Consider the following 112569-nt stretch of genomic DNA (forward strand, 5'->3'; position numbering starts at 1 on the left):
CCAGCCGATAAAAAAGGTGCTCGTCGATCTTGCCGGTGACGAGGAACAGGAAACGTCGCGGGGGTTCCGTGGCATCCGTCATCGGCGAAAAGACGCCTGTGTCGACCGCGTTATAAAGAATTTCCCCCGGTCCGCCGCGTTCACCGAGGAAATGCTCGGCCGACTTCCGGCAAAAGGCGCTCTGGTAGAACACGTAGTCGGCCTGATGGTAGGTGCGCGCCATGCGGGCGTTGCGGGCCCGCCAGTCGCCGTGAAACCAGGCAGGATAGAACACGCCGTTCTGGTTGTGGACGATCGGCATCCCGCGACGGCGGAGAAGCCAAAGTGCGAAGTCGGGCAGGTAAGGCGTGTTGCTGAGCGTGTAGACGACGGAATAGCGCCACCAACTTTCCGGAAACGCGGCGCGAAGCCGCTTGACCTTGACCAGGGGACCGCCGACATCGCCCGGCCGGGCACCGCCATAGAACACGCGGATGCCTTGTCTTCTCGGAATGGCCGAGCTGGCTAACGCATGGCATCCCAGAGTGGCCGACCATCCCCAGCGCAACAACCGCTTTGCCACAGAATCGTGGAAACCAACATCCGTCATCGTTTATGCCCGGGGTATCGCTGCTCGATGTGTACTTGAGCCATCGTATCGGGATGATTGTGGGGTGGCCAGCATCCACCGAAACCACGGCGCATGACGGCCGTGAACGCTCGAGGGGCTGCGTATTTGCCTTGGCTCGGTTGGATTTTTTCTCTAATGCTGGCTTGCGGATGAACGAGACACCGACAATGCACCTGAAACCCACCACCACTCACGACATCCCCTCCAGCCTTGATGAGCGGACCGAACGGGGCTCGCCCGGGCGTTTTGGCTATTCCTGGCATATCTTTAACGAGATTTTGCCCGTTCATGAAGAACAGTTTCGCCGCTGGACGGCGCCTTTGCCGCCGGATGCGTGGAAGGGTCAGGATATCCTTGATGTCGGATGCGGCATCGGCCGCAACACCTATTGGCCAATGCTGTGGGGAGTGAGATCGGCTCTGGCAATCGATCTCGATGAACGTTCGCTGGCGGCCGCGCGGCGGAACCTCGCCGCTTTCCCCGATGCCCGCGTGGAGCGCCGCAGTGCCTACGAGATCGGCGAGGAGAACCGCTTCGACATCGTCTACAGCATCGGTGTCATTCATCACCTCGACGACCCACTGGCCGCCGTGAAGCAGATGGTTGGGGCGGCCAAGCCGGGTGGCGTCGTCCTGATCTGGCTTTACGGTCGGGAAAACAATGACTGGTTGATCCGGTGGTTCAACCCGTTGCGTCAGGCTTTGTTTGCCAAGGCGCCGCTGGGTCTGGTCTATGCCCTGGCGATACCGCTGGCAACCGTGCTGTGGATTGCGCTTCGAATTTTTCCGTTTCGGCTGGAATACTTCCGGCTGATCCGCCGATTCAGCTTTCGTCATCTTCTGGCCATCGTATTTGATCACATGATCCCACGGATCGCCCACTATTACACACAGGCTGAAGCGCTGAATTTGCTTCGTGATGCGGGACTGGAAGGTGTTCATGCGCAGCCCGTCAACAGCGTTTCCTGGACCGTGATTGGCCGTAAGATCGCCGGGTAGTCAAACAGCATGTGTGGCATTGCGGGTTTCACACGACATCGAACGCAGGCAGAGGCGGCGGCGGCTCTTACCGACATGCGCGAGCGGTTGCGTCATCGCGGGCCGGACGCGCAAGCCAACTACAGCGACGGACGGATTGCCCTTGCCCATACCCGCCTTGCGGTCGTGGATCTCTGCGGTGGTGCCCAGCCCCGCGTTGATGCCGACGGTAGCGCGCTCACGTTCAACGGCGAGATTTATGGCTATACCGAGCATGCTGCTGAACTGCGCCAAGAGGGCATCCCGTTGCGGGATAATTCCGACACGGAAGTGCTCTTCCAGATGCTGCGCCGGAATGGCGTCGAAGCCACGCTGCGGCGCATTGATGGCATGTTCGCCTTTGCCTATCGCGACCCCGACGGGGCCGTGTGGCTCGCTCGTGATCGTTTCGGCGAAAAACCACTGTTCTATGCCGAACATGGTGGCGATCTCTACTTCGCATCGGAACTTGCAGCTCTGCGCGCTCATCCCGACCTAGCCGGGTGGCCATGGGACGAACGAAGCCTAAGGTTGTTCCTGGCTCTTCAATACCTGCCGGCACCCGACAGCGGGATTGCGGGCATCAAGAAACTCCCTCCAGGCACGATGCTGAAGTTTCGCGATGGCCAATCGAGGCTGACTCGCTATTGGCATCACCCTCGGGGCGACAGTGCGCCGGTGGCATCGCTGGAATGCCATGTTGAACGCCTGGACGACCTGCTCTTGCAGTCCGTGCGTGACAGACTGGTTGCCGACGTGCCGGTCGGAATCTTCCTGTCGGGTGGCCTCGATTCCAGTCTCGTCGCAGCCTATGCCAAACGGTGCGACCCCAACGTGCACAGCTTCAGCATAAAGTTCGAGGACGCCAGTTTCGACGAAAGTTCGCACGCCGAAGCCGCCGCCCGCCATCTGGCACTGCAGCACAGGACGATACCGGTAGGGCGCGATGCGATCGTGGCCGCCTTTGACGGGGTTCTTGCCCGCCTGGACGAACCGATGGCTGATGCCAGCATTCTCCCCACCTACCTGCTATCCCAGGTCACGCGCGAGCATGTGACGGTGGCGCTCGGAGGGGATGGCGCCGACGAGTTGTTCCTGGGCTATCCAAACTTTGTGGTACGGCGTTACGCCGGAATGATGTCGCTGCTGCCGCCGGCACTTGGTGCCGCCGTGCGGAAGGTCTTGTCCGCCTTGCCGGCGACCAGCGGCTATATGAATTGGCCGTTCAAATTCCGCCAACTGTCTTTCGGCTTTGGCCGGCCTCCGGAAGTACAGAGCCTGTACTGGATGTCCGGATTGACGGCGACGGATCAATCACGCGTCTGGCCTGGCGGGAATGTCGATCAGCTGCTGGCCTCGCAGTTTGGGGTGTTGGCAGGCGAGAACTGGGGCGAGTCCGACGTTGACCCGGTCGGTATGTTGTCTCGGTTGTTTCTCCGTGGCTACCTTCCCGACTCGGTACTGACGAAAGTGGACCGCGCCTCCATGTATCATGCCTTGGAAGTCAGGGCGCCGTTCCTGTCCAAGGCCATAGGCGAGTTTGCGTTGTCGTTGCCTACGGAGTTCAAGCTGCGCCACGGGACGGGAAAGTACATCCTGCGTCGGCTGGCCAGGCGTTACCTGCCGTCGGACATCGTTATGCGAGGCAAGCACGGGTTCGCCGTGCCTTTGGCATCCTTGTTTCGTGGCCGCTTGCGCGGCAGGATAGGGGAGTTGATTTTGGAGGCAAGCGGCCCCATCCACGATGCGCTCCATCGCCCAGCATTGGAGAAATTATTGCGCGATCACTGGCAGGGCCGCCACGACAACAGCCGTCAGATCTGGACTCTCTGCGTGTTGGCGGCGGTGACCCGGGCCAGAACGTAGGCGGCTGCGTTGGTTGTGCCGAGTGGGCGGGGGGCATGGATAATGGTCCGGTTGCCAAAACGCATACTTGAGGCTTGAAATACGTGCCGGCTTCCGGGACAGGGGTCCAGGAAGTACTTCTGGAGCAACATGATGAAGCTGTCCATTTTGGTACCCATCTATAATGAAAAGGATAACCTGGGACCGCTTCGGGCGGCTCTTCTCGGGACGCTGGAGACTCTTGGAAAGCCTTTTGAGGTTATTCTCGTCAATGACGGCTCGATCTATGGTTCGGCGGAGGTGATGGACGCCATTGCCGCGTCGGACGTCCGTTTCAAGATCGTTCACTTCAAGCGCAATTTCGGGCAGACGGCCGCGCTAATGGCGGCGATCGACCACGCGACCGGCGACGTCCTGATTCCCATGGATGGTGATCTGCAGAACGATCCGCAAGACATCCCACGCCTCCTGGAACGCATCGAGCAGGGGTATGACGTGGTGTCGGGGTGGCGCCAGGACAGACAGGACCAGACCCTGAGCCGAATACTTCCCTCCAAGATCGCCAACTGGCTGATCTCGTGGATCTCGGGCGTGCCGTTGCACGACTATGGATGCAGTCTGAAGGCTTACCGTCGCGAGGTCTTGAGCAATGTCCACCTGTACGGCGAGATGCACCGCTTTGTGCCCATTTATGCCGCCTGGGAGGGGGCGCGGATTTCGGAGCTGGTGGTCATGCACCACCCGCGCAAGTTCGGAACGTCGAAGTATGGCTTGGGGCGCATCAACAGGGTGCTGTTGGACTTGCTGGTGGTTCGCTTCATGCAAAAGGCGTTCGACCGGCCGATCCATTTCTTTGGGACCGTGGGGACGATCTCGTTGGGGACAGCCCTCCTGGCGGGGCTTTGGGCCCTGGGCCTGAAGCTGATCGAGGGGACATCCTTCGTGTCAACGCCGCTGCCGCTGTTGGCGGCCTTCTTCGCCTTGTCGGGCGTGCTGTTCATTCTGCTTGGCCTGATTGCCGAATTGCAGATGCGGGTCTATTTCGAAAGCCAAGCCAAGCGGTTTTATACCCTACGGGCCACGCGAAACATCGAATGAACGGCAATGCTCTCACGGGCGAGACCTGCCCGCCGTCCTGAAAAGCGGAGCAACGGCCTCGATCTGGTGCTGGATGAATGCCGTGCGTCGCTCGACCCCCGGCCGACGCAGGTGGTACCAGGTATCGAAGAACAATTCATCCGGATAACACAGTTCGTCCGCATCGTGGACTGGCGGCTGATGGAAGACAGCCAGCAAGCGGTTCTGAAATTCCAAAACGTCATCCTCGCGTTTGCAGGATGACCGCGGAATGAAGATCGGCACATAGACGATGCGGAAGCCGGCTCCCACAATGCGTTCGCGCACAAAATCGACGAAGGCCTGCTGCTGTGTTTGCGGCACGGCGATATAGCCCTTGTCCGATTCGAATGGACGGGTCGGCAGGTCATAGTGGGCGGTTGTGTCACCGTAGGCGTTGAAGGCGTCGCGGAAATAGGCGTCGCGTGGGTGACGTTTCCCGAGCGCCCAGTATGCGGCATCCCAAAGGCTGAAACGGAGTATGTCGGGCAGGCAAGCGAGCTTTCGAGCCTCCAACTCAATTGTCCGGCCTAGGTAGATTGCTTCGCAGAAGACGTCGCTATAGCCCGATAGACTCGAGAACTGCACGTACTCCGGCGAGATGACGATAAGATCGCGAGCCGGATCAAGGTATGGCCGAAAGCTCCACCACATATTCTCGAATCCATAGCGCGCGTGGAATCCCAGATTGACCACGGGGATGCCAAACTGCCGGCTCAGCGTTTCGGCCGAGGCCGAAAAACCGAAATTCGATCCTCCCAGCAGGATGACGCGCCGAGTGTCGCGCTCGGCCTTAAGTCGGTCCACCGCATCGACGGCCGCAAACATGTAATTCTGATGGAAGCGATCTGATTTCGGAAACCACAACCAGAGACTTAGAAGTGCGGCCAAAATCAGCGCCTGCACCAAGAGGAAGAGGGAAAGAAGGCGGATTGGCCCGTGCATGATCAGAACTGGAAGTAGATGAACGTGACACCCTCGTTCTTCTGGATCGAAAAAACCAGAAGCCAGAACAGGGCCGAATAATAGGCAAGACTTATGTAGGGCTGCAATTGTTTGATCCCGAAAAGACCAACATCAAGGCGAAGGTTGGTATTGCCTCGCCATGCCAGGTCCATGCCAAGGCACAGTGGGATGTAGATCGACACGAACTTGAAGTCCTCGGGGAAAGAAAGATCTGCGACGACGCGTTGGAGATATGCGAGGGAATGACCGACATCGGGGCTGCGGAACAAACTCCAACCGATCAGCACAAGCAAGAAGGTGAAGGCGATGTCTAACAACGTCCGCCCAGGAAATGCCCACGACAATACCGGCAGGCGCCGAGCCAAGTGTTGTCCGGCCACCAAGGTGCCGTGATAGATTCCCCATAGCAAGAAGGTCCAGTTCGCACCGTGCCAGAGGCCGCTTAGCGCAAAGGTTGCAAGGAGGTTGGCGGCGGCGCGTCCGGTGCCGACACGGCTGCCGCCGATCGGCAGATAGACGTAGTCGCGGAAAAAGGTGCTGAGCGAGATGTGCCACCGCTGCCAGAACTCCCGTGGAGAGCGCGCGAAGTAGGGGGTGTTGAAGTTCTGCATCAGGTCGAAGCCCAAGACCCTGGCGGTCCCCACTGCAATCGTCGAATATCCGCAGAAATCGCCGTAGATCTGAAAAGTGAAGTACAGAAGTCCGAGAGCAAGGACGCCCCCCGACTGATCTTCGATCGGCTTCGAGAAAATGTGGTCGACCGTTGGAGCCAGGTTGTCCGCCACGACGATCTTCATCACCAGCCCGGTCAGGATGAGTTCCAGACCCCGGATGATGTCTGGTCCGCTGGGAGCCCGCAGTCCATGAAATTGCGTCAACAGATGGGCGGCTCGCTCGATGGGACCGGCGACGAGTTGGGGAAAAAAGGCGATATAGGCCGCGTAGTCCAGAAGGTTGCGGCTTGCTGGGCTGGACCGGCGGTAGACGTCCACGACATAGGTGAGGCTCTGGAACGTGTAAAAGCTGATTCCCACCGGCAGGATAAGCGACAGCCCGTGGATCGATGTCTCAAGGCCTACCGCGCGCAACAGTTGGTCGGCCTCGCCGACGAAAAAATCGAAGTACTTGAAAACGAACAACGCGCCCAGGGCGTACGCGGTGGCCGCCCACAGCGCACGCTTGCGGTAGCGTCCGCTCTCGATGAGGCGTGCGGCGACGAAGGTGACGATGGTGATGGCGACGATGAGGGCGAGAAATCGCCAGTCCCACCAGGCGTAGGCGAAATAGCTGCCGACCAGGACGATGACGTTCTGCAGCCTCACGGAACGGACAAACTTCAGGTTGGCGGCGTAGAAAACACAAAAGACGGCATAAAATCCCCAAAACGCGTAGCTCGTAAAAACCATTACGTTATTCCTGCGGATGGCCGGTTACGCTCGGCCAAGCTTATGCGTTTAATCGTCTTCACCGCGGGATGTCGGCGACAGCGTCCCCGTGCGGCGCCAGAATAACGTTTTTCAAGACGGATTGAAGGAGTTTCTTGAGGCCTTTCGGGATCGGCGACGACGTCGCTTTTCTTTCTCGTGACGCGGACGACGCTTGGCAGCGACGTGCGCACGAAGATAATCTGCTGCCGCTTTCCGGGAGAGACCAACATGCCATTGTCAAATGTGGAGTACGTCGCCCTCCGGCTCGTCCGGAAGTTCCTGTTCACGGATGCCTCGCTGATGCGGATCGGGCGCCTGCTGCCGTACTATCAGGCGAATATCGGCATGCAAACCCCTTACCCTATCGTGCAAGGGTGGGGCAGGGCACTTGGCGGTGCCGAGCCCTTTCGTGGCGTGCGCATCCTGGAGCTCGGCTCTGGCGCAACGAACTCTGCGGCCTACTGCCTCGCCAGCCAAGGGGCCGAGCGCGTATGTGCGGTCGAGCCTTTCAGATCCCTGGATGCGGCTGCGGACAGCGTCGCATTGCGAACGGTCGCCGCCGATGCCGGCTGCGTGCCGGATGATCTGGCGGACAGGGTGGTACGCCTCGGCAACGTCGAAGATGTTGCCGAGGCGTCCATCGACCTTGTCGTTTCCCATTCGGTGCTCGAGCACCTGTCGGAGCCGGAGGCGGTGCTGCGCTCGCTCGATCGCATACTGGCGCCCGGTGGGCGCATGTGTCACGCGGTCGATTTCCGCGATCATTTTTTCAAGTACCCCTTTCATTTTCTCCAGTTCGAAAAGCACACCTGGACGCGGTGGCTTGATCCCGGAGACCTGCCGCGCTGGCGCCTGAGTGACTATCTGCGCCTGTTCGACAAGATGGGATATCGCGCCGAGGTGCCGGTTCAGGAATCGGACGCGGCGGGCTATGCAAAAATCCGCGACCGGGTCAGCAAGGATTTCGATCGCGATGATCCTACCATGTCCGTCACCTTGGTGACGCTGGTGGCCAGAAGGGCCGCGTAGCCGAGAGGATACCGGGAAGCCCGCCGCTACTGTACGGTCGCGATCACGCCAAATCCCCGATCGTCAAGAACGCGCAGGGGGCGGCCGGATACGTTGGCCCAAAGAGCGGCGTCGAAGGCGATGTCGGCCGCGGGAACGTCCTGATGGGGAACGCGAGGGAAATATTTCATTCGTACGCCTTCTCCCCACGGCCATCTGACAGGGTTGCGATCGGCCGGCACGGCCGCCGTGCCGGCGATACGAATGCCGCCCATTTCAACGCGGCCCGTCCGCGTCGTCAGGATCAGGCGCAACTGCGGCCGCCATGCCGAAGCATCCAATTGGCGCCATGTCGCGGGTCCTTCTTCTATGGCGATGCGGTCTTTCGCGATGGTGCGTTCCTTGGCATCAACCAGCTTCCATTCAACCTCTCCGCGCCCCCGCAACAGGAGGTATGGCGATCCGGTCGGGGTGCGTTCGAAGTCGACGACGACACCCGAACTGGGAGCGAGATCGACCCACCCCTGATTGTGGCGGACTGGGTTGAAAAAGGCGACCCGCCGGACATCGGCAAAACCGGAGCCGGCCAAGTCGCGTTTCCCGGACGGGTTCCAATAGACGCGGCAGTCCATGGCGCCATCCAGAAAATGGGCGAACATGACTTCCTTCCGGCTATAGAAAATGCGGCCGCAGCGGCCGTCGGAATCGCGCAGCAGGGTCACGCTGTCAGGGAAATACGCGAAGTCGTCGCGAGCACTGACCATGCGTTCCGCACGGACGATGGCATAGGCGCCGACGATCACATGGAGCATCGCCCCGCAAAGCATGCCCAGAAGGAGAAGCAGGGCGAGCCCCTCGCGCAGGATCGAGTCACCCCGCTTCTCGGGGCCTGCGGCCCCGGCGGCCAGATACGTTTCCATCAACGGCACCGCTACCTTGGCCGCGCTCAGCAGCACCCACGCGAACGCACAGGACAGGAGAAGGGCCAGGGGAACCCAGAACCGCGCGAAGATCTCCGCCGGTATGCGCGGCGACAGATGCAGAAGCGATGCAGCGCACAAGCCGCCGAAACCGGCGAGAAACAACAGAAACGGCCACCGTCGCCATCGTGGCAGCGTGAGGGCCGCAATCACGACGACAGCGACCAGTCCGCCGTAACCCAGCGTCGCAATGGCAGATCGGGCGACGATGCGTGGCATCTCCCTGACATTCGCCAGCACGGCGTCGAGTGCCGTCCCCTCGAACGGCAGGGGTACAATGGGCATCCGCAGCAGAGGCCGTTCGATTACGTAGGGCAGTGCCTCGGAGGCCCCCACCAACCCCACCCCAATCGTCAGGAAGATCCAATCGACGCGAACGTACGGGCGTCGTACCAGCGCCGCGTAGCTCAGCAACAGGGCAACTGCGTAGAACCGGCCGATCGAGTGCCAGGACAGCATGGCGGCCATCAGCACGAGCAGGAAGAACGGGATCATGCCTCGCTGCTCCCGTCTTTCAACGAGCAGCCCAAACGCCAGCATGGCCATGCCGAGCGTCATGTTGCTCGGCACGATCCAGATCAGCCCATGGCCGACGAAATAGGTCAGCGCGAACAGCACCACGGCGATGCCGCCCGCCCACGCACCGACGAGTGCCCGCGCCCAGATGGCAGCACCCACCGCAATCGCGATTCCTCCCAGGATGGTCAACACATTGTATGTCTGAAAGAAGCTCAGTCCGAGCGTTCTCAATACGGCCGCCGTCAGCGAATAGCCCGGAACATGGTTGAGGAAGACATGCCAATAGGCTTCCTGGACCGGTGCGGCGAGTTGCGGGTCGTCCATCACGGCAGACAACTGAACACGCAGGTCTTCCAACGCCACACAATCCTGACGGGGGCATTCGACCATCTGGGCCGTCCGCAGAAGGTACGTCAGGGCATCGTCCGGTTCGACCGGCAAGACGCGATGAAGTGCCGGCCCCAATGTGACGAAGACCTCGACCGCCACGAAAAAGCCAAGGCAGATAGCGAAGAAACGGTTGCCGCTTTGTGCTTCGATTGTCCTTAGAACGCTGCTTGCAAACCGGAGCAACTTGCCGATGACAACGGGCAGATTCATTGGCCAAACGCGCATGTCGACAATGTCCTGTGAGCGTGCTACGAAGCGGTCGAAGCGGGACGGGCAAGCTGGGCGGAGAAGGCGGTCCATGGTGGAGAATTCCACAACGCCAATCAAGGACTACGAGGCGGCTTGGTCGGGCGAGTGGGACGATATGCGACGTCTGGGGCCGACCGCCCGACACATGCGCCGCATCATCACGACCCTAGCCCGTCAACCAGGCATAGGCACCATACTGGATGTCGGCTGCGGCGAAGGGTCTTTGCTGCGCGATCTCGGCCGCCTGCATCCGCAAGCCTCGCTGGCAGGCGCCGAGCTTGTCGAGCAGGGCATCGCCCTGGCCCGCCGGCGGGTGCCGGAGGGCAGGTTCTTCCAACTCGACCTCGAGAAGGCTCATGTGCCGGAGCGGTTCGACTTGGTCGTCTGCACCGACGTGGTCGAGCACATCGTCGATGACGACAGCGCGTTTCGCCACCTCGCGGCGATGACGGGGGGCTATTTGATTGTCTCAACGCTGCAAGGCCGCATGCGGCGGTTCGAACGAAATGTCGGCCATATCCGCAACTACGGCCGCGGCGAGGTGGCCAGCAAGATGGTGGCAAACGGGCTGTCGATCGTGCGTACCGTGGAATGGGGGTTTCCCCTGTATTCGCCTTTGTACCGCGATTTGAACAACGGCATGAACGGCGCGGGAACGACTGGTGAGTTCGGGGCGTTGCGGCGGCTGGCGGCGGAAGGCTTGTACCAACTGTTCCGCCTCAATTCCTGGCGCAGGGGCGATTACGTCGCGGTGCTGGCCAAGCGGCCATGAAGATCCTGGTTATCTGCTACGAGTTCCCTCCGCTTGGTGGCGGGGGCGGCAAGGTTGCGCGGGATGTCGCTACCGCACTTGGCGCGCGGGGGCACGAAGTCTGCGTACACACGTCGGCTTTTCGCGGTTTGCCCGAGCAAGAGGTCTTGGAAGGCATCATTGTCCGTCGCAACAAGGTGCTGCGCCGGCGGGCCGAAGGGGCGAGCATATTCGGTATGGGCATCTACGTCCTTGCCAGCTTCCTGCCGGCGTTTCGAACGGCCCGGCGTTTTCGGCCCGACGTAATCCATGCTCATTTCGCCGTGCCAAGCGGAGCCGTCGCCTACGCGGTTTCTAAACTCCTTCGTATACCCTTCGTCATTACCTTCCATCTGGGCGACGTACCGGGTGGGGCACCGAGCCAGACGGACGCGGCCTTTCGAATCGTCATGCCCTTTGTCAGGCGGATTGTTGCTGCCGCGGCCGCCCTGACCGCGGTAAGCAGTTTCGTGCGGGATCTGGCCGAGCGGGCCTTTTCTCGCACCGTTACGGTCATCCCCAACGGCGTATCCGGGCGGTCCTCCGAGCGTTCGACCAGAGGTCGGCAAGAGCCTATCCGTCTGATATTCGTGGGTCGCTTTAATAGCCAAAAAAATCTGGATTTGACCCTCGAGGCGCTTGGGGGGCTTTTGGATCAAGATTGGACTTTGGATCTGGTCGGGGACGGACCGGATATGGCCAAGGCTCGTGACCTGGTTTCAGCCTTGCAGCTTATGGAGCGCGTTCGCTTTCATGGCTGGGTGGAGCCGGAGACGGTGGACCGTATCATGGCCATCGCCGACGTCTTGCTGATCCCCTCGAAGTTCGAAGGCATGCCTGTTGTTGCCGTCAACGCCCTCAGGCACGGCTTGGCCATCGTCGGCAGCACCGCTCCCGGGTTGGCGGACGTTCTTTTGGACGGCGTAAACGGTGCCGCCGCTCCCGTCGATGACATGGTGGCGTTTCGGACCGGACTGGCGGAACTGATGTCGGATCGCCAACGCCTGGGCGCCTATCAAGCGGCCAGTTTCGATCTCTGCGAACGGTTCAGCCTCGACCGCATTGTCGACTCTTACGAGGCCGTCCTGGCGCGAGCGGCGACGGCGGGCTAAGGTCAGTAATGCGGGCAGACGGTGCAGATGAAGGGCCGGTCCCGGTAGAAGCGGTCGCGGAAGGCGGTATAGCTCTCGCTATGCCAGATCGCCTGAAAATCCTCTTTGAGGATGTTGCCGAAATTGATCGTCGAGGGGTCGGCGATCGTGCAACAGGGGGTTACGTACCCCTCGGCCGTGATGAATGGGCTGAGCCACGGCTGCCGGCAGGCGCCCAGACCATTGCCCCCCTTATCGTTGATGACTTGAATGCGGCGGCGCCGGCCCGTGTCCAACAGCCTTTGTAGCACGGTCTTCACTTCTTCGTCGCTCACCTTGCTCTCGTCCATCTTGGCTTGGCCGAATCCGGTCAGGTAATCCTGGAAACATACGCGATCGACCCCCCGGTCGGCGCAGTACTCGACGAGCTTTTCCACCCCTGGGACCGTTTCCTGCATCAAGATGGACCGCGTACCGACGATCGGTCCCTTGGTTCCGCGTTCGCGGCGGATCTCCAGGACGCGATCGAGGTTGCGAAGCACCTTGGGAAGTGACGCGCCCGACCGTGTCTGTGCAAAAACCGTTTCGTCAATGCTGTTAATTGAAAAAGATATCTCTTCGACCCCGGCCTCCATGACTTCCACGAACTTCTTCTCGTTCATAAGGGTGCCGTTGGTGTTGAAGGAGCAGGTAATGCCCCGCTGCCTCGCTAGGCGGATCATGTCTGGCAGGGACTCGTTCAGAAGAGGCTCACCGATCCCCTGCAGGACGATATGAACGAGTGTTGGAATCTGGTCCAAAACCCGGCGAAAATCGTCCACCGTCAGATCGCGCTTGGCGTAGTTCTTGTAGGCTCGATCCGTTCCCAGAATGCAGGTTTCGCACCTCAGATTGCATCGGTTGGTCGGTTCCAAGATGATCGCGGGCGGCATGAACGTCGGATTTGCCGGCAGTTCGGTCCGACTGACCGATGACGCGATTCTGGCAACGTTGCCGCCGCGAACGATCGGATTGTGGGTGACGATCCGCTTCACGTAGCCCGATCCGCAGCGCACGGTCGCCTTTTCGTGCAATTTGCGTAGGTTGTCGATCACACGAAGCGCCATGCTACCGTCCTGCCAAGCTGGGAAGTTCCGTTAACAGATTTTGTTCGGGCCGCCACAGCGGGCCATCGGCAACTGCGTCCAAGACTAGCACAAAGCCAGTCAAGTGGGTCTCTGAAACTTTCCCCGCAGGAGATACAGTAAGCCGGGCAAAGTGGTCAACAGCGCTATCATCCGCACCAGGATCGCGATCGTGAGGGAGAGCTGGGTGGTGACGCCCACCTGCGTCAGCAGGAGAACGAATCCCGCCTCCTGAAGGCCGATCCCGTTAATCGTCACCGGCAACAGAACGATGATCTGAACCAGTGCCATAACGGCAAATATCTCAAGGAGGGTCGCTCCCGTCCCCACGCCATCGGCCAGCAGGTATACGGTACCGAAAGATGTCGCTTCGGAAAGCAACGACAGGCCCAGACACGTCGCAATGACAATCGGCCGTCGGGCGAGAAGGGTGGTGGCGGTCAGGGTTTCGTGTCGAAGCGCCGCGAAAATGTCCCGCAGTCGCGGCAGACAGATCAACCCGACCAGCAGGAGGGTGATGGCAGCGATGGCGATGACGCCGACCGCGAGTTGCCCCACAGTGGGGACGTGCAGGGTGAATGACCGCCATAGGTCCGGGACGAACAGGACACAGAGGCCCAGCAACAAGACGGCGAACAGGTTGAGCATGCGATCTCCCACGAGCAGGGGTACCGTCTTCCGATACTCATGCCCATGGCGCTTCAGGAACGTCGCCCGGATGGCATCGCCGCCGACCGTGGATGGCAGAAAATTGCCGGCATAAGCCCCGATGAAGGTGAGTTGCATGATGGGCCAGTAGCGCACGGCGCTGCCAGTTGCCCGCATCAATATCTGCAACCGTTTCGACACCAGCAGGTAACACCCCAGGCGCCCCACCAAAGCCACGAGAAAAACCCATCCGGCGATACGCCCGAAAGCATCGACTTGTTCGGGCCAGGATATATGCCAAACCAGCCAGCCACATAACGCTAGCGAAACAAGCACACGGGCAAGTGATAACAGACGGCTTCGGGTCATTGCGCCATCCGCTCCTACAGAGAACCGCTTCCGCTCCGCCCACCAGGCAAACGAACGGAGGCCACGAGACAGAAGAAGCCGTGTTGCAAGGCCACTGAAAGGCCGGTCCCGCCGCGACAAATCCGGATTCACCATATGTGGCCGGGATGCGTTGATCAACACCATCTTTCCCGCGGCAGTGGCTGGGCAATCCGCGCCCGGGGAACGACGCACCGCCGTTCCCCGGGCCACGGTCGGCATGCTTCTGTGCCGAGCCCGATGGACAGCAGATGCGTCCTCAACTAAATTCCGGCCCATGAACGACGCAGCATCAACGGATCGTCAAGACGGCCGTGCACCCCTGGTTTCCGTCGTGCTGCCGTGCTTCAACGCGCACCGGCACTTGCGACAGACGTTGGACAGCGTGCGCGCCCAGACGTTCCGGGATTTCGAGATTGTCGTCGTCGACGATGGGTCGAACGATCCCGAGACCTTGACCTTTCTCGACAGTGTGGGTGACGACGTTCGTCTGATCCGCCAGCGCAACTATGGCCTGCCGGCCGCGCGCAACACGGCGTTCCGGCATGCGCGAGGCACCTATGTGCTGCCGCTGGACTGCGACGATTGGCTGGAGCCGACGTTCCTGGAGAGGGCCATCGCGAAGATCCGCACCATGCCCCCGCGCTCCTTCGTGTTCAGCCACTTGAGCCTGTGCGGGGACATGTCCGGCACCGTCGAGAAGGAATACAATCACTTCGAGCAACTGTTCCTCAATCAGCTTCCTTATTGTCTGCTGCTGCCGAAATCGGTGTGGTGCGAACTCGGCGGGTACGACGAAAGCATGCGTCGCGGTTACGAGGATTGGGAATTCAACATCCGTCTTGGGCGCCATGGTGTGGTCGGCGCGCCGTTGCGCGAACCGCTTTTCCACTACCGCGTCAGCCAGACCGGGATGTTGAAGGCCATTTCAGGGCCGCGCCACGGCACCTTGTGGCGGGACATTCAGAAGAAAAACCCCAACGCGTACCGTCTTCGCGGTCTCGTTGCGTCCTGGTTGATGTGGCGGGAGAAGCCCTCGACCTACTATCTGGGGTTATATTTCTTCTGGCTGGCGCTGCACCGGGTACTGCCGAAGCCGCTTTTCGCCAAGCTATTCCAGAAATTGATGCCGTACTCTCAGTCCGCGCGCGTTTCGCGCAAGGCGATGGCGGGGTGACCGGATCAAGTTGCCGTCGGCCGATCAGTCTGTTGGTGCCGCTGCTTTTTTCCCGTGCCATGCCCAGGCGTGGGCGATCTGGGTCTCCAAATCGGCGTGGCGTAGCGTCCAGCCAAGCACGTCTTTCGCCCGACCCGCATCGCTGACCAGGATCGCCGGATCGCCGCTCCGGCGCCCCGCCATTCGCGTCGGGATCTCGCGCTTCGTCACGCGGCCGGCCGTGGCGATCACTTCCTTCACCGAATAGCCGTTGCCGTTGCCGAGGTTGAATGCCTCGGCCGTAGGTTGCGTTTGTCCTCGCAACCAGCCGAGGGCCAGGACGTGGGCGTCGGCCAGGTCGCTGACGTGGATGTAGTCGCGCACGCAGCTTCCGTCAGGCGTGTCGTAATCGTCGCCGAAGATGGTGATTGCCTCGCGACGGCCCAGCGCGGCGTCGAGCGCCAACGGGATGAGATGGGTTTCGGGGTCGTGGTCTTCGCCGATCTCGCCGTCGGGATCGGCGCCGGCCGCGTTGAAATAGCGCAACGCCACTGAACGCATGCCGTAGGCGGGGGCGTAATCCGCCAACATGCGTTCCACCATCAACTTGGTCCAGCCATAGGGATTGGCGGGCCACGTGGGATGATCTTCACCGACCGGCGTTTGGCGGGGCGCGCCATAGACCGCGGCCGAACTCGAAAAGACGAGGTGGCTGATGCCGGCGTCTTTCAGGGCGTTGAGAAAGGTAATGGTCTCGGCCACGTTATTGAGATAGTACCGCGCGGGATCGACGACCGACTCGCCGACGGCGATGAAACCGGCCAGGAGCACCACGGCGCTCGGACGATGCCGGTCGATGACTTCGGCGAGCCGGACCGCGTCCCCCAGACGTCCCTTCTCCAGGGGGCCCCATTTCACGGCCGAGGCATGGCCGGTCGACAGGTCGTCGTAGCAGACCGGAAGGTATCCATTTCGCGCCAGCGCCTTGCAAACATGGCTGCCGATATAACCGGCGCCTCCGGCCACCAGGATGGTTTCGCCCATGATCGTTCGTTTGCTCCCATCGCCAGCCGACTGCAACTGTGAGAAAAAGTGCCGGCGAGCCGTTTTTCACTTGAATGGCTTCCCAAGGCAAGCCTTGATGCGAAAAATTATCGGTTCCCGCCTCGCCCATATTTGAGAGAGACATGCGCTCCGTCAACGCTCCGGAAGAACCCCAGGCACTCATGGCGGTGTCGGTCAGGATCGCCGCCGTCGCCATGGGATTGTCCAGCTTGGCGCTGCTGAACAGTCGGGGGGCGTTCGCTGCCATCCTTGTGGCGGGCATGCTGGCGATGCTGTTTTCACCTGGGCGGGCGGAGACGTTCCATAATTTCCGCCGGGCCGCCGTCACGCCGCAGGTGACGATTGCGGTGGCGGTTCTGACCGCTTGGGTACCGAGTACGGTGCTTTCCTATCTCCCATGGGCGTCGGTCCAGGTGCTGGCGCGGATGGCCCTGTTCCTTGCGCTGGGCGTGTGGGTGTATGCCTATTTCAGTGGTCGGCCGCGGGCGTTGGATCTTCTGCTCAAGGTGTTGTTCGTCGGATTGGCGTTTGGCCTTCTCGTCGCCGATTTTGGCGTCTGGGCTTTTCCCGACGTGATGGTGCTCGTCAAAGGCCGTGTCGCATCCTCGACCGAGCACGCTGTGCTGATGGTCAAGGGCTTTGCCTCGGCGGCGGTTGTCCTGGTGCCGTTCGTGGCATGGGCGGGATGGCGGCTCGGCGGCTTGTGGAAAGCGGCATCGCTCGCGTTGGCCATGGGCTTACTCACCCTGGCCGTGCTGGCGGGCAGTCGGGCCGGCATGGCGGGGTTGATCGGGGCTCTGGGCATCGTGCTTGTCGCCTGCGTGACCCGCGGTGAATCCCGCCGCTGGGCGGCTAGCTTGGTGCTGGTCTTCGTCCTTACGATCGCCGGCATTCTATTTTATCTGAGCGCCCGCCCGCATGGCGGCCCGGTTCCGGAGGACGCGCTGATTTTTCCGGCATGGCTGGTCGATTCTCATCGTCAGGTGATCTGGCAATACGCCTTGCATTTGGTCGAACAGCGTCCGTGGGTCGGATGGGGCATCAACACCATCAATCTGGTTCCGCAATTGCCCGGGACGTCGTCGATCGAATTCGGTGTCCCCGTTCTGCCCAGCCATCCGCACAACTGGGTTCTCGAGGTCTTTGCCGAAACCGGGATCATCGGCGGTTTAGCCATGCTGATCGCTGTGGCGCTGCAGTTTTTCACCATGTTGCGCCGATATCGCATGGGCGGAGAGGGAAGGATACTCGCCGCGCTGGCGGCATCGGCGGCCTTCTTCGTTTCTGGCCTCTTTAATTTCTCGTTCTGGTCGGCATGGTGGCAGGTTTCATACGTTCTGGTCTTGGCGCTGCTGTACGCGGGGCGGCCTGCAGAAGCCGGGAGAGAGACGCCACGGCAGCGCAGCGGGTCGATCTCCACGCCGACGCCTCCTTGACGCCCGCCCCGAATTCTTGCACAGAAGGCATCTCCGGGGCGGCCTCGCCCGCCCCTACTCCTTTTTTTCCGAAGGCTGGAGTCCAACGGCATGAGCGAAGCTGACACCCCCAACGACGAAGGCGCCCGCGATTTCATCCGCGACATCATCCGCGCCGACCTTCGCGAGGGCCGGCATCAGGCGGTCGTCACCCGCTTCCCGCCGGAGCCCAACGGGTATCTGCATATTGGGCACGCCAAGTCGATCTGCCTCAACTTCGGCGTCGCCGAGGAATTCGGCGGTCGCTGCCATCTGCGCTTCGACGACACCAACCCCTCCAAGGAAGAGCAGGAATACATCGACAGCATCATGGAAGACGTGCGCTGGCTTGGCTTCGACTGGGGCAAGCACCTCTACTACGCGTCGGACTATTTCGAGCAGCTTTACGCCTGGGCCGAACACCTGATCCTGGCCGGCAAAGCCTACGTCGATGACCTGACGGCCGACGAGATCCGCGAGCATCGCGGCACGCTGACCGAAGCCGGCCGCAACAGCCCCTATCGCGACCGTTCCATCGAGGAGAACCTCGATCTTTTCCGCCGCATGCGGGCCGGCGAGTTCCCTGACGGCAAGCGGGTTCTGCGCGCCAAGATCGACATGGCGTCGGGCAACATCAACCTGCGCGACCCGGTGCTCTATCGCATCCTGCGCGCCACCCATCCGCGCACTGGCGATGCCTGGTGCATCTATCCGACCTACGATTTCGCGCATGGCCAGTCCGACGCCATCGAGGGCATCACGCATTCGCTGTGCACGCTGGAGTTCGAGGATCACCGCCCCCTTTACGACTGGTTCATCGACAACCTGCCGGTGCCCTCGAAGCCGCGCCAGATCGAGTTTTCTCGCCTCAACCTGACCCACATGCTGGTCTCCAAGCGCCGCCTGATCCAGTTGGTGCGCGACGGCCACGTGCGCGGCTGGGACGACCCGCGCATGTCGACCCTGAGCGGCATTCGCCGACGCGGCATTCCGTCGGCGGCGATCCGCGATTTCGTGCACCGGGTCGGCCTGACCAAGAGCGAGAACGTCATCGAGATGGCGCTGCTCGAATACTGCGCGCGCGAGGTGCTGAACAAGACGGCAGCCCGCCGCATGGTGGTGCTGAATCCCTTGAAGGTGGTGATCGAGAACTATCCCGAGGGACAGGTCGAGGAACTCGATGCCATCAACAATCCCGAGGACCCGGCGGCCGGCAGCCGCAAGGTGCCCTTCGGCCGTGAGATCTTCATCGAGCGCGACGACTTCATGGAGGAACCGCCCAAGAAGTTCTTCCGCCTGGCGCCGGGCGCCGAAGTGAGACTGCGCTACGCCTATTTCGTCACCTGCACGGGGGTGGTGAAGGACGCCGCCGGCCAAGTGACGGAGCTGCGCTGCACCTACGATCCGGCGACGCGAGGCGGCGATTCGCCCGACGGGCGCAAGGTCAAGGGCACGATCCATTGGGTGTCGGCAGCCCACGCGCCGGTGGCCGAGGTCCGGCTCTACGACCACCTGTTCGCCAAGCCCGATCCGGGCGCACGCGGCGATTTTGTCGACGACATCAACCCGCACTCCCTCACCGTGCTGACCGACTGCCGGATCGAGCCGGCGCTGGCCGAAGGCGCCCCCGGCGAGGCGGTGCAGTTCGAGCGCCAGGGCTATTTCTGTTTCGATCGCGACTCGGCTCCGGGCAAGCCGGTGTTCAACCGCACCGTGGCCCTGCGCGACACCTGGGCCAAGATCCAGGCCAAGGACGGCAAAGGGTAAGGGTCAGGCCCGACGGACGGTGAACCCGTCGAAGCGGCCGGCCAGGCGTTCGAGGAAGGGCCCGTCGTCAAGCAGGACGGTCCCGGGAAAGCGGCCGGGCGCCTTCGATTCGCGGCATTCCTGAAGGGCCCACGTGCGGACCCCGCGGCCGGCCAGATCGTCGGCCAGCCGCAACAGGTCGTCGCGGCTTACCAGCCTCTCGTCGACGGTGGTGCGGACTTCGTAGGCGACGCCAGCGGCCTGTACCTCGGCCAGGCTGCGGGACGCCTTCTCGCCGTTGCCGGCGATGCCGGTGACCCCGGCGTAGGCGTCAAACGCCGTCTTGGCGTCGAATCCCACCCAGTCGAGATGGGGCAGCAGGTGCCGCAGGCGGGCGGGATGGCTTCCTCCGGTGTGCAGGGCGACGGAAAAGCCCATGGCCTTGATCCCCGCCACGGCGTCGACGACGGCGGCCTGCAGCAGCGGTTCGCCGCCGCTGACCACCACGGCATCGAGGAATCCCCGCCGTTTGCGCAGGAAGGCCCGGATGTCGCCCCAGGCAACGGGATGCTCCGCCTGCCGTTTCAGCAGGTGGGGGTTGTGGCAATAGGGGCAGCGCCACGGGCAACCCTGGCAGAACAGCACGGCCGCCAGACGGCCCGGATAGTCGATGGTGGTGAGCGGCGCCATTCCGCCCACCACCAGGTCGTCGGCCGCCATCTAGCGGTCGGCGGCGGGCGCCAGGCCGGGTTCCCGGAAGGGAAGACGTTCGGCCTGTTCGCTTTTCTTGCCCGGATTGAACTCGCTGATCGGGCGGTGATAGCCCATGACCCGGGTCCAGATCTCGCAGGGCTGGCGTTCCTCGTCGGCGAGGCGGATTTCGGAAGGGTGGAAATCAGGGGTGGAACCGTGCATCGGAAACTCCTCGATCAGGCGGCGGCCGCCTCGGCCCGCTTGCGGGCAAGGATGTCGGCGTCGCATTTGGGACAGAACTTCTGGGCGCCGGCCAAATAGCCGTGCACCGGGCAGATGGAGAAGGTGGGGGTGATCGTCACATAGGGGATGCGGAAGCGTTCCAGCACCCGGCGGACCAGGGTCTTGCAGGCTTCCGCGCTGGAAATCCGCTCGCCCATGTAGAGGTGCATGACGGTGCCGCCGGTGTAGCGCGCCTGCAGCGCCTCCTGGTGCTCGAGCGCCACGAAGGGGTCGTCGGTGAAGCCGACCGGCAATTGCGAGGAATTGGTGTAGTAAGGGGCCTCGGCCGTTCCCGCCTGCAGGATGTCGGGAAAGCGCTTGCGATCCTCGCGGGCCAGCCGATAGGTGGTGCCCTCGGCGGGCGTGGCTTCGAGGTTGTAAAGATGGCCGGTTTCCGCCTGAAAGCCGATCATCCGCTCGCGCACGTGGTCGAGCAGGCGGCAGGCCATGGCGTGGCCGAAATCGTCGGTGATGTCGTGGGCGCCGCCGGTGAAGTTGCGGATCATCTCGTTGATGCCGTTGACGCCGATGGTCGAGAAGTGGTTGCGCAGGTGGCCGAGGTAGCGCTTGGTATAGGGGAATAGCCCGGCGTCCAGGTGGCGCTGGATGACCTTGCGCTTGATTTCCAGGCTGGTGCGCGCCAGCGCCAGCAGCGTGTCGAGGCGGGCCAGGAGGCCCGCCTCGTCGTGTTTGAAGAGATAGCCCAGCCGGGCGCAATTGAGCGTGACGACGCCGATGGAACCGGTCTGCTCGGCCGATCCGAACAGGCCGTTGCCGCGCTTCATCAGCTCGCGGAGGTCGAGCTGAAGCCGGCAGCACATGGAGCGCACCATGCCCGGCTCCAGGTCCGAGTTGAGGAAGTTCTGGAAATAGGGCAGGCCGTATTTGGCCGTCATCTCGAACAGCCGCTCGGTATTGGGGCCGTCCCAGGGGAAATCCTTGGTGATGTTGTAGGTGGGAATCGGGAAGGTGAAGACGCGACCCTTGGCGTCGCCCTTCATCATCACCTCGATGTAGGCGCGGTTGATGAGGTCGAGTTCGGGCTGCAATTCGCCGTAGGTGAAGGGCATCTCGCGGCCGCCGATGACCGGGGCCTGCTCGCGCAGGTCCTCGGGTACCACCCAGTCGAGCGTGATGTTGGTGAACGGCGTCTGGGTGCCCCAGCGCGACGGCACATTGAGGTTGTAGATGAACTCCTGGATCGACTGGCGGACCTCGTCGTAGGAAAGGCCATCCTTGCGGATGAAGGGCGCCAGATAGGTGTCGAAGGAACTGAACGCCTGGGCGCCGGCCCACTCGTTTTGCAGGGTGCCCAGGAAGTTGACCATCTGGCCGACGGCGCTGGACAGATGCCGGGGTGGCCCCGCCTCGACCTTGCCGGGAACGCCGTTGAAGCCGTCGAGCAAAAGCGAGCGCAGCGACCAGCCGGCGCAATAGCCCGACAGCATGTCGAGGTCGTGGATGTGCAGGTCGCCGTCCCGATGCGCCGCCCCGACCTCGGGCGGGTAGACGTGGCTCAGCCAGTAGTTGGCGACCACCTTGCCCGACACGTTGAGGATCAGGCCGCCCAGGGAATAGCCCTGGTTGGCGTTGGCGCTGACCCGCCAGTCGGCGCGTTCCAGGTATTCGTTGATGGACGAGGCGACGTCGACCAGGGTCTGGCGGTCGCGGCGCAGCTTGCCGTGCTGCTCGCGATAGACGATGTAGGCCCGGGCCGTCCTGAAGTGGTTGGCGGAAATCAGGACCTGCTCGACGATGTCCTGGATCTGCTCGATGGCGGGGGCGCCGGCCTCGAAGCGGTGGCGCAGCACCTTCAGCACCTGGGCCGTCAGCAACCGGGCCTCCTCCTCGCCGAACTCGCCCGCGGCCTCGCCGGCGCGGCGCACCGCCGAGACGATGCGTTCGCCGTCGAACGGCACCACCCGACCGTCCCGCTTGATGACTTGGCCGGGGACGAAACGGGATGCGGCCAGCCGGTCTTTTTCGTTCATGGACATTCCCTTCCTTTCCGTCGCGGGTCGGCGACGGGAACGCGCGAAGGGAAGGGAAACGCGGGCGCGGCAAGGCGACGCCCACGGCTCCGTGGCCCCAGATCGCGAAGGCCCGAACGCCGAACCGCGCGATCGGTTGTCGCGGTTCATGTTCCCGGCAGGTTTTCGGACTTGGAGGCGATCCCCTGGCGCCGGATGATTCCGGACGCCCGGGGTGGGCCTCGAGCCGCGGCTTCCCGATCCGTCGATCAGTGCCTGCGGGGCCGAACGCTCGGCACCGCCTGCGGCTCTTGTTCCTCCTTACCGCTGCGCGTCAGTTCCGGATTCGCACCGGATTCCCTGTTGCCGTTCGCCACAATATCTTGCGTCGAACACCAGGAACTCGAACAGGCTATACCAAATATGGGACCCCGACAAGGCGTTAGGAGGGCTGTCAGGAAGGGCCACTTTCGGTACGGCGGCGATGCCGCTCGTGGCGCGAGATGAACAGGATGGTACCGACGATCAGGGCCATGCCGGCGAACGCCCAAAGATCTGGCAACTCGCCGAAGAACACCATGCCGAGCAGCACGGCGATGGGCAGCCGGGTGAAATCGACCGGCGTCACCGCCGTCGGGCTGCCGATGGCGTAGGCGCGGGCCTGGGTGACGAGGCCGAGGGCGCCGGTCAGCCCAAGGACGATCAGCCACGTCCATTCGACGGCGTTCGGCGTCTGCCAGGCCAGCACGGTCGAGGGCGCCGTGAACACGGCCCCGAAGAACTGGACGTAGAAGGCGAGCTTGGTGGGCGACTCGGTGGCCGATAAGCGCTTCACGTAGATCATGGCAAGCGACAACAGAAAAGCGCTGGCCAGCGCCGCCAGGGCCGGCAGGCTGATTTCGACGTCGGGGCGGGCGATGACCAGGATGCCTGCGAAGCCGATGACGGTGGCGATGCCGCGGGCCGGACCGGCGCGCTCGCCCAGCATCAGGTGCGACATGACGATCATCCACAGCGGCGTCGAAAAGGCGAGCGCGACGGCGTTGGCGAGCAGCATGTTGCTGACGGCGTAGATGTAAAGCACGAAGGCGCCGACACCCAGGATCGAGCGCCAGAAATGGGTGGCCAGGCGCTGGGTGGCGAGGCCGCGGAGGCCGTGGCGCAGCAGCCACGGCAGCATGACCAGGGCGCCCAGGGCCATGCGGAAGAAGACGATCTCGACCACCGGCAGGGTGCGGCCCAGGTACTTGCTGATGGCCGCCGTTCCCGTCAGCAGGACGGCGGTAGCCAGCATCCACAGGATGCCCTTGACGTTGTTCGAGAGAGGAGACGGGGCGGCGGAGAACGGCATGGGTGGGCCCCGGGGGCGGTTACGTGTGGGCGGTGCCGACCGCTTCGGCGATGGTCTTGAAACCGTCGCGGGCCAGCAGCCCGCACAGGCCCCGATTGATGCGCCCGACGACTCCCGGCCCCTCATAGACCAGGGCGGTCAGTAGTTGGACCAGCGAGGCACCCAGGCGGATCTTCTCGTAGGCCTGCTCGGCGGTGAACACGCCGCCGACGCCGACGATGCGGTAGCGCCGGGTGTCCATCCGCCTGTACATCTCGCGGATGGAAAAATTGATCAGCGACTCGACCGGATGACCGGAGACGGCGCCGGGCCACGATTCCCAGACCTCCCTCGGCGTCACCAGGTTGTCCGGTTTGCCGGCCGGCAGGTTGAACACGAACCCCGACACGAAATCGTGCCCCTCGGCCGCTTCGAGCAGCATCTCGATGCCGGGAATGCCGCTTTTTGGCGACACCTTGAGGAAGACCGGGCAGGGGATGCCGACTTCGCCAAGCGCCGCGAGGAAGCGTTCGACGTGCGGTTTGTCGGCGAAAAAGTCCCGGCCCATCTCGGTGTTGGGGCAACTGAGATTGAGGGTGAGATAGTCGGCGTCATCCTTGAACAGCCGGACGGAGCGCAGATAGTCGCCGATGATCGCGTCCTCGCCGTCCGGGCAGGCGCCGGCGCCGCGGTTCGTCTTGACGATGTTGACGCCGAGCGGCACCGCAAGACGGGCGGCGGCGACGCGCTTGGCGATGATGTCGGCGCCGTCGTTCTGCAAGCCGTAATGCACGACCAGGGCGCGGTCGGCGGGCAGGCGGAAAAGACGCGGCTTCGGATTGCCGGCCGAGGGATCGGCCGAGACGGAACCGATCTCGACGTGCCCGAAGCCGAGGCCGGCCAGCGCGCGAACCGCCTCGCCGCTTTTGTCATAGCCGGCGGCCAGCCCCAGCGGGTTGGCGAACGCGAGGCCGCAGACCTCGGTCTCCAGGGACGGGTCGGCAAAGCCGTACAGGGCGGAAAGAAGGCCCTGCGCCCATCCCACGCGGGCGGCCGTCTCGATCGAGGCGTGGTGCATGCGCTCAGCGTCGAACCGGAACAGAAGGGGCCGGACGGCGACGGAATAGAAACTCATCAGGGGGAACTGCCTGGCAGGGTCGGGGAGAGGCCGCCGGCCTCTCTCCGCCCGCGAGAAAGGAAAGATCGGAAACGGCCTACTTCAACGTCGTCATCGGCACGTGGTCCATGTCGTGGAACACCTGGTTCTCGCCGCACATGGCCCAGATGAAGGTATAGGCCTGCGAGCCGACGCCCGAATGGATCGACCAGCTGGGGCTGATCGCCGCCTGCTCGTTGCGCATGATGAGGTGCCGGGTTTCCGTGGGTTCGCCCATCATGTGGAAGACGACGGCGTCCTCGGGCATGTTGAAGTAGAAGTAGACCTCCATGCGCCGCTCGTGGGTATGGCAGGGCATGGTGTTCCACATGCTGCCCGGCTCCAGCTTCGTCAAACCCATCGACAGCTGGCAGGTCTTGAGCACCGCCGGATGCAGGTACTTGTAGATGGTCCTGACGTTGCCGGTTTCGGGCTTGCCCAGCTTCTCGGGCGAGGCGTCGGCGATGTTGATCTTGACCACCGGATAGGCGGTATGGGCCGGCGTGCAGGCGAAGTAGAACTTGGCCGGCTTGGCCGCGTCCTTGCTGCGGAAGGACAGGTTCTTGGTGCCCATCGGGATGTAAAGCCCATCCTCGGTGGCCAAGTCATAGTCCTTGCCGTCGATGCTGACGGTACCGGGGCCGCCGATGTTGATGGTCCCCAGTTCCCGGCGCTCCAGCAGGTAGTCGACGCCGAATTCCTTGCCGGCCTCGATGACCAGCGGCTTGCCGGTGGGGCAGACGCCCCCGACCACGATGCGGTCGATATGGCTGTAGGTCATGGTGACCTTGCCGGGAACGAAAATCTGCTCGATCAGGAACTCGCGGCGGAGCTCCTCGGTCGTCAATGTCTTGGCGTGGGCGCTGTGCATGCCCTGGCGAACGTCCATCGGTCCTAATCCCTTCGTCGTTGTTGCCACCAACAGCCACCCCCCCGACAGACAGACCAAACGGCCCGGCCGTCGCTGGGTGAGGTTCCCCGGACATGTTGACGTGGTCGTGCCCCATCATGGAGACAACGGCCGCCGGATGCAACCGCGAACCGGCCGGTATTGGTCCCGGTCCCGGCCCCGGGACTTCGGTCCGAGGGTGCGCTAAGATGGGGCGGCCGGAACTGCCGAGGTCGAGCCGAATGAAGGAAAGCGCCATTCGTGAACAGTTGGCCATTCACGGCCGGTCCCTCTATGACCGGGGGCTGGCCGGGGGCAGCGCCGGCAACATGAGCGTGCGGCTGGAGGAGGGCGGCTTTCTGGCCACGCCGACCAACGCCTGCCTGGGGCGACTCGATCCGGCGCGCCTCTCGAAGCTGGACGCCGGGGGCCGCCACGTCGGCGGCGACAAGCCGACCAAGGAAACCTTCCTGCACCTCGCCATGTACCGCCGGCGGCCGCGGGCCGGCGCGGTGGTTCACCTGCATTGCACGCATGCGGTGGCGGTGTCGTGCCTGGCCGGCCTCGATGCCGCCGACGTGCTGCCGACGATCACGCCCTATTACGTCATGCGCATCGGCAAATGCCCCCTGGTGCCCTATTTCCGGCCGGGTGACGAGGCCCTGGGCGAGGCCGTGGCCGAACTGGCCGGCGATCATCGCGCCGTCATGCTGGCCAATCACGGCCCGGTGGTGTCCGGTCCCTCGCTGGATGCCGCCGTCTATGCCATGGAGGAGTTGGAGGAAACGGCCCGGCTGTTTTTCCTGCTGCGCGGCCACGACGTCCGCCGGCTGACCGGGGATGAGGTCGCCGACCTCAAGGCGCACTTCCCCCTGTCCTGAAAGCAGCGGTCCCCGCCCCCGCGCGAAGGACGTCCCGCGGCCGGCCCGCGTCTCGTCCGATATCGGTATATTGGATCGATATATTCTTTCCCTGTATATTCCGGTTTGATATATATCGCACGGATATAACTTGTTCGGCGGCTGAGACGGGAGCGAGCATGGACGTGAAGACCCTGTGCCTGGGCGTTCTGATCCAGGGCGAAGCCAGCGGTTACGAAATCAAGAAGCAGCTGGAGGAAGGGCCGCTCGCGCAATTCTGCCGCGCTGGATTCGGCTCCATTTACCCGGCGCTCGGCCAGCTTCGGGCCAAGGGGCTGGCGACGTGGACCGAGCATAACCAGGAGGGGCGGCCCGACAAGAAGATCTACCGGATCACCGACCAGGGGGTGGAGGCCTTCCGCAAGGCCCTGTGCAAGAAACCGTCGCCCGACCGCGTCCACTCGGAATCGCTGTTCATGATCTTTTTCCAGGGCTTTCTTGATTCCGGGCGGGCGGCGGAAATCGCCGGCGCTTACCGGGAAGCCTATCGGCAGATCGCCCAGCACATGCGCGAGGCCGACCTGGCGGAGGCGCCGGGCGGACGCCGGTTCGTCCATGCCATCGGGCTGGCCGTCTATGAGGCGCTCATCGAGGCTGTCGAGCGCAACCGGCATCTGTTGTCCGAAGAGGTGGACAAGGGTACCGCGGCGGCGGAGAGGTGAGGAAAGGACCGTGTCATGAAGCGATCCCATCTGGTTGCGGCCGGCGTCGCCGCCCTGGTGTCGGGTTGGATTCTTTCCGGCCAGATCGGTGTGGGTCGCGTCGCCGAGGACACGATGGCTCCTCGCGCGGCCGTCGCCGAAGAGGCTCTGCCGCACGTGCGTGTGCGGGCCCTGACCGCCGAGGACAGGGTCAACGAGATCTTTCTTTTCGGACGCTCCGAGGCGGAGCGCAGCGTCGACGTCATGGCCGAAACCTCGGGCCGGGTGGTCGAGCGTCGGGTCGCGAAGGGGGACCGGGTCGCCAAGGGCGATGTTCTGGCGCGAATCGCCATCGATGATCGCAACGCCCGCTTGGCCGAGGCCGAGGCCATGGTGGAACAGCGGCGCCTCGCCTTCGACGCCGCCCGCCAGTTGTCCGAGAGGCAGTTCCGTTCGGCGGTCAGCGTCGCCCAGAACAAGGCCGAACTGGAGGCGGCCAAGGCGCAGCTCGAACGCATCCGGCTGGACATCGAGCGCTGCACGATCCGGGCCCCGTTTGCCGGGGTGGCCAATCTGTTGCCGGCCGAGATCGGGCATTTCATCGAGGTTGGCGATTCGGTGGCCCGCATCGTCGACCTCGATCCGATCCTTATCGTCGGTGCCGTCGCCGAGCGCAATGTCGGCCACGTCAAGGTCGGCACCCCGGCGACCGTCCGTCTGCTCGACGGCACGGAAGTCGTGGGGGCCGTCCGCTATGTCTCGAAGGTCGGGACCACGGCGACGCGGACCTTCCGCGTCGAGGTCGAGGTCGACAATCCCGAAGGTGCGATCGCCGAGGGGCTGACCACCGAACTGCGGCTGCCTTTGGCGCGCGTGCGGGCCCATCGGGTGTCGCCGGCGGTCCTTACCCTGTCGGAGGAGGGCGCGGTCGGGATCAAGGTGGTTGGCGAGGGCGACATCGTCGAATTCCACCCGGTCCAACTGGTCGCCGATACGCCGGACGGCATGTGGCTGGGCGGTCTGCCCGAACGCATCCGGCTGATCACGGTGGGCCAGGAGTTCGTGCGGGCCGGCCAGCGGGTGGTGCCGGTTGCCGAAAGCGGGACGGGGCCGTCATGATCGGCGCCATCGAATTCGCCATCGGGCGCTCGCGGGTCGTCATCCTCGTCCTTCTGGTCATTCTCGGGGCGGGGGCCTATGCCTATTGGGCGATCCCCAAGGAATCGGCTCCCGACATCAACATCCCGATCATCTACGTCACCATCCCGCACGAAGGAATTTCGCCCGAGGATGCCGAGCGGCTGCTCATCCGCCCGATGGAGCAGGAATTGCGGACCATCGAGGGCGTCAAGGAGATGCGCGCCACGGCATATGAAGGGGGGGCTTACGTCCTTCTGGAATTCGAGGCCGGCTTCGACGCCGACAGGGCGCTGGACGACGTGCGCGAACGGGTCGACCTGGCCAAGCCGGAACTGCCCGCCGACACCGACGAGCCGACGGTGCACGAGGTCAACTTCAGCCTCTTCCCGGTCCTTCTGGTGACGTTGTCGGGTAACGTGCCGGAACGTACCCTCGTGCGTCTCGCCCGCGAACTCCAGGATTCCATCGAAGGCCTGTCGAGCGTGTTGGAAGCCAAGATCGTCGGCGACCGGGACGAGTTCATCGAAATCCTGATCGACCCGGTCAGGGCGCAAAGCTATGGGCTGACCATCCGCGAAACCATCGAGCAAATGTCCCGCAGCAATCTGCTGGTCGCCGCCGGATCGCAGGACACCGGCAAGGGGCGTTTTTCGGTGAAGGTGCCGGGCCTGTTCGAAACCGTTGCCGACGTCATCGGCGTGCCGGTGAAGGTCGAAGAGGATGCCGTCGTGCGCCTGGGCGACATCGCCGACGTACACCGGACCTTCAAGGACCCGGAAAGCTTCGCCCGGGTCAACGGCAAGCCGGCCGTCACGCTGGAGGTGTCCAAGCGAACCGGGCGGAACATCATCGAGACCATCGAGGCGGTGCGCCGCATCGTCGCCGAGCAGCGGGACGCCTGGCCGGATGCGTTGCGGCGGGCGGTCGGCGTGTCGTTCGCCCAGGACCAGTCCGAGGAAATCCGCGACATGCTGCGCGATCTGCAAAACAGCGTCATCTTCGCGGTGGCGCTGGTCATGATCGTCATCGTCGTCGCCCTTGGCGTGCGCTCGTCCGCGCTGGTCGGCGTCGCCGTGCCCGGCTCGTTCCTGGCCAGCATCCTGGTGCTCGCCTCCTTCGGCGCGACGATCAACATGGTGGTGCTGTTCGGCCTGATCCTGGCGGTCGGGTTGCTGGTGGACGCCTCGATCATCGTCACCGAATACGCCGACCGCAAGATGATCGAGGGCGTCGGACGCCAGGCCGCTTATACGCTGGCGGCCAAACGCATGGCTTGGCCGATCATCGCTTCGACGGCAACGACCGTCGCCGCTTTCCTGCCGCTGTTGTTCTGGACCGGCGTCGTCGGCGAATTCATGAAATTCCTGCCGACCACCGTGGTCGTGGTGCTTTCGGCCTCGCTGGTCATGGCCTTGATCTTCGTGCCGACGCTGGGGGGATTCATCGGCCGGCCGGGCGAAGCCAATGCGGTGACCATGCGGGCGCTGGCCGGTGACGGCGACGCCGCCACCCTGATGGCTCTGGGGGGCCTGACCGGGGCCTATGTGCGCGTACTGCGGACGGCGTTGCACCATCCCGCGAAGATCCTGCTGGCCGCCCTCGCGCTGCTGATCGGCACCCAGGGGCTTTACGCTACGGTCGGCCAGGGCGTGGAATTTTTTCCCGACGTCGAGCCCAAGAACGCCAAATTGCAGATCCGCGCCCGCGGCAACCTGTCGATCCACGAGATGGACGCCCTGGTGCGCGAGGTCGAGGCCCGCATTCCGGCGACCGGCGAGATCGAAACCGTGTACGCCCGCATCGGAGCCGAGCGGAACTCCCAGGAGGCCGAGGACATCATCGGGTCCATCTCGCTCGAATTCGTCGACTGGGACAAGCGGCGGACGGCCGAGGCCATTCTGGACGAGATCCGGCAACGGACCGCCCATCTGGCCGGCATCGTCGTCGATCGTCGCAAGCAGGAGGAGGGGCCGCCGGTCGGCAAACCCATTCATCTCCAGATCACCGCGCGCGATCCCGCCAAGCTTGCCCCGACCGTCGAAACGATCGTCACCCGGCTGCACGAAATTCCCGGGCTGCTCAACATCGAGGACAGCCGGCCGTTGCCGGGGATCGACTGGGAGTTGGGGGTGGACCGCGCCCAGGCGGCGAAGTTCGGGGCCGACGTCAACCTCGTCGGCCGGGCCCTTCAGATGGTCACGACCGGCCTCAAGCTGGGCGAATACCGGCCCGACGACGCGGACGACGAACTCGACATCCGCGCCCGCTATCCGCGTACCTACAGGACCATCGAGGAACTGGACAATGTGCGCATATCCACCCCCGCCGGACTGGTGCCCATCAGCAATTTCGTCGAGCGCACGGCGAAGCCCCGCGTCAGCACGATCAAGCGCATCGATGGCCAACGGGTCATGACCGTCAAGGCGGACGTGGCGGAAGGCGTGAACACCGCGGCCACCCTTGGGGAAATTCAGGCGTGGCTGGCGAGAGCCGGCATCGATCCCTCGGTCCGCATCACCTACAAGGGGGAGGACGAGGAACAGGCCAAATCGCGGGCCTTCCTGGCCAAGGCCTTCGCCATTGCCGTCTGCCTGATGGCCGTCATCCTGGTCGCCCAGTTCAACAGTCTGTACTCGTCGTTTCTGATCCTCTCGGCGGTCATCCTGTCGACGATCGGCGTGCTTCTCGGCCTGATGCTCACGGGGCAGCCCTTCGGCGTCATCATGTCGGGGGTCGGCGTCATCGCGCTGGCCGGCATCGTGGTCAACAACAACATCATTCTGATCGATACCTACGACCGGCTGATCAAGGAGATCGCCGATCCGCTGGAGGCGATCCTGAGGACCGGCGGCCAGCGCCTGCGCCCGGTTCTGCTGACCACGATCACCACCATCCTCGGTCTGGTGCCGATGATGATGAAGATCAACATCGATTTCGTGTCGCGCGAGGTGACGATCGGCGCGCCGGCCAGTCAGTGGTGGTCGCAGTTGGCGGCCGCCATCGTTTTCGGCCTGGGCTTCGCCACCATCCTGACGCTGATCGTCACGCCGTGCGCGTTGATGCTCAGGATCAACGTCCGGGAATGGCGTCGGCGGCGCCGGCACCGCAAGCCGAGCCGGCAATCCATGGCCGGCGTCGGCACCTAGCGCGTCGGCCCGCGTCCATCCTTGTGGCCGAGGGATTTCGACGGAAAGATCGTCACGCCGTTGGGCGCGGCATCGGGGGTGGCCGCCGGTTCGGCAGCGGCTGCCGCGGTGCGTTCCGCCATGCGCCGGTAGGCGCGATAGCCGAACGGAAGGCTCGCGGTGTAGGCCAGCAGGGTGACGGCGATGGTCATCCACGGCGCGTTGATGAGCAGGGCGCCGTAGAGGCCGACGATCAGCATGGTCGGCAGCACCCAATGGTTGGGCACCTTGAACTTCTTGAACGAGAAGGTGGGAAGGCGGCTGACCATCAGGGCCCCGACCCCGACCAGGAACACCGACACCAAAGCCGGGCTTCTGAAGAAGTTCGCGTCGAACTGGAAGGACAGCATCATCGGCAGCAGCACCAAAGCGGCCCCCATGGGGGCGGGTACGCCGGTGAAGAAGTTCGACGCCCAGGCCGGCCGGTCGGGATCTTCGAGGAAGGTGTTGAAGCGGGCCAGCCGGAGGACGCACGCGACGATGTAGATGAGGACCAAAATCCAGCCGAAGCGGCCCAGGTCGTCCATCGTCCACAGGAACAACAGGAGGCCGGGGACCACGCCAAAGCTGACGAAGTCGGCCAGCGAGTCCAGTTCCGCCCCAAATTTGCTCGCCCCTTTCAGGATGCGGGCGAGGCGGCCGTCGAGGCCATCGAGGATGGCGGCGACCATGACGGCGAGAACGGCGTTTTCCCACTCGCCGCCGAGGCCGAAGCGGATGGCGGTCAGGCCGGCGCAAAGCGCCAGCAGGGTCAGGATGTTGGGGATCATCCGATTGAACGAGAGGCCGGCCAACCGGCGTCGACGGGGTGGGGTGGTCTGTTCGGACATGGGGACCTCAGCGAACTTCGCCGGCGCGGGCCGGCTCGTCGGAGTTCAAGTCGGCGATCACCGTTTCGCCGGCGATGGTGCGTTGCCCGAGCGCGACCAGCGGGGCGACGCCTTCGGGAAGATAGATGTCGAGCCGGCTGCCGAAACGGATCAGGCCGAACCGCTGCCCGGCCTTGACCGGCGTTCCGTTGCCGACGTCGCAGCGGATGCGCCGGGCGATCAGGCCGGCGATCTGCACGCAGGCGAGGTCGCGTCCGTCGGCCAGGCCGATCCTCAGGCTCTGGCGTTCGTTGAACTCGCTGGCCTTGTCCAGCGAGGCATTGACGAACTTGCCGGGCCGATAGCTGGCGGCGGCGACCGTGCCGTCGCAGGGAATGCGGTTCACGTGGACGTTAAAGACATTCATGAAAACGGCAACCCGGTTGCGGGGGGCATCGCCCATCCCCAGTTCGGCCGGCGGAGGCGCCCAGTCGACCAGCTGGACCACCCCGTCGGCAGGGCTGACGACAAGACCGGGCCGGGCCGGCGTCACCCGGTCGGGATTGCGGAAGAAATAGGTGCACCACGCCGTCAACGCCAGTCCCAGCCAGCCAAGCGGCTGGGCGACGTAGGCAAGGCCGAGGGCAATCGCGGCGAACACGCCGATGAAGGGCCAACCGTCACGGTGGATGGGCACAAGAACCGTTTTCAGCAATACCGTCGTCTCCACGCGGTTGGATCTGCCAAACCACAGTCTACCCCGCCGGGCGGCCGCAGGTTAAGTGTTGTGTAGGCAAGCCTGGGTGCGGGGCTTCAATTGGTTCGCGGCAATTCGAAGATCTGCCCCGGATAGATGAGGTCGGCGTCGGCGATCTGGGCGGCGTTCGCTTCGTAAATGACGGTGTACTGAAAGCCGGTCCCGTAGGTGCGCCGGGCGATGCGCCACAGGCTGTTGCCGGGCTGGACGATGACATAGCGCCCGGCACCCGGCGACAGGGGTTCGGCCCGCGAGAACGGCAGCGAAACGCGGGCCACCACCTTGCCGGCGCCGTCCATCTGGTCGACGCGGAGGGTGTAGAGGCCGGGCTCGACCCGGATCTCGGGGGTCACGCTCCAGCGGTTGTCGCCGCCGGTCGCCGCGCGGCCGAGAAAGCCGTTGTCGAGATAAAGCTGGACCAGCGATCCCGCCTGGGCCTGGCCGCTGATGCTGAGCCGCCCGGCGTCGTCATAGTCGATGGCGTCGACCGCCAGCACGAGGGCTGGCTGCCCGGCGGTCGGCTTCTGGAGGACGACGCTGGGGACCGGCCCGTCCGGGACGGTGACCTTTTCCGGGTTCACGTCGGGAACCTTCAAGACCAGCGGCTGCTGCGGCCGATCGGTGGGACGTCCGGCGATATCCTTGCCCGGTTCCGGTACCACCAGGATGACCGATGCGGTGGAGGTCGTCTTGGTTCCCGACGATTCCGCTTCCAGCGTGAGCTGCCGGGTGCCGGCCGGCAACGGCGTTTCGGGCACGAACACCCATTCGCCGCGCTTGTCGGCGGTGGCCTCGCCGATGATCTTGCCGTTATCGAGAATGCGCACCTTGCTGCCGGGCGCGGCGCGGCCGGCCATCACGGTGTCGCCCTTCGGGTTGATGCGCACGACATCGAACGAGGGCGCGACGGGACCCGTCGATGGCGACACATCGGTGGCCTTGCCGCCGCCCGCCGGCTGGCCCGGCGCCGATGCGGCCTCGCGCGTCATCCGCGCCGCCTGGGACGCCGCGTCGGCGACGGCCTTGGCGGCGTTGGCGGCTTCGGTGGCCTGACGGGCCTCGTCCTCGGCGGCCTTCGCCTCGGCCCGGGCTTTGGCGGCCGCTTCCTTGGCCTCGGAGGAAGCGCCGGGGGCGTCGGCCCGGGAAACGGCTTCCTCGGCCGCCTGTCTGGCGGCGGCGGCCTTGGCGGCGGCCTCGCGGGCGCGTTCGGCGGCCTTGGCGGCGGCCTCGGAAGCCGCCTTGGCGGCGGCTTGCGGCGTCGAAGCCTGCTCCAGCGGCTCCTCGCTCATTTCCTGTTGCCAGAGGAGGAAGTTGGCACCGATCGCGGCCATGACGACGACGACGCCGATTGCCGTAATTACAAGCGGGCGGTTCACACGTTCCCCCAGTTCAAGCCGACGAAACTCCAAGAAAAAGTTGGACAACAGTAATACGGCCCACGGGGCAGCGCAACGGCCGCTTGGGAAAGGGGAACGGACCGCGCGAAGGGCGCGAAGTCTGCCCCAGCCGGACCGTTCGCTTCACTTCGCCGGCTTGCGGGCGACCTTGTTGCTGATGGCGGGCAGCGACTTGAGATAGGCGGCGAGGGCGGTTCGGTCGGCCGGCGTCAGCTTGGCGGTGCTGTTGGAAACGACTTCGCCCATGCCGCCGCCGACGAAATCGCCGTCCGGGGTCATGCCGAGGGTGAGCAGGGTGTCGATGTCGTCTTCCGACCAGCCGCCGATGCCGGTTTCCTTGTCCGGCGTGATGTTGGGCACCGAACCGCCGTCGGGCCCCTCGATGGTGCCGGCCAGCGTCCTGTCGGCCTGGGTGGCGCCAAAGGCGTTGCGCGGCGTATGGCATTCGCCGCAATGGCCAAGCGCCGTCGCCAGATAGGCGCCGCGGTTCCACTTGTCGTCATGGGCGGCATCCGGGCGAAAGGGGCCGGGGGTGAAGAAGAGCGCCTTCCAGCCGGCGATCAGGAAGCGCCAGCCGAAGGGTGCGCGGACCTCGTGCGGCCGGTTTTCACGCGCCACCGGCGGCAGCGAAAAGAGGTAGGCCTTGAGATCGGCCATGTCGGCGTCGCTCATGCGGGTGTAGGACGGATAGGGAAAGACCGGAAACAAGTGGCTTCCGTCCGGGGCGCGGCCGTGACGCAGCGCGGCGATGAAGTCGCCGTCCGACCAGGTGCCGATGCCGGTCGCGGCGTCGGGGGTGATGTTGGGGCTGTAAAAGACGCCGAACGGCGTTTCCAGCCGCCGGCCGCCGGCCAGGGGCGCGCCCTGATTGGCGGTGTCGGTATGGCAGACCCCGCAGTTGGCGGCGTCGAAGACGTACTTGCCCCGCGCGACGGCGCCATCGCCGTCGGCGCCAAGCGCCGACGGGGCGGCGAGGAGGGCGCTGATGAGAATCCAGGCTGTCGGCGCGCGCATGGAAAACCCCAGGCAAAGGGGCCGAAACGCCTCGTGTCGGCGTTCCGGCCCCGGATCACGGGACGACGGCGTCAGTTCTTCTTGCGGTAGGTCTGGTGGCAGCCGCCGCAGCTCTTGCCCAGTTCGCCGAAGGCGGCGGCAATGGCCGTCATGTCGCCGCCGCCGGCCACGCCGGCGAACTTGGCCGAAGCGGTCTCGAAGGCCGTCACCGCCTTGGCGAACTCGTCGGGCTTTTCCCAGATGACGGGAAGCGCCGTTGTCTCGGCGCCGGCGTCGGAGCCCTTCGGGAAGATATCCTTGGTCAGCGCGCCCATGGCGGCGACGGCGTTGGCGTGGCCGGGCAGGTGGCTCTTGGCGTCGATCTGCCCTTTGACGAGGGAAGCCAGCGCGCCCATATGGCCGCCGAGCGCCTTCATCACGGACTGGCGGTACTTGATGGCGGCCTCGTCGGCCTGGGCCGGCCCGCCGGCCAGGCCGAAACCGAAAGCCGCGATCAGCGCGACGGCGACGAATTTGGCCGCTTTTCCGAAAAGGTCCTGCATCGATGTCTCCCCGAAAACGAGTTGGATCCAATCCATAAACAAAGCCGGATGGCACTTATTCCGGCGGTTCGGCGGGATGCCACACGAGACAGCTACGCTGTCCATGACTATAAATGGGAAGCAAAGGAGTTTTCCAGGTGGACGATACAATCAAATTTCCGTCAGACGCATCCGACAGAGCGGTTCGGCGCCCGGATATCCGCGCGCTTTGCGTGTTCGCGGGCTCGCGCATGGGGCTCAACGGGCGCTTTCGCGCCGCCGCCGAGCGTTTGGGCCGATTGATGGCCGAACGGGGCATCCGGCTGGTCTACGGCGGCGGCGCCATCGGGTTGATGGGGGTGCTGGCCAAGTCGGTTCTGGACCATGGCGGCGAGGTGACCGGCGTCATCCCCGACTTCCTGATGACCCTGGAAGTGGGCGACCCCGGCGTCACCGAGCTGATCGTCGTCGGCAGCATGCACGAGCGCAAGGCCCGCATGTTCGACCTGTCGGACGGTTTCGTCGTGTTGCCGGGCGGGCTGGGGACGCTGGACGAAACCATCGAGATGGCGACCTGGAAGCAGCTTCAGCTTCATGCCAAGCCGATCATCGCCGTCAACGTCGACGGCTATTGGGATTCGCTTAAGGGCCTTCTTGGCGCCGTCGTGGCCGGCGGCTTCGCCCATCCCGCCATGCCCAGTCTGATTTCGACCGTCGATACGGTGGACGACGTCTTCGACGCGGCGGCCACTGCGCCGCTTCCGGGGCGGGAAATCCTGCTCAGTCACCTGCAAGGCGATTGAATCCGCTGCCCCGGCCCACGCCCGTTCATATGTCGAGCGGTTCGAACGCCACCTGAAGAGAGGCGAAGGTGTTTTCCCAGGCCGCGCGGGACCCCACTGTCACGAAAGCCGGCATGACGGCCCGTGCCCCCACCGAGCGCAGCATGGCCGCGTTGTCGGAAAGCCGAGGATGGACGTTCCAGCGGAGGCGCGTCGCGCGGCCGGCCTCCGAAACTGCCAAGGCCGGCGTGCCGCGCGGCACGTATCCGGTGAGCACGACGGCGACATCGTCGCGTTCATGCCAAAGGGGGAGGAGCCGCGCGCTTTCGCCCTGGTTGGCATTGGCGTTGGTCGCCAGCGCAATGCCATCCGGGACATCGCGCAGCGGTCGCGCCGCGGCAAGCAGGCGGGAAAGCCGCTCGCCCGCGCCTGGTCGCAGGGCATCTCTCCACGGGCCGATCAGGCGCTCGAGGGTGCGACGCAGCGCCCCGCACAGGGCCGGCCGCTTCTGCATCGCTTCGAGAACGAACAGGGCGATCTCGGGCCCTCGGCCGGTTGCCGGCACCGGCAGCAGTGCATGACGGCTGGCCAGCGCCCGGCGCAGCGATCGGCGGCATGCCGACTGCGGCTCGTCGGAGAACCCATCCGATGCATCGATGATGGCTGTGGCGGCCGGTGGCGGGTCGTCAAACGCATAGATTTCGGATTCGACACAGGTGTCGCCGGCGTAGAGAAGCCCGTGCCCGACGCCGAGGTGCAGCCAGACGCCGCCGGGGGAATGACCGTTACGCCCGGTGGTGACCTTGATGCCCGACACATCGATGCATCCACGCAGGGGCAATGTCCGTACCGCACCGCCGTCCGGCATCGCGATCTGCGAGGCAACGATGTCGGTCGCATAGACCGGCGGGTTGCCGATTTGGTCCAACAGGTGAAGGCCGCCGGCGTGGTCTCCATGCGCGTGGGACAGCACCAGCGCATCCACACGGCCGATACCGCCGACATCCGCCTCCTGACCGATGTCCGGACCCACTCCGATGTCGAGCACAAGGCGCCGGTCGGCCGCTTCCACCAAGAAGCACGCAGGCCCCTTGCCCCCGATGCCGGAAATCGGCGTCAGCCGCACCCCGCCGCCTCCGCCGGGGATACCGCGGCCCGTCAAACGCCCGCCTTGCCTATTCATCACGTCCGTTCCCTCGATGTCTCCGATCGCCCATCATTGGAAAGGCCGGGTGGCCGGTCAAATTGACTTGGTCGATCCGCTTATCGAGAAAACCGATGCGAGCGCGGGATCGCGGCGGTTCAGAAGCCAGACATGATGCGGATGAAGGCGCGGGCGGTTTCGGAAGGCTCGAGGTCCTTGGCCCACAGCGCATAGATGGTCCGCTTCGGCGAAAATCCGGGGATGTGACACTCGTGCAGCTTCCCCTGCGCGATCTCGTCTTGGACGGCGCGGCGGGAAAGGACGGCGAAGCCAGGGCCTTTAAGCAGGGCCGCCTTGACCGACTCGACGCTGCCGACCACCCGGATGTCACGAAGCTCCAGGCCACAACCCTTCCGCAGGTAGGTCAGCATAGACGACGACTGGTTGGTCATGTACAGCGTCTGCTCTTGCAGCCACCGGATGGGCGAGGCGCGTTCAACGTGCTTGCGGGGCCCAGCCCCAGGCCCCGTCACGATGGACAACGGGTCGTCCATCACCGCCTGCGCGGCGAGATCGGCGTGTTCGAAGCCTTCGGGCTGCGAGACGATACCGAAACACGTGCCGGAGGCGTCGTGCCGGACGGCTTCGATCACCTCTCGCGTATACCTGACGTGGGTATTCACCGTGACCCGCGGATACAGGCGCGCGAACTCGGCCAGCACGCCGGGAAGGATGAACAGCCCGGGCGTATGGGAGGCGACAACGGCGATCTGGACGTTCTCGATCCGCCGTTCCGCCGCCAAAGCGGCATAGGCGGCATCCAATTGCGTCAGCGCCGCCACGATCTTCGGAAGGATCCGCTCTCCGGCGCTGGTCAGGGTGACTTCCTGGCGCGTGTCGCGGGAGCGGTTGAGCAGCCGGGCACCGAACCAGTCCTCCACCCGCTTGATTCTGAGCGATGCCGTGGATTGCGTGCAATGGAGCTTCACCGCCGCCTTGGTGAAGCTTCCGCTGACGGTTACCTCGTGAAAGGTCTGAAGATCCTCGATCTTCAATCCGGCCTCCCCTTGATGGGACCTCGCGATCGGCTTGGCGAGGTCCCGGTCCGGCCGCTCATCCGGAGTGGGAGGAAGCCTACGCGCAGACGCGGGAGCTAGGCAAGACGGTCCCGAGCTGCCTCAGGCGCCGCGCTTGGGCATCATGTTCAACTGGTCCAGTTGGGTCCTGAAGACATCGCGCGCCGTCAGGCCCGAGAGCGAGCCGGTGCGGAAGCTGCTTTCGCCGGTGACGGCGATGCCGTCCCGCCGGACCGTCGGCCCGGAAATGAAGGTCGGCACCGGATCGCCGGAATGGTCGCCTTTTTCGCACGGCGTCGAGTGATCGCCGGTCAGGGAGATGATCGTCCGATCCAGATCGAGGTGCCGACGGAACAGGCCGAACATGCCGTCGATATCCTCAATGACGCGAATTTTTTCCAGTGGGTTGCCGTCGTGGCCGCAAAGGTCGGGTCCCTTGACGTGAACGACGGTCCAGTCGAACCCCTGGCGGACACAGTCGATCGCCTGGCGGGCCTTCGCCTGCAAGTCGGAACGGATGCCCCCGGTGAAGCTCTTGTTGTGGAAGGTTTCGAGCCCGACCAGCCGGGCGATGCCCAGCACCGTCAGGTCGCCCGCCACGCACGCGCAGGTCAGCTTGAACTGGCAGCCGATCGGCACCACGCTGCTGGTACGCCCGACTCCGCGCAGTAGAACCACGTTGGCCGGGGGCTTGCCCTCGGCGCGGCGTTGCCGGTTGACCGGGTGGGGATCGAGGTGCTGGCGGCAGAGCGTGGTGAACTCGTTGACCAGGCTGGCCGTGCGTGCCGCCTCGGCACTGCCGTCGGTCGGCGTGCAGGCCGGAAGCGCCACGTCGGGGCCGGAGACGTTGGGGTCGGTGGGCGTGACCGCCGTCGAAAGCCCAGCTTGACGAAAGACGATGGCGACGCGGTGTTCGGTCAAGGGCTTGGCCAGGACCCGCGCGCCGCCGCCGAGTTGCATGCCATCCAGGGCGGCGGCGAGTTCACGGGTGCCGGAGGCGATGCGGCCGGCCCGGCGGTCGAGGACATGAGATCGCTCGTCAACGGTTGCGAAGTTTCCGCGGAAGGCGATGTCGTCGGGCCCCATCATGATGCCGGCGCTGAACGCCTCGAGCGGGCCGCGCCCCGGATATACCTCGTCCGGATCGAAGCCGAAGATCACCAGATGGCCGACATCGGTGCCGACGGGGATGCCTGGCTTGTAGGGATGGACGTTGCCGCACAGGCCGCGCGCGGCGAAGAAATCCATGTTGGGGGTGGTGGCCTGTTCCAATGGCGTCCGTCCGCCCAACTCGGGGATCGGCCGATCGCCGAGGCCGTCGGCGATCAGCAGCAATCCTTGTTTGCCGTTCATGCAGGAAAATCCTTCCTCTCCGCCGCCGGACGTCGCCGGCGCCGTATGCGTTCGCTAAATCGGGGCCACCCCTGGCGTGGCGACCGGTCCCGGGGGGACTCCGGAACCGGCCGCCTCGCGCCGCCGCGGCCGATCAGGCGGGGCCGGGCCCTTCGACCGTTCGCCGTTCTCCCGGCCGGGTCAGGCGGACCAGAGTGTCGCGCCGCACCCACAGCCAGAAGGCCGAGACCCCCAGGATGATTCCCCACATGACCATGTTGAAAACGCCGGGTTTCCGGTAGGTGTTGAACTTGACGGCCACCTTGTCGAGGGCGAGCACCCGGGCCTTGGTCAGCACGAACTGATGCCCGCTTCCCTCTTCGACCATTTTCGCGTCCTTCGGAATGTCGGCCAGTTGGACGCCGGCGGGCAAGACCGCCCGGAACTCATAGTTGGCGAGGGGCGACGGGCCGCTGTTGGTGAACGCGTAGCTCAGCGTCTCGATCTGACCGGGGAAGCTCGTCTCTCCGCTCTTCGGTTTGCCCTTGAAGAAGCCGTCGACGGTACCCGCGAACGTCATCGTCACGTCCGCGTCGCCCTTGTCGAAGCGGTAAACCAGCGCCTTCTCGCCGCCCTTGGGCTTGTCGGGCTTGTTCGATAGCAGACCGCTGCTGCTTTCGACGAACCCCGCCTCCTTGGCGAGGATGGGCAGGTACAGTTCGCCGGCCTTGTTGGTCTTGCCTTTCACGGTGATTTCGAGGTTGGCGTTCCGGCCGTCGCCGACGAAGGTCTCCTTGAACCCCAGGATGTCGCCGAAATCGCCCGCCACGGCGGCCGTGAAGGGCATGGCCAGCAGAAGGGCGGAGCAGACGGTGAGAGTGGTATTCTTGGACATGATGGCCTCCTTTGCCTGCCTCACGTGATGTCCAGCACCTTGAACAGGGTGAAGGACGCCACCAGCATCAGGCCCCATTTGATGAGCAGGACGCCGATGCCATAGAACAACTGGTCGAGCACCGAAAAGAAGCCCGAGCCGTAGTAGATCAGGTTGGGTTTGCAGTGGGGCGGCAGGGTGATGGTGTCCGACAGCGTGAAGGCCACCGGCAGTGCCAGCGCGATAGGATTGATGCCGGTGGCCTTGGCCAGCGCGATCACCGTCGGGATCAGGATCACTGTGCGGACCACCTTCGACGTGAAGAAGAAGTGGCTGAAGCTGCCGATCAGCATGATCACGGCGAACAGCACCGGGAAGCTCATGCTGGTGACGCCGAGGCTGGCGAATAGGCCATTGAGCGCCCAACTGGCGACGCCGGAGCTGTCCAGCGCCAAGCCGCCGGCGTAGGCACCGGCCGAGAAGATCATCAGGTTCCACGGAATGTCCGCCTCCTTCCAGTCGAGAATTCCGACCTTCGGCAGGAAGAAAAGGGTCGCCGCAATGACCGCCACCATGACCAGGCTGATGTTGAAACCGAATGCGGCGACGTGCCACTTGTCGGTCACCCACAGCCCGATGGTCAGGGCGAAGATGGTGAGGGCCTTGATTTCCATCGCGCTCAGCCTGCCGAGATTGCGGTATTCCTCGTGCAGCCGATCGAGGCCGCCGACGGTGCCACCGACGTTTTCCGGCGGATACATAAGTCGTCCCAGGAAGAAAGAGCCGAGCAGGGTGAGAATGGCGATGGGGGCCGAGGCCACCAGCCAGTCGGTATAGGAAACCTGGATGCCCGCCAGGTCCTTCATCAAGCCGACCGCCATGATCTGCGGGGCCGTCGCCGTCAGAATGGCCGTGGTGCTGATGTTGTTGGCCTGCAAGCCCTGGATGGCCAGGAGCTTGCCCATGTTGGCGTTGCCCTCGTTCACGCCGTAGGCGTGGGCAACCATCAGCATGATGGGCAGCATGATGGCGGCCCGGGCCGTCGTCGACGGTACCAGGAAGGCGATCAGGAAGTTGGCGATCAGCATGGATAGCAGAATGGAGGATGCAGTGCGTCCGAACTTGGTGATCAGCCACAGCGCAAGGCGCCGGGCGAAGCCGCTTTTGGCCAAGGCCGACGTAATGACGAAAGCGGCGATCATCAGCCAGATGACGTCGTAGCCGAAGACGCCGAGCGCGTTCTTCTCGCTCCAGCCGCCCAACACCGATAGTAAGATGAGAACGATCAGAGACGCCACGTGATTGGGAACCGCCTTGCTGACCCACAGGATCAGCGCCAGGGCAAACACGGCCATGGCCACTTGGCCGTCGTGGGCTATCCCCAGGGGCGTCGTCATGGTCATGATCGTACCGAAGACGATCAATCCCGCAGGGATGCCGAAGTAGAACATCAACTGCTCCAGAGGCGTCCTGCCGATTTTATCGATATCCATTGGCTCCCTCCACGCTCGGTTCTTTCGCGGAATCATCGGGAAGGAGCCGGCTGCGGGTCAAATTGTATTCCCCGATCCCGATATCGAGAAACTCGATGCCTGCCCTTCATGCTTGCCAAATCGGGCATTGTCGCCTATTTTTTCGGCGTCCGGGCGACAGGTTTCGCATACGCTTCTTCGGGGCGCACCCCAACGGACACGAATACCGATAATCGGACAATTGGACGTCGCGAAGAATTACCCGGTGAAGCGGGGGCTCGCACGGCGGCAAGGGCTGTCCGCCATTTTGTTATTCGACCACAGAGGGGAAGGTGCACATGATCGATTTGGTGTCCATCGCCCGCGCGGAGGCCGACGGAGATCTGTTCGGGCTGCTGTCGGGGCTGTTTGAACCCACGGACGTTCGGCCGAAGGGCCATCCCGATGCCGTCGTTTGGAAGGGAGGGAACCACGATGGCGTCGTGACCCCCATCGTTCACTCGCTGACCGACGCCTTTGCCCTGCTTGGCACGCTGTCGGCGGTCGACGTGCTCGGCCTTCCTTATTACGCGGTGCCGATGTGGTCGCAATACCGGCACGACACCAAGCTGGCGTCGCTGGCCTGGTTCGGCAATCTCCCCTTCACCTCGATCAAATGGTCGACCGCCGGCGACGCCATGGTCAACGACGGCAAGGGCGGCAAGGTCGTGGTCATGGGGAAGTCGGCCAACGCGCCGTTGCGTACGCAGGCCGGGGTGTTCTGCAATGTCCGCCCCTATGGGCCGATCACCGTGGTCCGCTGCATGCCATGCCTGCCGTACTCGCAGAACCGGGCCGCCTTCACGGTCGACGCCAAGACCGGCATCGTGCACTCGGAGATCAACACGCCCGGCGTGCAGATGGCCTATGCGAACCGCCTGTTCCTGAAGATGGTCCACGAGACGGGACGTCTGGGCCGCGTGGCCATGAAGCCGACCCAGGCGATGGAGGACGGCATCAACGCGGGCCTTCATTCCTGGCTGCTGAAGGGCACCCAGTTCAAGGTGGGCCGAAAGTACGCCGTCGATGCCTACGAGGAGCATCGTGAGAGCATCGACCGCATCGTCGCCCTGCTGCCGCCGGACTTCAAAAAGGGCATGGAGACCTGGGGCGGGCGGATCGAGCAGCACATCTCCGACACCAATTTCGGGCTGCTTATTTGGGACTTGATCGAGAAGCGGGACGCCATCGTGCTGGCGACCGACCTCGATGGCGATCGGCTCACCGACCTGCTGGCCGATGTTTCCGACCCGCTGCGCGCTTTTGGCGGCATGGTGGCCAAGCATCTTGGCCAGTCCGTCGACATGAACGCGGTGTGGCGCGACATGGGCTACACCACCGGCAACGGGCGGGACATGACCTCGGTGATGCACCGCATGGATGGGCCGCCCATTCACGAACAGACGTTGGGTTCGGCCGACGCGATGCTGCGGCGCCTGCTCGCGGGGGACGAGACCGAGGGCGGGACCAAGAAGCCGTACGACCCGCGGATCCACTTCGTGTTGATCCGCGACGCCTATCTCGATGCGAACCCCGGCAATCGGAAGCTTCGGGAATACTTCGATGGCGTGCTGGCCGCGTTCGACCGGGTCTATGGGGGCGAGCGTCCGCGCTTTATCGACGGCTATAAGGCCCTGAAGGCCGCAATCAAACCCTGGGGCGCGTGACCGAATCCCATTTTGCAGCCGCAGACGATCAAGGCCCGCCGGGACGCCGGCGGGCCTTTGTCGTGGCGTCGCGAGGAGGCTATTCGCCGAGACCCGAGGCGACGATGCGGTTCTTCACCGAAATGGCGTGCCGTTCCATCATCATGGCGGTGCGCGCGGCGTCGCGTTCGGCCAGCGCCTTCAGGATCTCCTGGTGCTCGCGGTTCGATTTCTCGAGGTCGGGGCTGACCAGCATGGCGCGCCAGCGGAACAGGTACAGTTCCTTGTTGATGGCGGCGTACATCTCGCGCAGGCGCTGGTTGTCGGCGAAATCGAAAATGGCCTGGTGGAATGCCGAGTTGATCGCATAGAAGCCTTCGACGTTGCGCAGCTTGGCGTCCTTCTCCATGCGCTCGACCATCTCGGCGAGGTCGGCCATCTGGCTGCGCGTCACCGTTTCCGCCAGGATGCGCCCGGCATAGCCGGACAGCACGGCGCGGATGTCGCAGATCTCGATGGCATCCTTGGCCTGAAGCTTGCGCACGAACACCCCGCGGTTGGGGATGATCGTCACCAGGCCGGCCTGCTCCAGCTTGCGGCAGGCCTCGCGGATCGGCCCGCGGCTGACCGAGTTGCGCTCGGCGAACGCCTTTTCGTTGACGGGCTCGCCGGGCCCCAGGTTGCCAGACAGGATCTGGCGCTCCAGCTCCTGCAACACCACCGCGGTCAGGGATTGGGGACGCTCGATCATGGGCACCTAATATCGCTGTTCGCGATTGTCATCAACACTCCATTTAAGCCAGCCGTATCCCCAAAACTCCAGGGAATCCGATTAATTGTCAACAATATACAGGATTGTTGACAATCCGGGAAGGCTGTAGTTTGATGACCTTGGTTACCCGCACCTAAAATCGTACAAACTCGCGAAAAAGGGGAAGGCTATGCGACATATGTGGAGTCATCTGTCCCGGCTGACGGCCGCGGCCGTTCTGGTCACCGGGATCGCAGCCGTGAACGACGCGCAGGCCGCCGGCAAGATCAGGCTCGGCCTGGGCGACATCGAGTCGGTCGAGACGTTGAACATGCTGATCGCCATCGAGCACACCAAGGCCCGTGGCGTCGATGTTCAGCTGATTTCCTTCAAGTCCGAAGACATCGCCAACCAGGCCATCGTCAACGATCAGGCCGACATCGGCATCGGCACGCCCTATGCCATCATCCAGAAGGTGAAGGCGCCGATCCGGCTGTTCATCCAGTTGTCGACCCTGCAGTTCTATCCGGTGGTCAACACCGAATTCTACAAGACCTGGAAGGACCTCAACGGCGGCGACCTGGTGGTCCATTCGCGCACGTCCGGTACCCAGGCGATCGCCAACCTGATGGCCCAGAAGCACGGCATCAAGTATGGCAGCCTCAGCTACGTGCCCGGTTCCGAGGTCCGCGCGCTGGCCATGCTGCAGGGCAACATCAAGGCGACCATCATCGACGCCGTGAACACCAACTTCCTGATGGAAAAGGCGCCCGGCAAGTTCGCCGTCCTGCCCCTGGAGGGCGTGAAGGCCAGCGACGAGGCGATGTTCGCGCGCGCCGACTACCTGGAGAAGAACGCCGAGACGGTCGGCATCTTCATCGAGGAACTGGTCAAGACGTGGCGCGCCATCAACAAGGACCCCAACTACGTGGTCGAAGAGCGCAAGAAGCTGGGCCTCCTGAAGGACCTGCCGAAGGACCTCGAGAAGGAAGTTCTTCCCTACTACCAGGTGGGCGTCAAGGGCGGCATGTTCCCGACCGACGGCGGCGGCATGGTTGCCGCCAAGTCCGACCTCGACTTCTATTCGGTGGCCGGCCAGATCCAGGGCACGCCGGCCGATCTCAAGGTCGAGGACTTCTGGACCTTCGGGCCGCTCAACGCCGCCCTCAAGAAGCTGGGCAACTAAGCGGAACCGAGGCCTAGAGCCGATCCCGCATCTCATCCTTCCTCCGCTTTCCGGATGGGCGCCCATCTTGCGTCCATCCGGGGGCGGACGGCACCGCCCCGCCGCGGCGCCGGCATAAAAAAAGAAAACAGGAAATCACAATGGCGCTTCGCACTCTCGGCCGACAGACATGGCTGTGGAAGCTCATGTCCTTCGCGCTCTTCTTCGGGGCGTGGGAGATCGCCGGCCGCATCCCGATCAGCCTGTCCTTTCCCACCTTCGGCGATACCTTCGTCGCCTTCGTCAGAATGACCTTCAACGGCGACTTTGCCGCGGCTTACCTGCAGACCACCCAGCCGCTGATCATCGGCATCGCCATCAGTGCGGTGGCCGGCGTCGGCTTTGGCGTCGTCATGGGCCTGTGGCGAACCATGGAATGGTTCATGGTGGTGGTCTTCATCATCCTTTATGCCGCCCCGGTCGCCGCCATCATCCCGCTGGTGACCTACATGTACGGCATTGGCCTGACTTCGAAGGTGGTGGCCGTCGTCATCATGGCGCTGCCGCTGGTCGTTCTCAACTGCTACAAGGGCGTGCGCCACACCCATCCTTCCCTCCTCGAGATGATCCGTTCGTTCCAGGGCAGCCGCTGGCAGGAAGTCCGTCTGATCATCCTGCCCAACGCCAGTACGCTGATTTTCGCGGGTCTGCGCCTCGGCATCGGCGCCGGTTTCGTCGGCGTCGTGCTGGCCGAGCTCCTGATCACGCCGACCGGCATCGGCGACCTGATCACCTATCACCGCTCGGTCGCGGACTATCCGGAAATGTTCGCCGACATCACCTCGATCATCGCGCTTTCCGCGGTCACGCTGACGGTTCTCCTCAAGATGGAGTTCCTGGTCCGCCCGGAAACCCGCAAGCGCTAAGCCCTGCCCAAGACTGGAAACCCCATGAACGAAGTGGCTATGAAAATGACGGAAACGCAGCAGGAAACCATCGTCGAAGTCGACGGCGTCGCCATGCGCTACGAAGGCGGCGTGCAGGCGCTGAAAGGCGTCGATCTCAAGATCCCGTCGGGCGAGCTGACCTCCTTTCTGGGCCCCAGCGGCTGCGGCAAGACGACGTTGCTCAAGATCATCGCCGGCCTGCTCAAACCGACCGAGGGCGAGGTGCGCATCCGCGGCAGGAAGGTCACCGGCCCCGGTCCCGACCGCGCCTTCGTGTTCCAGGACTTCGCCCTGATGCCGTGGGCCACCGTGCAGCGCAACGTGGAATTCGGGCTGGAACTGCGCCACGTGCCCAAGGACGTGCGGGCGGAGAAGGCGACAATGTACATCGCCGAGGTCGGCCTGGCCGGTTTCGAGAAGAGCTATCCGCACGAGCTTTCGGGCGGCATGCGCCAGCGGGTCGGTCTGGCCCGGGCGCTGGCGGTGGAAGCCGACATCCTGATGATGGACGAGCCCTTCGCCTCGGTCGACGAGCAGACGCGGCGTAAGTTCCAGGAAGACCTGCTGGAACTGCTGGCCAAGCAGAAGAAGACGGTCATCTTCGTCACCCACAGCATCGAAGAGGCGGTCTACGTGTCCGACCAGGTGGTCCTGCTGTCGCCCCGTCCGGGTAAAGTGCAGCGCATCATCCGCACCGAGATCAACCGCGACAAGTCGCCCGACGACATCCGCCGCGACAAGAACTACCTCGATTACGTGGACGACATCTGGGCGGTGCTGCGCACCTACCTGTAGGTCGGATGGCGCTAGAAAACGGGTGACAGCATGAAACTCTTCGGAAAACAGATCCCCATCGTCTACTCGCTTTTGCTGTGGGCGGTGATCTGGGAGCTGGCCGGGCGCTACGCCGGGCTGGCCATCCTGCCGCCGCTCTCGGACGTGTTCGAGGCCGGCCTCGAGATGCTTCCCACCGACAAGTTCTGGAATGCCATGGCGGTGACCGCGGACGCCTATTTCAAGGGCCTGGCGATGGCCGTGGTCGTCGGCATCCCCATGGGTTTCCTGATGGGGGTCAGCAAGACCATCGACCGCCTGATCGGCGTCTGGGTCAACATCTTCGTCAGCGCGCCTTTGACCGCGGTGGTGCCGATCTTCATGGTGATCCTGGGCATCGGCCAGGCCACCGTCATCGCCAGCGTCTTTCTGTTCGCCATCTGGGCGATCGTCTTGGACACCCGCGCCGGGGTGAAGCACGTCAACCCGTCGCTGCCCGAGATGGCCTACTTTTTCGGGGCCAGCCGCTGGCTGATCTTCTATCGCATCTATCTGCTGGCGGCGCTGCCCGAGGTGCTGGCCGGCATTCGCTTAGGCCTGATCCGCGCGGTCAAGGGCGTCGTCATCGGCCAGCTGCTGGTCGCCATCACGGGGATCGGCGAGCTGTTCGAGCTTTATTCGCGCAACTTCCTGTTCGACGAATTCTGGGCCCTGCTGCTGATGGTGTTCGCCTTCGCCTTCGCCACCGCCGAGGCGGTCGGCTTTGCCGAAAAGCGCATCGAGTATTACGCCCGCACCCGTTAACCCGATTAGATCTTACGCAACGAGGAGAATGACAGCATGGATTTGGGAATCGCCGGCCGCAAGGCCATCGTCGGCGGCGCCAGCGCGGGTCTGGGCAAGGCCTGCGCCTTGTCGCTGGCCAAGGAGGGGGTCGAGCTGACCATCGTGGCGCGCACCCGCGAGAACATCGAAGCCGCCGCCGAGGAGATCCGCAAGGCGAGCGGCGCCAAGGTGACGCCGCTGGCGGCCGACATGATGAGCGACGAGGGCCGCGCCGCCGTGCTCGCGCTGTGCCCCGAGCCCGACATCCTGATCAACAACGCCGGCGGCCCGCCCACCGGCAACTTCCGCGACTGGGACGAGGCGGCGTGGATTTCCGCCGTCAAGGGCAACATGCTGGGTCCGATCTTCATGATCAAGGATACCGTGGACGGCATGATCGCGCGCAAGTTCGGGCGCATCGTCAACATCACGTCCTCGGCCGTGAAGGCGCCGATCGGCATCCTCGGGCTTTCCAACAGCGCCCGCGCCGGGCTGACCGGCTTCGTCGCCGGCGCCGCGCGCGAGGTGGCCAAGCACAACGTCACCATCAACAACGTGCTGCCGGGCGACTTCGACACCGACCGCCATCAGTCCAACACCAAGGCGATGGCCAAGGTGCAGAACCGCACCTACGAGGAGATGAAGACCATCCGCATGGCCGCGGTGGCGGCCGGGCGTTTCGGCCAGCCCTCCGAGCTGGGCGACTTCTGCGCCTATCTGTGCAGCCGGCAGGCCGGCTTCATCACCGCCCAGAACCTGCTGCTCGACGGCGGCAAGTATCCGGGCACCTTCTAGGCGGGGGCCTTTCGGCGGCGGTCCGCGGGCGACGCTCGCGGGCCGCCGCTTTTCCCTTGACGGGAGGCCGCCCATTCCTTAATAAACCGCCTTCCCGGGCGTATGCTCCCGGCGAAGGGTGGCGGCTTGGGGCCGCCAGTTGAGAGACCGAAGAGGACGAGACCGATGACCAGGCGCTGCGAGCTGACCGGCAAGGGTGTGCAGACCGGCAACAACGTCAGCCATGCCAAGAACCGGACCCGGCGTCGTTTCCTGCCCAACCTGCAGGAGACCTCGGTGTGGAGCGACAGCCTTCAGAAGGCCGTGCGGCTGCGGGTTTCGACCTATGCGCTGCGCACCATCGAGAAGCGGGGCGGCATCGACGGCTATCTGATCACGGCGCGCGACAAGACCCTGGCCCCCGAGTTCAAGCGCCTGAAGAAGCAGGTCCAGGCCGCCGCCGAGAAGCGCGCCGACGCCTGACCGCTCCTTCCTTCGAGACCCCGGCCAAGGCCCGCGCGAGCGGGCCTTTCGTTTGCGCGGGCGATTCTCCGATGGGGCCGGGCGCCGATCGGTGCGCCCCCTGGCGCACTTTGCGATCGCCTGGACGCGGCGGAACACCCCCACCCCAACCCTCCCCCGTTAAGGGGGAGGGGGAAGAAGGCGGTGCCGGGGCGGAAACTCCCTCCCCCCTTGCGGGGGAGGGTAGGGAGGGGGGGCCTCGAAGGGCGGAACGGTTCCGTCGGATCGCAAACCGCCTAGCGTGGGCCGTGGGCCTGGCGCTGGGCTTGCGCGCAGGCGCCGGCGGGGTCGGCTTTCCATAGGGCCGAGGCCCGCGCCGCCGGGCCTTGCCGCTCGCCCGCCGTCGCCGCCAGGGCGGCCAGCCAGTTCGCCTCCAGGTCCGCAAGGTCGGCGCCGAACGCCTCGCGGAACGGCCGCTCCCGGCCCTGGGACAGCGCCTGCAGCCGCTTCAGCCCCGCGATGCCATGGGTGCGAAAGAGATGGCCGCCGAACGATTCCGTCTCGGCGTACGCCGCGTGCTGTTTGGCGCGGTCGAAAACCGTGACCTGGCCTCCGGCCGCCAGCTTCATGCCCCAGGCCTCGTGGTCCGGCCCCAGGCCGGCCAGCGGGACCAGGGCCTTGGCCTCGATCAGCGCCCGCACCCAGTCGTCGCCGTCGAGGCCGCAGCGCGGGAAGGTGAGGGGATTGCCGACCTGCGCCTCGGCCAGGGTTCCCATCAGGTTGCGGATCAGCTTGTCCTTCTGGGGGAACACCGCGCTGGTCAGCTTGTGTGCCATCATCTGCGGCGTCTCGGCGAAGCCGAAGACGCGAACGACGCGGACCCGCCGGCCGTTGGCGGTGTCCCAGTAGAAGACGCTGGAATAGGCGCCCCGGCGCGGGGCGTCGAAGACGACGGCGATCTTGCCCAGGCGGTCCGTCGCGCAATCGGCCGACCAGAAGGCGAGAACGCGCCCCAGCAGGGCCTCGGCCTGGCCGGCCAGTCGCCCGAGGTCGCCTTGCGACAGCGTGCCGGTGGCGTCGCTGACGACCAGGTGCGGGGTGTCGATGGCGGCCCGCGCCGCCGGCCCCGGCCCGCCGGCCGCGATGCCCGCCGCCAGCATCGCCATCGCCAGGACCCGCCCGATCGTCGAGCGGCCGCCGGCCGGGCCGCGCCCCCGGAAATGACGAGATTCCGGTTTTGGCGATTGCGGCCAACCCGTTGAAAACAAAGAGAGATTGGCCGATACGCAGAAAAAAACCTCGTCATTTCTCGTCATTTTGCCAATTTCGCCTTTGATTTCAGAACCTTAAGGGACCTCGACGGGGGCCGGTCCGGCGGCGGAAAACCATGCCATCGCGCCGGGAGCCCGCGCCGCGCCCACCGCTTCCTTTTCCCATCGGATAAAGTAAAATAGGAATATACACCAATTCTCAGGAATTTGCAACAGAAATCGGGAGCCTGACGGTCGGGGAGGCCGCACACGGAGACGGCCGCCATGGGACAGGAGCGATAACTCGCGCTTCCATTCTGGTGCGACCGAATGGGGCCGAAAGGGGGCGGTCTGCCATGGAGCACAGGAACGCCGAACAGGGCGTTTGTGCAGGGGGGGGCTCCTCCAAACGAAGGTTTTCCATGACAAGTCATGGTCGACAGCGTCCGCCTAGGCACAGTAAGGTGCCTAGAGCTTTGCAGGGCGGCTATGCTCGTTTTCCCTATGCTCCATATACTTCGGCGTTGTCGAAATTCTGGGGTAACTTGCTTCGGGGTGCTCCCGGATCAAAGAGCAAACCGTATCATACAGTCCGCCAAGTCGCTCCACGTTGAGCATATCCTGTGCGATATTCCGGAAAACGCGGGCAAAGGGTTCATTTTTATAGGACCGGAAAAGCTGATTTAGCTTTACGCTGGCGCCGAGGTTTATACCTGTCAGTCCCAGCGACAAAGAAAATTGCAAACCACTTTCCGTCGACACAGCGTATTTTCTCATAAGGCGAGCGCACGATTGATCTAGGTATTTTAGAATGCCGTTGATTTCCTTTACCTTATCCGCCGCTGATAGATGATCGAGATTGTGGAAGATCGTCCGGCAATCCTGGAATTCGCTCGCACTGCGCATTGAAAGAGCGAGATCAATAGACTGTCTGGGATTGTCCGTCTTCGATATTAAATAGGCAGTGAAAAAGGGCAGACGCATCGCAAAGTTAGCCCGTCCGCTCGGCTCAAGAATGGAAGATAGTGTCTTTTGCGAATTCGCCTTCAGCGTTTCGAGCAGGTTGATCACCCGTGAGGGATAATCGATCCGACAACAGCTCTCGCAAAAGGCGTCGCGAAGAGGCGCCAAGTAAGCATCAGCCCCTTCCATATGCGCGACCGCATTATAAAAATGCGACCGCTCGGCGGCCCAACCGAAACCAAATAGTATGCGGTTCAACGCGCTTCTATAATCGATACCCGCATATTGCGGGTTGTTCGATGAGAGTGCGTGTACGAAATCTTTGATATCCGTGATGTCCGAGCGCTTAGCAACGCGAAAGGCTGGCTGGTGATCCGTTCCAGTGGCTACGAGCTCGCAATCGGTTTCCTCGTTGCGGAAAACGGTATCTATTGACGTCTCATAAGGTGCGTTTTTTGGGTCTTCTACCAAGAAGGAAAGCGTTAGATATTCGCTTGAAACAAAAACGTCCCATCGCAACTGTGGATCGATCCGGAGAGCCTCGAAAAAACTGACGACATCACCAGCCGGTTTGGACCCCTCGAATGAAAAGGTCATGCTTCGCGCAAATGTTGCTGCGTCTGTTGCGAGCGCTGCATAGGTAGGCTGATCTATCTTGATGAATTCGATGAAGTCGAAGTTTTCAAACCTTCCCGAGCGAAACTTTTTCTTGTAGTCATCGACTCCTATTAGTTTGTCGCTGAACAATATCGCCGTAATGAGCTTTTCGAGGCAGAGAATGTCGTTATCGATGTTATTTAGATTCATCGTTCGGCTGATGCCAGTAATGCGCTCCACACCGCTCAGCGTGGCGTTATCAATTAAAATGCGACGATTGGTGCTCATGTGGAAATCCCGCTCAAGCGTACCATGCTAAGTTGACAGATCTGCTTCGTCTCCGTCCAGCCCTCAGATCGTAGAATCACGGTGATCCAGTGCGCGCCATTGGGACCATGCAAGAAAGCGAGCCAGGGGATGTCGAAAGTCAATGCCGGGTTATCAGCCCGGCCTTTTAGCTTCTTGTGCAGGGTTAAGCGACGCTTGGCCGACAACCTTGTAGGCAACGTGCTCTAAGACCGAGAACTTGGCCGTCAATTGAGTAACCGTAGTGCGATTTCCGGGGATGAGTAAGTCGAGCTCGGATAATGCTGTACTAGCACTCAACAACAGTCCTCTTCCGGAACGTCGTTAACCCAGTCGCCCCAGTCGTCGTCATCGACCTCTCGCTCGGGCCATGTTGTGCAGTAATAATGGCGCGTTGACAGGCCTTGTAGCGCTGATCCGACCGCCATTCCGGTGCACCGAAGGTGTAGACAATTGTCCTCGCGCTCGATATGGGCGATCCGCACCACGCTTGCGGCATGTTTGACACCGGAAAGCCAGACCGACCAGGAAGAGTTCGCGACCGCTTCCCAACGGTCGACTGTGAAGCTGACCCGAACGCGGTTGGCCTGTCGGCGCACCGCACACGCCTGGCCGGGCCCGCTTCTTTCCCGATTGAGTGATTTGAAGGTGTGCCGTCCCTGAACAAGGATGAGATCACCAGGCTGAACGATACGCCATAAGAAGCCTGGGTCGAGATCATCGCTCAGGTTAAAGATCGTGGTTCGCGCGAAAACCGCTTCGACAACCTCACGCATATATTCGTAGAGGAGGATTCCGTCTCCACCGACATACATGTAAGGCGCATCGAGGTGCCGCTCGGAAATCTGTCCGTCGGCATTAACCCAGCCGCGCGCGGCAACACTCAAAAAGCAGCTTTGCTTGGTGAGATCAATTTCGAGCTTCCGTGCCATCTCTAGCACACGTACATGGTTAAACCACCACCAGTGATGCGCATCGACTCTCGTTGCGTCGAGAATTGCCTTAGGGTCGAGGTGCCGAACCTCTTCCTCCCATTTTTGCTTGTATGCACGAAGCTGCGCCTCACCCAGATTTTGCTCCAGAGTTCCCGTGCGGTGCGCCTGCGCGTGATGTTCCAAACATAGCACCGCCAGATTTGCCGCGCTGTGATCGTGGCTTTTCGCCCAAGGGGCGATATGATGTAGGATGATGGCTCGATCAAACGCGCGGCATACGCAGCATGCCGCGCGGTTTTCCCACAATACCTGCACGAGCGTATCGAATGGGATCGGCGGCCGATCGCCGTCGCGAACGGCCGCGATGTCTGCCGTGCTCAATCCCAGTCTGGCCAAAGCATCGTCATCACACTGCTTCAAGTCCGTCAACGTGAAACCAACCTGCTTGATCTGGTTGGCAAGGTCACTATCGAGGCCGCGCCGCATTAGCGCGGCGACTGTTCGGTTGACCCTCGCATGGTTGCGGGTGTGATTCGAGGCTCGCTTGGCTTCAGTCGTCACGCCGGTTGCCACCTGTGATATGTTCGATGCCAACTGTTCTACGCACGCTCGTAAGACTGCTGCAACTATCAAAATTCGATCAACTACAGGGCGCGTTATCTGCGAATCTTGGGGCTAGATAAATGTCTGCTTTCGGGCAACGGCAAAGCTGGCTTCAACGCCCTGCATGGCCGCAAAACAGTCGCGGCGGGCCGGGAGCCGTTTGCGCTTTGAGGCGCGGAACGAGGTAAACGGACGCTGATGCCGGGGAGGCGCTTCGGCAACGGCTGACCGCGAGCGGAGTTTCCGCCTGATGTGGAACCTTCGCATCGCAGACATGGCCGCAGACGCTCTTGGCGGGCAGGGCCCGGCGCATCGGCCCCGATAAGCGACCGCTGGGGCGGGAGCAGGCCGTTCCGGACTCCAAGCGATTTTCGCACGATGACCCGCGCGGTCCCTCTTCACGCGCTTCACGGGTTCGAAGCGAGACGACCTGCGGTCATTCATCATCCGGATGGCACGCGGCCGCTAAACGCCGGGAGTCTCCGGCGTCGGCCTGTCATCGCCGCTCAAGAGACCGCCGCGCGGAAACCGGATTGTGACGGCCAGGCCGCCGAGGGCGGAGCGCGAGAAGTCCATGACGCCGCCGTTGACGTCGACCAGGTCGGCGACGATGGAAAGCCCCAGGCCCCAGCCGGGCATCCTCTCGTCGAGTCGCGTGCCCCGGGTGGAGGCGAGCGCCGCCTGCGCCTCGGACAGGCCCGGTCCGTCGTCCTCCACCGACAGGACGAGGCCGTCGGCCGCGTCGCCGGCGGCCAGCCTGACCCGGCCGGCGGCCCACTTGCAGGCATTTTCCATCAGGTTGCCCAGGATTTCCTCGAGGTCCTCGCGCTGGCCACGGAACGCCGCGTCGGGGGCGACGTCGACGGCAATATCCAGGTTCCGTTCGGCAAAAACGCGCGCCAGCGCCGCGGCTATCTCTAGAAATCCCCCGGAGGCCCCCCCCTCACGCCCCGTCCAGCGCCTTTCTCACCGCCGTTGCCAGTTCGGCGATGTTGTAGGGTTTGCCCAGCAGCGTCTGGGTCAGATGCTGGGCGATCTTGCCTTCGCCGTTGACGAACTCCTCGCGCTGGCGGGTGAAGCCGCTGGTCAGCAGCACCTTGAGGCCGGGGCGGCGGGCCAGGGCCTCGATGGCCAGGCGATAGCCGTCCATGCCGCCCGGCATGATGACGTCGCTGAACAGAAGGTCGACGGCGGGGGCCTTGCTCAGCACCGCCAGGGCCTGGACGGCGCTGTCCGCCGTCAGGGTGCGATAGCCGAGGCGGCCCAGCAGGTGGACGGCGGCCTCGACCAGCGAGGGCTCGTCGTCGACCACCAGGATGGTTTCGCTGCCGCGCGGCAGGGTCTCGAAGCCGCCGCTGGCGGCCTCGACGGCGGCACCGGTTTCCCGGGCGCGGGGCAGATAAAGGTGGACGGCGGTGCCCTGGCCCTCTTCCGAATAGATCTTGGCGTGGCCGCCCGAGCGCTGCACGAAGCCGTACACCATGCTGAGCCCCAGGCCAGTGCCCTTGTCGGCGCCCTTGGTGGTGAAGAAGGGCTCGAAGGCCTTCTCGCGCACCTCCGGCGTCATGCCGGTGCCGGTGTCGCTGACCGACAGCATGACGAAATCGCCGGCCCGGCTGCCGGGGTTGCGCTCGACATAGACCTCGTCGATCACCTTGTTGGACGTCTCGATGATCAGCGAGCCGCCGCGCGGCATGGCGTCCCGGGCGTTGAGCGCGAGGTTGAGGACGGCGTCCTCGAGGTCGCCGGGGTCGATGTCGACCGGCCAGGCATCCCCGGCCAGCACGGCTTTCACGCGAATGGCCGGGGTCAGCGACTTGGCGATCAGGCCCTTCATGCTCTCGATGAAGGCGTTGACCGAGACGCGCTTGGTGGCCTGCGGCTGGGTGCGCGAGAAGCTCAAGAGCTTGCGCGTCAGGTCGGCGCCGCGCCGGACGCTTTTGGTCATGGCCTCGATGCTGCGGCTGACGTCGGGATTGGCCGGGGCGATTTCCTCCAGCAGTTCGGCGTGGCTCAGGATGACGTTGAGCAGGTTGTTGAAGTCGTGGGCGATGCCCCCGGTCAGAAGGCCGATGGCCTCCATCTTCTGGGAGCGGCGCAGCGCCTCCTCGGCCTGCTTGTACTTGCTGACGTCGACCATGATGCCGCGCAGCCAGCGCGGCCAGCCGCCCTCGACGGCGACGGCGGAAAGGTCGTGCAGCCAGACGGTGCGCCCGTCGCCGGCCAGGAAGCGGTATTCGAAATCGAGGCCCTGGCGCCGGGCGGTGGCCTCGATGCGCCGGGCGACGGCGAGATCGCGGTCGTCGGGATGGACGTGCTCGGCCCAGAAGCCGGGGCCCAGCCACGCCGCGCTCGGATAGCCGAGAAACCGCTCGGCCTTCTCGCTGATGAAGGTGAAGTCGAGCGTCCGGGCGTCGGCCTCCCAGACGATGCCGTCGATGGTGTTGACCAGGGTGCGGAAGCGGTCTTCGCTGTCGCGCAGCGCATCCTCCTGGCGCTTGCGCTCGGTGATGTCGGTGGCGGTGCCGATGTGGCCGGCGATGCGTCCGCGGCCGTCCCGGACCGGCGCCGACTGGCCGACCAGCCAGGTGACGCGGCCGGAGGGCGTCTCGAAGCGGAATTCGGACGAGAAGGTCTCGCGGCGCTGGGCGCATTGCGACCATTCGTCGCGCACGCGGGCGTAATCCTCGGGGTGCAGGGCGTCGGTCCACGCCTTGCCCAGGATCTCGGCCGCCGTCAGGCCGGCGTGGTCGCACCAGCGGTCGTTGACATAGACGCACCGTCCCTCGGCATCGGTGCGAAAAACGCCGACCGGAGACAGCTCCGAAAGGGCCCGATAGCGCTCCTCGCTCTGCTCCAGGGCGACCCGGGACTGGCGGCGTTCGCCAATCCACTGGGTGACGGACCAGCCGGCGCCGGCCAGCAGGATGAGGGTCAGTCCGACCGCGGACAGGCTGACGCGCAGGCTGCGGTAAAAGGGCGCCAGGGCATCGGCGTAGGACAGGCTGACGGTCACCACGAGCGGCAGGTTGGGGACCTTGCGGAAGCTGACGATGCGATCCTGGGACTCGCCGTCGCCCTCGCGGTAGGTGCCGGCGTTGCCGGCCATTTTGTCGCGAAACGGCGGGTCGGCGCGGGCGCTCTGGTCGCCGATCCAGGCCGGGGCGTCGGGGGACCGCGACAGCACGATGCCGTCCTCGCGATAGAGGGTGGCGATCCGGCTTTCCCCCAACTCGATCCGCCGATAGATCGAGGCGAAATAGAGCGGGTCGAGGGCGGCCCCGGCGACGCCTGCGAAGCGGCCCTTTCCGTCGATCAGGGGGATGCTGGCGATAACCAGCCAATCGCCGGTGGCCCGGGCGCGGATGGGCGCGGAAAGGTGCAGCTCCCGCGCCGCCCAGCCGTCGGGATGCTCGCGGTGGAACAGGAAATGTTCCCGGTTGCCCATGTCGGCGGGCAGCGGCCCGAGGGCGCCATTCGAGGAGCGGGCCTGTTGCAGGCCGCGTTCGTCGGTCCAGCCGAGCGAGCGGATGACCACCCCGTCGCCGCGCAGGGAATCGAGAAGCTGGCGCGTCGTCTCGGCGTCGCGGATGCGGTCCTCGGCGACGTCGTTGCGGATGCTGTCGACGCCGCGCAGGGTGGATTTGACTTCGGCGAAGGTTTGCGCGGCGTGGGCGGCGGCCAGCCCGGCGGCAATGCGGGTATCGCGCTCGGCCACCGCCACCGTCTCGCCGTAGCGGCCGTATTCGGTGATGCCGGCGGCGCCTGCGACGACCGCCGCACACAGGGCCACGGTCGCGAAGATCGTCCAGTTTTTCATGTTATGGTGGATCCCGCGCCGTCGAAGCGATCGAAATAGTAGCAAAGCGCGGCGGCGGGAAAAAGGCACATGCGCTTTCCGGCCGGGCGCGCGGCGGGGAAGACTGGCGCCGCGGCGGCCGGCGCGCTACTGTCGGGCCCGTTCACCCACCCCTTAAGCCATGGAGAGACAGCCTTGCGCATCGCCGACATTCCGTTCGCCACCACCGAGTGGTCGGCGATCGAGCCCACCGAACACGAGGGCGACACCGGCATGGCCTACTGGCGGACCCGCACCTTCGGCGACATCCGCGTGCGCATGGTCGACTACACGCCGGGATATCTCGCCAACCACTGGTGCAGCAAGGGCCACATCCTGCTGTGCCTGGAGGGCGAACTGGAAACCGAGCTGGCCGACGGCCGTTGGTTCACCCTGACCCCCGGCGTCAGCTATCAGGTGGCCGACGGCGCCGAGCCGCATCGTTCGCGCACCCGCATCGGCGCCAAGCTGTTCATCGTCGACTGAACCCGCCCGCCGTTCAGGATTCAAGCCGGGCGTCCATGGTGATGGGCGCCTTCAGCAGCCGCGAGATCGGGCAGCCGTTCTTGGCCGCCGTCGCCGCCATCGCGAAGGCTTCGGCGTCGGCGCCCGGGACCTTGCCGCGGGTGTCGAGGTGGATGGCGGTCACCGTCCAGTCGTCTCCGATCTTCTCGAAGGTCAGCGTCGCCGTGGTCTCGAGCGTCTCGGGCGTGAAGCCGGCGGCCCCCAGCTGGACGGAAAAGGCCATGGTGAAGCAGCCGGCGTGGGCCGCCGCGATCAGTTCCTCGGGGTTGGTGCCGGAGCCGTCCTTGAAACGGCTGGTGAACGAGTAGGGGGTTTTCGACAGCACGCCGCTGTCGCTGGTGACCGTTCCCTTGCCGGTTTGCAGATCGCCCTGCCAAACGGCGGATGCCTTGCGCTTCATCGGGGCTTCCTCCTTTCCCGTCCTGTGGTGACGACAGAGGAGGTAGGCATCGGCCGCCCGCCGCGCCAGGGGAACCCGGCCTTTTTCCCCGACCGGACCTAGGGTTTCCGCACCGCCGCCAGTTCGCGCCTGGCCGCCGCCGAAAGCAGGCGGGCGTCGTTGGAAATGGCGACGAAGTCGTAACCCTGGTCGAGCCGCCGGCGGGCCGATTCGCCCGACGGGCAATGGATGCCGACCTTGACGCCCTTGCCCTTGGCGAGGCGGAAGATGGCGTCGGTGGCCTCGATGACTTCCCTTTCCACCGGCTCGCCCGACGGCTTGTAGCCCAGGCTGATGGCGAGGTCGTTGGGGCCGATGTAGACGCCATCCAGCCCGGGCACGGCGACGATCTCGGCCAGGTTGTCGACGGCCTTGCGGGTTTCGATCATGGCCAGCGTGACGATGGTCGAATTGGCGTGCTCGAAATAGTCGGGGCCGCCGTGCAGCACGCCGCGGGCCGGGCCGAAGCTGCGATAGCCGGCCGGTGCGTACCGGCAGGCGCCGACGAAGCGGAGGCACTCTTCGGCGGAATTGATCATCGGACAGACGATGCCATAGGCGCCGCCGTCCAGCAGTTTCATGATGGCGGCCGGATCGTTCCAGGGCGCCCGGGCGAAGGGGGCCGGCGAGCGGGTGGAAACGGCCTGCAGCATTTCGATGGCCTGCTGGAAGCTGATCATGCCGTGCTGGACGTCGACGGTGACGGCGTCGAAGTCCTCGGCGGCATAGAGTTCGGCGTTGTAGGAATTGGCGATGGTCACCCATGCGGTGACGGCGCCGCGGCCCTCGGCCCAAAGCCGGCGTACCCGATTTTCGCGCATGATGTCGGTATTCCCCCCGTTGATGTGGCGTCGCGCCACGATGTCGCGGCCCAGGCTAGCGCCCGGCAGGGGCGGCGACAAGGGCGGCAGTGGGCAGGCCCCAAACAGGGCGTCGAACACGTCGCGGTTGCGGCCCGGCGCAGGATTTTCGGAAGAAAGGCTTTTGCGTCCTTGCTTAATGGCGCGCGGTGCCCCATATATGCGACGTCGATAGATGGCCGGATGAATTGGCGTTGAGCCGAAATCTTCCTTACCTGAACATGCAGCTTCGACGGCCCGCGATGGCGGGAATGCACCACCTCTATTTGTGAAAGGGTTTCCTTTATGACGACGGGAACCGTGAAATGGTTTAATGCCCAGAAGGGTTTCGGTTTCATCGCGCCGGACGGCGGCGGGAATGATGCCTTCGTCCACATCAGCGCCGTTGAGCGCGCGGGGCTTGGCGATCTGCGCGAAGGTCAGAAGGTGAGCTACGAGCTCGTCTCCGACCGCAAGAGCGGCAAGATGTCGGCCGACAATCTCAAGGCTCTCGACTGAGTGCAACGCCGGCGGCCGCGGAGCTCCGCGACCCCGCCGGCGGCCGCATCGATCCGCCAAGCCGACCACGGATGAACTGGCGGCTTGAATGGGCGATGCGGCGGCATGCTGCCCGAGAAGGCGCCTGGCGCCTGGCCCCGCGCCTCTTCGAGGCAGCGGGGCCTTTTGCTTTTTCCGGCCGCGGACGGCAGCCTGGCTTGCCGCCGGAAGCCCGTGTCCCAGAAGGAGAAGATCATCATGCGCTACCTTGGCGGACTGCGCGGCGCCGGCAACCTGACCTGGGGGGACGAAGCGGGGGCCCGGGCCGATTACGACTTCGAGGGTTTCCAGACCGGGCCCGGGCAGGTGATGTGCAGCGGCGAAATCCGGTTGGCTCCCGATGTCCTGCGCAGCGTGTTCGGCCGCCGGGATGTGCAGCTGGTGACCGACGACGGGCGGCGCCTCAGCCTTCGCTTTTCCGAACGGCAGCTGGCGGCGGCAAGCGACAGCGCCCATGTGGACGTCGCGGGCGACCTGCCGCCCGCCTCCGAGTGGCGCCACTGACCCTTGGCTCTTCGCCGCTGACTAGTGGACCCTGGCGCCGCGCCGCGGGGCGCGGGGGTCGCGTTCGCCGGCATCCTCGTCGAACAGATCGGCCAGGTTCTTCATCATGGTGCCGCCCAGTTCCTCGGCATCGGCGATGGTGACGGCCCGCTTGTAGTAGCGGGTGACGTCGTGGCCGATGCCGATGGCGGAGAGTTCGACCAGCGAGTGGGATTCGATCCAGGCGATGACGTCGCGCAGGTGCTGTTCGAGATAATTGCCGGGATTGGCCGAAAGGGTGGCGTCGTCGACCGGCGCGCCGTCGGAAATCACCATCAGGATGCGCCGCTGTTCGGGGCGCGCCATCAGCCGGTTGAAGGCCCACAGCAGGGCCTCGCCGTCGATGTTCTCCTTCAAAAGCCCTTCCCGCAGCATCAGGCCCAGGTTGCGCCGGGCCCGGCGCCACGGCGTGTCGGCGGCCTTGTAGACGATGTGCCGAAGGTCGTTGAGCCGCCCGGGGTTCTTGGGCTTGCCGGCCTCGACCCATTGCTCGCGCGAATCGCCGCCCTTCCAGGCGCGCGTCGTGAAGCCCAGGATCTCGACCTTGACGCCGCAGCGTTCCAGCGTGCGGGCCAGGATGTCGGCGCTCATGGCGGCGACCGTGATCGGCCGGCCGCGCATCGAGCCGGAGTTGTCGATCAAGAGCGTCACCACGGTGTCGCGGAAGTTGATGTCGGATTCGCGCTTGAAGGACAGCGGATGCACCGGATCGATGACGATGCGGGCCAGCCGCCCGGCATCCAGAATCCCCTCGTCCAGGTCGAACATCCACGAGCGGGTCTGCTTGGCCATCAGGTGGCGTTGCAGGCGGTTGGCCAGCGTCGAGACCACGCCCTGAAGGTGGGAAAGCTGCTGGTCGAGATGGGCGCGCAGGCGGTTCAGCTCCTCGGCCTCGGTCAGCTTGTCGGCCTCGATCACCTCGTCGAAGCGGGTGGTGTAGACCTTGTAGGAATCCTCGGCCGCGAGCCCGCTGTTGGGCAGCCGCGACTGCCAGCGGGCCGGGCCCGAGGGCATCTCGTCGTCGCCGCCATCGACCATGCGGTCCTGCTCGGCCACCGCCGTGCCTTCGCCGTCTTCGGAGTCCTCGGCGTCCTCGCCCTCGCCGGGCAGCGGCGTATCGCTGTCCTGCTCGCTGCCGCGCGACTGCGGCGGCGGCTGGTTCTGCGCGGTGCCGTCGTCCTCGGCCTCTTCGTCGGGCTCGGGCGGCAGGTCGGTCTCCTCGGCGATCTCCAGCGCGTGCATCATCTCGCGCACGGTCGAGGCGAAATCCTCCTGGTCGTCCATCCGCTCGTGCAGGCGGGCCAGCAGGGGGCCGATGCGCTGGCCGAGCCACGGCCGCCAGAGGTCGGCCAGTCCGGCCGCGGCGGCGGGCAGGGGGGCGGCGGTGAGGCGCTCGCGGACCAGCAGATGCAGGGCGTCGGCCAGTTGGCTTTCGTCGCGGCTGGCGACTTCGGCCAGGCCGCCGGCGCGGCAGGTTTCGTCCAGGCAGAAGGCGAGGTTCTGGGCGACGCCGGCCATGTCGCGGGCCCCGATGGCCTCGACCCGGATCTGCTCGATGCTGTCGAACAGGCGCCGCGCCTGGAAGCCGGTGGGCAGGCGGCGGCGGTGCACCGCCTCGTCGTGATAGCGGATCTTCAACGCGAACGCGTCGGCCGTGCCGCGCAGGCGGGTCAGTTCCTCGTGGGTCAGGCGGCGCGACGGCGCCGGCAGGCGGGCGGCATGCTCCGACACCCCGGGGTTGCCGTGGACGAACTCGACGGTCACCTCGTCGCGGTCGGCCACCGCCTTCAGGCAGGCGGCGGTGACGCGCTTCACGGTGTCGCGGGGGTCGTCGTTCTGCTGGCTCACGGGCTCCGTCCGGTTTCTCTGCCGTCCTCAGACGGCGGTGGCGCTGGCCAGCGATTCGGGCAGTTCCTCCCCGAAGCAGCGCTGGTAGTACTCGGCGACGATCGGCCGTTCCAGCTCGTCGCACTTGTTCAGGAAGGTCACCCGGAAGGCGAATCCGCGGTTGCCGAAGATCTCGGCGTTTTCGGCCCAGGTGATGACGGTACGCGGGCTCATCACGGTCGAGATGTCGCCGTTGATGAAGCCGCTGCGCGTCAGTTCCGCGACCCGCACCATGGCCGCCACTTCCTCGCGCCCCTGGGCGCCGCCCTGCGACGGCACCTTGGCCAGCACGATGCGGACCTCGTCGTCGTGTGGCAGGTAGTTCAGCGTGGCGACGATGTTCCAGCGGTCCATCTGGCCTTGGTTGAGCTGCTGGGTGCCGTGATAAAGCCCGGTGGTGTCGCCCAGGCCCACCGTGTTGGTGGTCGAGAACAGCCGGAAACAGGGGTGCGGCCGCAGGACGCGGTTCTGGTCCAGAAGCGTGAACTTGCCCTCGACTTCCAGCACCCGCTGGATGACGAACATGACGTCGGGACGCCCGGCATCGTACTCGTCGAAGACCAGGGCGGTGGGGTGCTGCAGCGCCCACGGCAGCAGGCCCTCGCGGAACTCGGTCACCTGCTTGCCGTCCCGGAGCACGATGGCGTCCTTGCCGATGAGGTCGATGCGGCTGACGTGGGAATCGAGGTTGACGCGGATGCACGGCCAGTTGAGGCGGGCCGCCACCTGCTCGATGTGGGTCGACTTGCCGGTGCCGTGGTAGCCCTGGACCATCACCCGGCGGTTGCGCGAGAAGCCGGCCAGGATGGCCAGCGTGGTGTCGCGGTCGAACTGGTAGGCCTCGTCGACGTCGGGGACATACTCGGCGCCCATGCTGAAGGCCGGCACCTCCATGTCGCTGTCGATGCCGAAGCATTGGCGCACCGAAACCATGATGTCGGGGGCGTCCAGCGGAAAGCTGGTGTCGGCGTGGTGGATCGAGGCAGACGCGGTCATTTCATCGAGTTCCGTTTCTTTTCAGGAAAGGGCCGAAGGCGAGCGAACGGCGTGTCCGTTGGCGGACGACGCGGCCGATACCGGCGGCCGGCGTCACGGCGCCAGGCTCTGCATGATGGTATGATAGGCTTGGTTGATGCGCTTGAACATCTCTTCCGAGGCCTTGTCGCCGCCATTGACGTCGGGATGGTGGCGCTTGACCAGTTGCTTGTAGCGGGCCTTGACGACACCCACCGTAACCGGCGGCTTGAGGTCGAGCACGATCAGGGCCTCCTCGGCGGCCGAACCGGGCTCGTCGCGATGGGGAGGCGCCTGGCGGGGCCCCGCGTCGGCATCGTCCCCGAACAAGCCGAACGGATCGTCGCCGCGGCGGCCGAAGCGGAAGGCCGACGGGCGAACCCCGAACGGCCAGGTGGGCCGCCGGCCGACGGTGTCGCGGCGGATTTCCGCCTCGATCTGCTCCTCGCTCATGCCCTCGTAATAGTTCCAGGCGGCGTTATAAAGCCGCACGTGTTCCAGGCAGAACCAGTTGTAGGCATCGAGGCGGTCGCGCGACTTCGGCGCCCGGTGTTCGCCGAGGCGCTCGCATCCCGGCCAGTCGCACGAGCGTTCGTGGGCGCGCGCATGCGCAAACGCCTCAACGCCCGGCGTATAGCCGTTGAAGGGTCTGGCTCGTCCTTTGGCCATGCGGGCAAATATGCGCCCTCGGATGCCCGATGACAACCCGGGACGGGCGGCTTTCAGGCACGGCGAAGGTCGGCCAGACTGACCGCCAGGACGCCGCCGAGGATGAGGGCCAGGCCCAGCATCTTGGCCGCCGACAGCGGCTCGCCCAGCAGGATGGCGGAGGTGAGGACGCCGACCACCGGCACGCCCAGCGAGCCCACCGCCGTGCTGGTCGCCGGCAAATCGCGCATGACGACGACGAAGGCCCACAGGCAGAAGGCGGTGGCCAGCGCGCCGTTGTAGGCGAGCACGGCGACGAGCGGCACCGACCATTGGACGGCCGGCGGCCCGTCGAAGAGAAGGGCCGCCGGCACCAGGACGGCGGCGCCCAGCAGCATCTGCCAGGGGGCGAGTTCGAAGGCCTGCACGGCGCGGCCCTGTGCGCGCATGTGAACGATGACCGCCGCCGAAATCATCGCCGCCAGCACCAGCAGGCCGTTGCCGGTCATCGTCGCGGTGTCGGCGAGATCGAGCGCCGCCGGCCCCGACAGCACGAAGACGCCGACGAGGCCGAGCGCGATGCCCAGCAGTTTGCGGACGCTCAGGCGCTCGCCCAGGAAAAGGGCGGCCAGCGGCGCCACCCACAGCGGCGTCGTATAGGCGAGGATGGCCGAACGGCCGGCCTCGATGAACTGAAGGCCCAGATGGACGAGGGCGATGTTGACGCCGACCTGGCCGACGCCGACCGACAGCAGCACGCCGACGTCGCCGCGGCGGGGCGGGCGAAGCCGGCCGAGGGCGGCCAGCAGCGGAAACAGGAAGGCGGCGGCCAGCGCGACCCGGCTGGCGGCGAACCACAGGGGCGAGATGTAGGCCAGGCCGGCCTTCATGATCGGCCAGTTGATGCCCCACAGGAAAATGACGGCCAGCAGCAGCAGGTAGGCCCGGCGTTCCGGCGAATGGGGCATCGGTCTGTGGTCCCGGTTGGCCGCCCTGGCGGCGGGTAAAAAGGAGAGATGCCTTGACGCGGCCCCGGACCCTACCAACTTCTGCCGGGTTGCACGACGCAAAATCGGAGAGCCGGGGCCCATGCGAGTCGCCGCCGCCATCGAAGCGAAACTGACCGAAGCTTTCCGGCCGTCGCGCCTGAAGGTGACCGACGAGTCGCATAAACACATCGGGCACGCCGGCGCCCGCCCCGAAGGCGAGAGCCACTTTCACGTCGAGATTGTGTCGGCGGCGTTCGCCGGCAAGTCCAGGATCGAGCGACAACGGCTGATTCACGCCGTTTTGGCCGCGGAACTGGCGAGTGATGTTCACGCTCTTGCAACAAAAATCTTGACGCCGGACGAAGACGTGTTTACGTGACGCCCGAGCGGAATGCTGACGGGCACTACTGAAAACAGCGAAACCGTTGTTCGCTGGCCCTGGGGGCTCCGCTTAATTTCGTTTTTTGTCCGACCGCGACGGTAAGTCTGCTGGTTTGGGGGGATGCGATGATGAAGCACCTTGCCGAATTGGGGATTACCTCAGGGTTCGCCCAGGGAAATCTCACTGAACAATCCGACAATACGGTCCAGCTTTTTCCGATCGAGGAGAAGCGGGATTACTTCGTGAAGAAGAACGGGATCAGCTACGCCGGCACCCATCTCCTGCTGGAGATGTGGGGGGCGGAGAACCTCGACGATCCCGAATTCATCGAGACGGCGCTGTGCGATGCCGCCCGGGCCGCGGGGGCCACGATCCTGCACGCCCACACCCACCACTTCTCGCCGTACGGCGGGGTGTCGGGCGTGGTCGTCCTGGCCGAATCGCACATCAGCATCCATACATGGCCTGAACGCGGGTACGTGGCGCTGGACATCTTCATGTGCGGGGAATGCGACCCGTACAAGGCGGTGCCCGTGCTGCGCGAAGCCTTCACGCCGGACAGCCTGCAGATCTCGGAACACAAGCGGGGCCTGATTCCGTGACGTGGTTCACCGAGGCGCTCTACGCGGACCCCTCGCATGAAGGGTACGCGCAGACCTTCTATGTCTCGCGCGAACTGGTGCGGCGGCGGACCGATTTTCAGGAACTGGTCATCTTCGAGACGCCGCACCACGGCCGGGTGCTGGCGCTGGACGGCGTCATCCAGGCGACCGAGAAGGACGAGTTCGTCTATCACGAGATGCTGGCCCACGTGCCGCTGTTCGCCCTTGGCAGCGCCAAGCGGGTGCTGATCGTCGGCGGCGGCGACGGCGGCATCTTAAGGGAAGTGCTGCGCCATCCGGTCGAGCAGGTGCGCCTGGTCGAGATCGACGGCGCGGTGGTGGAACTGTGCCGCGAACACCTGCCCTTCTTGAGCGCCGGCGCCTTCGACGATCCGCGCGCCCGGGTGATCATCGGCGACGGCATCCGTTTCGTCGCCGAGAGCATGGAGACCTTCGATCTCATCGTCGTCGATTCGACCGACCCGGCCGGCCCCGGCGAGGGGCTGTTCACCGAGGCCTTCTACGGCGACTGCAAGAAGCGCCTGGCCCCGGGCGGCCTGGTGGTCACCCAGAACGGCGTGCCGCACTTCCAGCCCCAGGAGCTGGCCCGCAGCGGCCGGCGGCTGAAGCCGCATTTCGCCGACGTCGGCTGCTATCTGGCGGTGGTGCCGACCTATGTCGGGGGCTTCATGGCGCTGGGCTGGGCGACCGACGACGTCGGCCTGCGCAGGCTGACCGAGGCCGACCTGGCGCCGCGCTTCGCCCGGGCCGGGTTCGAAACCCGCTATTACAGCCCGGCCGTGCACGCCGCCGCCTTCGCCCTGCCGCCGTTCATCGCGGCGCTGCTGTAGGGGTCAGCCGAAGCCGCGGACCAGGCTGCCGACGATCAGGTACCAGCCGTCGACCAGCACGAAGAAAATGATCTTGAAGGGCAGCGCGATCATGATCGGCGGCAGCATCATCATGCCCATCGACATCAGGACGGCGGACACCACCATGTCGATGATGAGGAACGGGATGAAGATGAGGAAGCCGATCTCGAAGGCCCGCCTCAGTTCGCTGATCATGAAGGCGGGGATGAGCACGCGCAGCGGCGGCGCCTCGCGCATCTGCTCGTCGGAAACCTTGGCCAGGTCGGCGAACAGCATCAGGTCGCGCTCGCGGGTATGCACCATCATGAAGTCGGAAATCGGCTTCATGGTGCGATCGAAGGCCTCGAACTCGTCGATCTCCTCGGCGATCAGCGGCTTGATGCCCTGGTCGTAGGAGGCCTGGAAGGTCGGCATCATGACGAACACGGTCAAAAAGAGGGCCAGGCTGACCAGCACCTGATTGGGCGGCGTCTGCTGGGTGCCGAGCGCGGTGCGCAGGAACGACAGCACCACCATCATGCGGGTGAACGACGTCACCATGACGAGGATGGAGGGCGCCAGGCTCAGCACCGTCAGCAGCAGGAAAAGCTGGATGACGCGCGCCGTGGAACTGCCGCCGCCCTCGCCCAGGTCCAGCGACAGGCTCTGGGCGGCGGCCGGCGCGGCGGCGAATGCCAGGACCACGAGGCCGGCGGCCAGCACGCCGGCGCAGCGAAGCCGGTGTCGGCTCATCGGGGCGCGTCCGGTTTGGCGGCCGCCACCGTCTCGGCCAGCACCTCGCCGAAGCCGTCGGACGGGGCCGGAATGGCGCGATCGAGCAGGAGGTCGGAGGTGGCGCCCAGCAGCACCAGGTATTCCACCTGGTCGCGGCGCACCAGCGCCAGGCGCCGGCGGGGGTCCAGCGGAATGATCTCGACCACGGAAAGCCGGCGCGCCCGCTTGCCGCGCGACGCCACCCGATAGCCGAAGCCCAGGCGCCGCGCCACCACCGCCAGCAAGGCGATCAGCGCCAGCACGAAGATCAGCGCGAAGACGAACTGCAGGTACTGGCCGAAGCCCATGTCCATTGCGACGGTGTCCCAGCCTAATCGTCGGTGCCGTCGGAGACGGGCTGGCGGGCATAGGCGTTGAGCACCCGGCTGCGGGGCACAGCCTCGCTTTCGGTACCGCCGACGCGGCCCCGGATGGCGGATTCCAGGTCGTCGAGCGCGCGCACCAGGCTTTCCATCGCCCGGGCGACGACGTCGCGGGTGGCCGGCGGCGTCTTGCGGACGCGGGCGCACAGGGCATCGATGCGGCCTTCCAGCGTGGAAAGGTCGATGGTCCGGCCATCGGCCATCAGCCGGCGGGCGGTGGCGATGACCGAGGCCACCTTGTCCATCTCGAGGGCGAGATCGGCGGGAAGCGTCTGGGGGGTATCGTTCATCGGGCCGCCTCCTCGGGCGGGGACTGGGGGTCGAGAATGGGGCTGGCGACGCCGTTGGCCCGATACACGTAGGCCAGGATTTCGGCGACCGCGGCCATCGCCTCGAGGGGGATTTCGGCATCGACGTCGACGGCGCTCAAGACCTCGACCAGGTCGGCGTCCTCGCGCACCTTGACGTGGTTGGCGAAGGCGACCTGCAGGATCTGCTCGGCGACGGCGCCGCGACCGCTGGCGACGACGCGCGGACGGGCTTCGCGTTGGGGCTCGTGGGCCAGCGCCACCGCCTTCTGCACCTTGTTCTTGCCGCCTGCGAAACCGCCGTCCGACTCGGTCACCGCCTGATCCATCCGCTCGAGTTGCGCGTCAAACCGGCGGCCAGTGTGCCCTCGCCATGCTTAACATTTGTTTAAGTCGGCGTTTGGCCTGAAAATCATTCCATATCAATATGTTGACGTGAGACCGGGGGCCGGGAGGGGCCCCCCTGGTTGGGGTCCGCCTGCTTTTACGCTTTCTTAAGGGCGCCTCCCGATACTGGCCTCGAAACAGGGCCGGCGGGGCTGCCGGCAAACGATGGGTTGGGTGCTCATGGATCTCGACAAGCTCTCATTTTTCGCGATGGCGAAGAAGCGCCTGGCATGGCTGACCCAGCGCCAGGAGGTGCTGGCCCAGAACGTCGCCAATGCCGACACCCCCGGCTATCGCTCCAGCGACTTGAAGCCGTTCGCCTTCGAGGAACTGGTGCGGCGCGAGAACATGCAGATCAACATGGACGTTACCCAGGCCAACCATGCCGAGGGGCGGCGCAAGCGCCTGCGCGATTTTGCGGAGAAGACCGAGCGCAAGCCGTTCGAAACGGCGCCGGCCGGCAACGCGGTGATCCTCGAGGAACAGATGTCCAAGCTCAACGACAGCTTCATCAGCCACAAGCTGACGACCGAGCTTTACGTCAAGCACCTCAAGATGATCCGCGTGGCGATCGGCAAGGGTTGACGCGGAAGGAACGGGACATGGACGATCTTCTCAAGACCTTCAGGATTTCGGGCTCGGGCATGAAGGCCCAGGGCACCCGCCTGCGGGTGATCTCGGAAAACCTCGCCAACGCCGATTCGCTGCCCCGCGCGCCGGGACAGCAGCCTTACCGCCGCAAGGTGGTGACCTTCAAGAACGAGTTGGACCGCAGGGCCGGCCTCAACATGGTGCAGGTCGACAAGATCAACACCGAGCAGGGCGAGTTCGAGAAGAGGTTCGATCCCCAGCATCCCGGAGCCGACACCGACGGCTACGTGCAGGTGCCCAACGTCAACAGCCTCATCGAAATGAGCGACATGCGCGAGGCGCAACGGTCCTACGAGGCCAACCTCAGCGTCATCAAGTCATCCAAGGCCATGCTGACCGCCACCATCGACATCCTCAAGTAGCGGCCGGGTCGGAAACAACGGGTTTGACGGAGTAAGGGACAGATGGTGACATCGATAGCAGGCATCAACAGCGCCGCGGCGGCCTATGCCACCGCCGCCAAGCGGGTCGGCTCGGGCCTGGAGGCGCGCGACGTCGCCGGCAAGGCGGGCGGGGGCGATTTCGCCGAACTGGTGAAGAGCGCGCTCGACGAGGCCCGTCTCATCGGGCAGCGCAGCGAGAAACTCTCCATGGAGGGCATCCGCGACAACGCCGATCTCAACCAGGTCATCACCGCGGTGGCCGAGGCGGAGGTAACCTTGCAGACGGTGGTTTCGATCCGCGACAAGGTGATCGACGCCTACAAGGAAATCCTCCGCATGCCGATCTGACGGCCGGCCGAAGGAGGCCGTCGTGACCGAAGTCACCGTTCTCGATGTGGGGCGCGATGCCATGATCGTCGTGCTCAAGCTTTCGCTGCCGCTGCTGATCGCGACACTGGTGGTGGGGCTCATCATCGCCCTTTTCCAGGCCCTCACGTCGATCCAGGAAATGACCCTGACGTTCGTGCCCAAGATCGTCGTGGTGTTCGTCGGGCTGATCGTCTTTCTGCCGTTCATGATGCGCGTCATCGTCGAGTTCGGCGAACGGCTGTTCGACCGCATCGTCGGGCTCGGTCTCGGTTAGGGCATGCTGCAGGACCTTCTCACGCTCAACGTCTTCGGTTTTCTCCTGCTGTTCTGCCGGGTGGGAACGGCCTTCGTCACGCTGCCGGGCTTCAGCGCCGCCTATGTGTCGACCGACATCCGCCTGATCATGGCGCTGGCCGTCAGCTTCGTGCTGGCGCCGGTGGTGGTGCCGGGCCTGCCGGGGCCGCCTTCGACAGTGTCCGGCCTGATCGTGCTGGTCCTGGGCGAGGTGCTGGTCGGCGGCTTCTTCGGGGCAATCGGGCGCATCATCTTCGGCGCCCTGCACACGGCGGGTACCCTCATCGCCTACGAGGCTTCGCTGGCCAACGCCTTCGTCAACGACCCCATCGCCGAGCAGCAGGGCTCGGTCCTTTCGGGCTTCCTCACCACCGTCGGCATCGTTTTCGTCTTCGTCACCGATGTGCATCACCTGATGCTGCGCGCCGTGGCCGACAGCTATACGCTGTTCATTCCCGGGGAAATGCCGGCGGTCGGCGATTTCAGCGAGGCGATCAGCCGCTATGTGGCCGACAGCTTCGCATTGGCGGCCCAGATCGCCTCGCCCTTCCTGCTGGCCGGCACCGCACACTTCCTGCTGCTGGGCATTCTGGGCCGATTAATGCCGGCGCTGCCGGTCTTCTTTGTCGGATTGCCGATCCAGATCGCCACCCAGATCACCCTGCTGGCGTTCAGTCTTTCGACCATGATGTTGGTGTTCACCACGCGGTTCGGCGAGGGTTTCCGCGCGTTCACCATCTCATAGGGGCGCCCGATGGCCGAAGAAGACGACTCCCAAAAAACAGAAGACCCAACGGCGAAAAAGCTCGAGAAGGCCCGCGAAAAAGGCCAAGTGGCCATGTCGCAGGAGGTCAAGAGCTGGCTGATCCTGCTGGCCGCCGCCATGGCGCTCTATGTCATGGCGGGGCCGATCATGACCGACATCCGGCGTTTGAGCTTGCGCTTCCTTGAATCGGCCCATGCCATCCCCGTGGATCCCGCCCACCTGCGCCTGCTCATGTCCGATGTGCTGCTGGAGGTTGGCACCATCCTGGCGCCGCTGGCGCTCCTGCTGGTGGTGGTCGCGCTGGCCGCCAGCATCGGCCAGTCCGGCTTGCTGATCTCGACGTCGAAGATCGCGCCCAAAATGTCGAAGATCTCGCTGATCAAGGGCTTCAAGAACAAGTTCTCGGTCCGCCAGTTCGTCGAGTTCCTCAAGGGCATCATGAAGATCGCGGTTGTGGCGGTGGTGGCGGTGGGGCTGGCGGTGCCGATGTTCGACGACATCACGCTGGCGCCGATGACCGACCTGGTGTGGAGCCTGCAAAAGCTGCATCGTATCTCGCTGTGGCTGGTGGCCGGCACGGTGGCCGTGATGACGATCATCGCGCTGCTTGATTTCGCCTACCAGAAATACGCCTACACGAAGCAGTTGAAGATGACCAAGCAGGAGGTCAAGGACGAGTACAAGCAAGCCGAGGGCGATCCCCAGATCAAGGCCCAGATTCGCCGCATCCGCGCCCAGCGCGCCCGCCAGCGCATGATGGCGGCGGTGCCCAAGGCCGACGTCGTGATCACCAACCCGACCCATTTCGCGGTGGCGCTGGAATACAAGATGGACGAGATGGCCGCGCCCAGGCTGGTGGCCAAGGGCATCGACACGCTGGCCCTGCGCATCCGCCAGGTGGCCGAGGAAAACGACGTGCCGATCGTCGAAAACCCGCCGCTGGCCCGGGCCCTTTACGCCGCGGTCGAGCTCGACGAGGAAATTCCGCCCGAACACTTCAAGGCGGTCGCCGAGGTTATTGGGTACGTCATGCGCTTGCGTGGTAAACTGCCTCCGGCAGTGGCCGGCTGAACCGGCGCCGGAGCGAGGGAAAAGGACGCGATTGACGGCTGGCGACGACCATAGCGGAGTGCCCGCGGCCCCGGCCGCCTCAACCCCGCCGCCGGATACGGCGGGGTCTTTCGCCGTCCGTTGCAAGGACTGGGCGGAGCGCCCGTTCGTTTGGGGCACCGCCGCCGCCGGCTTCGCCATCGCCGCCGGATTGGGGCTGCTGGCCGACATGCCGCTGACGGCCGGTCCGCTGGCGGCGGCGGCAGGGCTGGGCGTCCTGGGGCTGGCGTGGAGCGTGGACCGCCGGCGCGGTCTCGACCGGGTGGCCAGGCTTCTGATGGCGGCCGCGGAAACCAGCCTGGACGCCTGCCTGATCACCACCGCCGACGGACGCTTCGTCTATGCCAACGCCGCCTTCCTCCGGCTGTTCGCGACGGCGGCGTCCCTCGACGCGATGGGTTCCCTTCTCGACGACGGCGAGCGTTGGGCCGAGGCGTTCCGCCGGTTGCGGGCGGCGGCGGAGGCCGGCGTCTCGGGTGCCGCCGACCTGCCCGTCAAGGGCGTGGACGGCGCCATCGAGTGGCGCCAGGTTTCGGTGTGGCCGCTGGCCGGCCAGCCGCCCCACGCCATCTGGCGCGCCAGCGACATCACGGCCCGGCGCGAAATGGACAGCGTGCGCCAGCGCGAGGAAGAGGCGCTGGCCGATTTCCTCGACAACCTGCCCGCCGGATTCTTCTCGGTGGATGCCGAGGGGCGCATCCTTCACGCCAACGCGACGCTGGCCGCCTGGCTGGGGCTGCCGGCCGCCCGCATGCGGGCCGAGGGTATGGCGTTTGCCGACTTCGTGGTGGCGTCCGGTGCCAACTGGCGAAGCGAAGGCGACGAGCCGGCCATGAACGGCGAGGTGACGCTGGAGGCGGCCGACGGCACGACCTTCCCGGCGCTTCTCCTCCAATCGATGCGGGCCGCCGACGACGGCGCCATGCTCTACAGCCGCTCGCTGGTGCTGCGCGACGTGGCGTGGAAGATCGGCGAGGGGGATTCGGTGGCGCTCGCGCTGTCGCGCCTGCACTGGCTGTTCGACGAGGCGCCGGTCGGCATCGTGCTGCTCGACCTGCACGGCAACGTCACCGACTGCAACCGGGCCTTCCTCAAGCTGCTGGGCATCCATCGCGAGGCGGTGGCCGGCCGGCCGCTGGCCGAACGCATGAGCAAGGAGGACAGAAGCGACCTGTCGGTGCAGCTCTCCAAGGTGGTGATGGGCACCTCGCGGGCCGCCCATGTCGAGGTTCGCATGCCGGCCGCCGGCGGGCGCGAGCTGACGGTGTCGCTCTATGCCAGCCGGATGGAGGACAACCTGGGCGAGGTGTCGGGGCTGGTGCTCCACTTCATCGACACCACCGAGCAGAAGACGCTGGAGGTACAGTTCACCCAGGCCCAGAAGATCCACGCCGTGGGCCAGCTGGCCGGGGGCATCGCGCACGACTTCAACAACATGCTGACCGCCATCATCGGCTTTTCCGACCTGCTGCTGGCCCGTCACGGCCCCGAAGACCCGTCGTTCGCCGATCTCATGCAGGTCAAGCACAACGCCAACCGGGCGACCAACCTGGTGCGCCAGCTTCTGGCCTTCTCGCGCAAGCAGACCTTGAAGCCGGTCGACATCGACATCGGTCACGCGCTGGCCGACCTCTCGCACATGCTGCGCCGCCTGATGGGCGAAACCATCGAGTTGTCGATCGAATCGGCGCCCGATCTGGGCATGGTGCGGGTCGACCCCGTGCAGTTCGACCAGGTGATCATCAACCTGGCGGTCAATTCGCGCGACGCCATGCCGCGCGGCGGCACGCTTTCCATCCACACCTCGAGCGTGCAGGTCGACGAGCCGATCAACCGCGGCCACGAGCTGATGCCATCCGGTTCCTACGTCCTGATCAAGGTCAGCGACACCGGCGCCGGCATCCCCAAGGAAAGCATCGGCCACATCTTCGAGCCCTTCTTCTCGACCAAGGAGAAGGGCTCCGGCACCGGGCTCGGGCTGTCCACCGTCTATGGCATCGTGCGCCAGACCGGCGGCTTCATCTTCGTCGACAGCGCGCCCGGCGAGGGGACCGTCTTCGACATCTACCTGCCCGAGATCGTCGACGCCGCCGCCTGGCGGCCGGCTCCGGCCGCCGCGGCCGAACGCGACACGTCCGAGGTCGATCTTACCGGCGGCGGCACCGTGCTGCTGGTCGAGGACGAGGAGGCGGTGCGCATGTTCGGCGCCCGCGCGCTGCGCAACAAGGGCTACAAGGTGCTGGAGGCCGACAGCGGCGAGGGGGCGCTCGACGTCATCAATTCGAGCGGCGAGTCCATCGACCTCATCATCAGCGACGTGGTGATGCCGGGCATGGACGGCCACACCTTCGTCCGCCTGGTCCGCCAGGAGCTGCCCGAGGTCAAGGTCATTCTGGTGTCGGGCTATGCCGAGGAGACGGTGGCCGGCGACATCCAGCGCGACCCCACGCTGCATTTCCTGCCCAAGCCCTACAGCCTCCAGCAACTGGCCGGCAAGGCCAAGGACGTGCTGACCAAGTGAGGCGGTGGGGTATTGTCGCCGAATCGGGCGATTGTATACTTAACAAAGCAGGTGAGTCGTAGTAGAAGAGAACGGACAGGCCGGCGTTAAGTTTCAGGACCTTGGTTTGACGGATGAAGCCGTCATTGCTGGCGGCTGCGCGCTAAAATTACAGGGTGGATGTCAAGTGAGTCTGAATATGGACGATCTGGAAGCTCGCGAACTTGCTGTAGAAGTTTTTCGAGCAATGTACCCCCACTTAATTCGCCAGCCTCATAAATCAGCTTGCCAAGAAGGCTGAAGTTTTCGGCAGATTCTTTGATCGCCTTCGTTGTTAGTGTTCGTTCGACGTGGCTCTGGAAGTCGTCAGTAGGAACATTCGGAATGAGTGTTCCTCCTAACATTTCATCATCGACGGTGGAAACGGTTGGAAGTTCATGTGCCAGTTTGTTGCGTACGGGATACCATCTGCTGGCGGCGTTGCATCCAGACTTAAAAATCTTTTGCCTTACCACGTGCTTCTGCGGCAACTTGGCGTATTTTATGGCTGCCATTAACATGTCGCGTTTACCGTTGAATGCGCGGGCGGAAAAGAAGATGGGATCGGCAAGGCCATCTTTGATGTTAAGAGTCAGCGCAAACGCCGATGCTAGGGCGTGTTCTAGGCCAGCCCATGCGGCAATAGCTTCACCAATGGCCTGATAGAGTGCAGGCCATTCCGCATCTATCTTGGGTTTTAAAGAATCCGGCGGGGTTTTTTTGGTAGACATGACGAGTTCCGATAAAAAGACCGACGATCAGAAGATGAATGAGGTGTTGAGGCGGATGCTCAACACACCGCCGAAGCCGCACAAGCCTAAACCGAAACAGGTGAAAAAGACGGGAGGAAAAACTAATTAATTCGTCTTGTGCCGTCGAGATTTTTATCGCTTATGCGCATCCGTTGCCGGTACTTTTCAAACTCCCTCTCGGCGTGCTCTTGTGCCCTTTTCGCAAGGTAATTTTTGTATTCCCTGAACACTGGATACCCCTGCACCTCAAGCAACTCGTCAAATTTCTGACTAAGTTGTTCCATGGTGAGTTGGTGTCCCGCAATGGCCCTGGATTCAACAAAAAGAAGGAATTGTTCGCAAAGCAAATGCAGAGAATATAGTTCGTCCGGGTTTAAATAGTTTTTTCCAATTTTTGCGTCCGCCTTAGTGGGTCTTCCAGTTTTGGTAGAGGTAAGCCCCATAAAATCCTTCATCCCATCAGCGCGCCGCAGGACGATTTCTGCCGACACAGATTCGGTTATGGCGTAAGTAAATTTGTCCTGCAACTTAGCGTAAAATGTTTTTGTGGCAGGCGCTCCGCTATCGTAATCGCTTGATGAGATTTTGAAACAGTCCCGAACCGACTGGTAGATGTTCTTTTCCTGTGTGCGAAGCCGCCTGACATTTGCCGCCAGCTTTTTCAGAGCGTTTGGATCGTCGGATAATCGACGTTCATTTAGGGCATAGCCGTCAGTGATGTAGGCTTTGAGTATGCTGGTCGCCCATTGGCGGAACCGCGTGGCCTCCCGCGAACTAACGCGATAGCCGACCGAGATAATGACGTCTAGGTTATAGTGTAAGATACTGTAATTCTTACCATCTTTGGCAGTTGCTCGGAATTTCCGGGTAACTGAGGCTTCGTCAAGTTCCCCATCACGGAATATTTTTTGGATGTGCTCAACGATTGTGTTGGACGCTCTCCCGAACAATTTGGATAGCTGCTCGACGCTGGCCCACATCGTCTCGTGCATAGGGTCAAGACTGAGGTCAATTGAACCGACATCGCTGCCTTGGTAGGTAACGAGGTCGAACGACATTTGCGCGGGACGTTTTGGCGGAGTCTTTTTGACAGCCATGTTTCCCCCCGAAGGCAATGTAGGGAGAAGTCTGACTCCGCTATAACTCCCGAGTCAACTGACGCAAGAATTTCCTGAATTGGTGTCGCGTAAGAAGCGGCTTGCTAGTACGCTCCGACACCAACCCGCCGATAGGTGAGGCGCTTGCCGGCGATGCCTTCAAGGGCTTTCTTGGTGCGCTCGGTATCGTCCAGTTTGCGGGTGTTGTACCTGAAATCAAATTCCGCGAGATAGCGGCTTAGGTGCTTCTCTCCGCAGTGTTGGTAGATGCCCTTCATGCCGCGCTTGAAGATCGAGAAGAAGCCTTCGATGGTGTTGGTGTGCGCCCACTTGCCGATGGCCCACTGGTGGATGCTGTGATTGACCGACCAGTGCTTGTGGAACTCGCGGCCGACCGGCTTGTAAACGTTGGCCTCATCAGTAACGAGGGTGGATTTGCGGTGGGCGTTCTTGACCAGGATATCGCGTACCTGATGTGACGTGACGCGATCCACATGGAAGGAGCGGGCGCTGCCGTCACGCTCGACCAGGGTAACGACCTTGTACTTGTGGCCGAGGCCCTGGATTTTCTTCCAGCCCTTCTTGTTGACGAACTTGTATTCGCCGGGGCCGGTATAGGTTTCGTCGGCTTCGATGATCTTTCCCCTGCCGCCCATGGGGCCGGGATCGTCGTCCTTCATGGCTTCGCGGATGCGATGGGCCATGAACCACGCGGTCTTGTAAGTGACGCCAAGGGTGCGGTGGAGTTGGTGGGCGCTGAAACCCTTCTTGGATGAAGACAGAAGGCGGGTTGCCAAGAGCCACTTGTGAAGCGGGATCTTGGAGCGCTCAAAGACGGTTCCGACCGTGACGGTGAACTGCTGACGGCAGGCGTTGCATTGATAGAGGCCGGGACGGTGGGACTTGCCGGTGAGATGCGAGGCTTCCGTACTGCCGCAATGGGGGCATATGGGGCCATCGGGCCAGCGTTGGGCCTCAAGGTACTCACGGGCCTTGTTTTCGTCCTGAAAGATGGGGTCGGTAAGGTCGCACATGGTTAAGCCTTTGGCATTGTCTCGGCATACGTACGTAATAGGTCCGCAACCTTCAGAAGCGCTTCCCGTGTCACAAGGCAGTGATAATCGCCCGCGTCGGTTGTCAAAACGAGAACTCGCGTCTTTGCCTGTCCTGGCTCGGGTAGAACTCTCACCTCCTGAAGATGATGGAGTTCGGTACTTTCTGTCGGGCTCATCGGATGGCTCCTATCTGCTGACGATAGAAACCTATTCCACATGCCCTGCTTTGTCAAGTATATAAACGCCCCGAATCGGGCGGAACGGCGTGAACATTTGCCGAACTCGTTTAAATTTATCGTTTCATATCAATGGCATGACTAAACCGCTTGCCAACGAGAACATTTCGTGTACATTCGAGCGCGTTGCATCCGGAACGGCCCTGTGGAATAAGAGAGGCAGCCCATGTCGCAAAGCGTTTTACGAGTCGTGGAAAAGGACGGTATGGACAAGAACAAGGCCTTGGAGGCGGCGGTCGCCCAGATCGAACGCGCGTTCGGCAAGGGTTCCGTGATGCGGCTCGGCCAGCGCGAGAGCGCGGTGGAGGCCGACGTGGTGTCGACCGGCTCGCTGGGCCTCGACATCGCGCTCGGCATCGGCGGCCTGCCGCGCGGCCGGGTGGTCGAGATCTACGGGCCGGAAAGCTCGGGCAAGACGACGCTGGCGCTGCACGTGATCGCCGAGGCGCAAAAGAAGGGCGGCACCTGCGCCTTCATCGACGCCGAGCATGCGCTGGACCCCATCTATGCCCGCAAGCTGGGGGTCAACCTCGACGAGGTCCTGATCTCGCAGCCGGACGCCGGCGAGCAGGCGCTGGAGATCGCCGACACCCTGGTGCGTTCGGGCGCCATCGACGTGCTGGTGGTCGATTCCGTCGCCGCCCTGGTGCCGCGCGCCGAGCTGGAAGGCGAGATGGGCGATTCGCACATGGGCCTGCAGGCCCGCCTGATGAGCCAGGCCTTGCGCAAGCTGACCTCCTCGGTGTCGCGCTCGAACTGCATGATCATCTTCATCAACCAGATCCGCATGAAGATCGGCGTCATGTTCGGCAACCCCGAGACCACGACCGGCGGCAACGCGCTCAAGTTCTATGCCTCGGTCAGGCTGGAGATCCGCCGCATCGGCGCCATCAAGGACAGAGACGAGGTGGTCGGCAACCAGACCCGGGTCAAGGTGGTCAAGAACAAGATGGCGCCACCCTTCAAGATGGTCGAATTCGACATCATGTACGGCGAGGGGGTGTCCAAGACCGGCGAGCTTCTCGACCTCGGCGTCAAGGCCGGCATCGTCGAGAAGTCGGGGTCCTGGTTCTCCTACGAATCGGAACGCATCGGCCAGGGGCGCGAAAACGCCAAGGTCTTCCTCCGGGAGCATCCGGAAGTCGCCGACAAGATCGAGACGGCCATCCGCGGCCAGGCCGGGCTGGTGATGGACGCCATGCTGTCGGGCGACAGCGACGCCGTGCCCGAGACGGAGAGCGGCGCCGAAGGCTGAGGCGGTACGAGATCGGGGGGCGCGGCGCCGGGAAGGGCCGCGCCCCTTTTTCGTTGCGCGTTTGTGGACAGAACGCCGCTTGCACGGTAAAAGCGTTCGGGCGCCGGGGAGGCGTTTCCTTCGTGTCACTGAACCCTAACGCAAGTCGTGGCCATGCAAACCGTTAATGATATTCGTAAGGCGTTCCTCGACTTCTTCGTGCGCAACGGGCATACGGCCGTCGAGTCGAGCCCGCTGGTGCCGCGCAACGACCCCACCTTGATGTTCACCAACGCCGGCATGGTGCAGTTCAAGAACGTGTTCACCGGGGCGGAGACGCGGGCCTACAAGCGGGCCACCACGGCGCAGAAATGCGTGCGGGCCGGCGGCAAGCACAACGATCTGGAAAACGTCGGCCACACGGCGCGCCACCACACCTTCTTCGAGATGCTGGGCAATTTTTCGTTCGGCGACTATTTCAAGGAAGATGCCATCCAGTTCGCCTGGCAGTTGGTGACCAGGGATTACGGCCTTGCCAAGGACCGCCTGTGCGTCACCGTCTATGCCGAGGACGACGACGCCTTCCATCTGTGGCGCAAGATTTCCGGATTGCCGGAAAACCGCATCATCCGCATCCCCACCTCGGACAACTTCTGGGCGATGGGCGACACCGGCCCCTGCGGCCCGTGCTCGGAGATCTTCTACGACCACGGCGACCATATCTGGGGCGGTCCCCCGGGTTCGCCCGAGCAGGACGGCGACCGCTTCGTCGAGATCTGGAACCTGGTGTTCATGCAGTACGAGCAGGTGACGCCGGCCGAGCGCCGCCCGCTGCCCAAGCCCTCGATCGACACCGGCATGGGGCTGGAGCGCATCGCCGCCGTCATGCAGGGCACCCACGACAACTATGAAACCGACCTCATGCGCGCCCTCATTGTGGCTTCGGCGGAGGAGACCCACACGAAGCCTGACGGCGAGCACCGCATTTCGCACCGGGTCATCGCCGATCATCTCCGGGCGTCGTGCTTCCTGATCGCCGACGGCGTGCTGCCCTCCAACGAGGGGCGCGGCTATGTGCTGCGCCGCATCATGCGCCGCGCCATGCGCCACGCCCAGATGATCGGCTCGCGCGATCCCCTGATGTGGCGCCTGGTGCCGGCGCTGGTCGCCAAGATGGGCCAAGCCTATCCGGAACTGGAGCGCGCCCAGCCGCTGATCGAGGAGACGCTGAAGCTTGAGGAGACGCGCTTCAAGCAGACGCTGGAGCGCGGCCTGCGCCTGCTCGACGAGGCCACCGCCGAGTTGGGGGCCGACAAGCGGCTGCCCGGCGAGGTCGCGTTCAAGCTTTACGACACCTTCGGTTTCCCGCTCGACCTGACCCAGGACGCGCTGCGCGGCAAGGGGATCGACGTCGACGTCCCCGGCTTCGACGCCGCCATGGCCCGCCAGAAGGCCGAGGCCCGCAAGGCCTGGGCCGGCTCTGGCGAGGCGGCGACCGAGGGCGTGTGGTTCGAGATCCGCGAGGAGATCGGGGCCACCGAGTTCCTGGGCTACGATACCGAGGGGGCGGACGCCAAGGTGATGGCGCTGGTCGTCGACGGCAAGCGGGTGGATCGCGCCAAAGCGGGCGACGAGGTCGCCATCGTCGTCAACCAGACGCCCTTCTACGGCGAATCCGGCGGCCAGGTCGGCGACACCGGGCGGGCGACGACGGCGGGCGGCACCCGCCTGACCGTCACCGACACCCACAAGAAGGTGGGCGACGTGTGGGTCCATCATGCCCGTGTCGAGGCCGGCACGCTGGCGGTCGGCGACGACATCCACCTGGAGGTCGACCACGAACGGCGCTCGGCCATCCGCGCCAACCATTCGGTGACCCACCTGCTGCACGCCGCGCTGCGCGACCGCCTGGGCAGCCACGTCACCCAGAAAGGCTCGCTGGTGTCGCCCGACCGCATGCGCTTCGACGTCAGCCACCCCAAGCCGATCGCGCCCGCCGAGATGGCCGAGGTGGAGGCGACGGTGAACGCCCACATTCGCGCCAACGCCGAGGTGATGACCCGTCTCATGGACCCGGAATCGGCGGTCAAGGCCGGCGCCATGGCGCTGTTCGGCGAGAAGTACGGCGACGAGGTCAGGGTCGTTTCCATGGGGGCCAAGGGCGAGCCGCCGCTGTCGACGGAACTGTGCGGCGGCACCCATGTGCGGCGCACCGGCGACATCGGCCTCTTCAAGGTGGTGTCGGAAAGCGCGGTGGCGGCCGGCGTTCGGCGCATCGAGGCGCTGACCGGGGCGGGCGCCCAGGCCTATCTGGCCGAACAGGAACGCGTGCTCCAGGAGACGGCGGCCCTCCTCAAGGCGGCGCCGGCCGAGGTGCCGGCCCGGGTGACGGCGCTGATCGAGGAACGCCGGCGGCTGGAGCGCGAACTCACCGACACGCGGCGCAAGATGGCGTCGGGCGGCGGCGCGGCCAGCGGCGGCGGCGAGGTCAAGCAGGTCAACGGCCTCAAGTTCGCGCCGCGCCTGCTCGACGGCATGCCGGCCAAGGACTTGAAAGGGCTGGCCGACGATTTGAAGAAGCAACTGGGCTCGGGCGTCATCGCCCTGGTCAGCGTCGCCGAAGGCAAGGCCTCGCTGGTGGTCGGCGTCACCGACGATCTCACCGGCAAGATCAGCGCCGTCGATCTGGTCAGGGCCGGCTCGGCCGCGGTCGGCGGCAAGGGCGGCGGCGGCCGCCCCGACATGGCCCAGGCCGGCGGCCCCGACGGCGCCAGGGCGGCCGAGGCGCTGACAGCCATCGAAGCCGCACTGGCCGGGACCTAAGCACAAGGTTCGACACAGAGACACAGAGCGCACGGAGAAGAAGCGATTGCGCGCGAAGCGCATCGAAAACCTTCTCTGCGTCCTCTGTGTTAAAGCCCTTTTTCAGATAGCCGGTGGTCCGGGCCGTTGGCGCAAAGGAATTTACCGCGGGTCTGTGCCTTCGCCGTGTCCTTTGCGTAAGGGCTTGGAATTTTCCAGGCCGATCACCACGTGTCTCCCTCACACATGCAAATTTTCGCATATGGCGGGCCGGCGACGGCCCGCCCAGGGAGAGCGCGATGGACGCTGGGTTGTGGAGGCGGCTGGGCTATCCGCGCCGCCTGCGGGACGGCAGCACCGCCGTCCGCTCCGGGCTTTTCGGCGACTGGTATCGGCTGCAGCCGGACCAGTTCGAGCGCTATGCCGACGGCTATGCCAGGCCGTGGCACATCGACGTGCTGCGGGATTTCGGCTTCGCCGTCGGCGCCATGCTTCTCTTCGTGTTGCCGGATGGCGCTGGCCTGCCTGCCTTTTTTGTCTGCAGCGGCGCCGGGCTCCTGAAATGGGCCGTCAACACCCATGAGCGGGCGGTCCGGTTCGCGGCGGAGTTTCGCCCGCTCCGGCAGGTCGAGGTCCACGACCGCGCGTGGTCGGGATACGAGCTCTGCGTGATGGCGCACGGCAACCGGCTGGCGCCGGTGTGGGGAGCGTATTTTCTGTTCTTCGGATGGCGAACGGCCGACGTCTTCCCGCACTCGTTCATGCAGTTCGCGCCGTTCCTGGGATGGCCGGCCTACGCCGTGCTCGCCGCCATCTGCTTTGCGGGGGCGGGCGCCCTGCTGGCCATTCGGGCCTACTACAGGATGACCCGGGGCCATAGCCTTTCGCCGGAAAACATCGTGAGGACCGAGGCCGGGGCGTCGTTCGCCAACCTCCCCTGATCTACTTGGCGTCGGCGGCCACCTGCATGCGGACGATGCGGTCGGGGTCGTCGACCTCGCCGTTGCGGCTGGATTCGCCGCGCTTGATCTGCCCAACGTACTGCATGCCCTCGACCACCTTGCCCCACACCGTGTACTGGCCGTCCAGGTGGCTGGCCTTGGCGAAGCAGATGAAGAACTGGGAATCGGCGCTGTCGGGGCTGGCCGAACGGGCCATCGAGACGGTGCCGCGCACGTGCGGTTCCTTCGAGAACTCGGCCTTCAGCTTGACGCCCGAGCCGCCGGTGCCGTCGCCATCAGGGTCTCCGGTCTGGGCCATGAAGCCGGCGATGACCCGATGGAAGACCAGGCCGTCGTAGAACTTCTTGCGGACCAGCTCCTTGATGCGGGCGACATGGTTGGGCGCCAGGTCGGGTCGCATCTCGATGACCACCCGGCCGGATTCGAGATCCAGGTAAAGCGTGTTCTCGGGATCGGCGGCGGCGGCGCCGGTGGACGCCAGAACGGTGGTTGCCAGCACGGCGGCCAGTAGGGGACGCAGCTTCGCCATCGTCATTCCTTTCCTCATTTCTTCGTCAGAACGAATGCGGCCGGACCCTACCACGACCCACCGCCCCGGGACCAGCCCGCATGGCTGCAAATGGGGTCGGAATCACGGGGCGAGAAGGCGCTTCAGGATATCGGCGGCGCCATCGGCCGGCTCCAGTTCGCCGGCCATCACCTGGCGTTCGAGCTCGGCCATCCAGCGGCGGCTGCGGGCGTCGCGGCGCAAATGGTCGCGCAGGCCGTCCTCGACCGCTTCCCACAGCCAGGCCCGGGCCTGGGCGGCCCGGCGCGCGGCGATTCCCTCGGGGCCGGCGTGGGCGTCGCGGAACGCCAGGATGGCCTGCCAGACCTCGGCGATGCCGGTGTCCTCGAGGGCCGAGGCCAGGAGGACGGGCGGCCGCCACAGGGCCGATCGCGGCCGCACCAGACCGAGCGCGCTGGCATAATCGTCGCGGATGCGCCGGGCGGCGCCGGCCAGCTCGCCGTCGGCCTTGTTGACCACGACGATGTCGGCCAGTTCGACGATGCCGCGCTTCAGGCCCTGCAATTCGTCGCCGCCGCCCGGCGCGATCAGCAGGATGAAAAGGTCGGAAAGATGGGCGACGGCGCCTTCCGACTGGCCGGTGCCGACGGTCTCCACGATGACGACGTCGAATCCCGTCGCCTCGCAGGCCAGGACGGCCTCGCGGGTCCGCCGGGCGACACCGCCCAGCGCGCCGCCGGAGGGCGACGGGCGGACGAAGGCGCGGCCGCCCTGCACCAGGCGCTCCATGCGGGTCTTGTCGCCCAGCAGCGAGCCGCCGGTGCGCGGGCTCGACGGATCAACCGCCAGCACGGCCAGGCGACGGCCGGCTTCGAGGATGTGCAACCCGAGGGCCTCGATGAAGGTGGACTTGCCGACGCCGGGGGCCCCGGAAATGCCGATGCGTACCGCGCCCCCGGCCTTGGGCGCGATGCGTCCGAGCAGGCGGCGGGCGGCGGCGCGGTGGTCGGCGCGGGTCGATTCCAGCAGGGTGACGGCGCGAGCCAGCGCCCGGGTGTCGCCGCCTAGAAGACCGTCCGCCAGATGGTCGGGATCGGGTGCCGCCATCGCAAAGGCCGTCAATGGGGCTTGCGGCGCGGCGTCCCGCCGGCCGGTGGCGCCGGGTCGGTGCCGAGCATCATCTTTTCTGCCAGCGCGCGCAGGCGCTGGCGGTCCTTGGCCGGCAGCTCCTCGATGGCGCGCGCCTTGTCGCGCCGAACCTGCATGGCCTGGCGGATGATGTCTTCGCGGGTGGGCTTCGGGGGCGCCGCCTCGGCGGCGTCGGCCTCGGCTTTATCCGGCGTCTTGGCCGGGACCGGGGCCTGGGCCGGCCCGGCGACGGCCGCGTTCATGTGGACGGCGGCCTGTTTCATGGCGGCTGCGGCCTCGCCCATCTCGGTGGCGGCATCCTTCAGTTCGGCGGCGGCGGCCTTTTTCGGCCCGGCGGCGGGCTTCTTCTTTGCCTTGGCCCGCTTGCCCTTGAACAGCCTGGAAAGCCATTTGGCCATGAACGTCCCCGCCTGACGATTGATCGGCCCGCCCATCCTAGCGGTTTCGCCTTGCCGGTGCCACCCGGACGGGCGGGCGGGCGCTTTCATGAAAATTTGTCTGGCTCTCGGCGCGATCCCTTTCATATGCTGCCGCCATGAATCACACCCATCCCATGCGAAACGCCAAAATCGTCGCCACCCTCGGGCCCGCCAGCGCGGCTCCCGAACGGATCGCCGAGTTGTTCAAGGCCGGCGCCAACGTGTTCAGGCTGAACTTCAGCCACGGCAGCCATGCCGACCACGCGCGCACCCACCAGGCCATCCGCCGCCTCGAGGAGGAGGCGGGACGGCCCATCGGCATTCTGATGGACCTGCAGGGGCCGAAGCTCCGGGTCGGACGCATCGCCGGGGGCAAGACCAGGCTGGTGACCGGGCGGCCCTTCCGGCTGGACCTGTCGCCCGAGCCCGGCGACGACGCCCGGGCGCCGCTTCTCCATCCCGAAGTGTTCGCGGCGCTGGCGCCCGAGATGGCCCTGCTGCTGGCCGACGGCACGCTGCGCCTGCGGGTGGTCCGCTGCGGCCCCGATTTCGCCGAGACCGAGGTGGAGGTCGGCGGCGAACTGTCGGACCACAAGGGCGTCAACCTGCCCAATGCCGTGCTCGACATCTCGCCTTTGACCGACAAGGACCGGGCCGACCTCGCCTACGGCCTCGACCTCGGGGTCGACTGGGTGGCGCTGTCGTTCGTCCAGCGGGCCGACGACGTGGCCGAATTGCGCAAGCTGGTGGGCGGCAGGGCCGGCGTCTTGGCCAAGCTGGAGAAGCCGGCGGCCATCGACGAGCTTTATGACATCGTCGATCTGGCCGACGCCATCATGGTGGCGCGCGGCGACTTGGGCGTCGAGGTGCCGCCCGAGGACGTGCCGATCCTGCAAAAGCGCATCATCCGGGCCTGCCGGCGGGCCGGCAAGCCGGTGATCGTCGCCACCCAGATGCTGGATTCCATGGTCCATTCGCCGGTGCCGACGCGGGCCGAGGCTTCCGACGTGGCGACCGCCGTCTACGACGGCGCCGACGCCGTCATGTTGTCGGCGGAAACCGCGGTCGGTGCCTATGCCGCCGAATCGGTCGGCATGATGAGCCGCATCATCCATCGGGTGGAGCGCGACCCGCTGTATCGGCCGCTGATCGACACCCAGCGCCGCGAGCCGCAACCGACGGCGGAGGACGCCATCTCGGCGGCGGCGCGCCAGGTCGCCCATACCATTTCGGCGGCGGCCATCGCCACTTTCACGTCGACCGGCTCGACCACGCTGCGGGCGGCGCGCGAGCGTCCCGAGGTGCCGATCCTGGGGTTGACGACGACCGACCAGACGGCCCGGCGCCTGACCCTGGCCTGGGGGGTGTATCCGGTCCGCGCGCGCGCCGTCACGCGCGTCGTCGAAATGGTCGCGGAGGCGACGCGCGCCGCCCGCGAGGAAGGCTTCGCGGATACCGGCGACCTGGTGGTGGTGACGGCGGGGATGCCGTTCGGCACGCCCGGCACCACAAACCTGCTGCGCATCGCCGAGATCGACTAGCCGGCCCAGACATCGTCGCAAAAGAAAACCCCGCCCGACTGGCCGAAGCCGATCGGGCGGGGTGCTTTCAGGCTTTCGCCTCAGACCGCCGTCACGAACCGACGAGCGGCGGCATCATGCCATTGTGGAAGATCCACGCCACCAAATAGGCGATGGGGGCGATGATGAAGATCAGCGAGACGCCATAGAGCAGAGCCATGCGGCCCAGGCCCTTCAGCTTGCTGAAGTCGCTCAGCACGCCCAGCGACACGAAGGTCATGGCGAAGAACATCGAGCGCATCGGGCTTTGGACGGAGCTGGCGCCGACCTTGAGGTCCTTGACCACTTCCGGCCAGATCGAGGCGATGGCGATGACCGAGAACCAGCAGAAAAGATAGCCGAGCACGAACTTCGGGAAGCGGAACCATACTTCCGAGACCGGCACGTGCGTCTGGCCGGGCTGCCGTTCCACCTTGTAGACCCACAGCAGGGCCAGCAGGAAGGCCCACACGCCGATGAAGATGTCGATCCAGACCTTGGTCATCAGGGCGGCGGTCAGGATCCAGTCCTTCTGCCACATGACGCCCTTGCCGGCAGCCTGGGCAACCATCAATTGATCGAGGATGGCGCCGGCCGCGGCATCGGCGCCGTCGGTCTTCACGGTCATGCCCATGGCCGCGCCATTGACGATCGGCTGGTCGGGAGCGACGGCCGTGTAGAAGCCGGGCAGAACGACCAATTCGATCATCGCGTAGACGACGACCAGGGTGGATACCAGGGCGGGAATGATCGGCTTCGCCCGGATGGCGCCGGCGGTGGCGATGGAGGCCGACACGCCGCAGATCGAGATGCCCGAGCAGAAGACGGCAGCCCATTCACGCGGCAGGCGGAAGACCCTGCGGCCCAGCGTGTAAATCAACGGCCAGAACAGCAGGTAGGCGACGAAGGTGGCGGCCGCGCCGGCGAGGCCCAATTCGATGGCGAACCCCTTGGCGGCAACGCTGTCGATCGACATGGTGCCGAGCTTGATGCCGAGGTAGACGATGGCGGTCTTGATGAACCACTCGGGCTTGCAGGCTTCCTTGATGAAGGCGGCAAAGGGCTTGAAGAAGTTGCCGATCACCAGGCCGACCAGAAGGGCGATGATGAAGCCGGTATCGCCGCCGAGCGACAGGCCCCAGGTGATTCCGAACTTCTTGAACTGGTTGACCGGGGCCGCGATGTAGGCGTAGTTCCCGATGATCCAGCACGTCCAGCCGAGGACGTAAACGACCGTCCAGCCTATGATGTACTTCTTGACGTCGAGGCGCATGAAATAGGCGCCGACGGACGTCGCAACTGTCCACACGACGTAGGTGGTCACGAAGGAACCGAACCAGCCAAGGCCCGCATAGGCCTTGCTCGACGGAACGCCCCACTTGCCGGGTTCGATCCAGGTTGCGGTTTTAAGCTGCCAGCCGACGAGGTCGTAGCCCCAGATCGACAGCAGGCCGACGCCAAACATGAGCAATCCCAACCACACGGCCCACCAGTCCTCGGTGTGGGCCATGCCGCTGTACCACTTTCTGTTAACTTCATTCATTGTCGTTGTCCCCCTAGATGTCCGGACTTTCCCGCCGGTTGATAGGCAGTGTGCCGTCGCGTCAGACCTCTACCCGCACAAGGCGGTTGAAGTAGTGCGGAGCGTACTGGCGAATCCACGCCGGGAGCGTCGCGAAATCGAATCCCATGAAGACGGTGAGAGTCCGCCCCTGGTAGCCGCCAGCGCGGCGCAGGGTGCGGGCCAAGTCGGCATCGAGTTCAGGTAACGTCCGTCCGGCCGCTTGCAGATCGTCGTTGCGGGCGATCCATTGCTCGCCGTCGTGAACGATGACCATGTCGATGTCCGACTTCATGGTTATGCCGTCCCCTCGGTTCGGGCCTGAATTCAGGCCATTAATACTTGTCGAGGATGAAGATGTTGATCAGGGTGCCCAGGACGATCAGCCCGGCGATGCCGATGCCGACGCTCCACACCACCAACTGGGTTTCCCATTTTTCCCAAGGCTCTGGGGCGTCGATCGCCACGTGGCTTTCGCTTGCGGTACCTGCCGCGGGCGGCACCGCCCCTGGCCTTACGGTCATCGTCTCGCTCATGTCAGGTTTCCTCCAGGTTGGTAATGGGTGACGTCGAAAGATGGGCGCGGCGCGTCGAGATGCGAGCGGTGAAACCGTCGCCGGCCCGAAAACGAAGAAGGCCGCGTCCCCATCGTGGCGCGGCCCCGCATCCTGCGGATAAACAATACCTTCGTCCGCCCATGACGAAATAGGGCGGAAATACCCGAAAGATAATAATTGGCGTGGGCCGACGGCGCCCATAAGTCGAGAACGCCACGCTGCGGCCATCGTTCAAACATCGCTCTCCCCAGGGTGTCCCAGCACCACGGTTTTTATAAGAGGGAGATACTCGTTTCCCACGAAATAAATACCCTAGAGTGCGCCCTTACTCAAGAAATATGTTAATATTAAATGCGTTTCATTTGTATATTACGAAATACTTATATTCGTTTCCCCATCGGGCCGTACGAACGGCTGTGGTTGGCGGCTGGCGCGACTTCGGAACCCGCAACCTTTTGGATGATTTCTTGGCGGCCGGCGGGTATATGGGGGCGGGTTTGGCAAGGATCGGAGCGACACGCATGACCGTCCTGGTTACGGGGGCCGCAGGCTTCATCGGGTTTCATACGTCGCTTGCCCTTCTCGCGCGGGGCGAGACCGTCGTCGGGATCGACAACGTCAACGATTACTACGACGTTTCGCTGAAGCGGGCCCGCCTGGCCCGGCTGGGCGGGCACGACGGATTTTCCTGCCACGAAATCGATATCGCCGATCGCGAGGCGGTTTTTGGCGTCTTCGCGTCCCACTCCGACATCCGCGGCATCGTCCATCTGGCGGCGCAGGCGGGGGTCCGCTATTCGCTGATCAATCCCTACGCCTATACGCACAGCAACATCGAGGGTCACCTGGTGCTGCTGGAGGCGGCGCGGAAGCTGGAGGGATTGAAGCATTTCGTCTACGCCTCGTCGTCGTCGGTCTACGGCACGAATACCAAGCTGCCGTTCTCGATCGACGACCGGGTGGACACGCCGATCTCCATCTACGCGGCGACCAAGAAGTCGATGGAGATGATCAGCCATGCCTACAGCCACCTCTACGGGCTGCCGCTGACCGGCCTGCGCTTCTTCACGGTGTACGGGCCGTGGGGGCGCCCCGACATGGCGGCCTTCCTGTTTGCCCGCAAGATCCTGGCCGGCGAGGCCATCCCCGTCTTCAACAACGGCGACATGCGGCGCGATTTCACCTACATCGACGACATCGTCGCCGGGGTGATCGGCTGCCTCGACCACCCGCCGGCCGAGGGCGGCCCCAAGGCCCGCGTCTACAACATCGGCAACAACCGCTCGGAGCGGCTGATGGACTACATCGCCGAGATCGAGAAGGCGCTGGGCCGCAAGGCGAAGATCGACTTCCAGCCGATGCAGCCGGGCGACGTCAAGGAAACCTATGCCGACATCGCGGCGACGACGCGCGACTTCGGGTTCGTGCCGAAAACCCCGATCGGCGAGGGTGTGCCCCGGTTCATCGACTGGTATTGCGACCATTACGGAGTGAAAAGGTAAAACGATGCGTATCCTGGTTCTGGGGGCCGGCGCGGTCGGCGGGTATTTTGGCGGCCGCCTGGCCGAAGCTGGCGCCGACGTCACGTTCCTGGTCCGGCCCGGCCGCGCCAGGCAGCTGGCCGAGCGCGGCCTGGTGGTGCGGAGCAAGTCGGGCGACATCGAGCGGCCGGTGCCGACGGTCGGGCGCGATTCCATTCCCGGGCCGTTCGACCTGGTGATCCTTACCTGCAAGGCCTACGACCTCGACGATGCCATGGACGCGATCGCGCCCGCCGTGGGGGCGGAAAGCGCCGTGCTGCCGCTGCTCAACGGCCTGGCCCACATGGAGGCGCTGGACGCCCGCTTCGGCGAGGGCCGCGTGTTGGGCGGCATCTGCCACATCGGCTCGACGATGACGGCCGAGGGCGACATCCGCCACCTCAATCCGCTGCAGGTGCTGACCCTCGGGCCGCGCTCGGGCGGGCCATCCGTGCCGTGCGCCGGCGTCGCCGAGCTGTTGAAGGATAGCCCGGTCAAGGTGGTGGTCAGCGACGGCATCATGCTGAACATGTGGGAAAAGTTCGTCATGCTGGCCTCGATGGCGGCCATGACCTGCCTGATGCGGGGCGCGGTCGGCGACATCATGGAAGCCAAGGACGGCGAGGCCGCGACGCTGGAAACCCTCGACGAATGCGTCCGCGTCGCCACGGCGGCGGGCTATGCGCCGCGCGAGAAGGTGCTGGCCCAGACCCGGGCGCTGCAGACCGAGCGCGGCTCGATCTTCTCGGCCTCGATGCTGCGCGACATCGAGAAGGGCGGGCCGACCGAGGGCGACCACATCGTCGGCGACATGCTGGCCCGCGCCCGCGCGCTGGGCGTCGCCACGCCGAACCTGCGCCTCGCCTATTGCCACCTCCAGGCCTACCAGGCCCGCCGCGCGCGGGAAGCGCGCCCGTAATTTCGGTGACAAAATTTCGGTGACAGTGCACTTAATTCGATAGCACCGCCCATTCCAAGTTGTCGCCGTCGTTTCTGCGAATTAAGTGCACTGTCACCGAAATTACACTGTCACCGAAATTATCAGCCGTAAAGCGCGTCGAGCGCGTCGCCGTAGGCCTTGACGATCACGTGGCGGCGCAGTTTCAGGGTCGGCGTGATCTGTTCGTTGTCGATGGAGAAGGGGGCCGGCGCGACGATGATGCGCCGCACCTTCTCGATGGTCGACAGGTTGCGGTTCACGCGGTCGACCACGGCCATCATCGCACCCTGGAAGGCCTTGTCGCCGGCCAGCGCCGCCGGATCGTACTCGCGGCCGTTCCCGGCCGCCCAGGTTCGGCTCCACTCGGCGTCGGGAACCAGCACGCCGACAAGGTGCGGCCGGCGGTCGCCAACGACCATGGCCTGGGCGATTTCCGGCTCCAGGGTCAGCATGCCCTCGACCCGCTGGGGTGCGATGTTGTCGCCGCCCGAATTGACGATGATGTCCTTCTTGCGGTCGGTGATCTGCAGGTGTCCGTCCTCGTCGATAACGCCGACGTCGCCGGTGTGGAGCCAGCCGTCCTTGATCGTGCGCGCCGTCAGGTCGGGGTCGCGCCAGTAGCCCTGCATGACCAGTTCGCCGCGCACCAGGATCTCGCCGTCCTCGGCGATGCGCACCTCGGTGTTGGCGAGCGGCGGTCCGACGGTGTGCATCTTGGGCCGGCTGGGCCGGTTGATCGAAACCACCGGGGCGGATTCGGTTTGGCCGTAGCCCTGGATGATGGGCAGGCCCAGCGCCTTGAAGAAAATGCCGATTTCGGGGTTCAGGGGCGCGCCGCCCGAGACCATGGCCTTGAGACGGCCGCCGAAGCGGGCCCTGGCCTTGTCGCGCACCAGCTTGTCCAGGAAGACGTCCTGGAAGCGCTCGCCCCAGGTCAGGCTGCCGCCGTTGAGATAGCGCTTGCGGCCGATGGCGATGGCCTTGTTGAACAGCTTTTCCTTGAACCCGCCGGCCTTGCGCACGTCGACCTGGATGCGGCTGGAGATGACGTCATAGAGCCGGGGCACCGAAATCATCAGGGTGGGGCGCGCCTCGCCCATGTTCTTGACCAGCATCTCAGCGCTCTCGGCGTAATAGATCTCGGCCCCCAGATAGATCGGCAGAAACTGCCCGCAGGCGTGCTCGTAGGAATGGGAAAGCGGCAGGAAGGACAGGAACGTCTCGTTGCCGAGGCCAAGCTCCTCGATGGCTTCCCGGGCGCCCTCGCAGTTGTGGAGGATGGCCCCGTGGTGGAGCATCACCCCCTTCGGGGCGCCGCCGGTTCCCGAGGTGTAGATGATGGCGGCGGTGTCGGTGCGCGTCATGGCCGCCGCCGCGGCGGCGATATCGGCGCCGGCCTCGCCGCCGCCCAGCGCGGCGTCCCAGGCGTGAATGTCGACGGTCAGACGCTGGGTGATCTCGGGCGGCTCGATGGCGATGACGAACTGCATTTCGGGCGAGCGGTGGGCGGCGGGAATCAGCTTGCCGGCCAGGCGCTGGCTCGACACGATGGCGCCCTTGGCCCCGCTGTTGGTCACGATGTGCAGGTGGTCGGCCTCGGTATTGGTGGTGTAGGCGGGCACCGCGATGGCCCCGGTCGCCATGATGGCGACCTCGGCGATCAGCCATTCCGGGCGGTTTTCCGCAACCAGCACGACGCGGTCGCCGGCACCGACGCCAAGGCCGGCGAGCCCGCGCGCCAGGCGCACCACCTGGTCGGCCGTTTCCCGCCAGTTGAGGGGACGATAGGCGCCGTCGCGTTTCATCCACAGGAACGGTTTGTCCCCCAGGGCATCGGCCTGGGCGAAAAACATGGCAACAAGGTTCGGCCATACCGGACTGGCTGCGCTCATCACTTCCCTTGACGTCAAGCCGTTGTCGTTTGGCGGCAACATACCATTGCGGTTGTCGCCTTCCCAAGCCCACATTATATGCGACCCGTTCAAGGAGGATTCCATGCCCGCCAACGCCCAGTCAGCCGCCGTCCCCGCCGAACCGTCCGAAGGCCTTCCCGAATGGGATCTTTCCGCTCTTTACGCGGCCCCCGACGATCCCGCCCTGGAAGCGGACCTGGCCTGGGCCGGCAAGCGGGCCAAAGCCTTTCAGCAGGCCTACAAGGGCCGGCTGGCAGGCCTCGACGGGGTGGCCCTGGGCGGCGCCATCGCCGAGTACGAGGCCATCGTCGAGCGCATCTACAAGGCGATGAGCTATGCCCACCTGCTGTTTTCCGGCGATGTCAGCGACGCCAGGCGCGGCCGTTTCTTCCAGACCATCCGCGAGCGCATCACGACGATTTCCACCGACACGCTGTTCTTCGAGCTGGAGCTGAACCGCATCGACGACGCCACGCTGGCCCGGCAGCTAGGGGATTCCGAGGCCAAACGCTATGCCCCCTGGGTGCGCGACGTCAGGGTCATGCGCCCGCACCAGTTGTCCGACGAGGTGGAGAAGCTGCTGCACGAGAAGTCGGTGGCCGGGAAGGCCGCCTGGGTGCGGCTGTTCGACGAGACGCTGGCCGGCCTTCGCTTCGACGTCGACGGCCGCAAGCTCAGCCTGTCGGAGACCCTCAACCTGCTGTCCGACACCAACGGGGCCACCCGCAAGACGGCGGCCAAGGCTTTGGGCCATGAGCTGGGGGAAAACCTCAAGCTGTTCTCGCTGATCACCAACACGCTGGCCAAGGACAAGCAGATCGAGGACGAGTGGCGCCACTTCGAGAGGCCGGTGTCGGCGCGCAACCTGGGCAACCTGGTCGAGGACGAGGTGGTCGAGGCCCTGGTCGGCTCGGTGCGCGAGGCGTTTCCGCTGCTCGCCCACCGCTATTACCGCCTGAAGGCCAAGTGGTTCGGCGTCGATACGCTCGACTACTGGGACCGCAACGCGCCGCTGCCCGAGGACGCCGACCGCCGCTATTCGTGGGACGAGGCGAAGAATACGGTGCTCGGCGCCTATGGCGCCTTCACACCCGACATGGCGGCCATCGCCCGGCGCTTCTTCGACGAGCGCTGGATCGACGTGCCGCCCCGGCCGGGCAAGGATTCGGGGGCGTTCTCCCACTCCACGGTGCCGTCGGCCCATCCCTTCATCCTGCTCAACTACCACGGCAAGGCGCGCGACGTGATGACGCTGGCCCACGAACTGGGGCACGGCGTTCACCAGGTGCTGGCCGGCCGCCAGGGGGCGTTGATGGCCGACACCTCGCTGCCGCTCGCCGAAACCGCCTCGGTGTTCGGCGAGATGCTGACCTTCCGGGCCCTGCTGGCCGGCGAGAAGGACCCGGCCCGGCGGCGCATCCTGCTGGCCGGCAAGGTCGAGGACATGCTGAACACGGTGGTCCGCCAGGTCGCCTTCCACGAGTTCGAGACCCGCGTGCATGGCGAGCGGCGCAACGGCGAGCTGGCGGCCGAGCGTCTGTGCGAGATCTGGTTCGACATCCAGCGCGACAGCCTGGGCCCGGCCATTCGCTTCGACGACGATTACGGGGCGTTCTGGGCCTACATCCCGCACTTCATCCATTCGCCGTTCTACGTCTACGCCTATGCCTTCGGCGATTGCCTGGTGAATTCGCTTTACGACGTGTTCCGCCAGGGACACCCCGAATTCCAGAAGAAGTACCTGGCGATGCTGAGCGCCGGCGGCACCATGCGCCACAAGGAACTGCTGGCGCCCTTCGGGCTCGATGCCGGCGACCCCGCGTTCTGGAAGCGTGGACTTTCGATGATCTCGGGCTTCATCGACGAGCTGGAGGCGATGGGGTGAGCGATCGCGCGCCGGGGAGCGGGCCGCGAGACGACGAGGACGGGTCGCTGGGCGGCCGGGTCCGCCGTTACGCCCAGGTCGGCGCCTCGGTCGGTGGCCTGGCGGCCAGGGTCGCCGGCGGGCGGCTGTTCGGCCGTTCGGCGGTACCGGGCGATTATGCCGGCGACCTGCGGGCGGTGCTGGGCGGCCTCAAGGGGCCGGTGATGAAGGCGGCCCAGATCCTGGCCACCGTGCCCGACCTGCTGCCCCCCGAATACACCGCCGAACTGCAACAGTTGCAGACCAACGCGCCATCCATGGGCTGGGCCTTCGTCAAGCGGCGGATGGCGAGCGAGCTGGGCCCCGACTGGCGGGGCCGCTTTGCCGACTTCGAGCACGAGGCGGCCGCCGCCGCCTCGCTGGGCCAGGTGCACAGGGCGCGGGGCCACGACGGCCGGCGGCTGGCCTGCAAGCTGCAGTATCCCGACATGGCCTCGGCGGTGGAAGCCGACCTTCAGCAGTTGAAGCTGGGCCTGGCGCTGTTTCGGCGCTACGACAAGGTGATCGACCCCACCGAGATCCACGCCGAGCTGTCGGTGCGGCTGCGCGAGGAGCTGGATTACCGGCGGGAAGCCGCCAACATGGCGCTGTTCGCCGACATGCTGGGGGCCGAAGCGACGGTCCACGTGCCGGCCGCCGTGCCCGAGCTGTCGACCGGCCGGCTTTTGACCATGGACTGGCTGGACGGCCGGCGCATGATCGAGGTGACGGAAGCGCCGCTGGCCGAGCGCAATCAAGTGGCCGAGGCGATGTTCCGGGCGTGGTACGTGCCGTTCTATCGCTTCGGCGTGCTGCACGGCGATCCGCATCTCGGCAACTACACGGTCGGCGCCGACCACGGAGTCAACCTGCTGGATTTCGGCTGCATCCGGGTCTTTCCGCCAAGCTTCGTCGGCGGCGTCATCGACCTTTACCGGGCGCTGCGCGACGGCGACGAGGAACTGGCGGCGCACGCCTACGAGACCTGGGGTTTCGTCAACCTCGACCGCAAGGTGATGCGCATCCTCAACCAGTGGGCGGCCTTCCTTTACGAGCCGTTGATGGACGACCGGCCGCGCCGCATCCAGGAGCACGGCTCGCCGACCTATGGCGCCGCCGTCGCCGCCAAGGTGCATCGGGAACTCAGCGAGGCGGGCGGGGTCAAGCCGCCGCGCGAGTTCGTGCTGATGGACCGCGCCGCCATCGGCCTCGGGTCCGTCTTCCTGCGCCTGAAGGCGGAGCTCAACTGGCACAATCTGTTCCACGAACTGACGGAGGGGTTCGACGACGCCGCCGTCAAGGCCAGGCAGGAGGCCGCGCTGGTGCGCGCCCAAGTGCCGGGCGGCACCTGATCCGGCCGCTTTCAAACTGGACCCACCGGTCGATCCTTGCCATCATGGCCGTCATCGCTTGGGAAACGGGGGGCATCGATATGATCGTAACGACGACCGACGGCGTCGACGGGCGGCGCATCACTGCCTATCTCGGTTTGGTCACCGGCGAGGCCATCATGGGCACCAACGTCTTTCGCGACTTTTTCGCCGGTGTGCGCGATTTCGTCGGCGGCCGCTCGGGCTCCTATGAAAAGGAGACCCGCAAGGCCAAGGACGCGGCCATCGAGCAGATGATCGAGGAGGCCGAGGCGCTGGGGGCGGACGCCGTGGTCGGCATCGACCTTGACTACGAGGTCATCGGCGGCGACAACAAGACCCTGCTGATGGCCATCGCCAACGGCACCGCCGTCAAGTTGGGCTGAGGAACGCCGCGCCGCGGGCAATTGCGCCGCCATCGTCGAAACGTGGTTTCCGACATCCGCCCGAGGCGTTAAACTGCTAATCACAACCGCTCGCACAAACGACGGGCGGGGCAAGATCTGGGAACGCCACTCTCTTCGGTCAGACGGGGAAAGGGGTTTTTCGCATTGCGGGAGCCCCGTGGGAAAATGGGGGAACTGCGAGGTGTTTCGTCGGCCTCAAGCCGGCGAAAAGTTCGATATTCGGGGGCCAACGCGCGGTGTTTGTATTGCGAAAAAATTGCAATCACGCCATATAGCAGCCCGCATTCAATAGCCCGAGGTAATATAGGGAATTTTCCAACATGAAAATTGCCATACCCAAGGAGCGACGGCCCGGCGAGACCCGGGTTGCCGGTTCTCCGGACTTGGTGAAGAAATTGGTCGGCCAGGGACTTGATGTCGTCGTCGAAAAAGGGGCGGGGGCCGCCGCCATGTTCACCGATGCCGCGTATAAGGACGCGGGGGCCACGCTGGCCAAGGACGCCGAGAGCGCCCTGGCCGACGCCGACATGGTGCTGAAGATCCAGCGCCCGATCATCGAGGGCGACGAGAACGAGTTGGCCCTGATGAAGCGGGGAGCGGTCCTCATTGCCCATATCGGCGCGCTTTATCATCCTGACGATGTCGCGGCCTACGCCAAGTCCGGCATCACCGCCTTCGCCATGGAACTGATGCCGCGCATCTCGCGCGCCCAGTCGATGGACATCCTGTCCAGCCAGACCAACCTGGCCGGCTACAAGGCGGTGCTTGACGCGGCGGCCGAATACAGCAGCGCGTTTCCGATGATGATGACGGCGGCCGGAACCATCGCGCCGGCCAAGGTGTTCATCATGGGCGCCGGCGTCGCCGGCCTGCAGGCCATCGCTACCGCCAAGCGCATGGGCGCGGTGGTGACCGCCACCGACGTGCGTCCCGCCACCCGCGAGCAGGTGCAGAGCCTGGGCGGCAAGTTCCTGACCGTCGACGCCGAGATGGAAAAGGACGCCGAAACCGCCGGCGGCTACGCCAAGGCGATGCCGCCCGAGTATATGGAAAAGCAGAAGCAGGTGGTGGCCGAACACATCAAGAAGCAGAACATCGTCATCACCACCGCGCTGATCCCCGGCCGGCCGGCCCCCGTGCTGGTCACCGAGGACATGGTGAAGACCATGCTGCCGGGCTCGGTGATCGTCGACCTGGCGGTCGAGGCCGGCGGCAACTGCCCGCTGTCGCAGCCGGGCAAGGTGGTGGTCAAGTACGGGGTCAAGATCGTCGGCCACACCAACGTGCCGGGGCGCCTTCCCACCGACGCCAGCACGCTGTTCGCCAAGAACATCCTCAACTTCATCACACCCCACATCAAGAAGGACACCCGGTCGATCGACTTCGACTGGGACGACGAGACCGTGAAGGGCACCCTGGTGACCCGCGACGGGCAGGTGGTGAATCCGTTGCTGACTGCGAAGGAGAAATGACCATGGACCCGGCAAAGTTCGCGGACAGCGCTTCCCAGCTTGCCAACCAGGCCTCCGACCTGGCCGACAAGGCCGCCAAGCTGGCCAACGACGCGACGCAGGTCGTCGCCCACGCCCAGGCCGCCCAGGGCGGCAGTGAGTTCCTGTTCCTCTTCACGGTGTTCGTGCTGGCGGTGTTCGTCGGCTTCTACGTGGTGTGGAGCGTGACCCCGGCCCTGCACTCGCCGCTGATGAGCGTGACCAACGCCATCTCCTCGGTGATCATCGTCGGCGGCCTGATCGCCGCCGGGCCGGCCGGAATCAGCGTGTCGAAGGTGATGGGCTTCATCGCCGTGATGCTGGCTTCGGTCAACATCTTCGGTGGCTTCATCGTCACCCAGCGCATGCTGTCGATGTTCAAGAAAAAAGTGAAGAAGTAGGGGGGCGGCAACATGAGCGAATCTATCGTCGGTTTCGCATACCTGATCGCCGCCATCCTGTTCATCATGGCGCTCAGGGGCCTGAGCTCGCCGGAAACGGCGCGCAAGGGCAACCTTTACGGCATCGTCGGCATGGTCATCGCGGTGGCGACCACCCTGATCAACCCCGAGGTGGTGAGCTACGGGACCATCCTGCTGGCCGTGCTCATCGGCGGGTCCATCGGCACCGTGGTGGCGCTGCGCATCCAGATGACGGCGCTGCCGCAACTGGTGGCGGCGTTCCACAGCCTGGTCGGCCTGGCCGCCGTGGTGGTGGCGGTGGGCGCCTTCTATCAGCCCGAGGCCTACGGCATCGGCACCTTCGGGGCCATCCACGGCGGCAGCCTGGTCGAGATGTCGCTGGGTGCCGCCGTCGGCGCCATCACCTTCTCCGGCTCTCTCATCGCCTTCGCCAAGCTGCAGGGCGTGATGACCGGCGCCCCGATCATTTTCAAGGGGCAACACCAGCTCAACGCGCTGATCGCCATCCTTATCGTCGCCCTCATCGTCTGGCTGGTCGTCTCCAACTCCCAGACGGCGTTCTGGCTGCTGGTCATTCTGGCCTTCCTGATCGGCTTTTTGCTCATCGTCCCGATCGGCGGCGCCGACATGCCGGTGGTCGTCTCGATGCTCAACTCCTATTCGGGTTGGGCGGCGGCCGGCATCGGCTTCACGCTGGCCAACACGGCGCTGATCATCACCGGCGCCCTGGTCGGCTCGTCGGGCGCCATCCTCAGCTATGTCATGTGCAAGGGGATGAACCGTTCGATCTTCAACGTCCTGCTCGGCGGTTTCGGCGGCGAAGTGGCCGGCCCGGCCACCAAGGACGGCCAGCAGCGCTCCGTGAAGGCGGGCAGCGCGGATGACGCCGCCTTCATCATGCGGAACGCCAACAAGGTGATCATCGTTCCCGGCTATGGCATGGCGGTCGCCCAGGCCCAGCACGCGCTGCGCGAAATGGCCGACAAGCTCAAGGAGGAAGGCGTCGAGGTGCGCTACGCCATCCACCCGGTGGCCGGACGCATGCCCGGCCACATGAACGTGCTGCTGGCCGAGGCCAACGTCCCCTATGACGAGGTGTTCGAACTCGAGACGATCAACCACGAGTTCTCGACCGCCGATGTCGCCTTCGTCATCGGCGCCAACGACGTCACCAACCCGGCGGCCAAGACCGACCCCGGCTGTCCGATCTACGGCATGCCGATCCTCGACGTCGAAAAGGCCGGTACGACGCTGTTCATCAAGCGCTCGCTGGCCTCGGGCTACGCCGGCCTCGACAACAGCCTGTTCTACAGCGACAAGACCATGATGCTCTTCGGCGACGCCAAGAAGATGACCGAGGAGATCGTCCAGGCCCTGGGCTGAACCCAGTCCGGGCTTGGCAGCACGTGAAAAGGGCGGGGCCCATGGGCCCCGCCCTTGCCTTTTGGACGACAGAGCCGAACCGTCAGCCGATCAAGCCGCCGTCATTGCGGGTGATGGCGACCACCGCCGAGCGGGGCGCCGTATCGCCGCCGGCGGGAAAATGGCTGTTGCCCTCTTCGCCCGGATGCTGGATTCCGACGAACAGCGTCTTGCGGTCGGGGCTCCAGGTGATGCCGGTCACCTCGCATTCCTTGGGGCCCACCAGGAAGCGGCGGATCTCGCCGGTTTCCGGGTCGGCGGCCAGCATCTGGTTGTTGCCCTGGCCGGCGAAGTCCTTGGCGTCGGAATAGTTGCCATCGGTCTGGATCCACAGCAGGCCGTTGCTGTCGAAGGCGATGCCGTCGGGCGAGTTGAACATGTTATCCCGGGTGACGTTCTTGGACCCGGCGTAGGCGTCGGCGTGGACCGCCGGGTTGCCGGCCAGGACGAACAGGTCCCAGGCGAAGCCGGCGGCCATGTGGTCGCCGCCGTCGGGCCGCCAGCGGACGATCTGGCCGTACTTGTTGGCCTCGCGCGGGTTGGGGCCGCCGACGGGGGTCGGATCGCCGCCGGCATTGGGCTTCCTGCCCCGGTTGGAGTTGTTGGTGAGGGCGCAGTAGACCTCGGGCTTCAGCGGATGGACGGCGACCCATTCGGGCCGGTCCATGGTCGTCGCCCCCACCTTGGAGGCGGCGATCCGGGTGTGGACGGCGATCTCGGCCTGCGAGGCCATGCCGGTCGAGGCGGGGTTCAGTTCCACCCATTCGCCGCGCCCGTTATCCGCGAACTTGGCGACAAACAGCCGGCCGGCGTCGAGAAGGTTCGCGTTGTCGCCGTTCGCAACGTAGCGGCCGTCGCTGACGAACCGGTAGATGAATTCGCCCCGCTCGTCATCGCCCATATAGACGACCACCTGGCCGTTGCCGGCCAGCACCACCTCGGCGTTCTCGTGCTTGAAGCGGCCGAGCGCCGTCCGCTTCTTGGGGGTCGAGGCGGGGTCGAGGGGATCGATTTCGACCACGTAGCCGGCGCGGTTGGCTTCGTTGGGATGTTTGGAGATGTCGAACCGCTCGTCCGCGCCGGCCCAACCGTAGCCCACGTCCTTGACCCCGATTCCGTAGCGGGTCATTTCGGCCGTCGGCTTGTAGTTGGGGTCCGAGGATGAGAAGTAGCCGTTGAAGTTCTCCTCGCAGGTCAGATAGGTGCCCCACGGCGTGCGCCCGTTGGCGCAGTTGTTCCAGGTGCCCATGGAGCGGGTGCCCGCCGGATCGGCGGCGGTCTTCATCAGATCGTGGCCGCAGGCCGGGCCGGTGATTTCCATGGGCGTGTCGGCGGTGATGCGGCGGTTGTAGGGGCTGTCCTTGACGATGGCCCACCGGCCGCCGTCCTGCTTGATCTCCATCACCGTGACGCCGTGGGCGGCCTTGCCCTTGCGGATGTCGTCGGCGGTCTCGGGCTTTTTGGCGTCGCGGTTGGCGTAGATGATCTCGAGGTTGGTGTACTCGTTGTTGACGGCGAGGACGTGCCGGTCGCCGTCGGCGAACAGGGCCATGCCGTCGTTGTTGTCGCCGAAGGCCAACTCCTGGCTGGCGCCGGAGCCCCGGCTGGCATGATCGAACGCCGCGCCCCTGGACCACAGCGGATCTCCCCACGTGGCGACCGGATGCCAGCTGTAGCCCTTGGGGACGGTGATGGTGTCGAGGCCGTTGGCGGCTACCGGCTCGAAAGCCATGCGGCTGGCGGCAAAGGCCTTGAACGGCGCCAGCCCGGCGGTCGCCCCGGCGACGAAGGCCGCGGCGCCGAAACTTACGCCGGCGGCCAGCACGCTGCGCCGCGAGATGGCCTTTTCGGCCAGCCCGGAAAACTGGGTTTCGGCAGGGCGGGGATAGTTGCGTTCGTCGAATGCGTCGAAAGACAGAAGTTCGCCGGCCTCGACCGAGGTGCCGGAGGGGTTTGATGTGTCCATTGCTCTGATCCCTGTGTGGATGTGTTCAGAGCCATTTTTTAGAATTATTCTTGATTCCGCGCCGTGTCAGGGAAGTGACGAATTTATGAACTTATGACGGCGGACCCAGGGGGCATCCGTGGGCCGAACGCGGGGAAGGGTCGACGGGCGGCGAAATGCCGGCCAGCCGCGGACGCAAAAAAACGTCCGCCGCCTTAACGGCGGCGGCCGAAATTCAAACGGAAAGAAAAGCGGAGTTCGGAGAGTCCCGTCGCCGGGACCTAGAAGCCTTCGCGCTCCAGCCGCTTGCGCTCCAGCTTACGGGCGCGGCGCACGGCCTCGGCCTTTTCGCGGGCCTTGCGTTCCGACGGCTTCTCGTAGGACCGACGGAGCTTCATTTCACGGAAGATCCCCTCGCGCTGCATCTTCTTCTTGAGCGCCTTCAGGGCCTGATCGACGTTATTGTCGCGAACGATGACTTGCACGTTGACTCACTGCTCCTTTCCAGCCGGCACCATACCGGACACGCCTAAGGCGCTCGGCTATATCACACCGGATTGCCGATGTGAAGGGCCGAACGGTTAAGAAAGCTTCGGCTTTCCGAGGCGTTACCGTTTGACCTCGGCGTCCGGCTGTACATATTTACTGGCATGGCGATTCTCAAGATTGCACGTATGGGCCATCCGGTGCTGCTCGGCAAGGCGGCACCCGTGGCCGACCCCGGGGCCCCGGAAATCCGCCGGCTGGTTTCCGACATGATCGAGACCATGGCCGACGCCCGCGGCACCGGCCTGGCGGCGCCGCAGGTCCATGTGCCGTTGCGCGTCTTGGTGTTCTTCGTGTCCGAGCAGCGGGCGGGAAACGGCGCCGACGAGGCGGCGGTGCCGTTGACGGTTTTGATCAATCCCGAGATCGAACCGCTCGGGGAGGCCGTGGACACCGGCTGGGAGGGCTGCCTGTCCATTCCCGGCATGACCGGCGCGGTTCCGCGCTGGCATCGCATCCGCTACCGCGGCGTAACCCCGGACGGCGAGACGGTGGAGCGCGAGGCGGCGGGATTCCACGCGCGAGTCGTGCAGCACGAGTACGATCACCTGGAAGGCATCCTCTACCCGATGCGGATGACCGATCTTTCGCAGTTGGCCTTCGTCGAGGAGTTGACCCGCGCCGCGGCCGACGCCGAGGCGGAAGACGCCGAGACCGAGGAGGCCGCCGAGTGACCGGCCGAACCGGAAGGGGCTGCCGTGGAAACCGCTGACCTGCGCGAGCGCGTCCTCCTGGGGATGCTGCCGCACGTGTCGTTCGACGGCTGGAGCGAGCGCAGCCTGCGGGCCGGCGCGCTGGACGCCGGGCTGGCCACCGAGGACGGCCTCAGGGCTTTTCCCACCGGCACGCTCGAGGCGGTCGAATACTTCTGCGATTTCGGCGACAGGCGGATGGCCGAGGAACTGGCGAAGCGGGATGCGGCCGGCCTGCGGGTCCGCGAACGCATCGCCGCCGCCGTGCGTTGCCGGCTGGAGGTGGTGGCCGACCATCGCGAGGCGGTGCGCCGGGCGCTGTCCTTCATGGCGCTGCCGCAGAACGCCGGCACGGCGTCCCGCTGCGCCTACCGCACGGTCAACGCCATGTGGTATGCCGCTGGCGACACCTCCACCGACTTCAATTTCTATAGCAAACGGGCCCTGCTGGCCGGCGTCTATGCGACGACGGTGCTTTATTGGCTGACCGACGGCTCGCCGGAAAACGCCGATACCTGGGCTTTCCTCGACCGGCGGATCGCCGGCATCATGACTTTCGGGAAGTTCCAGGGCCGCCTGACCAAGGCTCTTTCCGATGCCGGCGGCCGCCTGGTTTCGCTGTCCAGGCGGTGCCCGCCGCTGTCGGGCCGCTAGAGCATTTTGCGGCCGCATGGAATCACTCTTTTGTTGGTCGTCATTCCCGCGAACGCGGGAATCCAGGGCAACCGCTCCGTCACTCGCCCTGGACCCCCGCATTCGCGGGGGTGACGATGAAGAATGATCCCGCCTGAGCGGAAAATGCGCTAGGCGCGGCGCGCGGCCTATCCCTCGATCTGCAGTTCCGGCACGGTCGCCGACTGCTCGGCCCGGAAATGGTCGAGCGCGGCGGCGATCTTGGCGTCGCCGAGGGCGAGGATGGAGGCCGCCATGAGGGCGGCGTTGACGGCGCCGGAATTGCCGATGGCCAGCGTCGCCACCGGCACGCCGCGCGGCATCTGGACCATGGACAGCAGGCTGTCGATGCCGCCCATGCAGCGGGTCTCGATCGGCACGCCCAACACCGGCAGCGGGGTCATCGCGGCCACGGCGCCGGGCAGGGCGGCGGCCATGCCGGCCCCGGCGATCAGCACCTTGAGGCCGCGCTCCTTCGCGCCCTTGACATAATCGGCCAGGCGGTCGGGATGGCGATGGGCGGAAATGACGTTCGCCTCGCACGGAATGCCAAGCTTGTTCAGGGTCTCGAAGGCGTTGCGCATGGTGTTCCAGTCCGACTGGCTGCCCATGAGAAGGCCGACGACGGCGCCTTTGGTATTCATGACCTCTCCGCTTCGATGGTTGCCCACAGGAGTTGCCCTTGATGGGGTGGACGGAATTATAGGGACCGGGCGGAGGTTGGCAAGGCGCGGCGCGTCGGTATCGGCCTGCGGCGCCGGCAAATCAGGAATGACGCCAGATCATCGGGCGACTCCCCGCAACCCAGGGTTTGTGCGGAGCGGGCGGCGGTGGTAGCCTGAAAGGGAGAGGACGTGGAGAGATGGTCGACGTCACCAGATCCAGCGGCGTGGAATCGGTCGTCGCGGCCGATGGCCATAATCGGCGGCGGGAGCCCGACGAGCAGGCCGGTTCCCATCCGCGGGAGCCCCCCCCGACGCGCCGCTCGCCCCGGCAGATTCACGACGTGGCGCAGGTGATGGGCATTCCGCCATCGGAAATGACGCCGCGCGTCCAAGAGGCGCTGGGCATCATCGTCAGCGAGTACGACCGGGCCCGTTCCGACCTCGAACGCGAGCGCGAGCGGATCGCCTTCTACCAGGATCTGGCGGACAAGGACCCGCACCTGCCGCTCGTCAATCAACGGACCCTGATGCGCGAACTGGCGCGCCTGATCGCCCGCGCCGCCCAGAGCCGCACCGTCAGCAGTCTGGCGATCCTGCATATCCGCAATCTCGAGGCCACCCGGCTCCGGCACGGCCGGGCCGCGATCGACGGCATCCTCCGGCAGACGGCTGAAAGGCTGAGCGCCACCCTGCGGGCCAGCGACATCGTCGCCAGCCTCGGCGGAACCGAATTCGCCGTCGTCCTGACCCTGACCGACGCCGCCGTCGCCGCGGAAAAGATGACAAGCCTGGCCGGGTTGCTGCGCGCCGCCCTCCGGGAGCGGAGCGACCCCGACCTGCCGCTTGAGATCGCCTGGGGCGTCGCGGCGTTCACCGCCGAGGACGACGCCGAAAAAACCATGGAAGCGGCGGACAGCGACCTGCGCCGGCGATCCGCGCCGCCGCCCGGTCGTCGCGGCTGAGGAGGCCCCGTGGCGGCGGGAACATTCGTCTACGTGTCGAACGCGGCCGACGGCGACATCTCCACCTATCGCCTGGAGGCGAGCGGCGACTTGCGCGCGGGGCCGCGGGTCAAGGCCGCGCCGGTGGTCATGCCGATGGCGGTCAGCCCGGACAGGCGCTTTCTCTATGCCGCCACCCGCGCCAAGCCCTACACGGTGTTCGCCTATGCCATCGACCGCGAGACCGGGGCGCTGAAGCCGGTGGACTCCGCGCCGCTGGCGGAGAGCATGCCCTACATTTCACTCGACCGCGCCGGGCGGTTCCTGCTCGCCGCCAGTTACGGCGCCCATCTGGCCAGCGTCAACGCGGTGGCCGCCGACGGTCGCGTTTCGCCCAAACCCGTGCAGGTCGTTCCGACGGGCCGCAACGCCCATTCCATCGGGGTGGACCGGACCAACAGGTTCGTTTTCGTTCCCAACCTGGGCAGCGATCAGGTCATGCAGTTCACCTTCGACGAGGCGAGCGGCCGGTTGGCGTCGAACACGCCCGCCGCCGCGCTGGTCGACGAGGGAACGGGCCCCCGCCATTTCGTCACCTCGAGCGACAACCGCTTTCTCTACGTGCTCGGCGAATTCACGGCCAAGGTGATCGTCTTTTCGCTGGACGCCGCGAGCGGCCTGCTGACGCGGATCGGCGAGGCCACCGGTCTGCCGGCCGACAGCGGCCTGCGTCCCGGTGCGGCCCGCGGGCCGGTCGTTGCCGGCGGCACGGTGCCGCCGCCCGACACCGGCAAGGACATCTGGGCGGCCGACATCCATATGACGCCGGACGGCCGGTTCCTCTATATCTCGGAGCGCACCGGCGACACGCTGGCCGGGTTCGGCGTGAACCAGGAGACCGGGCTGCTCGCCTATCTGGGCAGCGCGCCGACGGAAAGGCAGCCCCGCGGCTTCGCCATCGACGCCAGCGGCCGCTTCCTGGTGGCGAGCGGCGAAGAGTCGGACACCGTCTCGGTCCATTCCATCGATCGGGAAAGCGGGGCCCTTGGGCAGCTCGGCCGCTATCCGGGCGGGAAGGGGGCCAACTGGGTGGAGATCGTCAGCTTTGACTGACAAGATTCGCGAACGGCGGGCGTTCGCGCCGGCCGCCGGACGCTCAGGCGATAATGTCCGGCCGCAACTCGCTGTCCAGCTTGGCGATCTGGTCCTTGATCGCAAGCTTGCGTTTCTTCAACCGCTGAACCTTCAGCTGGTCGAACGGCGCCGTTTCGGTCATCTGGGCGATCTGGTCGTCGAGTTGGCGATGTTCGTTCTTCAACTCCGCCAGCCTTCGTTTCAGAAGTTGTTTTTCTTCCATCGCTATCGTGGCTTGTTGCGTCCCACATGATGATAGCAAATATCTGCAAGGAAGGGTATTGCTGAGGCAAAAGGGCCGGGACGTACGGGTCCGGCCGGTCGACGTGAGGAAGGAAAATCGATGGCGGAGTCCAAGAAGAAGCGTATCGGCCTGCTGACCAGCGGCGGCGATTGTGCGGGGCTGAACGCGGCGATCCGCGCCGTGGTCTGCCGCGCCGTGAACGGGTTCGGGTGGGAAGTGATGGGCATCCGCGAGGGGACAGCGGGCCTGTTGCAGCGGCCGCCCCTGGTCGAGGAACTCGGCATGCGGGTCTTCACCGGCAACATCCTACGCATGGGCGGCACCATCCTGGGCACCGTGAACAAGGGTAATCCCTTCGCCTATCCGATGCCCGACGGTACCGTGAAGGATCGCTCCAACGAGGTCATCGAGGCGTGGCGGGAACTGGACATCGCCGCCCTTATCGGCATCGGCGGCGATGGCAGCATGGCCATCCTGAGCCGCCTGACGCAGCAGGGCGGGATTCCCTTCATCGGCATCCCCAAGACCATCGACAACGACGTCGCCTTCACGGAAGCGGCGATCGGCTTCAACACGGCGGTTACCCGGGCGACGGATGCGCTGGACTGCCTGCAACCGACGGCGGCCAGCCATCATCGGGTGATGATCCTGGAAGTAATGGGCCGCGACGCCGGCCATATCGCGCTCAACACGGGAATCGCCGGCGGCGCCAACGTCATCTTGATCCCCGAGATTCCCTACAACATCCAGAAGGTGGCCGACCATATCGTCACCCTTCAGGAAAGGGGGCGCTCCCATGCCCTGGTGGTGTGCGCCGAGGCGGTCCGAACCTCGAGCGGCGAGGCGGTCTACGACACCCATTCGAAGGGTGCACGCCGATACGGCGGCATCGGTCATGTGGTCGGCGAGCAGATCGAGGAGCTTACCGGGGCGGAGACGCGGGTGACCATCCTGGGCCACGTGGCGCGCGGCGGCAGCCCGGTGGCCATGGATCGCGTATTGGCCTCGGCCTTCGGCGTGCACGCGGTGGACCTGCTGGCGGCGGGCAAACGCGATCGCATGGTCGTCTGGCAGCACCGCGAAGTCGTCGACGTGCCCATCGAGGAGGTGATCACCCGCATGCGCGCCGTCGATGTCAACGGCACCCTGGTGCGCACCGCGAGGGGGCTGGGAATCTCGTTCGGCGACTGATCAGAAGGCCGCTAGACCGCCGGGGTGTCTCTGGCAATTCGGCGGAAGTTGTCTTATGATTGTCATGTTCCGATCGACAACTGAGGAGAACCCTGCCGATGAGCCTGGATGAGAGGATCGATGCCCTTAAGGCCAAGCATCAGGCGTTGGAAACCGAAATCGAGGAAGAGATCCATCGCCCCAGTCCAGACGACACGCACATCGCCAGCTTGAAGAAGCAAAAACTGAAGATCAAAGACGAGATCGCCGTTCTCAGCCACCAGTAAGGGGCGGGAAACCCGGCGCCGTTGGCGCCTTCGTCGACGACGATGGCGCAAAGGTTGATTGTAAATAAAATTCGACGGGAAACGAACAGGCGATAGCGGCCATCCGCCGGCGCGTGCAGGTGGGGCTTGCCCGATGTTCCGGTCCGACGGGCCGTCCGATGGGCGGCGACGGGTTATTCCTCGGCGGGCTCGGCGGGTTCGGCCGGGTCGCTCTCGACGACGGCCCCGGCTCCGGCTCCCGGTCGGTCCTTTTCGGCCCGGCGGCGGGCGACGATCACCGCCATCTCCAGGTCGTGGGTCGAGCACAACCCCAAGCTCACCGGATTCTGCGGCTTGATGTTGGGGGCATTCCAATGGTTCTTGCTGCGCACCGAATTGATGGTCGGCTTGGTGGTGCCGATCAGGCGCGAGATCTGCGCGTCGCTGAGTTCGGGATAATTCTTGAGCAGCCAAGCGATGGCGTCAGGGCGGTCCTGGCGCTTGGAAACCGGCGTGTAGCGGGCGCCCTTCGGCTTGGCGCGTGCCTCCGGCACCCGCGACTTGGCGGCGACCAGCCTGGTGTCGGGGTTGCCCACGCAGCGGTCGATCTCTTCCTGGGTCAACTCGCCGCTGATGACCGGGTCCAGTCCCTGGATGCCCGATCCGACTTCGCCATCGGCAATGGCCTGGACCTCAAGCGGGTGCAGATTGCAGAAATCGGCGATCTGCTCGAACGTCAAAGCAGTATTTTCCACCAGCCAGACAGCGGTGGCTTTCGGCATGAGAGGCTGCGCCATTCCTTGAGTGTCCCGCATTGCAAACACGTTACGTCCGGCCGCCGCCATCGCGGCAGCCGAACTTCCCGGTCCTTATTACTCCGTGACAACCCCCGGGTCAAACCGCCTAAGCGGTTTTAATTGGCCGAACTTTGTCATTTGCCGCGCGTCGGCTATGGTTGACGCAACGGCGCAGACGTTGCCGGCGGGCGTCTGGCCGCAACGGACGGAGAGTAGGACATGGATATCGAGGATCTTGAGCCGCAGCATCAGAAGCCCAAGCCGAAAAACCTGGACGACATGTCGATTGAGGCGCTGGGCGACTACATCGCCGATCTCGAATCGGAAATCGCCCGGGCGCGTGAGGCCATCGCCGCAAAACGCGCCGCGCAGAACGATGCCGACTCGGTGTTCAAGAAATAGCGACTCGGGCGCGTGCGCGGCCTTGGGAACGCCCGGCATCGCCGTCGTCCGGGTTGCGTGGCGTTAACTTTATGTTAACGACGGGCGATCATCATCATAATTGGGCAAGCAGAAGTTGTCTTTCCTAGTGGATTTTGCCCAACTCTCTTCTAGCCTCCCTGTTAAACTCGGCCGTCCCTTGGGAACGGCCGTTTTTTTTGGATTTCCGGCCTTGACCGAGGTGGACCGGCGTGGCTAATATCCCATCCCAAGAAACGTCTGTTGGGCGAGTTTAACAGGGATCAGGCTTTCTGGAGTCGGGGCCGCTGAAATCAGCGGCCCCATTTTTAATGCCTTCGCTTTCGGCCCCGTCGTGCGCGCCGAATGGGGGCGAGAGAAAGCGTCTTTCCCCCCGCCCTTCGTCCATCCGAAAAACCTAGGCGGCTTGACGGGCGGCGGTATCCTGCGCCGCGGCGCTCTGGATGGCGATCTTGCGCGGACGCTTGGCCTCGGGGATCTCGCGGGCCAGGTCGACGTGCAGGAGCCCGTTCTTGAGTTCGGCCCCGGCGATGCGGATGTGGTCGGCCAGATGGAAATGGCGGACGAAGGACCGGCCGGCGATGCCGCGGTGCAGGAAGATGGCGCCTTCGTCGTCCCCGCGGGCCTTGCCGCTGATGGTCAGGGTGTTTTCCTTGACGGTGACGTCGAGATCCTCCTGATCGAAGCCGGCGACCGCCATGGTGATGCGGTAGGCATCCTCGCCACAGGATTCGATGTTGTAGGGGGGATAGGAGAGGTTGCCCTCGTCGGCCCTCATGGCGGCGTCCATCAGACGCTGCATGCGGTCAAAGCCGACGGTGGAACGGAAAAGCGGCGAAAAGTCGATGGTTCGCATAGTCATATCCTCCGAGAAGCAATATGCCGTTCTGGACTCCGCCCCGTCCCCGCGGGACCGAAAAAGGCCGGACGTCCGCTCTTTACGTGGCGACGGGCCCAGAAAAGGCGCCCGCCGTCGGCCATGAAATGGGACGACGGCCGTTCCCTGTCAAGCGCGCGGAAATCGATTAGAGGCCGGTCGCCTCATAGAGGGGGACGGGGTCATCGAAACCCTTGATGTCGAGGGGGCCGCAGGCAGCAAAGGTGGATCTCGGAACCTCGGCGGCGATCTGCTCGCGAAGCGCCAGGGACACCAGAACCTGCCCCGGCTTGGCGACGCCGGCGATACGGGCCGCCAACTGGACGGATGAACCGAACAGGTCGTTGCCCTCGGCGATCGGCTGGCCGCAATTGAGGCCGATGCCGATGGAGAGCGTGTGTTCAGGCATTTGGCGCGTGTACTCGAAGAAATCGGACCGGATGGCGATCGCCGCCCGTACGGCGTCGGGACCATTCATGAAAGCCGCCATGGTGCCGGAATCGATGTGCTTGATGCGCTTGCCGCGGAATTCGATCAGGCGGTGCTCGACCATCTGGTTGTGGTCGTGGACGATCCGCCGGGCTTTTTCGTCGCCGTGCGCCCCGACGATGTCCTCGAAGCCGATCATGCGGGTGAACATGACGGTGACGAGGCCACGGGCGTCCTTACGCGCCTGCGGCACCGTCCAGTCGTCGAGGGCGCGCCACAGCATGTCGGCGGAATCGGCCCGGCCGGCCAGATGGGCGAGCACCGCCTGGCGGCCATTGCCGAATATCGTCATGTAGCGGGTATCGGAGATCAGGTGTCCGACGTAGTTGGCGGCGAGCGAGGCGGC

Annotated in this window: 109 protein-coding genes and 1 riboswitch (2 of these 110 only partly in view); of the genes, 53 read left to right on the forward strand and 56 right to left on the reverse strand. The window is 64.9% G+C overall.

Going from position 1 to position 112569, the window contains the following annotated elements:
* Positions 1-589, reverse strand: the 5' portion of a protein-coding gene (locus ODR01_RS10645) for a glycosyltransferase family 4 protein (RefSeq protein ID WP_316977628.1). The gene continues 521 nt to the left of window position 1, outside the view; 589 of the gene's 1110 nt are visible here — the first part of the coding sequence; the start codon lies at positions 587-589; its stop codon lies beyond the left edge, outside the window.
* Positions 590-777: 188 nt separating this feature from the next.
* On the opposite strand from ODR01_RS10645, the gene ODR01_RS10650 reads away from it, so the two are divergent.
* From ODR01_RS10650 to ODR01_RS10660, 3 genes are all read left to right on the forward strand, one after another.
* Entirely contained in the window at positions 778-1608 is an 831-nt protein-coding gene (locus tag ODR01_RS10650) for a class I SAM-dependent methyltransferase (RefSeq protein WP_316977629.1), read from the forward strand.
* A gap of 9 nt (positions 1609-1617) precedes the next feature.
* Entirely contained in the window at positions 1618-3492 is a 1875-nt protein-coding gene (asnB, locus tag ODR01_RS10655; RefSeq protein ID WP_316977630.1) for an asparagine synthase (glutamine-hydrolyzing), read from the forward strand.
* A gap of 129 nt (positions 3493-3621) precedes the next feature.
* Positions 3622-4569, forward strand: coding sequence for a glycosyltransferase family 2 protein (locus ODR01_RS10660; protein ID WP_316977631.1), 948 nt, complete (start codon positions 3622-3624; stop codon positions 4567-4569).
* 12 nt (positions 4570-4581) lie between these two features.
* Here the strand turns inward: ODR01_RS10660 and ODR01_RS10665 are convergent, their stop codons facing one another.
* Positions 4582-5532, reverse strand: coding sequence for a hypothetical protein (locus ODR01_RS10665; protein WP_316977632.1), 951 nt, complete (start codon positions 5530-5532; stop codon positions 4582-4584).
* 2 nt (positions 5533-5534) lie between these two features.
* Positions 5535-6959, reverse strand: coding sequence for an MBOAT family O-acyltransferase (locus ODR01_RS10670; RefSeq protein WP_316977633.1), 1425 nt, complete (start codon positions 6957-6959; stop codon positions 5535-5537).
* A gap of 249 nt (positions 6960-7208) precedes the next feature.
* Here ODR01_RS10670 and ODR01_RS10675 point away from each other — a divergent pair, with 249 nt between their 5' ends.
* Complete coding sequence (locus ODR01_RS10675) at positions 7209-8009, forward strand: class I SAM-dependent methyltransferase (protein WP_316977634.1); 801 nt, start codon at positions 7209-7211, stop codon at positions 8007-8009.
* Between the two features lie 26 nt (positions 8010-8035).
* On the opposite strand, the gene ODR01_RS10680 is transcribed toward ODR01_RS10675, so the two are convergent.
* Positions 8036-10177 carry a hypothetical protein gene (locus ODR01_RS10680; protein ID WP_316977635.1) on the reverse strand — a complete coding sequence of 714 codons (2142 nt, stop codon included), beginning with the start codon at positions 10175-10177 and terminating at the stop codon, positions 8036-8038.
* Between ODR01_RS10680 and ODR01_RS10685 the strand changes: the two genes are divergently transcribed.
* Both ODR01_RS10685 and ODR01_RS10690 read left to right on the forward strand, forming a co-directional pair.
* Positions 10176-10898 (forward strand): class I SAM-dependent methyltransferase, encoded by a 723-nt coding sequence (locus tag ODR01_RS10685; protein WP_316977636.1) that lies wholly within the window; start codon positions 10176-10178, stop codon positions 10896-10898. The genes ODR01_RS10680 and ODR01_RS10685 overlap by 2 nt on opposite strands.
* On the forward strand, positions 10895-12028 hold the full coding sequence (locus tag ODR01_RS10690) for a glycosyltransferase family 4 protein (RefSeq protein ID WP_316977637.1): 1134 nt from the start codon (positions 10895-10897) through the stop codon (positions 12026-12028). The genes ODR01_RS10685 and ODR01_RS10690 overlap by 4 nt, the downstream gene beginning before the upstream one ends.
* A gap of 2 nt (positions 12029-12030) precedes the next feature.
* On the opposite strand, the gene ODR01_RS10695 is transcribed toward ODR01_RS10690, so the two are convergent.
* Both ODR01_RS10695 and ODR01_RS10700 read right to left on the reverse strand, forming a co-directional pair.
* Entirely contained in the window at positions 12031-13113 is a 1083-nt protein-coding gene (locus ODR01_RS10695) for a radical SAM protein (protein ID WP_316977638.1), read from the reverse strand.
* 99 nt (positions 13114-13212) lie between these two features.
* Positions 13213-14148 (reverse strand): lysylphosphatidylglycerol synthase transmembrane domain-containing protein, encoded by a 936-nt coding sequence (locus ODR01_RS10700; RefSeq protein ID WP_316977639.1) that lies wholly within the window; start codon positions 14146-14148, stop codon positions 13213-13215.
* A gap of 295 nt (positions 14149-14443) precedes the next feature.
* On the opposite strand from ODR01_RS10700, the gene ODR01_RS10705 reads away from it, so the two are divergent.
* Positions 14444-15343, forward strand: a complete 900-nt coding sequence (locus ODR01_RS10705) for a glycosyltransferase family 2 protein (RefSeq protein WP_316977640.1) — start codon at positions 14444-14446, stop codon at positions 15341-15343.
* Positions 15344-15367: 24 nt separating this feature from the next.
* On the opposite strand, the gene galE is transcribed toward ODR01_RS10705, so the two are convergent.
* Positions 15368-16366 (reverse strand): UDP-glucose 4-epimerase GalE, encoded by a 999-nt coding sequence (gene galE / locus ODR01_RS10710; RefSeq protein WP_316977641.1) that lies wholly within the window; start codon positions 16364-16366, stop codon positions 15368-15370.
* Between the two features lie 143 nt (positions 16367-16509).
* Here galE and ODR01_RS10715 point away from each other — a divergent pair, with 143 nt between their 5' ends.
* The gene (locus ODR01_RS10715) at positions 16510-17823 is read left to right on the forward strand and encodes an O-antigen ligase family protein (RefSeq protein WP_316977642.1); all 1314 of its coding nucleotides are present in this window, start codon (positions 16510-16512) and stop codon (positions 17821-17823) included.
* 90 nt (positions 17824-17913) lie between these two features.
* Entirely contained in the window at positions 17914-19608 is a 1695-nt protein-coding gene (locus ODR01_RS10720; RefSeq protein ID WP_316977643.1) for a glutamine--tRNA ligase/YqeY domain fusion protein, read from the forward strand.
* Positions 19609-19611: 3 nt separating this feature from the next.
* Here the strand turns inward: ODR01_RS10720 and ODR01_RS10725 are convergent, their stop codons facing one another.
* The 6 genes from ODR01_RS10725 to kduI all read right to left on the reverse strand — a co-directional run bounded on the left by ODR01_RS10725 (position 19612) and on the right by kduI (position 25907).
* A complete protein-coding gene (locus ODR01_RS10725) occupies positions 19612-20307 on the reverse strand; it encodes an anaerobic ribonucleoside-triphosphate reductase activating protein (RefSeq protein WP_316977644.1) in 696 nt (231 codons plus the stop codon).
* Positions 20308-20502 carry an anaerobic ribonucleoside-triphosphate reductase gene (nrdD, locus tag ODR01_RS10730; protein ID WP_316977645.1) on the reverse strand — a complete coding sequence of 65 codons (195 nt, stop codon included), beginning with the start codon at positions 20500-20502 and terminating at the stop codon, positions 20308-20310.
* 14 nt (positions 20503-20516) lie between these two features.
* Positions 20517-22553, reverse strand: a complete 2037-nt coding sequence (locus tag ODR01_RS10735; protein ID WP_316977646.1) for a ribonucleoside triphosphate reductase — start codon at positions 22551-22553, stop codon at positions 20517-20519.
* A gap of 139 nt (positions 22554-22692) precedes the next feature.
* A riboswitch (cobalamin riboswitch) is annotated at positions 22693-22947 on the reverse strand.
* Positions 22948-22986: 39 nt separating this feature from the next.
* Positions 22987-23883 carry a DMT family transporter gene (locus ODR01_RS10740; RefSeq protein ID WP_316977647.1) on the reverse strand — a complete coding sequence of 299 codons (897 nt, stop codon included), beginning with the start codon at positions 23881-23883 and terminating at the stop codon, positions 22987-22989.
* 19 nt (positions 23884-23902) lie between these two features.
* Positions 23903-24997 (reverse strand): quinone-dependent dihydroorotate dehydrogenase, encoded by a 1095-nt coding sequence (locus ODR01_RS10745; RefSeq protein WP_316977648.1) that lies wholly within the window; start codon positions 24995-24997, stop codon positions 23903-23905.
* 79 nt (positions 24998-25076) lie between these two features.
* Positions 25077-25907: a 5-dehydro-4-deoxy-D-glucuronate isomerase gene (kduI, locus tag ODR01_RS10750; RefSeq protein ID WP_316977649.1), complete on the reverse strand. Its 831-nt coding sequence runs from the start codon at positions 25905-25907 to the stop codon at positions 25077-25079.
* Between the two features lie 242 nt (positions 25908-26149).
* Between kduI and otnC the strand changes: the two genes are divergently transcribed.
* From otnC to ODR01_RS10770, 4 genes are all read left to right on the forward strand, one after another.
* Entirely contained in the window at positions 26150-26788 is a 639-nt protein-coding gene (otnC, locus tag ODR01_RS10755) for a 3-oxo-tetronate 4-phosphate decarboxylase (protein ID WP_316977650.1), read from the forward strand.
* A gap of 158 nt (positions 26789-26946) precedes the next feature.
* Positions 26947-27489 carry a PadR family transcriptional regulator gene (locus tag ODR01_RS10760; protein ID WP_316977651.1) on the forward strand — a complete coding sequence of 181 codons (543 nt, stop codon included), beginning with the start codon at positions 26947-26949 and terminating at the stop codon, positions 27487-27489.
* Between the two features lie 15 nt (positions 27490-27504).
* Positions 27505-28587 (forward strand): efflux RND transporter periplasmic adaptor subunit, encoded by a 1083-nt coding sequence (locus ODR01_RS10765; RefSeq protein ID WP_316977652.1) that lies wholly within the window; start codon positions 27505-27507, stop codon positions 28585-28587.
* Complete coding sequence (locus tag ODR01_RS10770; RefSeq protein WP_316977653.1) at positions 28584-31754, forward strand: efflux RND transporter permease subunit; 3171 nt, start codon at positions 28584-28586, stop codon at positions 31752-31754. Before ODR01_RS10765 ends, ODR01_RS10770 begins: the two co-directional genes overlap by 4 nt.
* On the opposite strand, the gene ODR01_RS10775 is transcribed toward ODR01_RS10770, so the two are convergent.
* From ODR01_RS10775 to ODR01_RS10795, 5 genes are all read right to left on the reverse strand, one after another.
* Positions 31751-32623 (reverse strand): CDP-alcohol phosphatidyltransferase family protein, encoded by an 873-nt coding sequence (locus tag ODR01_RS10775; RefSeq protein ID WP_316977654.1) that lies wholly within the window; start codon positions 32621-32623, stop codon positions 31751-31753. The genes ODR01_RS10770 and ODR01_RS10775 overlap by 4 nt on opposite strands.
* 7 nt (positions 32624-32630) lie before the next feature.
* On the reverse strand, positions 32631-33332 hold the full coding sequence (locus tag ODR01_RS10780) for a phosphatidylserine decarboxylase (RefSeq protein WP_316977655.1): 702 nt from the start codon (positions 33330-33332) through the stop codon (positions 32631-32633).
* Between the two features lie 83 nt (positions 33333-33415).
* The gene (locus ODR01_RS10785; protein ID WP_316977656.1) at positions 33416-34735 is read right to left on the reverse strand and encodes a LysM peptidoglycan-binding domain-containing protein; all 1320 of its coding nucleotides are present in this window, start codon (positions 34733-34735) and stop codon (positions 33416-33418) included.
* 144 nt (positions 34736-34879) lie between these two features.
* On the reverse strand, positions 34880-35770 hold the full coding sequence (locus tag ODR01_RS10790; protein ID WP_316977657.1) for a cytochrome c: 891 nt from the start codon (positions 35768-35770) through the stop codon (positions 34880-34882).
* A 71-nt stretch (positions 35771-35841) separates the two neighbouring features.
* Entirely contained in the window at positions 35842-36312 is a 471-nt protein-coding gene (locus ODR01_RS10795; protein WP_316977658.1) for a c-type cytochrome, read from the reverse strand.
* Positions 36313-36524: 212 nt separating this feature from the next.
* Between ODR01_RS10795 and ODR01_RS10800 the strand changes: the two genes are divergently transcribed.
* Positions 36525-37094 (forward strand): LOG family protein, encoded by a 570-nt coding sequence (locus tag ODR01_RS10800; RefSeq protein WP_316977659.1) that lies wholly within the window; start codon positions 36525-36527, stop codon positions 37092-37094.
* A gap of 25 nt (positions 37095-37119) precedes the next feature.
* Here ODR01_RS10800 and ODR01_RS10805 read toward each other — a convergent pair whose 3' ends face one another.
* From ODR01_RS10805 to ODR01_RS10825, 5 genes are all read right to left on the reverse strand, one after another.
* A complete protein-coding gene (locus ODR01_RS10805) occupies positions 37120-38199 on the reverse strand; it encodes an MBL fold metallo-hydrolase (RefSeq protein ID WP_316977660.1) in 1080 nt (359 codons plus the stop codon).
* Between the two features lie 176 nt (positions 38200-38375).
* A complete protein-coding gene (locus tag ODR01_RS10810) occupies positions 38376-39272 on the reverse strand; it encodes a LysR family transcriptional regulator (RefSeq protein ID WP_316977661.1) in 897 nt (298 codons plus the stop codon).
* Between the two features lie 123 nt (positions 39273-39395).
* Complete coding sequence (gene apgM, locus ODR01_RS10815; protein WP_316977662.1) at positions 39396-40646, reverse strand: 2,3-bisphosphoglycerate-independent phosphoglycerate mutase; 1251 nt, start codon at positions 40644-40646, stop codon at positions 39396-39398.
* A gap of 133 nt (positions 40647-40779) precedes the next feature.
* The gene (locus ODR01_RS10820) at positions 40780-41520 is read right to left on the reverse strand and encodes a hypothetical protein (RefSeq protein WP_316977663.1); all 741 of its coding nucleotides are present in this window, start codon (positions 41518-41520) and stop codon (positions 40780-40782) included.
* A gap of 20 nt (positions 41521-41540) precedes the next feature.
* A complete protein-coding gene (locus ODR01_RS10825; RefSeq protein ID WP_316977664.1) occupies positions 41541-42992 on the reverse strand; it encodes an SLC13 family permease in 1452 nt (483 codons plus the stop codon).
* A gap of 317 nt (positions 42993-43309) precedes the next feature.
* Here ODR01_RS10825 and ODR01_RS10830 point away from each other — a divergent pair, with 317 nt between their 5' ends.
* Positions 43310-44677, forward strand: coding sequence for a hypothetical protein (locus ODR01_RS10830; protein WP_316977665.1), 1368 nt, complete (start codon positions 43310-43312; stop codon positions 44675-44677).
* Between the two features lie 79 nt (positions 44678-44756).
* On the opposite strand, the gene ODR01_RS10835 is transcribed toward ODR01_RS10830, so the two are convergent.
* Entirely contained in the window at positions 44757-45407 is a 651-nt protein-coding gene (locus ODR01_RS10835; protein WP_316977666.1) for a GntR family transcriptional regulator, read from the reverse strand.
* A 199-nt stretch (positions 45408-45606) separates the two neighbouring features.
* Between ODR01_RS10835 and ODR01_RS10840 the strand changes: the two genes are divergently transcribed.
* The 6 genes from ODR01_RS10840 to rpmB all read left to right on the forward strand — a co-directional run bounded on the left by ODR01_RS10840 (position 45607) and on the right by rpmB (position 50375).
* The gene (locus ODR01_RS10840; protein WP_316977667.1) at positions 45607-46593 is read left to right on the forward strand and encodes an ABC transporter substrate-binding protein; all 987 of its coding nucleotides are present in this window, start codon (positions 45607-45609) and stop codon (positions 46591-46593) included.
* Between the two features lie 140 nt (positions 46594-46733).
* A complete protein-coding gene (locus tag ODR01_RS10845) occupies positions 46734-47498 on the forward strand; it encodes an ABC transporter permease (protein ID WP_316977668.1) in 765 nt (254 codons plus the stop codon).
* A 24-nt stretch (positions 47499-47522) separates the two neighbouring features.
* A complete protein-coding gene (locus ODR01_RS10850) occupies positions 47523-48314 on the forward strand; it encodes an ABC transporter ATP-binding protein (protein ID WP_316977669.1) in 792 nt (263 codons plus the stop codon).
* 30 nt (positions 48315-48344) lie between these two features.
* Positions 48345-49097 carry an ABC transporter permease gene (locus tag ODR01_RS10855; RefSeq protein WP_316977670.1) on the forward strand — a complete coding sequence of 251 codons (753 nt, stop codon included), beginning with the start codon at positions 48345-48347 and terminating at the stop codon, positions 49095-49097.
* A 36-nt stretch (positions 49098-49133) separates the two neighbouring features.
* Positions 49134-49913, forward strand: coding sequence for an SDR family NAD(P)-dependent oxidoreductase (locus ODR01_RS10860; RefSeq protein WP_316977671.1), 780 nt, complete (start codon positions 49134-49136; stop codon positions 49911-49913).
* Positions 49914-50078: 165 nt separating this feature from the next.
* Positions 50079-50375 (forward strand): 50S ribosomal protein L28, encoded by a 297-nt coding sequence (rpmB, locus tag ODR01_RS10865; protein WP_316977672.1) that lies wholly within the window; start codon positions 50079-50081, stop codon positions 50373-50375.
* 275 nt (positions 50376-50650) lie between these two features.
* Here the strand turns inward: rpmB and ODR01_RS10870 are convergent, their stop codons facing one another.
* The 5 genes from ODR01_RS10870 to ODR01_RS10890 form a co-directional block, all read right to left on the reverse strand.
* Positions 50651-51520, reverse strand: coding sequence for a hypothetical protein (locus ODR01_RS10870; protein WP_316977673.1), 870 nt, complete (start codon positions 51518-51520; stop codon positions 50651-50653).
* Between the two features lie 552 nt (positions 51521-52072).
* Positions 52073-53452: a hypothetical protein gene (locus ODR01_RS10875; RefSeq protein ID WP_316977674.1), complete on the reverse strand. Its 1380-nt coding sequence runs from the start codon at positions 53450-53452 to the stop codon at positions 52073-52075.
* A 314-nt stretch (positions 53453-53766) separates the two neighbouring features.
* The gene (locus ODR01_RS10880; RefSeq protein ID WP_316977675.1) at positions 53767-54966 is read right to left on the reverse strand and encodes an HNH endonuclease signature motif containing protein; all 1200 of its coding nucleotides are present in this window, start codon (positions 54964-54966) and stop codon (positions 53767-53769) included.
* Positions 54967-55473: 507 nt separating this feature from the next.
* Positions 55474-55923 (reverse strand): ATP-binding protein, encoded by a 450-nt coding sequence (locus ODR01_RS10885; protein WP_316977778.1) that lies wholly within the window; start codon positions 55921-55923, stop codon positions 55474-55476.
* A 28-nt stretch (positions 55924-55951) separates the two neighbouring features.
* Positions 55952-58828 (reverse strand): PAS domain S-box protein, encoded by a 2877-nt coding sequence (locus ODR01_RS10890; protein ID WP_316977676.1) that lies wholly within the window; start codon positions 58826-58828, stop codon positions 55952-55954.
* 69 nt (positions 58829-58897) lie between these two features.
* Here ODR01_RS10890 and ODR01_RS10895 point away from each other — a divergent pair, with 69 nt between their 5' ends.
* Positions 58898-59332, forward strand: a complete 435-nt coding sequence (locus ODR01_RS10895; protein WP_316977677.1) for a DHCW motif cupin fold protein — start codon at positions 58898-58900, stop codon at positions 59330-59332.
* Positions 59333-59345: 13 nt separating this feature from the next.
* Here the strand turns inward: ODR01_RS10895 and ODR01_RS10900 are convergent, their stop codons facing one another.
* On the reverse strand, positions 59346-59771 hold the full coding sequence (locus ODR01_RS10900; protein WP_316977678.1) for an OsmC family protein: 426 nt from the start codon (positions 59769-59771) through the stop codon (positions 59346-59348).
* A 98-nt stretch (positions 59772-59869) separates the two neighbouring features.
* Positions 59870-60631, reverse strand: a complete 762-nt coding sequence (locus ODR01_RS10905) for an HpcH/HpaI aldolase family protein (protein WP_316977679.1) — start codon at positions 60629-60631, stop codon at positions 59870-59872.
* Between the two features lie 324 nt (positions 60632-60955).
* Here ODR01_RS10905 and ODR01_RS10910 point away from each other — a divergent pair, with 324 nt between their 5' ends.
* Positions 60956-61168, forward strand: a complete 213-nt coding sequence (locus tag ODR01_RS10910; RefSeq protein ID WP_316977680.1) for a cold-shock protein — start codon at positions 60956-60958, stop codon at positions 61166-61168.
* A 213-nt stretch (positions 61169-61381) separates the two neighbouring features.
* Positions 61382-61711 (forward strand): hypothetical protein, encoded by a 330-nt coding sequence (locus tag ODR01_RS10915; RefSeq protein ID WP_316977681.1) that lies wholly within the window; start codon positions 61382-61384, stop codon positions 61709-61711.
* Positions 61712-61732: 21 nt separating this feature from the next.
* Here ODR01_RS10915 and cobT read toward each other — a convergent pair whose 3' ends face one another.
* The 4 genes from cobT to ODR01_RS10935 form a co-directional block, all read right to left on the reverse strand.
* Entirely contained in the window at positions 61733-63598 is a 1866-nt protein-coding gene (gene cobT, locus ODR01_RS10920; RefSeq protein WP_316977682.1) for a cobaltochelatase subunit CobT, read from the reverse strand.
* 27 nt (positions 63599-63625) lie between these two features.
* On the reverse strand, positions 63626-64633 hold the full coding sequence (cobS, locus tag ODR01_RS10925) for a cobaltochelatase subunit CobS (protein ID WP_316977683.1): 1008 nt from the start codon (positions 64631-64633) through the stop codon (positions 63626-63628).
* A gap of 93 nt (positions 64634-64726) precedes the next feature.
* Entirely contained in the window at positions 64727-65320 is a 594-nt protein-coding gene (locus ODR01_RS10930; RefSeq protein WP_316977684.1) for a J domain-containing protein, read from the reverse strand.
* A 53-nt stretch (positions 65321-65373) separates the two neighbouring features.
* Positions 65374-66267, reverse strand: coding sequence for a DMT family transporter (locus ODR01_RS10935; RefSeq protein WP_316977685.1), 894 nt, complete (start codon positions 66265-66267; stop codon positions 65374-65376).
* Between the two features lie 121 nt (positions 66268-66388).
* Here ODR01_RS10935 and ODR01_RS10940 point away from each other — a divergent pair, with 121 nt between their 5' ends.
* The 3 genes from ODR01_RS10940 (at position 66389) to speE (ending at position 68123) form a co-directional block, all read left to right on the forward strand.
* Positions 66389-66667 carry a BolA family protein gene (locus tag ODR01_RS10940; RefSeq protein ID WP_316977686.1) on the forward strand — a complete coding sequence of 93 codons (279 nt, stop codon included), beginning with the start codon at positions 66389-66391 and terminating at the stop codon, positions 66665-66667.
* Between the two features lie 128 nt (positions 66668-66795).
* Positions 66796-67272, forward strand: coding sequence for an adenosylmethionine decarboxylase (gene speD, locus ODR01_RS10945; RefSeq protein WP_449441450.1), 477 nt, complete (start codon positions 66796-66798; stop codon positions 67270-67272).
* On the forward strand, positions 67269-68123 hold the full coding sequence (gene speE, locus ODR01_RS10950; RefSeq protein WP_316977687.1) for a polyamine aminopropyltransferase: 855 nt from the start codon (positions 67269-67271) through the stop codon (positions 68121-68123). Before speD ends, speE begins: the two co-directional genes overlap by 4 nt.
* A gap of 3 nt (positions 68124-68126) precedes the next feature.
* Here the strand turns inward: speE and fliP are convergent, their stop codons facing one another.
* Genes fliP through ODR01_RS10970 form a run of 4 tightly spaced genes read right to left on the reverse strand, consistent with a single transcriptional unit; the run spans position 68127 to position 69917 of the window.
* Positions 68127-68876: a flagellar type III secretion system pore protein FliP gene (gene fliP, locus ODR01_RS10955; RefSeq protein ID WP_316977688.1), complete on the reverse strand. Its 750-nt coding sequence runs from the start codon at positions 68874-68876 to the stop codon at positions 68127-68129.
* Positions 68873-69211, reverse strand: a complete 339-nt coding sequence (locus tag ODR01_RS10960; protein ID WP_316977689.1) for a FliO/MopB family protein — start codon at positions 69209-69211, stop codon at positions 68873-68875. The genes fliP and ODR01_RS10960 overlap by 4 nt, the downstream gene beginning before the upstream one ends.
* A 17-nt stretch (positions 69212-69228) precedes the next feature.
* The gene (locus tag ODR01_RS10965) at positions 69229-69570 is read right to left on the reverse strand and encodes a hypothetical protein (RefSeq protein ID WP_316977690.1); all 342 of its coding nucleotides are present in this window, start codon (positions 69568-69570) and stop codon (positions 69229-69231) included.
* Positions 69567-69917: an EscU/YscU/HrcU family type III secretion system export apparatus switch protein gene (locus ODR01_RS10970; protein ID WP_394356821.1), complete on the reverse strand. Its 351-nt coding sequence runs from the start codon at positions 69915-69917 to the stop codon at positions 69567-69569. Before ODR01_RS10970 ends, ODR01_RS10965 begins: the two co-directional genes overlap by 4 nt.
* 223 nt (positions 69918-70140) lie before the next feature.
* On the opposite strand from ODR01_RS10970, the gene ODR01_RS10975 reads away from it, so the two are divergent.
* Genes ODR01_RS10975 through ODR01_RS11005 form a run of 7 tightly spaced genes read left to right on the forward strand, consistent with a single transcriptional unit; the run spans position 70141 to position 76069 of the window.
* On the forward strand, positions 70141-70560 hold the full coding sequence (locus tag ODR01_RS10975; protein WP_316977692.1) for a flagellar basal body protein: 420 nt from the start codon (positions 70141-70143) through the stop codon (positions 70558-70560).
* A gap of 17 nt (positions 70561-70577) precedes the next feature.
* On the forward strand, positions 70578-70988 hold the full coding sequence (flgC, locus tag ODR01_RS10980; RefSeq protein ID WP_316977693.1) for a flagellar basal body rod protein FlgC: 411 nt from the start codon (positions 70578-70580) through the stop codon (positions 70986-70988).
* 42 nt (positions 70989-71030) lie between these two features.
* Positions 71031-71357, forward strand: a complete 327-nt coding sequence (locus tag ODR01_RS10985; protein WP_316977694.1) for a flagellar hook-basal body complex protein FliE — start codon at positions 71031-71033, stop codon at positions 71355-71357.
* A gap of 22 nt (positions 71358-71379) precedes the next feature.
* Entirely contained in the window at positions 71380-71652 is a 273-nt protein-coding gene (gene fliQ, locus ODR01_RS10990) for a flagellar biosynthesis protein FliQ (RefSeq protein WP_316977695.1), read from the forward strand.
* A 3-nt stretch (positions 71653-71655) separates the two neighbouring features.
* On the forward strand, positions 71656-72417 hold the full coding sequence (locus ODR01_RS10995) for a flagellar biosynthetic protein FliR (RefSeq protein ID WP_316977696.1): 762 nt from the start codon (positions 71656-71658) through the stop codon (positions 72415-72417).
* Between the two features lie 9 nt (positions 72418-72426).
* Positions 72427-73509: a flagellar biosynthesis protein FlhB gene (gene flhB / locus ODR01_RS11000; RefSeq protein WP_316977697.1), complete on the forward strand. Its 1083-nt coding sequence runs from the start codon at positions 72427-72429 to the stop codon at positions 73507-73509.
* A gap of 31 nt (positions 73510-73540) precedes the next feature.
* Entirely contained in the window at positions 73541-76069 is a 2529-nt protein-coding gene (locus tag ODR01_RS11005) for a PAS domain-containing hybrid sensor histidine kinase/response regulator (protein ID WP_316977698.1), read from the forward strand.
* A 122-nt stretch (positions 76070-76191) separates the two neighbouring features.
* On the opposite strand, the gene ODR01_RS11010 is transcribed toward ODR01_RS11005, so the two are convergent.
* The 3 genes from ODR01_RS11010 to ODR01_RS11020 form a co-directional block, all read right to left on the reverse strand.
* A complete protein-coding gene (locus ODR01_RS11010) occupies positions 76192-76818 on the reverse strand; it encodes a hypothetical protein (RefSeq protein ID WP_316977699.1) in 627 nt (208 codons plus the stop codon).
* 122 nt (positions 76819-76940) lie between these two features.
* On the reverse strand, positions 76941-77936 hold the full coding sequence (gene rhuM / locus ODR01_RS11015; protein ID WP_316977700.1) for a RhuM family protein: 996 nt from the start codon (positions 77934-77936) through the stop codon (positions 76941-76943).
* A gap of 104 nt (positions 77937-78040) precedes the next feature.
* A complete protein-coding gene (locus tag ODR01_RS11020) occupies positions 78041-78970 on the reverse strand; it encodes an IS1595 family transposase (protein ID WP_316977701.1) in 930 nt (309 codons plus the stop codon).
* A 423-nt stretch (positions 78971-79393) separates the two neighbouring features.
* On the opposite strand from ODR01_RS11020, the gene recA reads away from it, so the two are divergent.
* The 3 genes from recA (at position 79394) to ODR01_RS11035 (ending at position 84204) form a co-directional block, all read left to right on the forward strand.
* On the forward strand, positions 79394-80482 hold the full coding sequence (gene recA / locus ODR01_RS11025; protein ID WP_316977702.1) for a recombinase RecA: 1089 nt from the start codon (positions 79394-79396) through the stop codon (positions 80480-80482).
* 153 nt (positions 80483-80635) lie between these two features.
* Positions 80636-83284, forward strand: a complete 2649-nt coding sequence (alaS, locus tag ODR01_RS11030; RefSeq protein WP_316977703.1) for an alanine--tRNA ligase — start codon at positions 80636-80638, stop codon at positions 83282-83284.
* Positions 83285-83562: 278 nt separating this feature from the next.
* The gene (locus ODR01_RS11035) at positions 83563-84204 is read left to right on the forward strand and encodes a hypothetical protein (protein ID WP_316977704.1); all 642 of its coding nucleotides are present in this window, start codon (positions 83563-83565) and stop codon (positions 84202-84204) included.
* 1 nt (position 84205) lies between these two features.
* Here ODR01_RS11035 and ODR01_RS11040 read toward each other — a convergent pair whose 3' ends face one another.
* From ODR01_RS11040 to ODR01_RS11050, 3 genes are all read right to left on the reverse strand, one after another.
* Complete coding sequence (locus tag ODR01_RS11040; protein ID WP_316977705.1) at positions 84206-84754, reverse strand: peptidylprolyl isomerase; 549 nt, start codon at positions 84752-84754, stop codon at positions 84206-84208.
* Positions 84755-84856: 102 nt separating this feature from the next.
* A complete protein-coding gene (gene meaB, locus ODR01_RS11045) occupies positions 84857-85840 on the reverse strand; it encodes a methylmalonyl Co-A mutase-associated GTPase MeaB (protein WP_316977706.1) in 984 nt (327 codons plus the stop codon).
* An 11-nt stretch (positions 85841-85851) separates the two neighbouring features.
* Complete coding sequence (locus tag ODR01_RS11050; RefSeq protein ID WP_316977707.1) at positions 85852-86280, reverse strand: hypothetical protein; 429 nt, start codon at positions 86278-86280, stop codon at positions 85852-85854.
* Between the two features lie 137 nt (positions 86281-86417).
* Here ODR01_RS11050 and pyk point away from each other — a divergent pair, with 137 nt between their 5' ends.
* A complete protein-coding gene (pyk, locus tag ODR01_RS11055; RefSeq protein WP_316977708.1) occupies positions 86418-87842 on the forward strand; it encodes a pyruvate kinase in 1425 nt (474 codons plus the stop codon).
* A 91-nt stretch (positions 87843-87933) separates the two neighbouring features.
* On the opposite strand, the gene ODR01_RS11060 is transcribed toward pyk, so the two are convergent.
* The 3 genes from ODR01_RS11060 to ODR01_RS11070 all read right to left on the reverse strand — a co-directional run bounded on the left by ODR01_RS11060 (position 87934) and on the right by ODR01_RS11070 (position 89957).
* Positions 87934-89403 carry a putative sulfate exporter family transporter gene (locus ODR01_RS11060; RefSeq protein ID WP_316977709.1) on the reverse strand — a complete coding sequence of 490 codons (1470 nt, stop codon included), beginning with the start codon at positions 89401-89403 and terminating at the stop codon, positions 87934-87936.
* Positions 89404-89464: 61 nt separating this feature from the next.
* A complete protein-coding gene (locus ODR01_RS11065) occupies positions 89465-89716 on the reverse strand; it encodes a DUF5395 domain-containing protein (RefSeq protein WP_316977710.1) in 252 nt (83 codons plus the stop codon).
* 40 nt (positions 89717-89756) lie between these two features.
* Entirely contained in the window at positions 89757-89957 is a 201-nt protein-coding gene (locus ODR01_RS11070) for a hypothetical protein (RefSeq protein WP_316977711.1), read from the reverse strand.
* Positions 89958-90499: 542 nt separating this feature from the next.
* Between ODR01_RS11070 and ODR01_RS11075 the strand changes: the two genes are divergently transcribed.
* Both ODR01_RS11075 and panE read left to right on the forward strand, forming a co-directional pair.
* Positions 90500-91480 (forward strand): NAD-dependent epimerase/dehydratase family protein, encoded by a 981-nt coding sequence (locus ODR01_RS11075; RefSeq protein ID WP_316977712.1) that lies wholly within the window; start codon positions 90500-90502, stop codon positions 91478-91480.
* A gap of 4 nt (positions 91481-91484) precedes the next feature.
* Entirely contained in the window at positions 91485-92417 is a 933-nt protein-coding gene (gene panE, locus ODR01_RS11080; protein ID WP_316977713.1) for a 2-dehydropantoate 2-reductase, read from the forward strand.
* A gap of 122 nt (positions 92418-92539) precedes the next feature.
* Here the strand turns inward: panE and ODR01_RS11085 are convergent, their stop codons facing one another.
* A complete protein-coding gene (locus ODR01_RS11085; RefSeq protein ID WP_316977714.1) occupies positions 92540-94330 on the reverse strand; it encodes an AMP-dependent synthetase/ligase in 1791 nt (596 codons plus the stop codon).
* Between the two features lie 103 nt (positions 94331-94433).
* Here ODR01_RS11085 and ODR01_RS11090 point away from each other — a divergent pair, with 103 nt between their 5' ends.
* The 6 genes from ODR01_RS11090 to ODR01_RS11115 all read left to right on the forward strand — a co-directional run bounded on the left by ODR01_RS11090 (position 94434) and on the right by ODR01_RS11115 (position 101326).
* Positions 94434-96236 (forward strand): M3 family oligoendopeptidase, encoded by a 1803-nt coding sequence (locus tag ODR01_RS11090; RefSeq protein WP_316977715.1) that lies wholly within the window; start codon positions 94434-94436, stop codon positions 96234-96236.
* Positions 96233-97606 (forward strand): ABC1 kinase family protein, encoded by a 1374-nt coding sequence (locus ODR01_RS11095; RefSeq protein WP_316977716.1) that lies wholly within the window; start codon positions 96233-96235, stop codon positions 97604-97606. The genes ODR01_RS11090 and ODR01_RS11095 overlap by 4 nt, the downstream gene beginning before the upstream one ends.
* Before the next feature lie 80 nt (positions 97607-97686).
* Positions 97687-98010: a heavy metal-binding domain-containing protein gene (locus tag ODR01_RS11100; protein WP_316977717.1), complete on the forward strand. Its 324-nt coding sequence runs from the start codon at positions 97687-97689 to the stop codon at positions 98008-98010.
* A gap of 341 nt (positions 98011-98351) precedes the next feature.
* On the forward strand, positions 98352-99503 hold the full coding sequence (locus ODR01_RS11105; RefSeq protein WP_316977718.1) for a Re/Si-specific NAD(P)(+) transhydrogenase subunit alpha: 1152 nt from the start codon (positions 98352-98354) through the stop codon (positions 99501-99503).
* A 2-nt stretch (positions 99504-99505) separates the two neighbouring features.
* A complete protein-coding gene (locus ODR01_RS11110; protein ID WP_316977719.1) occupies positions 99506-99922 on the forward strand; it encodes an NAD(P) transhydrogenase subunit alpha in 417 nt (138 codons plus the stop codon).
* Between the two features lie 12 nt (positions 99923-99934).
* A complete protein-coding gene (locus ODR01_RS11115) occupies positions 99935-101326 on the forward strand; it encodes an NAD(P)(+) transhydrogenase (Re/Si-specific) subunit beta (RefSeq protein WP_316977720.1) in 1392 nt (463 codons plus the stop codon).
* Positions 101327-101408: 82 nt separating this feature from the next.
* Here ODR01_RS11115 and ODR01_RS11120 read toward each other — a convergent pair whose 3' ends face one another.
* A complete protein-coding gene (locus tag ODR01_RS11120) occupies positions 101409-103331 on the reverse strand; it encodes a PhoX family protein (protein ID WP_316977721.1) in 1923 nt (640 codons plus the stop codon).
* Positions 103332-103591: 260 nt separating this feature from the next.
* Complete coding sequence (gene rpsU / locus ODR01_RS11125) at positions 103592-103795, reverse strand: 30S ribosomal protein S21 (RefSeq protein ID WP_316977722.1); 204 nt, start codon at positions 103793-103795, stop codon at positions 103592-103594.
* 165 nt (positions 103796-103960) lie between these two features.
* Between rpsU and def the strand changes: the two genes are divergently transcribed.
* On the forward strand, positions 103961-104530 hold the full coding sequence (gene def, locus ODR01_RS11130) for a peptide deformylase (RefSeq protein WP_316977723.1): 570 nt from the start codon (positions 103961-103963) through the stop codon (positions 104528-104530).
* A gap of 24 nt (positions 104531-104554) precedes the next feature.
* Entirely contained in the window at positions 104555-105202 is a 648-nt protein-coding gene (locus ODR01_RS11135; protein ID WP_316977724.1) for a COQ9 family protein, read from the forward strand.
* A 167-nt stretch (positions 105203-105369) separates the two neighbouring features.
* Here the strand turns inward: ODR01_RS11135 and purE are convergent, their stop codons facing one another.
* Complete coding sequence (purE, locus tag ODR01_RS11140; RefSeq protein ID WP_316977725.1) at positions 105370-105864, reverse strand: 5-(carboxyamino)imidazole ribonucleotide mutase; 495 nt, start codon at positions 105862-105864, stop codon at positions 105370-105372.
* 218 nt (positions 105865-106082) lie between these two features.
* Between purE and ODR01_RS11145 the strand changes: the two genes are divergently transcribed.
* Together ODR01_RS11145 and ODR01_RS11150 are read left to right on the forward strand one after the other, a co-directional pair.
* On the forward strand, positions 106083-106847 hold the full coding sequence (locus ODR01_RS11145; protein ID WP_316977726.1) for a GGDEF domain-containing protein: 765 nt from the start codon (positions 106083-106085) through the stop codon (positions 106845-106847).
* A gap of 9 nt (positions 106848-106856) precedes the next feature.
* Positions 106857-107939, forward strand: coding sequence for a lactonase family protein (locus ODR01_RS11150; RefSeq protein ID WP_316977727.1), 1083 nt, complete (start codon positions 106857-106859; stop codon positions 107937-107939).
* A 43-nt stretch (positions 107940-107982) separates the two neighbouring features.
* Here the strand turns inward: ODR01_RS11150 and ODR01_RS11155 are convergent, their stop codons facing one another.
* Positions 107983-108183 carry a YdcH family protein gene (locus tag ODR01_RS11155; RefSeq protein WP_316977728.1) on the reverse strand — a complete coding sequence of 67 codons (201 nt, stop codon included), beginning with the start codon at positions 108181-108183 and terminating at the stop codon, positions 107983-107985.
* A 120-nt stretch (positions 108184-108303) separates the two neighbouring features.
* Here ODR01_RS11155 and ODR01_RS11160 point away from each other — a divergent pair, with 120 nt between their 5' ends.
* Together ODR01_RS11160 and ODR01_RS11165 are read left to right on the forward strand one after the other, a co-directional pair.
* The gene (locus ODR01_RS11160; RefSeq protein WP_316977729.1) at positions 108304-109395 is read left to right on the forward strand and encodes an ATP-dependent 6-phosphofructokinase; all 1092 of its coding nucleotides are present in this window, start codon (positions 108304-108306) and stop codon (positions 109393-109395) included.
* Positions 109396-109493: 98 nt separating this feature from the next.
* Positions 109494-109661: a YdcH family protein gene (locus ODR01_RS11165; protein ID WP_316977730.1), complete on the forward strand. Its 168-nt coding sequence runs from the start codon at positions 109494-109496 to the stop codon at positions 109659-109661.
* Positions 109662-109834: 173 nt separating this feature from the next.
* On the opposite strand, the gene ODR01_RS11170 is transcribed toward ODR01_RS11165, so the two are convergent.
* Entirely contained in the window at positions 109835-110437 is a 603-nt protein-coding gene (locus ODR01_RS11170; RefSeq protein ID WP_316977731.1) for a DUF1013 domain-containing protein, read from the reverse strand.
* 219 nt (positions 110438-110656) lie between these two features.
* Between ODR01_RS11170 and ODR01_RS11175 the strand changes: the two genes are divergently transcribed.
* A complete protein-coding gene (locus tag ODR01_RS11175) occupies positions 110657-110839 on the forward strand; it encodes a DUF1192 family protein (RefSeq protein WP_316977732.1) in 183 nt (60 codons plus the stop codon).
* A gap of 415 nt (positions 110840-111254) precedes the next feature.
* Here the strand turns inward: ODR01_RS11175 and ODR01_RS11180 are convergent, their stop codons facing one another.
* Together ODR01_RS11180 and ODR01_RS11185 are read right to left on the reverse strand one after the other, a co-directional pair.
* Positions 111255-111713 (reverse strand): Hsp20 family protein, encoded by a 459-nt coding sequence (locus tag ODR01_RS11180; RefSeq protein WP_316977733.1) that lies wholly within the window; start codon positions 111711-111713, stop codon positions 111255-111257.
* A 169-nt stretch (positions 111714-111882) separates the two neighbouring features.
* Positions 111883-112569, reverse strand: partial view of an adenylate/guanylate cyclase domain-containing protein gene (locus ODR01_RS11185; protein ID WP_316977734.1) — the 3' portion only. The gene runs 951 nt beyond the window's last position; the window shows 687 of its 1638 coding nt (coding positions 952-1638); its start codon lies off the right edge, out of view — the gene reads right to left on this strand; its stop codon occupies positions 111883-111885.

The organism is Shumkonia mesophila (assembly GCF_026163695.1).
In the GTDB taxonomy this organism is placed as follows: Bacteria; Pseudomonadota; Alphaproteobacteria; order Rhodospirillales; family Shumkoniaceae; genus Shumkonia; species Shumkonia mesophila.

Bases quoted from the DNA above. Each gene is read 5' to 3' on its own strand.
- ODR01_RS10650 (WP_316977629.1), top strand. From the start codon at position 778: ATGCACCTGAAACCCACCACCACTCACGACATCCCCTCCAGCCTTGAT.
- asnB (WP_316977630.1), top strand. From the start codon at position 1,618: ATGTGTGGCATTGCGGGTTTCACACGACATCGAACGCAGGCAGAGGCG.
- ODR01_RS10660 (WP_316977631.1), top strand. From the start codon at position 3,622: ATGATGAAGCTGTCCATTTTGGTACCCATCTATAATGAAAAGGATAAC.
- ODR01_RS10665 (WP_316977632.1), bottom strand. From the start codon at position 5,532: ATGCACGGGCCAATCCGCCTTCTTTCCCTCTTCCTCTTGGTGCAGGCG.
- ODR01_RS10670 (WP_316977633.1), bottom strand. From the start codon at position 6,959: ATGGTTTTTACGAGCTACGCGTTTTGGGGATTTTATGCCGTCTTTTGT.
- ODR01_RS10675 (WP_316977634.1), top strand. From the start codon at position 7,209: ATGCCATTGTCAAATGTGGAGTACGTCGCCCTCCGGCTCGTCCGGAAG.
- ODR01_RS10685 (WP_316977636.1), top strand. From the start codon at position 10,176: ATGGTGGAGAATTCCACAACGCCAATCAAGGACTACGAGGCGGCTTGG.
- ODR01_RS10680 (WP_316977635.1), bottom strand. From the start codon at position 10,177: ATGGACCGCCTTCTCCGCCCAGCTTGCCCGTCCCGCTTCGACCGCTTC.
- ODR01_RS10690 (WP_316977637.1), top strand. From the start codon at position 10,895: ATGAAGATCCTGGTTATCTGCTACGAGTTCCCTCCGCTTGGTGGCGGG.
- ODR01_RS10695 (WP_316977638.1), bottom strand. From the start codon at position 13,113: ATGGCGCTTCGTGTGATCGACAACCTACGCAAATTGCACGAAAAGGCG.
- ODR01_RS10700 (WP_316977639.1), bottom strand. From the start codon at position 14,148: ATGACCCGAAGCCGTCTGTTATCACTTGCCCGTGTGCTTGTTTCGCTA.
- ODR01_RS10705 (WP_316977640.1), top strand. From the start codon at position 14,444: ATGAACGACGCAGCATCAACGGATCGTCAAGACGGCCGTGCACCCCTG.
- galE (WP_316977641.1), bottom strand. From the start codon at position 16,366: ATGGGCGAAACCATCCTGGTGGCCGGAGGCGCCGGTTATATCGGCAGC.
- ODR01_RS10715 (WP_316977642.1), top strand. From the start codon at position 16,510: ATGCGCTCCGTCAACGCTCCGGAAGAACCCCAGGCACTCATGGCGGTG.
- ODR01_RS10720 (WP_316977643.1), top strand. From the start codon at position 17,914: ATGAGCGAAGCTGACACCCCCAACGACGAAGGCGCCCGCGATTTCATC.
- ODR01_RS10725 (WP_316977644.1), bottom strand. From the start codon at position 20,307: ATGGCGGCCGACGACCTGGTGGTGGGCGGAATGGCGCCGCTCACCACC.
- nrdD (WP_316977645.1), bottom strand. From the start codon at position 20,502: ATGCACGGTTCCACCCCTGATTTCCACCCTTCCGAAATCCGCCTCGCC.
- ODR01_RS10735 (WP_316977646.1), bottom strand. From the start codon at position 22,553: ATGAACGAAAAAGACCGGCTGGCCGCATCCCGTTTCGTCCCCGGCCAA.
- ODR01_RS10740 (WP_316977647.1), bottom strand. From the start codon at position 23,883: ATGCCGTTCTCCGCCGCCCCGTCTCCTCTCTCGAACAACGTCAAGGGC.
- ODR01_RS10745 (WP_316977648.1), bottom strand. From the start codon at position 24,997: ATGAGTTTCTATTCCGTCGCCGTCCGGCCCCTTCTGTTCCGGTTCGAC.
- kduI (WP_316977649.1), bottom strand. From the start codon at position 25,907: ATGGACGTTCGCCAGGGCATGCACAGCGCCCACGCCAAGACATTGACG.
- otnC (WP_316977650.1), top strand. From the start codon at position 26,150: ATGAAGGAAAGCGCCATTCGTGAACAGTTGGCCATTCACGGCCGGTCC.
- ODR01_RS10760 (WP_316977651.1), top strand. From the start codon at position 26,947: ATGGACGTGAAGACCCTGTGCCTGGGCGTTCTGATCCAGGGCGAAGCC.
- ODR01_RS10765 (WP_316977652.1), top strand. From the start codon at position 27,505: ATGAAGCGATCCCATCTGGTTGCGGCCGGCGTCGCCGCCCTGGTGTCG.
- ODR01_RS10770 (WP_316977653.1), top strand. From the start codon at position 28,584: ATGATCGGCGCCATCGAATTCGCCATCGGGCGCTCGCGGGTCGTCATC.
- ODR01_RS10775 (WP_316977654.1), bottom strand. From the start codon at position 32,623: ATGTCCGAACAGACCACCCCACCCCGTCGACGCCGGTTGGCCGGCCTC.
- ODR01_RS10790 (WP_316977657.1), bottom strand. From the start codon at position 35,770: ATGCGCGCGCCGACAGCCTGGATTCTCATCAGCGCCCTCCTCGCCGCC.
- ODR01_RS10795 (WP_316977658.1), bottom strand. From the start codon at position 36,312: ATGCAGGACCTTTTCGGAAAAGCGGCCAAATTCGTCGCCGTCGCGCTG.
- apgM (WP_316977662.1), bottom strand. From the start codon at position 40,646: ATGAACGGCAAACAAGGATTGCTGCTGATCGCCGACGGCCTCGGCGAT.
- ODR01_RS10820 (WP_316977663.1), bottom strand. From the start codon at position 41,520: ATGTCCAAGAATACCACTCTCACCGTCTGCTCCGCCCTTCTGCTGGCC.
- ODR01_RS10825 (WP_316977664.1), bottom strand. From the start codon at position 42,992: ATGGATATCGATAAAATCGGCAGGACGCCTCTGGAGCAGTTGATGTTC.
- ODR01_RS10830 (WP_316977665.1), top strand. From the start codon at position 43,310: ATGATCGATTTGGTGTCCATCGCCCGCGCGGAGGCCGACGGAGATCTG.
- ODR01_RS10835 (WP_316977666.1), bottom strand. From the start codon at position 45,407: ATGATCGAGCGTCCCCAATCCCTGACCGCGGTGGTGTTGCAGGAGCTG.
- ODR01_RS10840 (WP_316977667.1), top strand. From the start codon at position 45,607: ATGTGGAGTCATCTGTCCCGGCTGACGGCCGCGGCCGTTCTGGTCACC.
- ODR01_RS10845 (WP_316977668.1), top strand. From the start codon at position 46,734: ATGGCGCTTCGCACTCTCGGCCGACAGACATGGCTGTGGAAGCTCATG.
- ODR01_RS10850 (WP_316977669.1), top strand. From the start codon at position 47,523: ATGAACGAAGTGGCTATGAAAATGACGGAAACGCAGCAGGAAACCATC.
- ODR01_RS10855 (WP_316977670.1), top strand. From the start codon at position 48,345: ATGAAACTCTTCGGAAAACAGATCCCCATCGTCTACTCGCTTTTGCTG.
- ODR01_RS10860 (WP_316977671.1), top strand. From the start codon at position 49,134: ATGGATTTGGGAATCGCCGGCCGCAAGGCCATCGTCGGCGGCGCCAGC.
- rpmB (WP_316977672.1), top strand. From the start codon at position 50,079: ATGACCAGGCGCTGCGAGCTGACCGGCAAGGGTGTGCAGACCGGCAAC.
- ODR01_RS10870 (WP_316977673.1), bottom strand. From the start codon at position 51,520: ATGGCGATGCTGGCGGCGGGCATCGCGGCCGGCGGGCCGGGGCCGGCG.
- ODR01_RS10875 (WP_316977674.1), bottom strand. From the start codon at position 53,452: ATGAGCACCAATCGTCGCATTTTAATTGATAACGCCACGCTGAGCGGT.
- ODR01_RS10890 (WP_316977676.1), bottom strand. From the start codon at position 58,828: ATGAAAAACTGGACGATCTTCGCGACCGTGGCCCTGTGTGCGGCGGTC.
- ODR01_RS10895 (WP_316977677.1), top strand. From the start codon at position 58,898: ATGCGCTTTCCGGCCGGGCGCGCGGCGGGGAAGACTGGCGCCGCGGCG.
- ODR01_RS10900 (WP_316977678.1), bottom strand. From the start codon at position 59,771: ATGAAGCGCAAGGCATCCGCCGTTTGGCAGGGCGATCTGCAAACCGGC.
- ODR01_RS10905 (WP_316977679.1), bottom strand. From the start codon at position 60,631: ATGCGCGAAAATCGGGTACGCCGGCTTTGGGCCGAGGGCCGCGGCGCC.
- ODR01_RS10910 (WP_316977680.1), top strand. From the start codon at position 60,956: ATGACGACGGGAACCGTGAAATGGTTTAATGCCCAGAAGGGTTTCGGT.
- cobS (WP_316977683.1), bottom strand. From the start codon at position 64,633: ATGACCGCGTCTGCCTCGATCCACCACGCCGACACCAGCTTTCCGCTG.
- ODR01_RS10930 (WP_316977684.1), bottom strand. From the start codon at position 65,320: ATGGCCAAAGGACGAGCCAGACCCTTCAACGGCTATACGCCGGGCGTT.
- ODR01_RS10935 (WP_316977685.1), bottom strand. From the start codon at position 66,267: ATGCCCCATTCGCCGGAACGCCGGGCCTACCTGCTGCTGCTGGCCGTC.
- ODR01_RS10940 (WP_316977686.1), top strand. From the start codon at position 66,389: ATGCGAGTCGCCGCCGCCATCGAAGCGAAACTGACCGAAGCTTTCCGG.
- speD (WP_449441450.1), top strand. From the start codon at position 66,796: ATGATGAAGCACCTTGCCGAATTGGGGATTACCTCAGGGTTCGCCCAG.
- fliP (WP_316977688.1), bottom strand. From the start codon at position 68,876: ATGAGCCGACACCGGCTTCGCTGCGCCGGCGTGCTGGCCGCCGGCCTC.
- ODR01_RS10960 (WP_316977689.1), bottom strand. From the start codon at position 69,211: ATGGACATGGGCTTCGGCCAGTACCTGCAGTTCGTCTTCGCGCTGATC.
- ODR01_RS10965 (WP_316977690.1), bottom strand. From the start codon at position 69,570: ATGAACGATACCCCCCAGACGCTTCCCGCCGATCTCGCCCTCGAGATG.
- ODR01_RS10970 (WP_394356821.1), bottom strand. From the start codon at position 69,917: ATGGATCAGGCGGTGACCGAGTCGGACGGCGGTTTCGCAGGCGGCAAG.
- ODR01_RS10975 (WP_316977692.1), top strand. From the start codon at position 70,141: ATGGGTTGGGTGCTCATGGATCTCGACAAGCTCTCATTTTTCGCGATG.
- flgC (WP_316977693.1), top strand. From the start codon at position 70,578: ATGGACGATCTTCTCAAGACCTTCAGGATTTCGGGCTCGGGCATGAAG.
- ODR01_RS10985 (WP_316977694.1), top strand. From the start codon at position 71,031: ATGGTGACATCGATAGCAGGCATCAACAGCGCCGCGGCGGCCTATGCC.
- ODR01_RS10995 (WP_316977696.1), top strand. From the start codon at position 71,656: ATGCTGCAGGACCTTCTCACGCTCAACGTCTTCGGTTTTCTCCTGCTG.
- flhB (WP_316977697.1), top strand. From the start codon at position 72,427: ATGGCCGAAGAAGACGACTCCCAAAAAACAGAAGACCCAACGGCGAAA.
- ODR01_RS11010 (WP_316977699.1), bottom strand. From the start codon at position 76,818: ATGTCTACCAAAAAAACCCCGCCGGATTCTTTAAAACCCAAGATAGAT.
- rhuM (WP_316977700.1), bottom strand. From the start codon at position 77,936: ATGGCTGTCAAAAAGACTCCGCCAAAACGTCCCGCGCAAATGTCGTTC.
- ODR01_RS11020 (WP_316977701.1), bottom strand. From the start codon at position 78,970: ATGTGCGACCTTACCGACCCCATCTTTCAGGACGAAAACAAGGCCCGT.
- recA (WP_316977702.1), top strand. From the start codon at position 79,394: ATGTCGCAAAGCGTTTTACGAGTCGTGGAAAAGGACGGTATGGACAAG.
- alaS (WP_316977703.1), top strand. From the start codon at position 80,636: ATGCAAACCGTTAATGATATTCGTAAGGCGTTCCTCGACTTCTTCGTG.
- ODR01_RS11035 (WP_316977704.1), top strand. From the start codon at position 83,563: ATGGACGCTGGGTTGTGGAGGCGGCTGGGCTATCCGCGCCGCCTGCGG.
- ODR01_RS11040 (WP_316977705.1), bottom strand. From the start codon at position 84,754: ATGGCGAAGCTGCGTCCCCTACTGGCCGCCGTGCTGGCAACCACCGTT.
- meaB (WP_316977706.1), bottom strand. From the start codon at position 85,840: ATGGCGGCACCCGATCCCGACCATCTGGCGGACGGTCTTCTAGGCGGC.
- ODR01_RS11050 (WP_316977707.1), bottom strand. From the start codon at position 86,280: ATGGCCAAATGGCTTTCCAGGCTGTTCAAGGGCAAGCGGGCCAAGGCA.
- pyk (WP_316977708.1), top strand. From the start codon at position 86,418: ATGAATCACACCCATCCCATGCGAAACGCCAAAATCGTCGCCACCCTC.
- ODR01_RS11060 (WP_316977709.1), bottom strand. From the start codon at position 89,403: ATGAATGAAGTTAACAGAAAGTGGTACAGCGGCATGGCCCACACCGAG.
- ODR01_RS11065 (WP_316977710.1), bottom strand. From the start codon at position 89,716: ATGAAGTCGGACATCGACATGGTCATCGTTCACGACGGCGAGCAATGG.
- ODR01_RS11070 (WP_316977711.1), bottom strand. From the start codon at position 89,957: ATGAGCGAGACGATGACCGTAAGGCCAGGGGCGGTGCCGCCCGCGGCA.
- ODR01_RS11075 (WP_316977712.1), top strand. From the start codon at position 90,500: ATGACCGTCCTGGTTACGGGGGCCGCAGGCTTCATCGGGTTTCATACG.
- panE (WP_316977713.1), top strand. From the start codon at position 91,485: ATGCGTATCCTGGTTCTGGGGGCCGGCGCGGTCGGCGGGTATTTTGGC.
- ODR01_RS11085 (WP_316977714.1), bottom strand. From the start codon at position 94,330: ATGAGCGCAGCCAGTCCGGTATGGCCGAACCTTGTTGCCATGTTTTTC.
- ODR01_RS11090 (WP_316977715.1), top strand. From the start codon at position 94,434: ATGCCCGCCAACGCCCAGTCAGCCGCCGTCCCCGCCGAACCGTCCGAA.
- ODR01_RS11100 (WP_316977717.1), top strand. From the start codon at position 97,687: ATGATCGTAACGACGACCGACGGCGTCGACGGGCGGCGCATCACTGCC.
- ODR01_RS11105 (WP_316977718.1), top strand. From the start codon at position 98,352: ATGAAAATTGCCATACCCAAGGAGCGACGGCCCGGCGAGACCCGGGTT.
- ODR01_RS11110 (WP_316977719.1), top strand. From the start codon at position 99,506: ATGGACCCGGCAAAGTTCGCGGACAGCGCTTCCCAGCTTGCCAACCAG.
- ODR01_RS11115 (WP_316977720.1), top strand. From the start codon at position 99,935: ATGAGCGAATCTATCGTCGGTTTCGCATACCTGATCGCCGCCATCCTG.
- ODR01_RS11120 (WP_316977721.1), bottom strand. From the start codon at position 103,331: ATGGACACATCAAACCCCTCCGGCACCTCGGTCGAGGCCGGCGAACTT.
- def (WP_316977723.1), top strand. From the start codon at position 103,961: ATGGCGATTCTCAAGATTGCACGTATGGGCCATCCGGTGCTGCTCGGC.
- purE (WP_316977725.1), bottom strand. From the start codon at position 105,864: ATGAATACCAAAGGCGCCGTCGTCGGCCTTCTCATGGGCAGCCAGTCG.
- ODR01_RS11145 (WP_316977726.1), top strand. From the start codon at position 106,083: ATGGTCGACGTCACCAGATCCAGCGGCGTGGAATCGGTCGTCGCGGCC.
- ODR01_RS11155 (WP_316977728.1), bottom strand. From the start codon at position 108,183: ATGGAAGAAAAACAACTTCTGAAACGAAGGCTGGCGGAGTTGAAGAAC.
- ODR01_RS11160 (WP_316977729.1), top strand. From the start codon at position 108,304: ATGGCGGAGTCCAAGAAGAAGCGTATCGGCCTGCTGACCAGCGGCGGC.
- ODR01_RS11165 (WP_316977730.1), top strand. From the start codon at position 109,494: ATGAGCCTGGATGAGAGGATCGATGCCCTTAAGGCCAAGCATCAGGCG.
- ODR01_RS11170 (WP_316977731.1), bottom strand. From the start codon at position 110,437: ATGGCGCAGCCTCTCATGCCGAAAGCCACCGCTGTCTGGCTGGTGGAA.
- ODR01_RS11175 (WP_316977732.1), top strand. From the start codon at position 110,657: ATGGATATCGAGGATCTTGAGCCGCAGCATCAGAAGCCCAAGCCGAAA.
- ODR01_RS11180 (WP_316977733.1), bottom strand. From the start codon at position 111,713: ATGCGAACCATCGACTTTTCGCCGCTTTTCCGTTCCACCGTCGGCTTT.